131 protein-coding genes and 1 pseudogene (2 of these 132 cut by a window edge) are annotated in these 115,343 nt (G+C 34.9%); 33 read left to right on the top strand and 99 right to left on the bottom strand.

The window, feature by feature from the left end; all coding sequences use genetic code 11:
• On the bottom strand, positions 1–738 hold the 5' portion of the coding sequence (locus tag AC0L8O_RS00950; protein WP_473446228.1) for an AraC family transcriptional regulator. 147 nt of this gene lie to the left of the window's left edge; the window shows 738 of its 885 coding nt (coding positions 1–738); it begins with the start codon at positions 736–738; its stop codon lies beyond the left edge, outside the window.
• A gap of 267 nt (positions 739–1,005) precedes the next feature.
• On the opposite strand from AC0L8O_RS00950, the gene AC0L8O_RS00945 reads away from it, so the two are divergent.
• Together AC0L8O_RS00945 and AC0L8O_RS00940 are read left to right on the top strand one after the other, a co-directional pair.
• Positions 1,006–1,275: an Atu4866 domain-containing protein gene (locus tag AC0L8O_RS00945; RefSeq protein ID WP_026560888.1), complete on the top strand. Its 270-nt coding sequence runs from the start codon at positions 1,006–1,008 to the stop codon at positions 1,273–1,275.
• Entirely contained in the window at positions 1,275–2,006 is a 732-nt protein-coding gene (locus AC0L8O_RS00940) for an SDR family oxidoreductase (RefSeq protein ID WP_026560887.1), read from the top strand. The genes AC0L8O_RS00945 and AC0L8O_RS00940 overlap by 1 nt, the downstream gene beginning before the upstream one ends.
• Before the next feature lie 326 nt (positions 2,007–2,332).
• On the opposite strand, the gene AC0L8O_RS00935 is transcribed toward AC0L8O_RS00940, so the two are convergent.
• From AC0L8O_RS00935 to AC0L8O_RS00895, 9 genes are all read right to left on the bottom strand, one after another.
• Entirely contained in the window at positions 2,333–3,112 is a 780-nt protein-coding gene (locus AC0L8O_RS00935; protein WP_473446226.1) for an ABC transporter permease, read from the bottom strand.
• Entirely contained in the window at positions 3,109–4,014 is a 906-nt protein-coding gene (locus AC0L8O_RS00930) for an ABC transporter ATP-binding protein (protein ID WP_026560885.1), read from the bottom strand. Before AC0L8O_RS00930 ends, AC0L8O_RS00935 begins: the two co-directional genes overlap by 4 nt.
• Complete coding sequence (locus tag AC0L8O_RS00925; RefSeq protein ID WP_026560884.1) at positions 4,014–4,217, bottom strand: PLDc N-terminal domain-containing protein; 204 nt, start codon at positions 4,215–4,217, stop codon at positions 4,014–4,016. Before AC0L8O_RS00925 ends, AC0L8O_RS00930 begins: the two co-directional genes overlap by 1 nt.
• A gap of 303 nt (positions 4,218–4,520) precedes the next feature.
• Positions 4,521–4,664, bottom strand: coding sequence for a hypothetical protein (locus AC0L8O_RS00920; RefSeq protein ID WP_473446224.1), 144 nt, complete (start codon positions 4,662–4,664; stop codon positions 4,521–4,523).
• On the bottom strand, positions 4,631–4,864 hold the full coding sequence (locus tag AC0L8O_RS00915; RefSeq protein ID WP_473446223.1) for a hypothetical protein: 234 nt from the start codon (positions 4,862–4,864) through the stop codon (positions 4,631–4,633). The genes AC0L8O_RS00920 and AC0L8O_RS00915 overlap by 34 nt, the downstream gene beginning before the upstream one ends.
• Positions 4,851–5,381: an RNA polymerase sigma factor SigY gene (gene sigY / locus AC0L8O_RS00910; protein WP_473446222.1), complete on the bottom strand. Its 531-nt coding sequence runs from the start codon at positions 5,379–5,381 to the stop codon at positions 4,851–4,853. The genes AC0L8O_RS00915 and sigY overlap by 14 nt, the downstream gene beginning before the upstream one ends.
• A 623-nt stretch (positions 5,382–6,004) precedes the next feature.
• Positions 6,005–6,895 carry a DMT family transporter gene (locus AC0L8O_RS00905; protein WP_473448559.1) on the bottom strand — a complete coding sequence of 297 codons (891 nt, stop codon included), beginning with the start codon at positions 6,893–6,895 and terminating at the stop codon, positions 6,005–6,007.
• Between the two features lie 10 nt (positions 6,896–6,905).
• On the bottom strand, positions 6,906–7,304 hold the full coding sequence (locus tag AC0L8O_RS00900; protein WP_473446221.1) for a MerR family transcriptional regulator: 399 nt from the start codon (positions 7,302–7,304) through the stop codon (positions 6,906–6,908).
• A 398-nt stretch (positions 7,305–7,702) separates the two neighbouring features.
• Positions 7,703–8,164, bottom strand: a complete 462-nt coding sequence (locus AC0L8O_RS00895) for a VOC family protein (RefSeq protein WP_473446220.1) — start codon at positions 8,162–8,164, stop codon at positions 7,703–7,705.
• Between the two features lie 76 nt (positions 8,165–8,240).
• Between AC0L8O_RS00895 and AC0L8O_RS00890 the strand changes: the two genes are divergently transcribed.
• Both AC0L8O_RS00890 and AC0L8O_RS00885 read left to right on the top strand, forming a co-directional pair.
• Positions 8,241–9,149, top strand: a complete 909-nt coding sequence (locus AC0L8O_RS00890) for a helix-turn-helix transcriptional regulator (protein WP_473446219.1) — start codon at positions 8,241–8,243, stop codon at positions 9,147–9,149.
• A gap of 114 nt (positions 9,150–9,263) precedes the next feature.
• Positions 9,264–9,722 carry a GNAT family N-acetyltransferase gene (locus AC0L8O_RS00885; protein WP_473446217.1) on the top strand — a complete coding sequence of 153 codons (459 nt, stop codon included), beginning with the start codon at positions 9,264–9,266 and terminating at the stop codon, positions 9,720–9,722.
• 80 nt (positions 9,723–9,802) lie between these two features.
• Here AC0L8O_RS00885 and AC0L8O_RS00880 read toward each other — a convergent pair whose 3' ends face one another.
• The gene (locus AC0L8O_RS00880) at positions 9,803–9,961 is read right to left on the bottom strand and encodes a hypothetical protein (RefSeq protein WP_473446216.1); all 159 of its coding nucleotides are present in this window, start codon (positions 9,959–9,961) and stop codon (positions 9,803–9,805) included.
• A 218-nt stretch (positions 9,962–10,179) separates the two neighbouring features.
• On the opposite strand from AC0L8O_RS00880, the gene AC0L8O_RS00875 reads away from it, so the two are divergent.
• Complete coding sequence (locus AC0L8O_RS00875) at positions 10,180–10,737, top strand: YtxH domain-containing protein (protein ID WP_473446215.1); 558 nt, start codon at positions 10,180–10,182, stop codon at positions 10,735–10,737.
• 277 nt (positions 10,738–11,014) lie between these two features.
• Here the strand turns inward: AC0L8O_RS00875 and AC0L8O_RS00870 are convergent, their stop codons facing one another.
• The 9 genes from AC0L8O_RS00870 to AC0L8O_RS00830 all read right to left on the bottom strand — a co-directional run bounded on the left by AC0L8O_RS00870 (position 11,015) and on the right by AC0L8O_RS00830 (position 24,295).
• Positions 11,015–12,763, bottom strand: a complete 1,749-nt coding sequence (locus tag AC0L8O_RS00870; protein ID WP_473446214.1) for a methyl-accepting chemotaxis protein — start codon at positions 12,761–12,763, stop codon at positions 11,015–11,017.
• Between the two features lie 571 nt (positions 12,764–13,334).
• The gene (locus AC0L8O_RS00865; protein ID WP_473446213.1) at positions 13,335–14,180 is read right to left on the bottom strand and encodes a SpoIID/LytB domain-containing protein; all 846 of its coding nucleotides are present in this window, start codon (positions 14,178–14,180) and stop codon (positions 13,335–13,337) included.
• A gap of 158 nt (positions 14,181–14,338) precedes the next feature.
• Positions 14,339–14,539, bottom strand: a complete 201-nt coding sequence (locus AC0L8O_RS00860; protein ID WP_473446212.1) for a twin-arginine translocase TatA/TatE family subunit — start codon at positions 14,537–14,539, stop codon at positions 14,339–14,341.
• Positions 14,540–14,564: 25 nt separating this feature from the next.
• Positions 14,565–16,328, bottom strand: a complete 1,764-nt coding sequence (locus AC0L8O_RS00855) for an alkaline phosphatase D family protein (RefSeq protein WP_473446211.1) — start codon at positions 16,326–16,328, stop codon at positions 14,565–14,567.
• Positions 16,329–17,021: 693 nt separating this feature from the next.
• Positions 17,022–18,008, bottom strand: a complete 987-nt coding sequence (locus AC0L8O_RS00850) for an ABC transporter permease (RefSeq protein WP_473446210.1) — start codon at positions 18,006–18,008, stop codon at positions 17,022–17,024.
• Between the two features lie 4 nt (positions 18,009–18,012).
• Positions 18,013–19,563: a sugar ABC transporter ATP-binding protein gene (locus AC0L8O_RS00845; protein ID WP_473446209.1), complete on the bottom strand. Its 1,551-nt coding sequence runs from the start codon at positions 19,561–19,563 to the stop codon at positions 18,013–18,015.
• A 79-nt stretch (positions 19,564–19,642) separates the two neighbouring features.
• Complete coding sequence (locus AC0L8O_RS00840; protein ID WP_473446208.1) at positions 19,643–20,638, bottom strand: ABC transporter substrate-binding protein; 996 nt, start codon at positions 20,636–20,638, stop codon at positions 19,643–19,645.
• A 674-nt stretch (positions 20,639–21,312) separates the two neighbouring features.
• The gene (locus AC0L8O_RS00835; RefSeq protein WP_473446207.1) at positions 21,313–22,041 is read right to left on the bottom strand and encodes an alpha/beta fold hydrolase; all 729 of its coding nucleotides are present in this window, start codon (positions 22,039–22,041) and stop codon (positions 21,313–21,315) included.
• Positions 22,042–22,108: 67 nt separating this feature from the next.
• Entirely contained in the window at positions 22,109–24,295 is a 2,187-nt protein-coding gene (locus AC0L8O_RS00830) for an MMPL family transporter (RefSeq protein ID WP_473448556.1), read from the bottom strand.
• A gap of 183 nt (positions 24,296–24,478) precedes the next feature.
• Here AC0L8O_RS00830 and AC0L8O_RS00825 point away from each other — a divergent pair, with 183 nt between their 5' ends.
• Complete coding sequence (locus AC0L8O_RS00825) at positions 24,479–25,096, top strand: TetR/AcrR family transcriptional regulator (RefSeq protein ID WP_473446206.1); 618 nt, start codon at positions 24,479–24,481, stop codon at positions 25,094–25,096.
• Between the two features lie 104 nt (positions 25,097–25,200).
• Here AC0L8O_RS00825 and AC0L8O_RS00820 read toward each other — a convergent pair whose 3' ends face one another.
• The 3 genes from AC0L8O_RS00820 to pdxR form a co-directional block, all read right to left on the bottom strand.
• Positions 25,201–25,659, bottom strand: coding sequence for a YfmQ family protein (locus tag AC0L8O_RS00820; RefSeq protein ID WP_026561536.1), 459 nt, complete (start codon positions 25,657–25,659; stop codon positions 25,201–25,203).
• Positions 25,660–25,739: 80 nt separating this feature from the next.
• The gene (locus AC0L8O_RS00815) at positions 25,740–25,931 is read right to left on the bottom strand and encodes a hypothetical protein (protein WP_026561537.1); all 192 of its coding nucleotides are present in this window, start codon (positions 25,929–25,931) and stop codon (positions 25,740–25,742) included.
• 173 nt (positions 25,932–26,104) lie between these two features.
• On the bottom strand, positions 26,105–27,535 hold the full coding sequence (gene pdxR, locus AC0L8O_RS00810; RefSeq protein ID WP_026561538.1) for a MocR-like pyridoxine biosynthesis transcription factor PdxR: 1,431 nt from the start codon (positions 27,533–27,535) through the stop codon (positions 26,105–26,107).
• 152 nt (positions 27,536–27,687) lie between these two features.
• Here pdxR and AC0L8O_RS00805 point away from each other — a divergent pair, with 152 nt between their 5' ends.
• The 3 genes from AC0L8O_RS00805 (at position 27,688) to AC0L8O_RS00795 (ending at position 29,764) form a co-directional block, all read left to right on the top strand.
• Positions 27,688–28,554, top strand: coding sequence for a LysR family transcriptional regulator (locus AC0L8O_RS00805; protein WP_473446205.1), 867 nt, complete (start codon positions 27,688–27,690; stop codon positions 28,552–28,554).
• Positions 28,555–28,706: 152 nt separating this feature from the next.
• The gene (locus tag AC0L8O_RS00800) at positions 28,707–29,075 is read left to right on the top strand and encodes a CidA/LrgA family protein (protein ID WP_473446204.1); all 369 of its coding nucleotides are present in this window, start codon (positions 28,707–28,709) and stop codon (positions 29,073–29,075) included.
• Positions 29,072–29,764 carry an LrgB family protein gene (locus tag AC0L8O_RS00795; protein WP_473446203.1) on the top strand — a complete coding sequence of 231 codons (693 nt, stop codon included), beginning with the start codon at positions 29,072–29,074 and terminating at the stop codon, positions 29,762–29,764. Before AC0L8O_RS00800 ends, AC0L8O_RS00795 begins: the two co-directional genes overlap by 4 nt.
• Positions 29,765–29,879: 115 nt before the next feature.
• On the opposite strand, the gene AC0L8O_RS00790 is transcribed toward AC0L8O_RS00795, so the two are convergent.
• Positions 29,880–30,359 carry a GNAT family N-acetyltransferase gene (locus AC0L8O_RS00790; RefSeq protein WP_473446202.1) on the bottom strand — a complete coding sequence of 160 codons (480 nt, stop codon included), beginning with the start codon at positions 30,357–30,359 and terminating at the stop codon, positions 29,880–29,882.
• A gap of 184 nt (positions 30,360–30,543) precedes the next feature.
• Positions 30,544–32,610 (bottom strand): methyl-accepting chemotaxis protein, encoded by a 2,067-nt coding sequence (locus AC0L8O_RS00785; protein WP_473446201.1) that lies wholly within the window; start codon positions 32,608–32,610, stop codon positions 30,544–30,546.
• Positions 32,611–32,960: 350 nt separating this feature from the next.
• On the opposite strand from AC0L8O_RS00785, the gene AC0L8O_RS00780 reads away from it, so the two are divergent.
• The gene (locus AC0L8O_RS00780; protein ID WP_473446200.1) at positions 32,961–33,134 is read left to right on the top strand and encodes a hypothetical protein; all 174 of its coding nucleotides are present in this window, start codon (positions 32,961–32,963) and stop codon (positions 33,132–33,134) included.
• Between the two features lie 416 nt (positions 33,135–33,550).
• Positions 33,551–34,468 carry an HPr(Ser) kinase/phosphatase gene (gene hprK / locus AC0L8O_RS00775; protein ID WP_473446199.1) on the top strand — a complete coding sequence of 306 codons (918 nt, stop codon included), beginning with the start codon at positions 33,551–33,553 and terminating at the stop codon, positions 34,466–34,468.
• A 91-nt stretch (positions 34,469–34,559) separates the two neighbouring features.
• On the opposite strand, the gene AC0L8O_RS00770 is transcribed toward hprK, so the two are convergent.
• Positions 34,560–34,970 (bottom strand): Lrp/AsnC family transcriptional regulator, encoded by a 411-nt coding sequence (locus AC0L8O_RS00770; RefSeq protein ID WP_026561551.1) that lies wholly within the window; start codon positions 34,968–34,970, stop codon positions 34,560–34,562.
• 115 nt (positions 34,971–35,085) lie between these two features.
• Between AC0L8O_RS00770 and AC0L8O_RS00765 the strand changes: the two genes are divergently transcribed.
• Both AC0L8O_RS00765 and AC0L8O_RS00760 read left to right on the top strand, forming a co-directional pair.
• On the top strand, positions 35,086–35,847 hold the full coding sequence (locus AC0L8O_RS00765) for an MBL fold metallo-hydrolase (RefSeq protein WP_473446198.1): 762 nt from the start codon (positions 35,086–35,088) through the stop codon (positions 35,845–35,847).
• A gap of 146 nt (positions 35,848–35,993) precedes the next feature.
• Positions 35,994–37,301 (top strand): MFS transporter, encoded by a 1,308-nt coding sequence (locus AC0L8O_RS00760; protein ID WP_473446197.1) that lies wholly within the window; start codon positions 35,994–35,996, stop codon positions 37,299–37,301.
• A 52-nt stretch (positions 37,302–37,353) separates the two neighbouring features.
• On the opposite strand, the gene AC0L8O_RS00755 is transcribed toward AC0L8O_RS00760, so the two are convergent.
• On the bottom strand, positions 37,354–37,836 hold the full coding sequence (locus tag AC0L8O_RS00755) for a DUF2798 domain-containing protein (protein ID WP_473446196.1): 483 nt from the start codon (positions 37,834–37,836) through the stop codon (positions 37,354–37,356).
• A 288-nt stretch (positions 37,837–38,124) separates the two neighbouring features.
• Here AC0L8O_RS00755 and AC0L8O_RS00750 point away from each other — a divergent pair, with 288 nt between their 5' ends.
• Positions 38,125–38,880 (top strand): class I SAM-dependent methyltransferase, encoded by a 756-nt coding sequence (locus tag AC0L8O_RS00750; RefSeq protein WP_473446195.1) that lies wholly within the window; start codon positions 38,125–38,127, stop codon positions 38,878–38,880.
• A gap of 40 nt (positions 38,881–38,920) precedes the next feature.
• Here AC0L8O_RS00750 and AC0L8O_RS00745 read toward each other — a convergent pair whose 3' ends face one another.
• From AC0L8O_RS00745 to AC0L8O_RS00730, 4 genes are all read right to left on the bottom strand, one after another.
• Entirely contained in the window at positions 38,921–39,772 is an 852-nt protein-coding gene (locus AC0L8O_RS00745; protein ID WP_473446194.1) for a LysR family transcriptional regulator, read from the bottom strand.
• Between the two features lie 308 nt (positions 39,773–40,080).
• Positions 40,081–40,554, bottom strand: coding sequence for a hypothetical protein (locus tag AC0L8O_RS00740; RefSeq protein ID WP_473446193.1), 474 nt, complete (start codon positions 40,552–40,554; stop codon positions 40,081–40,083).
• The gene (locus AC0L8O_RS00735) at positions 40,551–40,766 is read right to left on the bottom strand and encodes a helix-turn-helix transcriptional regulator (RefSeq protein ID WP_264144203.1); all 216 of its coding nucleotides are present in this window, start codon (positions 40,764–40,766) and stop codon (positions 40,551–40,553) included. Before AC0L8O_RS00735 ends, AC0L8O_RS00740 begins: the two co-directional genes overlap by 4 nt.
• 342 nt (positions 40,767–41,108) lie before the next feature.
• On the bottom strand, positions 41,109–41,321 hold the full coding sequence (locus AC0L8O_RS00730) for a hypothetical protein (protein WP_473446191.1): 213 nt from the start codon (positions 41,319–41,321) through the stop codon (positions 41,109–41,111).
• A gap of 625 nt (positions 41,322–41,946) precedes the next feature.
• Here AC0L8O_RS00730 and AC0L8O_RS00725 point away from each other — a divergent pair.
• Both AC0L8O_RS00725 and AC0L8O_RS00720 read left to right on the top strand, forming a co-directional pair.
• Positions 41,947–42,522, top strand: a complete 576-nt coding sequence (locus tag AC0L8O_RS00725) for a TetR/AcrR family transcriptional regulator (RefSeq protein ID WP_473446190.1) — start codon at positions 41,947–41,949, stop codon at positions 42,520–42,522.
• 57 nt (positions 42,523–42,579) lie between these two features.
• Entirely contained in the window at positions 42,580–43,803 is a 1,224-nt protein-coding gene (locus AC0L8O_RS00720; protein WP_473446189.1) for an MFS transporter, read from the top strand.
• 333 nt (positions 43,804–44,136) lie between these two features.
• On the opposite strand, the gene AC0L8O_RS00715 is transcribed toward AC0L8O_RS00720, so the two are convergent.
• From AC0L8O_RS00715 to AC0L8O_RS00705, 3 genes are all read right to left on the bottom strand, one after another.
• Entirely contained in the window at positions 44,137–45,033 is an 897-nt protein-coding gene (locus AC0L8O_RS00715) for a vanadium-dependent haloperoxidase (RefSeq protein WP_473446188.1), read from the bottom strand.
• 159 nt (positions 45,034–45,192) lie between these two features.
• A complete protein-coding gene (locus tag AC0L8O_RS00710; RefSeq protein WP_473446187.1) occupies positions 45,193–45,663 on the bottom strand; it encodes a FixH family protein in 471 nt (156 codons plus the stop codon).
• A gap of 18 nt (positions 45,664–45,681) precedes the next feature.
• A complete protein-coding gene (locus AC0L8O_RS00705) occupies positions 45,682–47,028 on the bottom strand; it encodes a PepSY-associated TM helix domain-containing protein (protein WP_473448553.1) in 1,347 nt (448 codons plus the stop codon).
• A gap of 189 nt (positions 47,029–47,217) precedes the next feature.
• Between AC0L8O_RS00705 and AC0L8O_RS00700 the strand changes: the two genes are divergently transcribed.
• Genes AC0L8O_RS00700 through AC0L8O_RS00690 form a run of 3 tightly spaced genes read left to right on the top strand, consistent with a single transcriptional unit; the run spans position 47,218 to position 49,858 of the window.
• A complete protein-coding gene (locus AC0L8O_RS00700) occupies positions 47,218–47,889 on the top strand; it encodes a response regulator transcription factor (RefSeq protein ID WP_473446186.1) in 672 nt (223 codons plus the stop codon).
• 2 nt (positions 47,890–47,891) lie between these two features.
• The gene (locus tag AC0L8O_RS00695; protein ID WP_473446185.1) at positions 47,892–49,301 is read left to right on the top strand and encodes a sensor histidine kinase; all 1,410 of its coding nucleotides are present in this window, start codon (positions 47,892–47,894) and stop codon (positions 49,299–49,301) included.
• Entirely contained in the window at positions 49,298–49,858 is a 561-nt protein-coding gene (locus tag AC0L8O_RS00690) for an SCO family protein (RefSeq protein WP_473446184.1), read from the top strand. Before AC0L8O_RS00695 ends, AC0L8O_RS00690 begins: the two co-directional genes overlap by 4 nt.
• 319 nt (positions 49,859–50,177) lie before the next feature.
• Here AC0L8O_RS00690 and AC0L8O_RS00685 read toward each other — a convergent pair whose 3' ends face one another.
• Entirely contained in the window at positions 50,178–50,771 is a 594-nt protein-coding gene (locus tag AC0L8O_RS00685) for a dienelactone hydrolase family protein (protein WP_473446183.1), read from the bottom strand.
• A gap of 186 nt (positions 50,772–50,957) precedes the next feature.
• Between AC0L8O_RS00685 and AC0L8O_RS00680 the strand changes: the two genes are divergently transcribed.
• Positions 50,958–51,707 (top strand): hypothetical protein, encoded by a 750-nt coding sequence (locus tag AC0L8O_RS00680; protein WP_473446182.1) that lies wholly within the window; start codon positions 50,958–50,960, stop codon positions 51,705–51,707.
• A complete protein-coding gene (locus tag AC0L8O_RS00675) occupies positions 51,704–52,417 on the top strand; it encodes a hypothetical protein (RefSeq protein WP_473446181.1) in 714 nt (237 codons plus the stop codon). Before AC0L8O_RS00680 ends, AC0L8O_RS00675 begins: the two co-directional genes overlap by 4 nt.
• Positions 52,418–52,502: 85 nt before the next feature.
• Here AC0L8O_RS00675 and AC0L8O_RS00670 read toward each other — a convergent pair whose 3' ends face one another.
• The 8 genes from AC0L8O_RS00670 to modA form a co-directional block, all read right to left on the bottom strand.
• Entirely contained in the window at positions 52,503–52,928 is a 426-nt protein-coding gene (locus AC0L8O_RS00670; protein WP_473446180.1) for an N-acetyltransferase, read from the bottom strand.
• Between the two features lie 230 nt (positions 52,929–53,158).
• Positions 53,159–53,404 carry a hypothetical protein gene (locus AC0L8O_RS00665; RefSeq protein WP_473446179.1) on the bottom strand — a complete coding sequence of 82 codons (246 nt, stop codon included), beginning with the start codon at positions 53,402–53,404 and terminating at the stop codon, positions 53,159–53,161.
• 110 nt (positions 53,405–53,514) lie between these two features.
• Positions 53,515–53,967, bottom strand: a complete 453-nt coding sequence (locus AC0L8O_RS00660) for a VOC family protein (RefSeq protein ID WP_473446178.1) — start codon at positions 53,965–53,967, stop codon at positions 53,515–53,517.
• Positions 53,968–53,987: 20 nt separating this feature from the next.
• Positions 53,988–54,476, bottom strand: a complete 489-nt coding sequence (locus AC0L8O_RS00655) for a pentapeptide repeat-containing protein (protein WP_473446177.1) — start codon at positions 54,474–54,476, stop codon at positions 53,988–53,990.
• A 215-nt stretch (positions 54,477–54,691) separates the two neighbouring features.
• Positions 54,692–55,762: a DUF4179 domain-containing protein gene (locus AC0L8O_RS00650; RefSeq protein WP_473446176.1), complete on the bottom strand. Its 1,071-nt coding sequence runs from the start codon at positions 55,760–55,762 to the stop codon at positions 54,692–54,694.
• Complete coding sequence (locus tag AC0L8O_RS00645; RefSeq protein WP_473446175.1) at positions 55,746–56,288, bottom strand: sigma-70 family RNA polymerase sigma factor; 543 nt, start codon at positions 56,286–56,288, stop codon at positions 55,746–55,748. The genes AC0L8O_RS00650 and AC0L8O_RS00645 overlap by 17 nt, the downstream gene beginning before the upstream one ends.
• 187 nt (positions 56,289–56,475) lie before the next feature.
• Positions 56,476–57,144 carry a molybdate ABC transporter permease subunit gene (gene modB, locus AC0L8O_RS00640; RefSeq protein WP_473446173.1) on the bottom strand — a complete coding sequence of 223 codons (669 nt, stop codon included), beginning with the start codon at positions 57,142–57,144 and terminating at the stop codon, positions 56,476–56,478.
• Positions 57,141–57,926: a molybdate ABC transporter substrate-binding protein gene (gene modA / locus AC0L8O_RS00635; RefSeq protein ID WP_473446172.1), complete on the bottom strand. Its 786-nt coding sequence runs from the start codon at positions 57,924–57,926 to the stop codon at positions 57,141–57,143. Before modA ends, modB begins: the two co-directional genes overlap by 4 nt.
• A gap of 160 nt (positions 57,927–58,086) precedes the next feature.
• Here modA and AC0L8O_RS00630 point away from each other — a divergent pair, with 160 nt between their 5' ends.
• Complete coding sequence (locus tag AC0L8O_RS00630) at positions 58,087–59,025, top strand: substrate-binding domain-containing protein (protein ID WP_473446171.1); 939 nt, start codon at positions 58,087–58,089, stop codon at positions 59,023–59,025.
• A gap of 39 nt (positions 59,026–59,064) precedes the next feature.
• On the opposite strand, the gene AC0L8O_RS00625 is transcribed toward AC0L8O_RS00630, so the two are convergent.
• A complete protein-coding gene (locus AC0L8O_RS00625) occupies positions 59,065–59,673 on the bottom strand; it encodes a transglutaminase-like domain-containing protein (RefSeq protein ID WP_473446170.1) in 609 nt (202 codons plus the stop codon).
• Positions 59,674–59,823: 150 nt separating this feature from the next.
• The gene (locus AC0L8O_RS00620; RefSeq protein WP_473446169.1) at positions 59,824–60,582 is read right to left on the bottom strand and encodes a GNAT family N-acetyltransferase; all 759 of its coding nucleotides are present in this window, start codon (positions 60,580–60,582) and stop codon (positions 59,824–59,826) included.
• A 465-nt stretch (positions 60,583–61,047) separates the two neighbouring features.
• Here AC0L8O_RS00620 and AC0L8O_RS00615 point away from each other — a divergent pair, with 465 nt between their 5' ends.
• Positions 61,048–61,956, top strand: a complete 909-nt coding sequence (locus AC0L8O_RS00615) for an endonuclease/exonuclease/phosphatase family protein (RefSeq protein ID WP_473446168.1) — start codon at positions 61,048–61,050, stop codon at positions 61,954–61,956.
• 425 nt (positions 61,957–62,381) lie between these two features.
• Positions 62,382–62,870, top strand: coding sequence for a pyridoxamine 5'-phosphate oxidase family protein (locus tag AC0L8O_RS00610; RefSeq protein ID WP_473446167.1), 489 nt, complete (start codon positions 62,382–62,384; stop codon positions 62,868–62,870).
• Positions 62,871–63,125: 255 nt separating this feature from the next.
• Here AC0L8O_RS00610 and AC0L8O_RS00605 read toward each other — a convergent pair whose 3' ends face one another.
• From AC0L8O_RS00605 to AC0L8O_RS00580, 6 genes are read right to left on the bottom strand one after another with little or no spacing between them, the layout of a single operon-like run.
• The gene (locus tag AC0L8O_RS00605; RefSeq protein WP_473446166.1) at positions 63,126–63,386 is read right to left on the bottom strand and encodes a hypothetical protein; all 261 of its coding nucleotides are present in this window, start codon (positions 63,384–63,386) and stop codon (positions 63,126–63,128) included.
• Between the two features lie 42 nt (positions 63,387–63,428).
• Positions 63,429–64,628 (bottom strand): hypothetical protein, encoded by a 1,200-nt coding sequence (locus AC0L8O_RS00600; RefSeq protein WP_473446165.1) that lies wholly within the window; start codon positions 64,626–64,628, stop codon positions 63,429–63,431.
• A 13-nt stretch (positions 64,629–64,641) separates the two neighbouring features.
• Complete coding sequence (locus tag AC0L8O_RS00595; protein WP_473446164.1) at positions 64,642–65,115, bottom strand: hypothetical protein; 474 nt, start codon at positions 65,113–65,115, stop codon at positions 64,642–64,644.
• Between the two features lie 29 nt (positions 65,116–65,144).
• A complete protein-coding gene (locus AC0L8O_RS00590) occupies positions 65,145–65,477 on the bottom strand; it encodes a hypothetical protein (RefSeq protein ID WP_473446163.1) in 333 nt (110 codons plus the stop codon).
• Positions 65,474–66,163 (bottom strand): ABC transporter ATP-binding protein, encoded by a 690-nt coding sequence (locus AC0L8O_RS00585; RefSeq protein WP_473446162.1) that lies wholly within the window; start codon positions 66,161–66,163, stop codon positions 65,474–65,476. Before AC0L8O_RS00585 ends, AC0L8O_RS00590 begins: the two co-directional genes overlap by 4 nt.
• An 18-nt stretch (positions 66,164–66,181) precedes the next feature.
• Positions 66,182–66,544 (bottom strand): GntR family transcriptional regulator, encoded by a 363-nt coding sequence (locus AC0L8O_RS00580; RefSeq protein ID WP_473446161.1) that lies wholly within the window; start codon positions 66,542–66,544, stop codon positions 66,182–66,184.
• Positions 66,545–66,896: 352 nt separating this feature from the next.
• Here AC0L8O_RS00580 and AC0L8O_RS00575 point away from each other — a divergent pair, with 352 nt between their 5' ends.
• Positions 66,897–67,082, top strand: a complete 186-nt coding sequence (locus AC0L8O_RS00575) for a DUF4083 family protein (protein WP_473446160.1) — start codon at positions 66,897–66,899, stop codon at positions 67,080–67,082.
• Between the two features lie 247 nt (positions 67,083–67,329).
• Here AC0L8O_RS00575 and AC0L8O_RS00570 read toward each other — a convergent pair whose 3' ends face one another.
• The 5 genes from AC0L8O_RS00570 to AC0L8O_RS00550 all read right to left on the bottom strand — a co-directional run bounded on the left by AC0L8O_RS00570 (position 67,330) and on the right by AC0L8O_RS00550 (position 69,844).
• Positions 67,330–67,479, bottom strand: coding sequence for a hypothetical protein (locus tag AC0L8O_RS00570; protein WP_473446159.1), 150 nt, complete (start codon positions 67,477–67,479; stop codon positions 67,330–67,332).
• Between the two features lie 93 nt (positions 67,480–67,572).
• A complete protein-coding gene (locus tag AC0L8O_RS00565) occupies positions 67,573–67,791 on the bottom strand; it encodes a hypothetical protein (RefSeq protein WP_473446158.1) in 219 nt (72 codons plus the stop codon).
• A 364-nt stretch (positions 67,792–68,155) separates the two neighbouring features.
• Positions 68,156–68,440: a hypothetical protein gene (locus tag AC0L8O_RS00560; protein WP_473446157.1), complete on the bottom strand. Its 285-nt coding sequence runs from the start codon at positions 68,438–68,440 to the stop codon at positions 68,156–68,158.
• A 207-nt stretch (positions 68,441–68,647) separates the two neighbouring features.
• The gene (locus tag AC0L8O_RS00555) at positions 68,648–69,193 is read right to left on the bottom strand and encodes a hypothetical protein (RefSeq protein WP_473446156.1); all 546 of its coding nucleotides are present in this window, start codon (positions 69,191–69,193) and stop codon (positions 68,648–68,650) included.
• A 216-nt stretch (positions 69,194–69,409) separates the two neighbouring features.
• On the bottom strand, positions 69,410–69,844 hold the full coding sequence (locus AC0L8O_RS00550; protein WP_473446155.1) for a hypothetical protein: 435 nt from the start codon (positions 69,842–69,844) through the stop codon (positions 69,410–69,412).
• A 313-nt stretch (positions 69,845–70,157) separates the two neighbouring features.
• Between AC0L8O_RS00550 and AC0L8O_RS00545 the strand changes: the two genes are divergently transcribed.
• A complete protein-coding gene (locus AC0L8O_RS00545) occupies positions 70,158–71,393 on the top strand; it encodes an IS110 family RNA-guided transposase (protein WP_473446154.1) in 1,236 nt (411 codons plus the stop codon).
• 845 nt (positions 71,394–72,238) lie between these two features.
• Here the strand turns inward: AC0L8O_RS00545 and AC0L8O_RS00540 are convergent.
• From AC0L8O_RS00540 to AC0L8O_RS00525, 4 genes are all read right to left on the bottom strand, one after another.
• Positions 72,239–73,030 (bottom strand): phosphotransferase, encoded by a 792-nt coding sequence (locus AC0L8O_RS00540; protein ID WP_473446153.1) that lies wholly within the window; start codon positions 73,028–73,030, stop codon positions 72,239–72,241.
• An 87-nt stretch (positions 73,031–73,117) separates the two neighbouring features.
• Positions 73,118–73,825 (bottom strand): nucleotidyltransferase domain-containing protein, encoded by a 708-nt coding sequence (locus AC0L8O_RS00535; RefSeq protein WP_473446152.1) that lies wholly within the window; start codon positions 73,823–73,825, stop codon positions 73,118–73,120.
• Positions 73,826–74,144: 319 nt separating this feature from the next.
• Entirely contained in the window at positions 74,145–74,417 is a 273-nt protein-coding gene (locus tag AC0L8O_RS00530) for a TIGR04104 family putative zinc finger protein (protein ID WP_473448550.1), read from the bottom strand.
• 203 nt (positions 74,418–74,620) lie between these two features.
• Positions 74,621–75,211, bottom strand: coding sequence for a DedA family protein (locus AC0L8O_RS00525; protein ID WP_473446151.1), 591 nt, complete (start codon positions 75,209–75,211; stop codon positions 74,621–74,623).
• Between the two features lie 247 nt (positions 75,212–75,458).
• Between AC0L8O_RS00525 and AC0L8O_RS00520 the strand changes: the two genes are divergently transcribed.
• On the top strand, positions 75,459–76,046 hold the full coding sequence (locus AC0L8O_RS00520) for an ECF transporter S component (RefSeq protein WP_473446150.1): 588 nt from the start codon (positions 75,459–75,461) through the stop codon (positions 76,044–76,046).
• 838 nt (positions 76,047–76,884) lie between these two features.
• Here AC0L8O_RS00520 and AC0L8O_RS00515 read toward each other — a convergent pair.
• Together AC0L8O_RS00515 and AC0L8O_RS00510 are read right to left on the bottom strand one after the other, a co-directional pair.
• Positions 76,885–77,418 carry a hypothetical protein gene (locus tag AC0L8O_RS00515; RefSeq protein WP_473446149.1) on the bottom strand — a complete coding sequence of 178 codons (534 nt, stop codon included), beginning with the start codon at positions 77,416–77,418 and terminating at the stop codon, positions 76,885–76,887.
• A complete protein-coding gene (locus tag AC0L8O_RS00510; RefSeq protein ID WP_473448547.1) occupies positions 77,418–77,885 on the bottom strand; it encodes a hypothetical protein in 468 nt (155 codons plus the stop codon). Before AC0L8O_RS00510 ends, AC0L8O_RS00515 begins: the two co-directional genes overlap by 1 nt.
• Before the next feature lie 346 nt (positions 77,886–78,231).
• Between AC0L8O_RS00510 and AC0L8O_RS00505 the strand changes: the two genes are divergently transcribed.
• Together AC0L8O_RS00505 and AC0L8O_RS00500 are read left to right on the top strand one after the other, a co-directional pair.
• Positions 78,232–78,534 carry an ArsR/SmtB family transcription factor gene (locus AC0L8O_RS00505; protein ID WP_473446148.1) on the top strand — a complete coding sequence of 101 codons (303 nt, stop codon included), beginning with the start codon at positions 78,232–78,234 and terminating at the stop codon, positions 78,532–78,534.
• Positions 78,535–78,672: 138 nt separating this feature from the next.
• A complete protein-coding gene (locus AC0L8O_RS00500; protein ID WP_473446146.1) occupies positions 78,673–79,824 on the top strand; it encodes an MFS transporter in 1,152 nt (383 codons plus the stop codon).
• Between the two features lie 236 nt (positions 79,825–80,060).
• On the opposite strand, the gene AC0L8O_RS00495 is transcribed toward AC0L8O_RS00500, so the two are convergent.
• The 3 genes from AC0L8O_RS00495 to AC0L8O_RS00485 form a co-directional block, all read right to left on the bottom strand.
• Positions 80,061–81,023, bottom strand: a complete 963-nt coding sequence (locus AC0L8O_RS00495; RefSeq protein WP_473446145.1) for a proline dehydrogenase family protein — start codon at positions 81,021–81,023, stop codon at positions 80,061–80,063.
• Between the two features lie 142 nt (positions 81,024–81,165).
• The gene (locus tag AC0L8O_RS00490) at positions 81,166–81,990 is read right to left on the bottom strand and encodes an AraC family ligand binding domain-containing protein (RefSeq protein WP_473446144.1); all 825 of its coding nucleotides are present in this window, start codon (positions 81,988–81,990) and stop codon (positions 81,166–81,168) included.
• Positions 81,991–82,413: 423 nt separating this feature from the next.
• Complete coding sequence (locus tag AC0L8O_RS00485) at positions 82,414–83,274, bottom strand: HAD-IIB family hydrolase (RefSeq protein WP_473446143.1); 861 nt, start codon at positions 83,272–83,274, stop codon at positions 82,414–82,416.
• An 82-nt stretch (positions 83,275–83,356) separates the two neighbouring features.
• Between AC0L8O_RS00485 and AC0L8O_RS00480 the strand changes: the two genes are divergently transcribed.
• Positions 83,357–84,343, top strand: coding sequence for a LacI family DNA-binding transcriptional regulator (locus tag AC0L8O_RS00480; protein ID WP_473446142.1), 987 nt, complete (start codon positions 83,357–83,359; stop codon positions 84,341–84,343).
• A 582-nt stretch (positions 84,344–84,925) separates the two neighbouring features.
• Here the strand turns inward: AC0L8O_RS00480 and AC0L8O_RS00475 are convergent.
• From AC0L8O_RS00475 to AC0L8O_RS00455, 5 genes are all read right to left on the bottom strand, one after another.
• On the bottom strand, positions 84,926–85,783 hold the full coding sequence (locus AC0L8O_RS00475; protein ID WP_473446141.1) for a PhzF family phenazine biosynthesis protein: 858 nt from the start codon (positions 85,781–85,783) through the stop codon (positions 84,926–84,928).
• Positions 85,784–85,785: 2 nt separating this feature from the next.
• Positions 85,786–86,208 (bottom strand): hypothetical protein, encoded by a 423-nt coding sequence (locus AC0L8O_RS00470; RefSeq protein WP_473446140.1) that lies wholly within the window; start codon positions 86,206–86,208, stop codon positions 85,786–85,788.
• Positions 86,209–86,570: 362 nt separating this feature from the next.
• Positions 86,571–87,485, bottom strand: a complete 915-nt coding sequence (locus AC0L8O_RS00465) for a phosphotransferase (RefSeq protein WP_473446138.1) — start codon at positions 87,483–87,485, stop codon at positions 86,571–86,573.
• A 325-nt stretch (positions 87,486–87,810) separates the two neighbouring features.
• Complete coding sequence (locus tag AC0L8O_RS00460) at positions 87,811–88,773, bottom strand: serine hydrolase domain-containing protein (RefSeq protein WP_473446137.1); 963 nt, start codon at positions 88,771–88,773, stop codon at positions 87,811–87,813.
• Between the two features lie 440 nt (positions 88,774–89,213).
• Entirely contained in the window at positions 89,214–89,666 is a 453-nt protein-coding gene (locus AC0L8O_RS00455) for a hypothetical protein (protein WP_473446135.1), read from the bottom strand.
• A 315-nt stretch (positions 89,667–89,981) separates the two neighbouring features.
• On the opposite strand from AC0L8O_RS00455, the gene AC0L8O_RS00450 reads away from it, so the two are divergent.
• Positions 89,982–90,989, top strand: a complete 1,008-nt coding sequence (locus tag AC0L8O_RS00450) for a DUF3231 family protein (RefSeq protein WP_473446134.1) — start codon at positions 89,982–89,984, stop codon at positions 90,987–90,989.
• Between the two features lie 348 nt (positions 90,990–91,337).
• Here the strand turns inward: AC0L8O_RS00450 and AC0L8O_RS00445 are convergent, their stop codons facing one another.
• From AC0L8O_RS00445 to AC0L8O_RS00395, 11 genes and pseudogenes are all read right to left on the bottom strand, one after another.
• Positions 91,338–92,030: a diguanylate cyclase domain-containing protein gene (locus tag AC0L8O_RS00445; RefSeq protein WP_473446133.1), complete on the bottom strand. Its 693-nt coding sequence runs from the start codon at positions 92,028–92,030 to the stop codon at positions 91,338–91,340.
• On the bottom strand, positions 92,012–92,617 hold the full coding sequence (locus AC0L8O_RS00440) for a PAS domain S-box protein (RefSeq protein WP_473446132.1): 606 nt from the start codon (positions 92,615–92,617) through the stop codon (positions 92,012–92,014). Before AC0L8O_RS00440 ends, AC0L8O_RS00445 begins: the two co-directional genes overlap by 19 nt.
• A 96-nt stretch (positions 92,618–92,713) precedes the next feature.
• Positions 92,714–93,379 (bottom strand): NAD(P)H:quinone oxidoreductase, encoded by a 666-nt coding sequence (gene wrbA / locus AC0L8O_RS00435; RefSeq protein ID WP_473448545.1) that lies wholly within the window; start codon positions 93,377–93,379, stop codon positions 92,714–92,716.
• Positions 93,380–93,642: 263 nt separating this feature from the next.
• Positions 93,643–94,062, bottom strand: a complete 420-nt coding sequence (locus AC0L8O_RS00430; protein WP_473446131.1) for a DoxX family protein — start codon at positions 94,060–94,062, stop codon at positions 93,643–93,645.
• 40 nt (positions 94,063–94,102) lie between these two features.
• Positions 94,103–94,708, bottom strand: a complete 606-nt coding sequence (locus AC0L8O_RS00425; protein ID WP_473446130.1) for an alpha/beta hydrolase — start codon at positions 94,706–94,708, stop codon at positions 94,103–94,105.
• Positions 94,705–95,648: pseudogene (locus AC0L8O_RS00420) on the bottom strand (ring-cleaving dioxygenase). Before AC0L8O_RS00420 ends, AC0L8O_RS00425 begins: the two are co-directional and overlap by 4 nt.
• Before the next feature lie 28 nt (positions 95,649–95,676).
• Positions 95,677–96,285, bottom strand: coding sequence for a flavin reductase family protein (locus tag AC0L8O_RS00415; protein ID WP_473446129.1), 609 nt, complete (start codon positions 96,283–96,285; stop codon positions 95,677–95,679).
• Between the two features lie 23 nt (positions 96,286–96,308).
• Positions 96,309–97,247 carry a ring-cleaving dioxygenase gene (locus AC0L8O_RS00410; protein WP_473446128.1) on the bottom strand — a complete coding sequence of 313 codons (939 nt, stop codon included), beginning with the start codon at positions 97,245–97,247 and terminating at the stop codon, positions 96,309–96,311.
• Between the two features lie 52 nt (positions 97,248–97,299).
• On the bottom strand, positions 97,300–97,917 hold the full coding sequence (locus AC0L8O_RS00405; RefSeq protein WP_473446127.1) for a nitroreductase family protein: 618 nt from the start codon (positions 97,915–97,917) through the stop codon (positions 97,300–97,302).
• Between the two features lie 41 nt (positions 97,918–97,958).
• Positions 97,959–98,357, bottom strand: coding sequence for a DoxX family protein (locus AC0L8O_RS00400; RefSeq protein WP_473446126.1), 399 nt, complete (start codon positions 98,355–98,357; stop codon positions 97,959–97,961).
• Between the two features lie 38 nt (positions 98,358–98,395).
• Positions 98,396–98,824: a MarR family winged helix-turn-helix transcriptional regulator gene (locus AC0L8O_RS00395; protein WP_473446125.1), complete on the bottom strand. Its 429-nt coding sequence runs from the start codon at positions 98,822–98,824 to the stop codon at positions 98,396–98,398.
• Positions 98,825–99,298: 474 nt separating this feature from the next.
• On the opposite strand from AC0L8O_RS00395, the gene AC0L8O_RS00390 reads away from it, so the two are divergent.
• Positions 99,299–99,919: a hypothetical protein gene (locus tag AC0L8O_RS00390; protein ID WP_473446124.1), complete on the top strand. Its 621-nt coding sequence runs from the start codon at positions 99,299–99,301 to the stop codon at positions 99,917–99,919.
• A gap of 258 nt (positions 99,920–100,177) precedes the next feature.
• Here the strand turns inward: AC0L8O_RS00390 and AC0L8O_RS00385 are convergent, their stop codons facing one another.
• From AC0L8O_RS00385 to AC0L8O_RS00345, 9 genes are all read right to left on the bottom strand, one after another.
• Positions 100,178–100,699 (bottom strand): HAD family hydrolase, encoded by a 522-nt coding sequence (locus AC0L8O_RS00385; protein ID WP_473446123.1) that lies wholly within the window; start codon positions 100,697–100,699, stop codon positions 100,178–100,180.
• A gap of 241 nt (positions 100,700–100,940) precedes the next feature.
• Positions 100,941–101,594, bottom strand: a complete 654-nt coding sequence (locus AC0L8O_RS00380; protein ID WP_473446122.1) for a DUF2306 domain-containing protein — start codon at positions 101,592–101,594, stop codon at positions 100,941–100,943.
• Positions 101,591–102,019 (bottom strand): DUF3021 domain-containing protein, encoded by a 429-nt coding sequence (locus tag AC0L8O_RS00375; protein WP_473446121.1) that lies wholly within the window; start codon positions 102,017–102,019, stop codon positions 101,591–101,593. Before AC0L8O_RS00375 ends, AC0L8O_RS00380 begins: the two co-directional genes overlap by 4 nt.
• 3 nt (positions 102,020–102,022) lie before the next feature.
• Positions 102,023–102,472, bottom strand: coding sequence for a LytTR family DNA-binding domain-containing protein (locus AC0L8O_RS00370; protein ID WP_473446120.1), 450 nt, complete (start codon positions 102,470–102,472; stop codon positions 102,023–102,025).
• Between the two features lie 490 nt (positions 102,473–102,962).
• Positions 102,963–103,646, bottom strand: coding sequence for a DUF554 domain-containing protein (locus tag AC0L8O_RS00365; protein ID WP_175638444.1), 684 nt, complete (start codon positions 103,644–103,646; stop codon positions 102,963–102,965).
• 63 nt (positions 103,647–103,709) lie between these two features.
• A complete protein-coding gene (locus tag AC0L8O_RS00360) occupies positions 103,710–104,528 on the bottom strand; it encodes a MerR family transcriptional regulator (protein ID WP_035198865.1) in 819 nt (272 codons plus the stop codon).
• 482 nt (positions 104,529–105,010) lie between these two features.
• A complete protein-coding gene (locus AC0L8O_RS00355; RefSeq protein WP_473446119.1) occupies positions 105,011–105,376 on the bottom strand; it encodes an EamA family transporter in 366 nt (121 codons plus the stop codon).
• Between the two features lie 130 nt (positions 105,377–105,506).
• Complete coding sequence (locus AC0L8O_RS00350) at positions 105,507–105,893, bottom strand: DMT family transporter (protein ID WP_473446118.1); 387 nt, start codon at positions 105,891–105,893, stop codon at positions 105,507–105,509.
• 116 nt (positions 105,894–106,009) lie between these two features.
• Complete coding sequence (locus AC0L8O_RS00345) at positions 106,010–107,029, bottom strand: zinc-binding alcohol dehydrogenase family protein (protein ID WP_473446117.1); 1,020 nt, start codon at positions 107,027–107,029, stop codon at positions 106,010–106,012.
• Between the two features lie 375 nt (positions 107,030–107,404).
• On the opposite strand from AC0L8O_RS00345, the gene AC0L8O_RS00340 reads away from it, so the two are divergent.
• Complete coding sequence (locus AC0L8O_RS00340) at positions 107,405–107,767, top strand: winged helix-turn-helix transcriptional regulator (RefSeq protein ID WP_473446116.1); 363 nt, start codon at positions 107,405–107,407, stop codon at positions 107,765–107,767.
• A 334-nt stretch (positions 107,768–108,101) separates the two neighbouring features.
• Here the strand turns inward: AC0L8O_RS00340 and AC0L8O_RS00335 are convergent, their stop codons facing one another.
• The 9 genes from AC0L8O_RS00335 to AC0L8O_RS00295 form a co-directional block, all read right to left on the bottom strand.
• Positions 108,102–108,935 carry a sugar phosphate isomerase/epimerase family protein gene (locus tag AC0L8O_RS00335; RefSeq protein ID WP_473446115.1) on the bottom strand — a complete coding sequence of 278 codons (834 nt, stop codon included), beginning with the start codon at positions 108,933–108,935 and terminating at the stop codon, positions 108,102–108,104.
• On the bottom strand, positions 108,932–109,909 hold the full coding sequence (locus AC0L8O_RS00330) for a DUF6005 family protein (protein ID WP_473446114.1): 978 nt from the start codon (positions 109,907–109,909) through the stop codon (positions 108,932–108,934). Before AC0L8O_RS00330 ends, AC0L8O_RS00335 begins: the two co-directional genes overlap by 4 nt.
• A complete protein-coding gene (asbD, locus tag AC0L8O_RS00325) occupies positions 109,906–110,178 on the bottom strand; it encodes a petrobactin biosynthesis protein AsbD (protein ID WP_473446113.1) in 273 nt (90 codons plus the stop codon). Before asbD ends, AC0L8O_RS00330 begins: the two co-directional genes overlap by 4 nt.
• Positions 110,175–110,768 carry an AMP-binding enzyme gene (locus tag AC0L8O_RS00320; protein ID WP_473446112.1) on the bottom strand — a complete coding sequence of 198 codons (594 nt, stop codon included), beginning with the start codon at positions 110,766–110,768 and terminating at the stop codon, positions 110,175–110,177. Before AC0L8O_RS00320 ends, asbD begins: the two co-directional genes overlap by 4 nt.
• 4 nt (positions 110,769–110,772) lie before the next feature.
• Positions 110,773–111,405 (bottom strand): AMP-binding protein, encoded by a 633-nt coding sequence (locus tag AC0L8O_RS00315; protein ID WP_473446111.1) that lies wholly within the window; start codon positions 111,403–111,405, stop codon positions 110,773–110,775.
• Positions 111,406–111,420: 15 nt separating this feature from the next.
• On the bottom strand, positions 111,421–111,591 hold the full coding sequence (locus tag AC0L8O_RS00310) for a hypothetical protein (RefSeq protein WP_473446110.1): 171 nt from the start codon (positions 111,589–111,591) through the stop codon (positions 111,421–111,423).
• Between the two features lie 2 nt (positions 111,592–111,593).
• The gene (locus AC0L8O_RS00305) at positions 111,594–113,138 is read right to left on the bottom strand and encodes an IucA/IucC family protein (protein ID WP_473446109.1); all 1,545 of its coding nucleotides are present in this window, start codon (positions 113,136–113,138) and stop codon (positions 111,594–111,596) included.
• Positions 113,110–114,936, bottom strand: coding sequence for an IucA/IucC family protein (locus tag AC0L8O_RS00300; protein WP_473446107.1), 1,827 nt, complete (start codon positions 114,934–114,936; stop codon positions 113,110–113,112). Before AC0L8O_RS00300 ends, AC0L8O_RS00305 begins: the two co-directional genes overlap by 29 nt.
• A 134-nt stretch (positions 114,937–115,070) precedes the next feature.
• Positions 115,071–115,343, bottom strand: the end of a protein-coding gene (locus AC0L8O_RS00295; RefSeq protein WP_473446105.1) for an ABC transporter substrate-binding protein. The gene runs 693 nt beyond the window's last position; the window shows 273 of its 966 coding nt (coding positions 694–966); its start codon lies beyond the right edge, outside the window; its stop codon occupies positions 115,071–115,073.

The raw sequence follows: 115,343 nt of genomic DNA, 5'->3' as shown, positions 1-115,343 counted from the left end.
TCGGCGTGCTTCCTGCAACCGAAGCTGTTTCTGAAACTGGATTGGGCTCATACCCGTGACTTCCTTGAAATGATGGTAGAAGGATGAAGAGCTCATTCTGGCTTCTTTCGCCAATTCGTCTACCTTTAAGGGCTGCGCAAATTCTCGGTTTAACACCCCGATCACCTTTGCAATCCGTTGGGCCTGACTTCCTACAAGTGCAAAATGCTTCAGGGAATCATTCCGGTCATTCTGTAGAATCCGGTAAATGATTTCACGTTTGATACCATCGGCAAGGATTGGTATATCCTGTGGAGTCTCAAGTAGCCTAATAAGCCGTAATACCGCTTCAAGGAGCGAGTCATTTACTAGGCTGATTACCAGACCACGTCCCGGGGAGTCATTAGAAATTACTTGACTCGATGACTGAACGACTTCAAAAATCTGGTTCATATCAAGCTGCAAATTTACGCATAAATAAGGCTTATCGGGCGAAGCCTTTATGATCTGTCCCGTAATCGGCAAATGAACGGAAGCAGTCAGATAACTGGCAGAATCGTACTGATAGCTTTCTTCCCCAAGCATGACCAATTTTGATCCCTGGGCCACAACACATAGGGAAGGTTCATAAACAGAGTATACTGGTTCAGAAATCTGGGTGGTACGAACAAATCGCAATCCTGATATAGACGTGTCATACGTTCCATCCACCGCTACATTTCTCTCGATCAACTCCGCTAATTCCTTAATTTGCTCCATGAACCATCCCTCCACCTTTCCAGTTACATTTATGGATCTCTTGCTCACTATACTATAATTTATTGGAGTATTAGGCAACAATTGTATATTTTTCGACTACCCTCTCTTTGGCGCAAAAGTTCATAATGAGTTTATGGTCAGACACTTCAATTAGATGGTATGGATTTGATCAACTTTCTGTTACGTTCTTTGGATCACTTTATTTTCATTTCAATCCTGCCAAGATTTGAGTGCCATCCATCTTTTATTATGAGAGGAGATTATAAAATGAAAAAAGAACTTATAAAAAATCCACATCCCTATGTGGGGATGTGGGTGACCGCGGACGGCTATATTCGGCACGAGCTGCTTCCAAACGGTCGATACGATGAAGCCCGCGGCAACCGCGAAAGCGCATATCAAGGCAGCTATATCGTCAAAGACAATCATATCGAATATGTCGATGATACAGGCTTTACTGCCAATGGTGATTTTATCAACGGGGTTCTTTACCATGCAGGTATGGTGCTATATCTGGAAGAAGGGAGCAAGGAATAATGTCTGAACTTAACGGAAAAGTGGTTGTGATTACAGGGGCAAGCAGCGGAATTGGTGAAACAACTGCCCGACAGCTCGCAAGCCTGGGTGCTCATGTTGTGATCGGGGCAAGACGTGTGGAAAGACTAGAGTCATTGGCATCTGACATTCAAGGGGATGGCGGTTCTGTAGTCATTCAACAGCTCGACGTGACAGAGCTAGAACAGATGCAGGCAATTATAGGTGCAGCCCAAAGTCGTTTTGGAAGAGTTGACGCCATTATTAACAATGCAGGGGTGATGCCGCTCTCTTCGCTGGAAGCATTAAAAATTGAGGAATGGAATCGGATGATTGATGTCAACATACGCGGTGTCCTCCATGGCATTGCCGCAGGTCTTCCGGTCATGAAAAAACAAGGTTTTGGACATTTCATCAACATCGCATCCATCGGCGCCTACGAAGTGACTCCGACGGCAGCTGTCTACTGCGCGACCAAATATGCCGTACGTGCATTAACGGACGGATTGCGGCAAGAGACTGCAGGCCTAGGGATCCGTGTGACCCTTGTATCGCCAGGAGTAACGGAATCAGAACTAGCTGAGAGCATTACCGACAACCAGGCTAGAGAATTCATGAAGGAATACCGACATAACGCTCTGCCAGCTACGGCTATTGCCCGGGCGATCGTCTATGCACTTGAACAGCCTGTTCATATCGATGTAAGTGAATTGGTCATTAAACCTGCAATGTAAATGAAACAAAGAGAGATATCAGGAATGAAAATAGAAAAATATAGCTTTCTCTGTTTACGAATTTCTGACTCCATATCATTACAGAGAAGAATTGTATGTAGTAAAATACCCTCATATCCTCACACGATAGGGACTTGAGGGGATTCCTATCCTAAGATACTTCAGTTAAGCGGAAGCATTAGAAAAGAATTTTATAGAAAATATTTTTTAATAACGGAAAAAGCAGCGGATACTCCACTGCTTTTTTCACTATTGCCCCCTAAAGTTTAAGTGAAGTGTTTCATCAACTTTATAAAAATAAGAATACACACTGTAGGATACCTTTTTTATTCCAATAGCTCTTTTTGCTTAAAGATTTGGATGGATGAGATGAGAACGACGATGATAATAGCAATAGTTGTAATGAAAGCTGGCAAGAAGCTAGAATCTAGTTCTCCTGACAACAAGACCTTTCCCGTGTGCTCAGTCATTGTAGCCGGACTCCATTTCATATACTTTCCCAGAATGGATGTAACCGTCGAAATGGTAAAGACCACAAAAATTGTAACAAAAGCGATACTGCCATTTCCTTTCATTATTGTACTAAAAAAGAGCGTCAATGTAACAACAAAAACTAACCATATGCTGTAGATCACTACACTTTGAAAAATGCGTTCAAAAGCGACTGTTTCAATGAGTAAACTCGTATAATACCAAGAAGCAATATATCCGATAAATAATGAAATGAGTGTAATTGTAAGTAGCCCGGCCCATTTCGATAATATATACGAGGAATAAGGAACTGGTTTCATCATGACCATACCTGCTACTCCACTCTGTCTTTCTGCGGAAACAACACCCATTGCACTTAAAACAAGAATAAGTACACCAAGCATCCCATAATTAGATAGAACAGTCATTAATACTTCTGCCCCAGTTGGAGTAGGCATTTCAAGGATTGTACCTTCTGGAAGACTGCCAAAAGTGTCCAAAATTTCCGGCATATAATACGAACTAACCGGCTGCATGACACCTAGCAAAATAAAGACAATTGGAATCCATAATATTTTATAATTTCGCGCCATTTCCGTCATTTCTTTTCGATAAAGAACTATCCATTGTGTCATCCCTTCACCACCTTCATAAATAAATCTTCTAATGTTGTTTGAGAAATCTCGAACTTACGAATCGGAAGTTTTCTATCCACGATATCTTTTAATAATGTTTGCTTCCCAGTTACCATATCTTTTAATACGATAATGGTTTTATTACCTTGAATGTTTACTTCAGATACAAAGCTATAACTTGCTATGCTCTTTAGCCAATCGTCAGCCTGTGATTCGAATTCAATTTGTAAAATAGGTTGTCGATACTCTTCCATTACACTTCCAAGGCTACCTGAGATCGCTATTTCCCCGGCTTGCATGATAAGAATGTCGTCACTTATTTCTTCCGCATCGTGAAGCACATGAGTGGAGAAGAGAATTGTTGTTTCCTCTTTAATCTCTCTCATCATGTCCAACACTTCCCGCCTCCCAAGTGGGTCGAGTGCTGAAACAGGCTCATCTAAAATAAGTAATTTCGGACGATGAATTAATGCCTGTGCCAATCCAAGGCGCTGCTTCATTCCACCAGAATAACCCCCTATTTTTCTTTTTTTCGCATTCATTAGGCCCACTCGTTCAAGTAATTCTTCACTTCTTTTATCTGCTTCTTTACGATTCAGCTTTGCTAATTGTCCTGCGAAAACAAGAAACTCCTTTCCGCTCATCCAATTATAGAAAGCAGGATATTGAGGTAAATACCCTATAAACTGTCTTAAATCCTTTACTTTTTCCCCTTTAAAATCAATACTGCCTGATGTCGGTTCCAACAATCCGGATAGCATTTTTAATGTCGTTGTTTTTCCTGCTCCATTTGGACCAAGTAATGAAACGCACCTGCCTTCTTCAATGTGAAAATTGATTCCTTTAACAGCATTCGTATTTCCAAATATTTTTACTAAATTGCTTGCCTTTAATAACTCCATTAATCATTTCTCCTTCCAACAACGAAATAAAGCACTGGTCCTATTAAGTTGATAATGAGAATAATAAGGATCCATAACCATTTTGGTCCGTTCGTTTTTTCTTCTCTAATACAAGAAACTAATGCGGTAATCATAAGAATTAATTGTAAGACAAGAATTGGCGCAATCGCTCCCCATGGGATTACATTGAACAGTTCATTCATTTTTTTCTCCTCTAAATTGTTTATTTACCCTTAATACGATTACGTTCGTCTAATCGTTCACTCACGAAAAAATAAAAAAATCTCAGGAGTTTGATCCTGAGACCTTTCTTTTAAATATTTTTCTTGCAAAAATAAGATAGATAATAAGATACGTTGGAAATTGAATTAGACCTAAAAAGCCCCAAAGCCAAGCATTGTGTCCCCTCTTCCGTGCATCCCAAAACATCCATGAGCTCTGGCAAATCAGAATGACTGCAATCACAATCCATATCCAAAGCGGTGTACTACTTAGTTCGTTCGAGTTCATTCATTACTGACCTTCTTTCTAGTTTTCTTAAGAACTAAGGGCAATAAGATAATCCCCACAAGCTGAAAATAAAGAAATAGAATTGGCTGACGATAAACGGCAGCAATCACAACCGCAAGCACAAATACTGCAACAGACATAAACGTGAGAAGGTCTTTCCATTGTTTTTTGCGTATTCTTTTTTCTCTAATTCAACATTCTGTTGAAACCATTGTAAGTTTGGAGTGGAAACTGAATTCCATTGATCCAGTTTTTCTAAACCATCTATTACTTGCTTAACCGTTAATTCATCTTCATCATCCAACATAGAATGACTATTTTTAGAATCATACTCCTTCAAGTTTAGCCAACTCCTTTCGTACACGTTTTAGGCCATTTGAAACTCGAGATTTTACTGTTCCTTCCGCAATACCCATCATTTCCCCAATTTCTTCATATGAATATCCGTAATAATGCTTTAACACGATTGGCATACGTATTTCTTCATTAATTTGAGCAAGTACATCAAGTACATCCGTCCATTCTTCGTTCATATTTGCTGCATTCCATTTCATTTTTCGGATCGCTTGTTCCTGCTCTAGCCAGTTTTTCTCCCGCTTCTTTCTACGCTGTTGATCGATAAAAAGATTCGTTGCGATTGTGATGAGCCATGAGGAAAACTTGGATTCACCATTATACAGTTGGATTTTTTCAATACACTTCATCATCGTCTCTTGGGTTAAATCTTCTGCAATTTCTGGATGAAGGGTAACTTTCATTAAATACTTTACGAGGAACGAATAATTCTGTTGTAGCAATTTCGAAAGAGCCAATGTATCTCCTTTTTTCGCCTTTCGAATTAAATCCTTTTCATCCATGAGATCTACTCCATACAATAATGTTCTATATGTAATACGACTAACTGGGAAAAATCGTTCATTTTCAAAATAAAGAATTACAACAAAACGTTTAGCCACCTATTCGTATTGATTAAGTTTACTTGAAAGTTATCTATTTGACCAAAAACCCACGTATTGTTGCTCATTCAATGAGTTCAGAATACTCCTGATCTAATAAAAAACGCCTTAACCCGAGTACTATCAAAGAATCAGGCGTCTTAATAACTCATTTTCAGTTGTGTTAATAGATATTTTACACGATAGCGTTTAGTAGTCCTTCCTATTGTAAAAAATACACTTTGCCAATTAATCACTATTTCTAAGTGAATATTTCATACAATCATAGAAATAAAACAAGCCCTGAAATTCCCCATCATAAAGGAATCCCAGAGCTTAATATGTCTATTTTGTTTTAGTCCGGCTGTTCCGTTGGAACATCATCAGATGGCGCATTGGTTATATATACATTCATCGCACTCAAGCGTTTAATCCGTTCTTTCATGACAATGCCTTTCTTCTTCTTTAACTCATCTTGGTGAAAGACCAACATTGGCAGTAATAAAGACTATATATTTTCTATATTGTCTTTATTTAATTCGCTCTTATAATGAAGCTGAAACTTTTTGTTTTCTTTTCAAGCGTAAGAAGCCAGAAGCTGTTAGAACACCTGAAATAACTAAACATGTACCTACTACTTGAGGTTGTGAAATAGGAGAACCAGCTAGGATGGAAAGAATCATTGTTACTACTGGAACTAAATTGAAAAATAAAGACGTATTACTTGCACCAATAGTAGCCATTCCTTTATTCCACCAAAGGTAGCCTAATACACTCGTAAATAGAGCCATGAACAGAATAGCACCCCAAGCTGAGAATGTAACGTAAGATAAAGGCTGAGAGCTTGGTAAAAAGGTCGTTAGTATCATAAGGCAAAGAGAACCAATTACCATCGTATAAGTAGTTGTCTCCATTGAAGAACTACCATTTAAATATTTTCTTCCTAATACACCGTATAAAGCCCAACATATATTCCCTGCTAAGATAAGTAAATCACCTTTAGATATAGATAAAGTTCGAATAATTTCCAATGAACCTTGAGTAAGCACAAGTATAACGCCTACTAAGGCAAAAGCTATACCAAGCATTTGCTGTTTGGTAATTGGATTCTTTAAAATAAAATAGGCAAAAATTGCAGTTACTAAAGGGTTAGTTCCCATAATCAGTGCCCCATTTAAAGGAGAAGTATACTTCATCCCTAAAAAGAAAAAAGTATTGAACCCAAATATACCTATCATACCAAGTAAGATATACATTTTCCAATGAGTCTTAATGATTCTTAGCTTTATTTGTTTTTGAACTCCTAAGATAAGTACCATAACCAATGCAGCGATACCAAATCGCCATGCTGCAGCACTTGCAGCTGAGAAATAGTGAACAGAATACTTAGCCAAGTTGAAAGTAGCCCCTGTAAATACCGCAAAGCCTATTAACATAAGATATATTTTACTCTTCACCTGCTAAGCCTCCAATCATCGTTTCATATGTCTCTAATTTCTCCTTCGTCACCTTCATAACCGTTTCAATCTCTTGTTTTTGCTCTTCTAAAAGGAGTAAATGTTTCTTTAAAATATCTGCTCTGGTTTGAATCTTTTTGAGTTGAATGTCAGTAGAATCAACATTTTCTAGGAGACATCCATCCTTTAAAAATTCTTGAATATCTTCTAAAGACATCCCTGTTTGCTTTAACATTTTCATGAATTTAAGTAATCTAATTTCACCTTCTGTATACCTTCTTTTCCCACCCTTTCTTAATGGCGAAGACAATAGACCAATCTTTTCATAATAGCGCAAAGTATGAGCCGTGGACCCTGTTTTTATAGCTACTTCTGATATACTATACATTTCCATTTCCTCCTTTCTTTACATGCTACAACTTAGACTAAACTCTAAGTCAAGGATTAAATGACATCTATAAGAAGAAAGAACAAAAAAGACCCAAAACTTCTCCGAACCTTTTTGTCTAATTTACATATTATCGGAGGTTCATTTCACCTAAAAAGAAAGAAACGGCAAAGGTTTTCTCCCCTTGCCGCTTTTATTGCGTATGCACGTTTTAATACAACCCCGTCACAGCATTTGACAGAACTGACAGTTCCAGCAGCCTGCATAAAATTTTGTATATCCTCATTATATGTCATCAGCGTTTTTCCGTCGGGTCCCTAGTCCAACAATCTTTCGAAAGAATTTTGTTTTAGGGGTATTAGTTTTTCATTAGCTTGATGGGTATGTGGAGAGACCCCCTAATAAGAATCTACAAAACCATCTAGAAATTTACTTGCCTCACTATTAAACTTCCACATGATCCCGAATTTATCGACTAACATTCCAAAACTTGCTGACCATGGCGTAGAAGATAACGGCATGATCACAGTCCCACCTTCTGAGAGCCCTTCGAAAATTTGCTTATTCATTTCTGAATCAGCATCAATAATACTGATTAAGACAGTATTCCCTTTTTTGACTTCGCCTGTTGCAGCCTGCATAAAAGGGGGAACATCAGAGATCATTAAAATATTCCCTGAAAACTCAATACAAGATTCCATAATCATGTTTTGTTCTTCTTCCGATAATGGGGGATTTGGATTTTGTTCAAAGGCACCAAATCTCACCATTTTTACGCTAGTTGCCGGTAATGCCTTTTCATAAAAGGACAACGCTTCTTCTGCTCTTCCATCAAATTGTAAATAAGTGATTGCTTTCATATTTCATTCCTCCTTTTCTTATTTGAAGTATAATAGGACATAGGCGACATATGTATGTCGTATATTGGAGGGAAATATGAAAAAAATTGAGCGACTTATCTCGATAGTGATGATTTTGTTACAAAAAGAAGTTGTTTCTGCATCAGAATTTAGCCGACTTTTTCATGTAACGAAACGAACGATTCAACGTGATATGGAAACATTAAGTTATGCAAACATCCCTATCTATGCGAAGTATGGTGTTGAAGGGGGATATGCGCTAATGGAAGAGTATAAATTCGATAAACGATTACTGAATCACAAGGATATTGAAAATATTCTCGTAGCTTTAGATGGCTTTGAGGGACTGATTACCAATCAAGAGATTCAAACGACTATTCAAAAAATCAAAGGAATGACCAGTGCAGCTATTTCACCAACACTTGATTTAAGCTTTTATGATTGGCTGGGAAGAAGCCAAATCAACGAAGAACTACTATTTATCAAGCAAGCAATTGAGAACAATTGGTTATTAAAATTTGAATATGTGGATCAAAGAGGAAACAAAACGTACAGACTTGTAGAACCCTATAAGATGCATTTTAGGGAAATGCATTGGTACCTTTTTGGTTATAGTTTAGAACGGAAAGACTATCGAACATTTAAGGTGACGAGGATATTAAATATCCAAAAAGACGGTTTTTTTGTTCCAAGGACTGGTCACGATTTTAAACATGAAAAACAACACAATGAACAAAAAAAATTGGTTAATGTACAGCTATCGATAGATATTGCTGTAAGAGATCAATTTATCGAAAGATACGGAAAAAATGCCGTTAAAAAAGAAGCTGCAAGAAGTTACCTTGCAACAATTGAATTGCCCGAGAATCAATATGCCTATCAATTTATAGCAGGCTTTGGTAATAAAGTTAAGATTTTAGATCCAAAAGGTTTTATTGCAAAATATGTAAACTTTTTGGAGGGGGCAGTAGAACTTTACAAATAAATTGGTCCAAGTGAGTGAACATGATGAACGTTTTCATTTTCTATCGTCATATTTTCTCACATCATTATTGAAAATTAATAGGTTACTATTTATAGTCATATTGGAGGTTTTTTTATGGAGATTAAAAAAGATGATTTAACTGGAGTTAAAGTAGCCGAATTAATTAAGGAGCATCTTCATGGTATGACGTTGAATTCTCCACCTGAAAGCATCCATGCTTTAAACATAGAAAAGCTACGACAACCAAATATTACATTTTGGACCGCATGGGAAGGTACAGAATTAGCGGGAATGGGGGCTCTAAAAGAACTTGACAGCTCTCATGGTGAGATTAAATCAATGAGAACTTCATCCTCATATCTGAGAAAGGGAGTTGCCCGACGAATGCTCCAGCATATCCTTGACGAAGCCAAAAATCGAGGTTATACACAACTGAGTTTAGAGACAGGGTCAATGGCTGCATTTGAACCGGCAAGAAAACTATATTCAGATTTCGGCTTTGAATATTGTGAACCCTTTTCAGACTACAAGGAAGACCCGAATAGCGTTTACATGACAAAGAAACTTGGGTAGGTTCTGCTATGGAATTTACCCTTTTTTCACGCGAGCAACTACTAGATCTTCACCCTAATTTTTCAAGAGCATACAATTGGTCAATTCTTTTTAGAAAGGTCCTCTTTTATTTCATCTAACTTCTTTTCTATCATATTTAACCTATTTTTCGTATCATTAAAAAAGTGAGCAATTCTTGAGATCAAATAAACAACAAGAATGAAAAAGAAAATAGTTGAAATAGCTCCAACAGCTTCCATAGTTTCTCTCCTTTATTTTTCTAAATAACCATTCTCTCTTCAAGCACAATATCCTTCAGGAATTCTTTTTTATCAATCTATCTAGAAACGAAAAGCGTTATCTTTGTTAAAGGTGAACACACATCTTAATGGCACTAAACGTTTAAATAGAAAAAAAACGGGAAAGAAAAAACTAATACCATATATCAAATTCAAATTAGTATAGGGAGATGGTTTTTATGACACAAGCAGTTTCTTATTCGAATGTTACATCAAGTGAAGAAGAAAAGAACGGAAAGCTAGTAAAAGGAATGGTTTTGGGAGCAGTAATTGGCGGAGCACTAGCCATGCTTGACTCAAACACCAGGCAGAAAGTCGCTTCCAATACGAAGAGTATGAAAGACTCTACAATGGAAATGGTTGGACAAGTGAAAAATGATCCATCCGCCGTTAAAAACGACTTGCAAGATCGAATGAAATCAGCTGTATCTATTTTAAAGGAAGCCATCAACGATGCTCAAAACTTATATGAAAAGGTAAATGACGATATTGTCGACCAAGTCAACCAAGTCAAAGAGGGATCAACAGAAATTCTTTCTTCTGCCAAAGAAGCTACTTCCGATCTTAAAGACATCGGCGGAAAGGTAAAGGAAGCTGGTGAAGAAGTTATCGATGAAAACAATAACCAATCAAACGACAACATGAATAGCAGTTCTACTTCAAACAATAGTACTCGTTTTAACAGCTCTTCATCAGAAAATAAAACTAGCAAAATACCAGGTGAACTTGGTAGATAAAACCGGTCTTCACCGGTTTTTTTGCTTTCATATGGATAAAGCAGTGTGCGATTAGAAAGGAAACGGGCTTGTCTCCAATGGATTACCGCAAGAGAGTAACTATATCTACACTTTAAGCCCAATCCAATGAAAGCGTTTGGTGGTTTTTCTCATCATGACACTACTGTTCTTAGCATTTGATATAACATACATTTTGGGTGATCAGAAAAAGGCAAACTGTCATTCAGCTTGCCTTTCTTTATAAATTCCTTTTACGATTTTTACGTTTTCTATTACTTTATATTCGATATTTCCTTAACATGTCATCAAGTTCTTTATTCATTACATTTAATTGCTCAGCTGATTTTGCTACTTGTCCTATCGCATGGTTTTGTTCGTCAATTGAAGAACTAATTTCCTCAACAGATGCAGCAGTTTGTTCAGAAACACCCGATGAACTTTGAATTCCTTCTCCTATCAGCGAAGTCTGATTGGTGATATTCACAATTTCATCATTTAAGATACCTAGTGCTGAGACAGTTTCAATAATTGATTTTGATAGTTGTTCAAATTTATCTTGGGTTTCTAAAACATCATCATTTAATTTAGTTGATGTCATCATGGTTTGTTCTACAATTTCTACGGTATTTCTTGTTTTAGCAGCAATAGTTTCCACTACACCTCGAACTTGATATGTTGCTTGCTTAGACTGTTCAGCAAGCTTTCGTATTTCATTTGCGACAACAGAAAAGCCTTTTCCATGCTCCCCAGCTCGAGCTGCTTCAATGCTAGCATTTAATGCGAGTAAATTTGTTTCAGCCGCAATATTTTCAATTGTTTGCATAATATGGTGGATTTCCTGAGTCTTATCATATAGACTTTTTACGCCTGTATTTATTTTCTCTGACGCTTCTAAAGAAGCAGCATTCGATTGTCTCAATGATAAAACGATCATACTTCCCTCGTTCGATAATGTTTCAGATTTCCCTGTAACATCATTTATAATATCACTTTGTTGATTTATTGAATCAATGGATTGAGTCAATGTTTCTACACTATGATTAATGTTTTCCAGATCACTCGCTTGCTCTTGTGTTCCTAAAGAAATTTCCGAGATAGCTGTTCCAATTTCTTCACTGCTAGCTAAAGTTTGTTCAGATACGGCAGAAAGCTCTGTTGCTGAATCAAGCAGGTGCGAACTAGTACTTTTAACACTTTGTACTAATTCAAGAAGCTGATTCGACATTTTATTATAAGCACCTGCAAGTTGACCAATTTCATCTCTTGATTCTAAAAGATTTGTTGCCTGAATCTTTCCATCTGCAATATTTATCGATGAGAGTGCAACTTCTTTCAATAAAGATATTTTCTTCCTTATCGCCATGTAAAATACTGATATACTTATTATGATAATAACTAAAGTACCAAATAAAATGATATATTTTACAACTTCTAGCCCTTCATAAAATTCATCTTCATATACCGTTAGACCCACGTACCAATCCCATGGCTCGAAATGCTCCATATAAGATATTTTTTTCCTCATTTCACCGGTCTCATCGTTCAAATCATCAAAATATGCATACCGGTCTTCGATATTAGAAGCTAATGAACCTTTAACCATTTTTTCACGGTTTGTTGTGTCCTTAGGAATATCCCCTACTGGATTACTAGGGTGAACTTGTGAAGAAAAGTTGGCATCATAGCCGAGGATATAGCCTTCGCCTTTATATAAAAAATGAGATTTTTTATAATCATGTTCCCCATTCTTCAGTTTTGGTCCACTTAATAGCAACCTGGCTTCCTCTTTACCTTCTTCTATCGTTAAGTGACCACTTTCCACTTGGTGATTTATTGATTCTAGTGTAGCTAGAGAACTTTTCACAATGTGATAAAGCTCTTGCTTCCCAGCTTTAGTTAGTTGATTTTTCGCAATGTAATAACTAGTTAATCCAATCGTTGATACTGATAAAACAATGATAATAGTAAGTAATATCATCATCTTAATTGATATACTGTGCCAGTTGACCTTAAATTTCCTCTCCAAATTAAGTTCCCCCATAAGTTTTCTCATTATATATATCGTTCATTTTAAAGATAATTGAAATGTTTTCGGCTTTTTTTATAATGGAAAAATTTTCTCAATATAGGATAGAAAAAGCTAAACTTAGCTTTATATAAGCGTACAGGCTAACTTTCATTTATTTCTTATTTCTCTTGTATGTCAGCTATCTTTCTAATCGTAGTTCCCGGATAATAATAATGGATGATTTCTCTATATGTGTAACCTTTATCACCCATTATACTTGCTCCCCATTGACTCATTCCTACACCGTGACCAAAACCTCTCCCCTTTATGAGATAAAAATGATCGTGTTCTTCAAATGAATCAATGAGGTAGCTTCTAAAGGTGGATCCTCCTATTAGAGGTCTTATTTGATTTATTGCTATATCGTTGAGCTCGACCACTTCATATACTATTGTCCCTTCTATTAAACGTCTTAAAAATTCTATTTTAATAGAACCTTTTTTAGCACGATTTGATTTATAATGATCTGGAGCTATATCTAGATTCGAAATAGATAAGATTTTTATATCTCCATCAAACCCTTGTTTGTTTAGCCTTTTTTCATAGGTTCTGTTATTGAAGGGTCCTTTTCTTCTAGCTTGACCCAGCAGTTCATTCTGGTAGCATCTATCTCCTTTAATAACAGCTGCTCTTTGTGTAAACGGAGTGTCCATGGTTGAATAGGATCGAACTGGTCAACCTTTGTGGGAAAATAAGGTTTTGCTGTTTCTCCCCATACATTTTCATTGTTTTCAGTTACTCCACCATTACTAGCTGAATAATAAGCATTGATAGGCATATTTTTAAATGTAATAATTTCATCTTTTGTTTCTTCAACAGCTTTTGAAGCTTGTTCGTGCCATTCATACCCTCCATAGACTTGAAATTGAATAGTGTCATCCATTTCCATGTCCATATGTGTCAATGTGTAGGTCCTGGCAGCAAGTGCCTGAGCTTTTAACGTTTCCAGTTTCCAAGATGGATACACCTCAAACGGAACAACACCTTTTAAATAATCTTCCAGAGGGATTTGGTTAATCGGCCTAATGTATTGACCGTCTTCTATAGTAAATTCCATTGCCCCAAGATATTTTTTATCATTAACCGTTATCACATGTTCCTCATCATATTGATCTGGTATTAAGACAAAAGATTTTGTTAATGCCAGTTTTTCGTTTTGATTGGTTAATACAATGAAACCTTTTTTGATGAATAAAATATGGACAGCACCTTCTTTTATATCTTCAATTCCATCCATAAATGTATATCTACCTTTTACCTGTATAGTAAGCTTCTCTTTATCTCCTATGTAATTTTTTAACTTAACTTTAATCATTTCATTCGCATATACATATTGTTGACTTGCAAATACAGCAACAAATAGGAACAGTGCCATAATACGTTTCATAGTTTTAGTATTGTATATCTTTCCTAATCGTATTCTATGCTTATATTATTCCGAAATAGTGATAAAAAGCCTGCCCTTAACAATCTTGCCCAAAACTAAAAGGAAGATGTAAGCGCATTGCCTACATCTTCCTTTTATGTTAAACACTAAAGTGCTTTTTTCTTAGCCTGAACTGTCTCTTCTTTGCTTGGTTCCTCATCTGAAACCAAGTCCCTCGTGGATTTTTTAAATTCTTTTAATGTAGAACCAACAGCACGACCTAATTCCGGCAGTTTTGCGGGTCCGAAAATAATTAATGCTAATACAAGGACAAGGATTAACCCGGGAATGCCTATATTTGAAAGCATTTATACAACTCCTTTCATTTGAGAATTAATTAGTGACTTTTTGTCTATCAATTTGTTTCTTCTTTTGCTTCTGTTTTTCATGTGCACGGTTATGTGCACGGGTTCTGTCTTCTTCCACTTCATTTGTCTTTTGGACCCCTTCAGACACTAATGCAGAAGAAACCTTCTTAAGACCTGATTGATCATTATCATAAACAAATGAGGCTCTTGTAGATATGTCTGCTCCGGGATCGGTTACAAATGGAACAACACGGTAATCTGCTCTCCATTGCTCAGGTGTTACTGTACATCTCACATAGCCTCGGTAATCATTAAAAAATTTAATGTGAGGATTCTGAGCTAAGATTTTATCAGTATCAGCTCTCTTATCAGCGCCATTGCCTCCAGATGATATGGAAGTCCCGACAAATTCGACACCCACTGTTTTGGAATTAGGGTCTGAATAATCCTCTTTTAAGTTTGACGCCCAACTTGCATGAACATCTCCTGTCAGGACAACCAGGTTTGTTATGTCATTGGACTTTACGACTTCCATTAACCTTTCGCGCGCTGCCGGATATCCGTCCCACGAATCCATACTATAACGCGGTTCAGTTGGTGTCCCGTAGTTTCTTTCAGCGAAAAAGATCTGCTGCGGTAGAACATTCCATTTGGAATTTGAATGTGACAAACCATCAGCAAGCCACTTTTCCTGTTCTGCACCAAGAAGAGTCCTGCTTGGATCCAATGATTCCTCAGTCTGCGGAGAACTTGTATCTCCGTTTGCTTGGTCATCGCGATATTGGCGGGAATCTAAAACAAAGAAATTAGCAAGATTTCCATATGAGAAGCTTCGGTAAAGCCTCATATCTGCCCCTTCAGGAAGAGAAGATTTGCGAAGCGGCATATGTTCATAATAAGCTTGATAAGCTGCAGCTCTGCGTTTTACAAATGCTTCAACAGATTGTCCTTTTTCCGGGATCAAATTGGCATAGTTATTTTCTACCTCATGATCATCCCAGGTTACTACCCAAGGAAAAGCAGCATGTGCAGCCCTCAGATGGACATCGGAGCGGTATTGGGCATATCTGTTTCGATAGTCGTCAATAGTCATAATCTCTGGTCCACTGTGAACCCGGACATTGCCGGTCGCTGAAATATATTCATTTGGTCCGTACTCATATATGTAATCGCCCAGATGAAAGACAATATCAAGATCTTCCTTTGCCATATGCTTGTATGCCGTAAAATAACCATGTTCAAATTGCTGGCAGGATGCGAAAGCAAATGTGAGGTTCTTTACATTTGAACCCTCTGCCGGCAATGTTTTTGTTCTTCCAGTCTGGCTTACCTCTCCTCCGCAAATGAATCGATAGTAATAGACTTGATTTGGTTTCAAACCATCCACTTCTACATGAACACTATGCCCGAGTTCAGGAACTGCCGCCACTTTGCCTTTCTGGACCATTTTGCGGAAATTTTCATCCTTAGCCACTTCCCATTTCACTTTTACAGCTTCGTTTGGCATGCCGCCACCGTTCAGCGGATCTGGAGCAAGCCTTGTCCATAAAACGACACTGTCAGATAACGGATCACCCGAAGCTACTCCAAGAGAAAAAGGGTAATCATTGAATTTCGGAGCAGCATTAATAACCTCAAGACCTGTTACGGATTGGGTAAGAGCAAGGCCAAGTGATAAACCGGCAAGCTTGCTGGCACCCGAGATAAAATTCCTGCGGTCAATATTCTTCTCTAACGCTGTTTCACTCCACCTTTTTACTAACTCATCAAAATTTTCTTCATTTGTCATTGGTTTCCCTCCTCTAATTGAGTTACAGGGAAAGTATAAAAAAAGTATTTGAAGGTAGTGTTAAGATATGTAAAGACGTAAATTCCGCTTCAGGTAGATTTATTCGGACCTAATGTAATAGTTAAAAGCAAATTAAAAGAAACTTTATAAATATCAAGAAAAGATGATACAGTCAAACTATTTTAAATTCCTACATATTCCCCATAAAAAGTAACAGTAAAGTAAACAAAAGTTTACATTCAGTTTGTAGACAAAGTAAAATTTGCTAGCCTTTCAGACTGATTGCTAACGCTTGCGTATCAAAGCACGAAGCCTTGTGAGGAGCGGAGTTACCGGTGTTGGTAATGAGCACCGCAGCATGGTGAGTAACGAAGAAAGCGAGCGTTTGTCAACAGTCTGAACTAAACAAAAGTTTACATTTTCCATTTCACGGTTATTTTCACAACCATTGTTTTTCCTTTACCTTTGAACGGTGATCTTAAACAATCTGCCTTAAATAGAAAGAATCACACATCCTTGTTCTAGAAAGGCGCTTGGATTGAAGTTCAAAAAATAAGATTTACGATACATAAAAAGAATCCACTATAATAAAAAATGGATTCTTTTCCTTTTTGAACTGGCTATTATACTATCGCGCTTGAATAGCTTGATTTACAAGCTTCAATGAACTAGCAAATGGTTCCTGGATGCGTATTAAGCAGCACTATCTCCACGTAAGCGATCTAGTAATACAGCTGCAATAATTACTCCCCCTTTTACAACCAATTGCCAATAATAATTAACATCCATTAGTGTAAGTCCGTTACTAATCACCCCCATAATTAAAACCCCAATAATAGTTCCTTGAATTTTACCTCTTCCACCTACTAAACTTGTCCCTCCGAGAATAACAGCTGCAATTGCATCAAGCTCATACATTTGTCCAGCAGTTGGCTGACCAGAATATAATCTTCCAGCTAAAACAACCCCACCTAAGCCTGCTAACAATCCGCTAATTGAATAAACATTAATTAATGATTTTTCTACTTTTATACCTGTTAATCGAGCTGCCTCTTCATTGCCACCAATTGCATAAATATGACGACCAAACATTGTATACTTCAGTATAAAAAACATCACAATATAAACTAAAAGCATAATATAGATTGGAGTTGGGATACCTATAATGGAGCCTCCTCCAATAAACTTAAACGTCTCATTTTCCAAAACAATTGGGTATCCACCACTAATGACATAAGCTAGACCGCGTACATATGTGAAACTTCCAAGTGTTACAATGAAAGCTGGCAGTTTTGTCTTAGCTGTAAAAAATCCATTAATTAATCCTACTGCATAACCTACTGCTGCTCCCGATAACATGGCAATGTAAGAATTCACACCTGCAGAGGAAACCATAACTGAAATAACTCCAGATAAGGCCACTGTCGATCCTACCGATAAGTCAATACCGCCTGTTAAAATAACAATTGTCATCCCAGCAGCTAAAATTGCGATAATAGATACTTGTTTTAATACATTTAATAGATTTGCAGTATCTAAAAAGTTTGGAGCTGTGAAAGAAAGCACGATACATAATAGTAATAAAATCATAATCATTCCTAAACGATTCCACAGTCCATGTATAATATTCCCTATGTGTAGACCTTGAGATTGAGTAGCTGTTTGAACATTTACTTTCATTTTGTTACTCCCCTTTTGTAGCAAAGTACATGATTTTTTCTTGTGTAGCTTCTTCTCTTGATAGTTCACCAGTTAATCTTCCTTCACTCATTACAAGAACTCTGTCACTTATTCCCAGCACTTCTGGTAATTCTGAAGAAATCATTAACACTGCTAAGCCTTCATCAGCTAACTTAGAAATAATCTTATGAATCTCTGTCTTCGCACCAATATCAACTCCTCTAGTTGGTTCATCGAGTAGGAGTACTTTTGGTGAGATAGACAGCCACCGTGCAATGACTGCTTTTTGCTGATTTCCTCCACTCAGATTGGAAACAGGCTGATCAGGAGAAGCAATTTTAATACTTAATTCCTTGATATAACGATCTGCAGTAGCATTAACGTCTTTCCAACGAACTACTCCAGATTTTGAGTGCTTCTTAAGTTCGCCCATTAAGATATTCTCTTTTACAGACATAGATAAAAATAATCCTTGTTCTTTTCTACTTTCTGGTACATGTGCAATACCATTGGATATTGCATCAATTGGTGAGTTGATTTTTACTAATTTATCATCTACATAGATTTCTCCACTTGTTAGATTGGATGCACCGAATATGGCCCTTACTAATTCTGTTCTTCCTGCACCTACAAGTCCTGCAAGACCGACAATTTCACCTGGGTAAACCTTAAATGACACATTTTTAACTACCTTTTTATCAGATATATTTCTGAGTTCCAATACGGGTATATCCTTCTTTCGAGAAGGATTAAATGCCTTGGTACGATTAAATAAATCTTTAAGGTCACGTCCAACCATAAGTTTAACAAGATGATCTGGATCAGTCTCTTCTATAGGACCACTCGCGATCCATTCACCATCTCGTAATACTGTATATCGATTTGATATCTTAAAAATTTCTTCCATTCTGTGAGAAATATAGACAATGGCTACTCCTTGTTTTTTTAAATCATGAATAATGTCAAATAGTTTCATAATTTCTTTATCTGTTAATGAAGCGGTCGGTTCATCCATAATAAGAACCTCTGCCTTAAAGGATAGGGCACGGGCAATTTCCACCATCTGTTGCTGGGCAACACTAAGAGTTGATACTAATTGGCGTGGGTTAAGACTAGATCCCATTGAATCCAGAACCCTTTGAGCACGTTCATGAACTTCATCCCACTTTACCATTCCTAAACTATTTCTAGGAAACTTTGTACCCATTAAAATATTTTCACTGATCGTTAGGTTCGGAGAAAGATTTAATTCCTGATGAATAACACTTATTCCTTTATTTCTCGCATCGATAGGATCCTTCCACAAGACAGGTTGACCTTTATAAAAGATTTCCCCTCCATTTTGATCCGGTTGATGAATTCCTGCTAAAATCTTCATGAATGTAGATTTTCCGGCACCATTCTCTCCCATTAGTGCATGAACTTCTCCTGGATATAACTCAATTTTCACGTTCTTTAATACAGTGACTTTTGAGAAGGTTTTACTTATTCCCTGCATATTCAAAACAAGGTGTTTTAGGTTCGTTCTCTGCTTTACTTCTTCTTTGACAACCATAGCTTATATCATCCCTTCTATATTTGAAGAAGACTGATGAAGGAATAAAATCCTTATCAGCCTATATAAGTTTGGAGGTTTACCATCCTTTGTAAGAATCTAAAGTCTCTTGAGTTACTAGCTCAACTGGAACTTTAATTAACTCTTCTACTTCTTCTCCATTTTTCACTTTCATCCCAATTTCTGCTGCTTTTTTCACCATTTCACTAGGTGATTGTGCTGAAGTTGCATAAATAGAACTGTCTTCTTTTGCCATTGCTTCTGTTGCTTCAGGGGCTCCATCTACACCTACAATGAAGAATTCATCCTTGCGTCCTGCTTGTTCTTGAGCAATTTCCACCCCGATTGCTTCTGGATCATTAATAGCAAATACGGCGTTAATTGTTCCAGATGGATTAGCTTGTAAGATACCCTCCATAACCGTTAACGCTTTTTCACGACTTCCTTCACCATTTTGTTTTGCTACAACTTTAATATCAGATCCTTTGATTGCATCCTCAAATCCCTTAATACGGTCTGCTACAGCAGAAACAGGAGGTCCATCGATAATAGCAATATTGCCCTTTCCACCTAATTGTTCGATTACATACTCACCAGCTAGTTGACCTGCCTGATAGTTATCAGATGTAACTGTTGCATCCACTCCGCCTTCTGCATTTACATCAACTGCAATAACAGGAATTCCTGCTTCTTTTGCCTGCAGAACGGCTGCAGCAATACCTTTTGTATCAACGGCATTAAGTAAAATGACATCTACCTTTTGGGTAATAAAGTTTTCGATTTGTGATGTTTGCTTCGCCAAGTCATATTCTGCACTTTCAACAATCACTTCTGCTCCCAATTCTTTTCCTGCTTCTTCTGCACCTTTTCCCATCGCAACAAAGAAAGGATTTGCAAGTGTACCCACTGATAAAGCTATTGTTAGTTTTTCATCCTCTTTAGATTCACTACTATCATTAGAACCACTGTTTGAGCTACCTTCGCTTGTTGATTCACTCGCTCCACTGCATGCTGTCATCAAAGCTAGTACTAACATCAAAACAAACACCATGAACGTCTTTAAATTCCTTTTCATTATGATCCCCCTAAAACAATTTGTTTTTTTCGAGTACAAATTAACCACTTGTAAGATTCATTAACGATGAAAACGCTAACATTTTAATGTTTTATATCACCACCTTAAAGATAGATTTCTATTAAATGATCAGTCTCAAAAAATATTGGTAACGCTGTCATTTTAGATAAACAAAAATGCTGTTGAAAATCACTGATTATTGATGAAAGGTTTCGTGATCGAATATGAGTATTTACGATTACTTTTGATTGATTTAGATTATATTATGGTGGGTTTATTTTGTCAATTAACCTAAAATTTGTCATTTATTATTTTAATAATCTTAAAATTCACCTAATACCTTGGAAAAAATCCTAATTTATTTACATTAATAAGAATTGTTTTCTATAAACATGTTATATCAGCACACTAATCAAAAAAAATCACAAAATTTTTTTCAAAAAAATAGTTCACCGCATCTTTTAATGTAAGTTACGTTTTAATTTAGTATGATGCTAAAAAAAACCCCATTTTTTAATGGGGTTGCAGACTGTTGACAAACGCTCGCTTTCTTCGTTACTCACCTTGCTGCGGTGCTGTAACTCTGCTCCTCACAAGGCTTCGTGCTTTGATACGCTAGCGTTAGCAATCAGTCTGAAAGGCTAGCAAATTTTACTTTGTCTACAAACTTATTATTATTTAATTTCTTTTATCCATTCAGAAGTAACACTCACCATTTCATCTTGTTGTATCTTGATAGATATACCCGCCTCATTATCTCCTTTCTGTTTACCATACACACCAAATTGACCATGATTGCCACCTTTTATTTCATGCATTGTTGCATGACTAGACAAAAATTTCTTAGTTTCGTTAATTTTTTCTACTGTGGTTAAGCCGTCCATTTCTGCATAGATCGACAGCATTGGAGTTTTCGTTTTTGAGAAATCATTCCCTTCACTAGGATAGGAGCCTAATAGAAAAACTCCATCTACTTTTTTAGGATGTTCATAAGCAAATTTCGCTGCTGCAACTCCTCCTAATGAATGTCCACCAATTACCCATTTTTCAACTGATGGGTAGTTCTCTATTATCTTAGTAGCTTTGTTGGAATCAAACAGCGCAAAATTAAAATGAACTTTAGGTATCGCTACCAAATACCCTTTGTTTGCTAACTGTTTTCCATAGTAGCTATATGCTTCAGGCTCTACTTTTCCACCAGGATATAACACAATCCCTATTTTACTAGAGTGCTGATTAAAAATAATCCAATCTTCCTCATACCGAATTTCACTTTTATTTAAAAGTGTATCAAGCTCTGAAGAGGGTTTATAGGTTTGTTGTGACCATGTAAAAAAAACAAGAAATAACACAAGCAGTAATAACATAATGCCGAGTAGAATGTATTTCAATCTTCTTTTCATCTGTAGACTCTCTTCCTTTCTGAAATGATAAAGGATGTGCAAAAATTTGGGCACATCCTTTTTTTTATTAATTCTCTTTTTCTTGTACTCTTTTCAATTTACCTGGCCAAAAAGCAAATTTCCCTAACACGGTCGTAATGGCAGGTACAAGGAATGGGCGAACAATAAATGTATCTAAAAGAACACCTAACGCAGTGATAATTCCAAACTGCACTAGAACTTGAATTGGTAATGTTGCCAGAACTGTGAAGGTAGCAGCTAGAATGATACCAGCTGAAGTGATAACACCACTTGTTTCACTTACCCCTTCTTTAATCGCTTGTTTCAATGGCATGACCTTTCTTTTCTTCCAAATGCTTGAGATCATGAAGATATTATAATCTTCTCCAAGTGCTACCAGGAACACAAATGCATATAAAGGAATGGCTCCTTGTATTGCATCCACTCCCATTACATTATGGATAATAAACCATCCTAACCCTAAAGCTGCACTATAAGATAAAACAACTGTTCCAACTAAGTAGAGCATGGCTACAATGGAACGTAAATAAGCTAAGAGCAGAATGGATATAAAGACAATAATTAGTGGAACAATGAGATTAGTGTCTTCATTACTGGTGATCATGGTGTCATATTGTGTTGCCGTTTGACCACCGATCCATACTTTTGACTCCGCAGAAGATATATCTGATTGTGTTAATGCCAGTTCAGCCGCATCTCTTAACTCTGGAATAGCTTCCATCGCCTCTGCGCTATACGGATTCACATTAAACGTAACATCATATACCTTTAAATTTTCATGATCAACACCATTTTGCGGGGCTGATACTGTATCAACAAGATTATGATTCTGCAACTCTTTTTCTACGTCTACTTCTTTTCCTTCCGTATCAATAACGACTTGAACCGGCGCTAATTCTCCAGGGGAATAGGCATCAGAAATAACCTGAAAACCTTCCCGTGATGGCATATCTTCAGGGAAAGAGGATAATAAATCATAGGTATACTTAATTTGGCTGGAATACATGGAGAAAGCCCCAAAGAAAATGAGACAAGCAATAATAATTGTCCACGGTTTCGTTGTAACAATCGTTCCAACCCAATTTCCAAAACGGCTTTTATCTTTTCGTACACGTACCGGCTTACCTTTCTTTTTATCTATCTCTTCCTCCATTTCAGGAGTACGGGGAATGAACGGATAAAAAGAAGCTCTTCCCATAACAGATAATAAAGCCGGAATAAGCGTTAAACTTGCTATTCCCATAACAAAAATAGATAAGCTAAAAGGGATCGCAAAACGATGGTAAGCTCCATATTTCGCAACGATTAAAACAAGCAGAGCAATAACAACTGTTAACCCGCTCATCGCGATTGCACCTGAAGCTTCTTTAAATGCATGAATAAGTGCTTTTCTTTTATCTTTTACTTTTCGAAGTTCGTCACGGTACTGAGAAATTAAAAATAAGCAGTAGTCTGTTCCAGCTCCAAATAATAATACGGTCATAATGGCGATAGCTTGTGAGTCGACCGTAATCCACCCTTTATCTGCTAAAAGACCCAGAATTGGACTAAGGACCATATAGGCAAAACCTACACCAATTAAAGGAATGATCGCTAAAATTGGGGAACGATAAATGACAAGAAGAAGAACTAATACTAATAAAACTGTTGCAATTAGTAACGTAACATCTGCTCCTTCAAAAAGGCTTGTAGCATCCACTGAAATACCAACCGGCCCTGTTACACGGGTGCTTAGTTTATCTGGGTCATCAATATCTGTAGCAAAAGAATCGTATGAAACCTTTTCTTCTACTTGCTCTTTAATCTTATCTACATTTTTTTCCAGAATACCTGTCTCAATGTTTTCTTCAAAGAATATAGGTTGTACGAGTGTGGTGCCATCTTCAGAAATCATCTCTTGCAAGGCAGGTATTGGCATCTTATGCAAAGGAGGTGTAGATGATTGTCCTTCTAACGGTTTATCAGATAATTCCTCTGACATTTCTTGGACAGCCATTAAATTTTCTTCGTTTAAACCTCCTTCGTTATGCCATGTAAGTAACGCCGGCACTCCTGAAGAAGTAGGAAATTCTTCTTTAATTAGATTTTCTGCCTCTACAGAAGGTGAATCTTCACTTAAGTTCGGGGCATTATTAATCTCGGTTTCACTAACAGGCGGCCAGGCAATGGTTAATACCACAGTTACTATAATCCAGGCGGCAATGACAATCCAGCGACTTACCTTCCCTGTCATATACTGGCTGATTGTTGTTAAAGGCGATTTCTTCACATAAACTCCCTCATTTCAATGTTTGTTTGTTTTTAAAAATTACATTAAAATTAATATATAACTAAGGATAATTATATATACCGGAAGGTTAATTAATCAACTAGTTTAAATGTGCCAATTTCTTGAACTAGGAGGAGGAACGTATGCATGGACAATAAAAAACCTAAGAGAACACCTGGTAGACCCAGAGTCAAGGCTGAAATGAATATAACAAGGGAGCGAATTGCAAAAACAGCAGCACACCTATTTATGACATATGGATACGAAGTTGTTTCGATGCAACAAGTAGCTGAAGCAAGCAATGTAACAAAAGCCAGTGTCTATTACTATTTTAAAGATAAGGCAACACTATTCACTACCGCTGTATCAAGCATGTTTCAGCGTATTACAACACGTGTGGAGGAACTATTAAACAGTTCGAAAGGATTAGAAAGCAGATTATATGAAGTTACGTTAGAACATCTAAAGAGACCTCATGTCGATTTTGAAACATTATTACAAGAAGCGAGTTCTTCTCTTACAGAAGATCATATCCGTGAAATTCGTGATTCTGAGAAAAACATTCATGAAGTACTGGAAAATATATTTAAACAGGCAATGGAAAATGGTGAAATCGTTACATCCAGCCCATTGCTGCTAGCACATGCATTTTCAACCGTAACCATGATTAAAAACAAAACAGAATTAATAACTGAATTAGGAGGATATGAAAAAGCAGCTCAGTCTTTAGTGAATCTTTTTTGGACAGGTATAGCACCCAAATAAAGCAGTGAAGGCTCCACCCCTTTTCTATAAAAGGATTGGAGCCTTCAACTTTGATGTTCTGAGACGAATTTATCCTCTCGTCTTTTCAAGCGACAGATTCTTCATTATGAAAGTACTGCCTCATTCAAATAACGGATCTCAGGTGATAAGGTTTGTAGTCCGTCTGACCTTAAACTGTAAGAAACTACTTTACTTTTAAACTGTTTGACTACATCAATATGATCTTCATAACAGAAAACATATAATATAATCGTTTTTTTCCCTCTTATCATATTGACAACAATGGGAGATACATCTGTCTCTGGATTCAAGAATAAGTGTTCGTTTCCCGGGAATATATAATATTTTTTCAAAAATGTGGCTTCATTAAAGTAATCGGTAAATTTCATTTTCTCTTCAGATTCCAAATGTTTACCGTTATATGTCACTTTGACCTCTTTTGAATTTAACTTTGGATGTAGGGCAAATTTACTTAAAATCCAATCTACTAGATCAGAAGGCATACAAGTTAACACAATTTTAATTGCGGCTAGTATAAATGAAACGATAAAAGCTGATATCATCTACTTTTCAACTCCTTATTATAAAAACTTCCATTTGTTTCAATTTTTAGCATCCGTTCATTTTCCTATCAATGGAAATCTTATTTTATAAAAATATACGCGCCAATAACTAAGATAGAAAGTAAAATTACAACAGCATAAATAGCTGTTAATCTACCAATATTACTTTTTGTATTTTTACCATAACTAACCTCTGTATCTTTTGCTGCAAAGATGGTTCCAACTAATGCCAGTATGGCTAAAACAATAATTAGAATGACTGCAAATGCCATTTATATATCTCCTCTTAGAATAAATTAAGAAAATAGTGATCGATCTTTTTATATAGTAACTTATGTAGGTTATAAGTTAACCATCCAATTTGCAACTATTTAACCCATCCACTTCAAAAGGAAACGATTTTCCCAGGGGCATAAAGATCAGATACGAAGCGTTTAATAACCTACTAAATATTGTTAAACACTTCAGCAAACCGCGAAATTCCCTCTCGAATTGAGTGTTTGTCCTCTCGTCCAAACGTAAAGCGAACATAGCCTTTTTCCGTTCCAAAAATACTTCCCGGGATAAAGGCTACCCCCTTTTTCACTGATTCTTCGAGTAATTTATATTCATTAATAGAATCATTTAATTTGCACCACATATGGATTCCTCCCTTAGGGATAATAAACTCCATTTTGTTACCTAATAATGTCGTTAGACTATTTGTTAATTCATCTTTTTGAAGTCTTAACTCTTTTCGGAGCATCGAAATGTGGGAAGTGAAATCCGATGACCCTATAAACTCGTTGGCTACCCATTGCGGAAAAACACTATGACCAAAGTCAACCTGTTGTTTCGCATCAGCCAGACGTTGAATAACTTTTGAGGGGCCAATAATCCAGCCAATTCGTAAACCTGATGCAACAATTTTAGATAATGAACTTATATATAAAACATTTCCGTTAAAATCCATTGATTTCAAGGTAGCATTCACACTACCATCAAACGTCGTTAAACTGTAAGGATCATCTTCAATGATTGGAATACCAAATTCCGCGGACAGTTCTAACACACGCTTCCGACGTTCTAAAGAAAGTACCGTCCCTGTTGGATTGTGATGGTCAGGATTTAAAAAAACCATTCGGATTCTATGCTTTTTATGTAAAGATACAAGATCTTCGGGATTCATCCCATTCTCATCAACGGGTAACAAAAAGGTCCTCAGTCCGGCAGATTGAAAAATCGGGAGAGAGAAGCAATATGACGGATCCTCAATAGCAACAGCATCTCCCGGTTTGAGAAGACATTGAACAATCAGATGCAGAGCCTGCTGGGCACCTGAAGTAATGAGGATAGAAGAAGGACTAGTATCAATCTTTTTATACTCTCTTACATGTGTAGAAATCGTCTCCCTTAAATCAGCATTTCCTTGAGGATGATCATAACCAAGATAGCCTGTAAAGGTGCGGTCAGACAAAATCTTCTGAAATTGTTCAGTAGGAAATAACTGTGCCGTTAACTCACCGCTAGCCAAATTTATCAAATCATTCTTTTCTGTTTCCATCCGGATTCGTTGTACTAAGGGAAGATTCGGCACAAAGGAACCACCTTCTACATATCTGCCCCAATTCGGAATACGTTTGTGTGATAACCCCCAAATGTCTGTACTAACTCGGGTTCCGCTTCCTTTCTTTCTGCTCACAATTCCAAGTGACTGTAACTCTTCATAAGCAGCAACTACTGTGCTGCGATTCACTTGTAATTCCTTTGCAAGAGTCCGTTCCGAAGGCAACATAGAGTCTGGCAGAAAAATCCCTGCTGAAATCTCTTGTTCAATATAGCTGGCAATTTGTTTATAAATAGGCATTTTATCCGTCCGGTTCGGTTTCCATTCCATTTCATCAAAACCCTTTCCGTTGTCTACATTACCGATAATTATAGAGAATTTGATAATGACAGTAAAATTTTAAATAGTAATGTTTCAGCTTCAAGGTCAATTTTTCACAATCATGCCCGAAACATTTATACTATAGTTGGAGGTGTGATTGGTTGGAGTTAAAACAATTACTATATTTTTTGGAAGCTGCTAAACATAAAAATTTTACGAAGGCATCAGAGATCCTTCATATTTCACAACCGGCTTTAAGCAAAATGATTAAAAGTCTTGAAAATGAATTGGATATGACATTAATTGTTCGGTCTAATAAAACGAGCGAAATAACAGATGCCGGTTTTATCGTCATGCAATATGCTCAAAAGATTCTATCACAAATTGATGAAATGACGACGATTTTAAATGATTTAACAGAATTACAAAGAGGGACCATTCGGGTAGGAATTCCGCCGATTATTGGCAGCTTATATTTCCCGAGTGTCATGGCAGAGTTCCATAAACAGTATCCGAATATCTCCATTAATATTACTGAATATGGCGGTGCAAAGGTTGTGAAATCTGTGGAGGAAGGTGAAATTGAATTAGGAGTTGCTGTTTTACCTGTTGATGAAGATATGTTTAATATTTATCCGATTGTGGAAGACGAGATGAAATTATTACTACATCATCAGCATCCATTAGCAGATCGTGACCTTATTCACCTAAAGGAACTGAAGGATGAAGAGTTTATTTTTTACCACGAGGATTTTGCCCTTCATGATATAATGTGGAACAATTTTATTCAAGAAGGATTTCAGCCAAAAATATTATTTAAAAGCTCGCAATGGGATTTAATGTCTGAAATGGTTGGGGCCAACTTAGGCGTAACCATTTTGCCTGAATCGATTTGTAACCGTGTAGAAAACAAGCACGTGAATATCATTGATATTGAACCTTTTACACCATGGAACTTAGCTGTCATAACAAAAAAGGATAAGTATCTCTCATTTGCTGCGAAACGGTTAATTGAATTTTTCCTTTAACCCTATTATAACTTTCAGTTATCACTTTCATAGTTATTATGTATTTTACGAATGATAAAAAGCGTAGTACCATGTTCAAATAGACCAGAGTATGAACCGGTCTAAAGAGGGGCTTGGTTTGCTCCTTCCTATACAAGGGAGGGTTATCATAGATGAAACTACTTACAATTTTTATACAAATTTTATTTATCTCTTTATTCTTTTTTCTAGGTGCAGGGATAAAGGAAATCATCGCAATTCCTTTGCCTGCTTCAATGATTGGCTTAGCATGTTTATTACTTGCTTTATTTACAGGTGTCGTTAAGTTGAATTGGATTGAAAAAGGCGGCAATTGGCTATTGGCAGAACTATTGCTTTTCTTCATTCCCTCTGCAGTCGGAATTGTCAATTATAATGAAATCATGAGCTGGCAAGGGATTGAATTGGTGTTAATTATCGCTGTTAGTACATTTATTGTAATGGCAGCAACAGCTTTTACCGCTGACTTTATCCAGAAAAAACAAAGTAGTGCTGCCAAATGAAAATTATTCTATTGACAGTGTTAACGATCATCATTTATAAGCTAATAAAGCTAACGAATAAAAAGTGGACGTTAGCTTTTTTACATCCATTATTACTGTGTCCCATTGTTATCATTTTGTTGATTCAAGTGCTCGGTATTTCGGCTGATACGTATATGGATTCTGCAAAAGTGCTAACAGATTTATTAGGACCCGCAACAGTTGCATTTGCGATTCCGATATACAAGCATTTTCATTTAGTTAAAAAATATATGGGGACAATTATTGTCAGTATTACAATTGGAACATTAGTAGCGATATCGTCTACTTTTGTTTTATCACTTGTTTTACACTTAAACTCTACTTTTTTAATTAGTATTTTACCAAGATCCATTACCACTCCAATTGCCATTGAAGTGTCGAAGGAAATTGGCGGGACCCCTACTTTAACAACAATCTTTGTGATCATTACAGGAATAAGCGGAGGAATTATTGGTCCCTTTACACTGAAATGGCTGGCGATTAAATCACCGATTGCAAAAGGATTATCACTTGGTATGAGTGCACATGGTGTCGGTACTTCTAAAGCAATGGAATATGGTGAGCAAGAGGCTACTTTTTCCTCCCTGGCGATGATTTTCGCAGCGATTTTGACGATGGGATGGGGAAGCTTTCTCATTCCATTGTTAATGAATATGGCACATATTTAACCTAAAAAACTGCCAAACTTGTGCTGAAAATATAAGAATAGATCTAACAAAAAACCGCATGAATGACCCTTTCATGCGGTTTACATTTTCTCGCCTTTTCTACATAATGCCTCAATTATAGTAACTCTTTTATATACCAAGCATCACAGGCATTATGATCAGATCCATCCAGTGCTTTATCAAGCTGTTGGAAACCAAATTTGAGATAAAGATGATTTGCGGTTTGGAGCTTCTTCAATGTCTCTAAATAACAATACGTGTAGTGTTCCTTGGCGAAATCGAGTGCTACTTTCATCAACTTCTTCGATAGTCCAACACCTTGAGCTTCAGGTGATATATATAATTTTTGCAACTCACAAATCCCGTTCCTCTGTCCAAATGGTGCAATACCTACACCGCCTACTACTTCATCTTGATCATTCACAGCAACCCAATATTTCGCATTTGGTTGCTGCATGTAAAATTGTGCAAGAGTACTTAACTGGGGGTCAAAATAGGCTGTCCCTGGAATATTTAAGTGATATGATTCTAATGAGTTTTTAATAATTTGCTCTATTTTTTGATTGTCCTTTTCTTCCATTTCACGAATCCGCATTGTTCTTCCCCCTTATCTTTATTATGAATATATTCTACTATTATTCTCATCTTTTAAGGAACCTAGTTTAAGCCATATTGTCATATATCACTAGACAATTTAATAGGCAATGGTTAGTTATTTAACAAAAAGGCGGGAACTTTAGTGTCCGCGCCTATACGTATATTATTTAATATATATGATACTACTTCTCCAGCTTAAAGAAGTTCATTTTCCCTCTCATTTCATTAGTCATTTCACCTAAGCTTACAGCTGAAGCACTTACTTCTTCTATCGAAGCAGACATTTCTTCTGCTGATGCCGAAATTTCCTCCGCTGATGCAGCTACATCTTCTGCTATTGCTCCGGATTGATCCAATTCTTCAAGAATGATATCTTTTTCTTTCTGAATCTTAGTTGAGGTATTTTCCGTTTCCTTTATTTTAGGAGAAATACTCTCAACCGATTTAATGATTTCCTCAAATGAGGTAATTGTAGTATCTAACTGCTCTCTTTGTAATAGAAGTTCTTTATTAACATCTTCTGTTGATAAAACCATTTTACCAGTGTCTTGAGACACTCCTTTAATGATCATATTAATTTTTTCAGAAGACTCCCTGCTTTTTTCTGCTAAGTTTCTTATTTCATTCGCAACAACAGCAAAACCTTTTCCTGATTCACCAGCTCTTGCTGCCTCAATAGCCGCATTTAAAGCTAATAAGTTCGTTTGGTCTGAGATTGAATTAATGATCTCTGTCATCTCATTAACATTGCGAATATTGATTTCCACTGACTTCACTCGTTCTATCAATTCCATAAACGTTTTATTTAGTGTCTCAAAAGATTTAATCATCTTCGTCATTTCTTGGCTGCTCTCATTAGCCATCATTAAAATGGAGTTAGTTGAAGAATTAACTTCACTAATTGATTGATTCATAAAATCTAAGCTTGTTCCAAATTGATTAATTTTTGTGTTTACATTTTTTAACTTTTCATGTTGCTCTGCTGCCCCTTCCGCAACATTCGTTATAGCTGTTGCAACGTTTTCCGAAGTGGCATTCATTTGTTGAGAAAACGAAGAAAGATTTTGAGCATGGTCATCTATACTTAATGCATTAGCCTGAAAGTTTTTAATAACATCTGTTAAGTTATTTTGCATAGAATGGAGAGATCTTCCGATATCCCCGAGTTCATCTTTTCTTGCCAAGTCTTTCTCTTCAAATTTATTTACTAAACCACCATCAGCTACAACTTCTGCAATCCCACTATATTTCTTAGCTGTTTTCCCCATGCGATTTGCAAAAACAACAATAACTGCCGTGACAATTACAATTGAAACAAAACTTGATATAACAAAAATACTTAACAAGTCATTTAGGTTATTAAATAAATTGGTTTCACTAACACTTATACCGATCTTCCAATTTGTATTAGGAATAGTAGAGAAGTAGAAAAAGTACCTCTCATTGTCGATTGTATATTCTGTTTTTCCAACCTCATTCGCTAACATGTATTCAGAAGCTGTTACCAATGAAGAGTTATGATCGTCCAAGATGTTTTCCTTTGTTAAACGATTTTCATCTACACCACCGAGAAGAATCCCATCACTCTGTACCAATAAGGCTTTTCCATCGTAATCAATTTTAGTTTCGGTAATTAACTTTTGAATACTGCTAATATCAACATCAACTGTAACAACACCCATTTGGTCACCATTTTGTTTCTTAAAAGGATATGCCGTAGTTACCATTGATACATTAGTAGACGGGTCAGTATATGCTGCTGTCCATCCTCCGTCTGGTTTGGAACCAACTTTATACCACTCTGTTGTCCATATATCGAGATCTCCTGTAGTGTACGAGTTATCAAGAATTACCTTATTGCCATCCTTATAAGCAAATGGTGCATACTTTTCTTGTCCTTTATAGCCGGATGGTTCAAACCAAATTCCCATTCCAAATGTTTCATCGTACATGGGAATATAGTTTTGTAATAAATCATTGTACTTATTTTCCGTTAACAAATCTGAATTGACTTCAATCGTTTTGGCCATACTTCTTGCAATGCTATTTTCCCTTTCTAAAATCGTGTTAATTTCCTGAGCAGTTTCTCGAAGCTTCGTATTCATTGCATAATCTAATTGATTTGTAATGATTTGTTTTGAGAATGTATATCCAATTGACGATATAACTACTAAAGCAATGATAATGATAGGAACAATAAATGATATCAATGATGTTGTAATGCTCTTCTTTCGTTGCCTATTTTTCATATTCTCCCCCTACTTATAGTTATTTTTAGATTTATATATAACTATTATCGACAGGGGATAACATTAATGAAGCGATCCTTCATTAAAAACTACAATTTTCGACATTTTTTTCATTTGGTGAATTTTGAAGATATCCTTAAAAGAAATGATGAACGAAAAAGACTCTATCTTTAAAATTAGTGCACGATACTCTAAATTAAAAGACAAGTGCTTATGTGATGGCCCATTATCGTTACGGACTATAAATTGTTTTTGTGCTCGTCGATGATAATGTATTGTATAATAATAACAAATTTGGATTATTTTTAGCGAAAAAAAACAATATTTGTTATTTAAGGTGGTATCCCCTTATGATTACAGCTCTTAATCTAATTGGAAGTTTACTATTCGTAATCCTAGGATTTATTTCATATATACAATCTCTTAAAGTCTCCAATAAAGATTGGAGAGAATTAGCAATGATTTTTTCTTTGATTTTCATCGTTATTGGGTTATCTACTTATATCTATTTAATTATCTCTTAAATGAAAATCTATTTGTAATAGGAAATAACCAAAGAGATTAGACAGATCTGTTAAGGAAGAAGAATTGAAACATAGTAGAAAAAAGACGCTACAAGGATTAGTGTCTTTTCTCGTATTACTCTGCTACCAATTCTCCCTGAATTATATACACTTTTCATCTATCTCTAAAACAAACTACTTTGAGCCTATTTTTAGATTCCCTCTTAATAAGATTTTTTCCGCACTAACTCTCTCATAAGAAATATCCATTTATTTTTCGCTACAAGTAAAAAAACACGAATGAATCATTTCTGTGACATTCTTCCATAATGATAGATATCTACTCCTAAAATCATATATATTATATACAATATCATTGTTTTATTAGAGCACCTTATTTAAATAAATAGGCCTCTAGAAAGGAGAGCATCTACATATTGAAATTATTAACCGTTGAACATTTGGTTCAAAAATTTGCATTAAAGGTTCTTGCTGGTGAAGAACAACTACAAAAAGCTATAACACAACCTAGATGTCATCGTCCTGGTTTAGAGTTCGTTGGTCACTTTGATTTTTTCCCAACAGAACGAGTCCAAATACTAGGAAGCAAAGAGATTACTTATTTACATAAATTAAGCTTGGATGAGCGTCAATTTCGGATAGGGAATATTGTGAAGTATCACCCGCCTTGTTTCATTGTGACGGCTGGGGAAGAAGGACTAACCTACTTAACACAATATTGTCTTGAAGAGGGAATCCCTCTATTGTGTACGAATACACCACAGCCAACCTCTGAATTCATTACAAAACTTGATGCTTATATGGTTAAGGCATTAGCACCTGAGACAGCAATCCATGGAGTTTGTATTAATGTCTATGGAATGGGGATTCTAATTCGAGGAAAATCCGGAGTTGGGAAAAGTGAAACAGCACATACATTGATTGGGCGGGGACACCGACTTGTTGCAGATGATATTGTCGTGTTAAAAAAGCTTAGTCCGACCACCATTCTTGGCACACATGACGAGAAAACAAAGGAATTTCTTTCACTCCGAAGCATTGGACTTTTAAATGTTGTCCGACTATATGGAAGAAAAGCATTTCAAGATGAAACAAGAATTGCGCTAGATATTGAATTGACTAAATGGCAAAAAGATACCCTCAATAATGAATTGGAGCAGGAATCGAAATATACAGAATATATGGGGGTAAACATTCCTCATATTGAAATCCAATTGCAGCCTGGACGTGATGTTGCAGGGTTAATTGAAGCAGCCGCTAATAATTGGCTTTTGAAACAGCAGGGATATAGTGCAGCAGAAGAATTTATTAAGCGCCTGGAATCTGAGTTTTAATGTAATTTACATAATCGCATTTTTCTAAGAGTCGCTGTACTTTACCTAGAAAGTATAGCGACTCTTTTGGTGCAACCTCAAATAACACACATTACTTATTAATAATAATCGTTAATTTATAGTTTGCATGCTGATTCAAATCTTCTAAAAATTGATTTAATACTTCATTAGATGAAAATTTACACTCAAGCAGGTAACAACCATCTCCACTAATTTTATAATTGTTTAAAATAAATGACTTCTGAGTTTTAATAAATGAAAGATATGAATCATGATGAGGACTTTTTGTATAAATATTGATCATCGCATGAATCAGGCAGCCTAATTTTGCCTGGTTTATTTTAATTGTATACCCCTCTATAACTCCATTATCCTCTAACTTCGCTACTCTTGTTGCAGCAGCTTGACCAGTCAAGTGAACCTTCTCACCCAATTCCTTCATTGTGATCCGGCTGTTCTTGGATAGTTCATCAAGGATACGCATATCTGTTTGATCTAACATTTATTCAACTCCTTTCAATAATCAAGTTAAACCACCAAAAGACTTGATTTTATCTATGTAAATGATCGTTGGTCATAGTTTAAACTATACCTAATTCAAAGAAAAGGGGAAAAAAATGAAGATACAACAAATTCGCAACGCAACAATCGTTGTTCAATATGCAGGAAAAATATTTTTAGTTGATCCATTTTTAGCAGAGAAAGGGACTTATCCTCCTTTCCCAAATTCCATAAGACAAGATCAACAAAATCCATTAGTCAGTTTACCAGTTTCCATTGACGAACTTATGCATGAAGTCGATGCTGTTATTGTCACACATCTCCATTTAGATCATTACGATGATACAGCGAAAAAAGTCATACCGAAACACTTAAAAATGTTTGTGCAAAATGAAGAAGATGCTGCAGTTGTTAAAAGTGATGGCTTTCAACATGTTGAAGTTTTAACAGAAGATACGACTCTTGAGGGGATTCAAATAATCAAAACGAAAGGTGAGCATGGCAGAGGAGATATTTTAAAAATGGCTGGAGTCGTTTGTGGTGTTGTCTTTAAGCACCCTTCCGAAAAAACATTATATATTGCAGGTGATACGGTTTGGTATGAAGGAACACAAGAAGTGATCAATACTCATCATCCTGAAATTATAGTTGTAAACGGCGGAGATAACCAATTCCTAGAAGGCGGACCTTTAGTTATGGGGAAAGAAGATATCTTTGAAGTGTATAAAACTGCCCCTAACGCAACGATTGTTTCTGTCCATATGGAGGCCGTTAATCATTGGACGTTATCCAGAGAAGAATTAAAAAGCTTTGTTCAAGAAAAAGGAATCTCATCTCAGGTACTTGTTCCTGATGACGGTGAATCATATACATTTTAACAGCTCTTAAAACATATTTTCCAAAAATCTTTTTCATTTTCAATTTTGACCATTAACAGTAATATATTGGTAAGGGCTCATGAATGTATTGTTCATCTCATGAGCTCTTTCTAATGAGGATGAAGCATTTTGGGGAGGTGCAAAGGATGAAAAAAGAAACACAACAGCATCCAAGTTGGGTGCAGGAATACATTGATTCACCTGAGAAACAACAAATGCTGTACAAAAAAACATTAAAAATCGTGATCTTGTCACAAATTTTTGGTGGAGCAGGGCTTGCTGCAGGGATTACAGTTGGTGCCCTTCTAGCCCAGGATATGCTTGGTACAGAAAGTGCTGCTGGCCTTCCGGTTGCATTGCTCACATTAGGATCTGCAGGGGCTGCATTGCTAGTTGGCCGACTTTCGCAGCGTTTTGGACGAAGAATAGGACTTGCAGCAGGTTTTTTCGCTGGTGGTCTTGGAGCCATTGGGATTATCACGGCCTCTTTACTTAACAGTATTTTGCTATTATTCTTATCTCTTCTTATCTATGGAGCTGGTACCGCTACAAATCTATTAGCCAGATATGCAGGTACAGACTTAGCAACACCTAAACAAAGGGCCACTGCTGTGAGCATGGCAATGGTCTCAACTACTTTTGGAGCTGTAGCAGGTCCAAACCTTGTTGATGTAATGGGGAATTTTGCACAATCAATTGGTATTCCTCCATTAGCAGGTCCCTTTATCTTAGCTGCTGCTGCTTTTATTCTCGCCGGATCCGTTCTCTTCATTTTTCTTCGTCCGGATCCATTGATTGTATCGACAGCCGTAGCGAAGGCACAGGAAAAAACGAATCGAATACAGAAAAAGCAAGCTTTAGATAACCCGAGCAGAAATAATAGCGGCATCGTTGTTGGTGCAACCATTATGGTGTTAACTCAGCTCGTGATGGTGGCCATTATGACGATGACACCTATTCATATGGAACACTATGGTCACGGGCTCAGAGCAGTAGGGTTAGTCATCGGATTTCATATAGGCGCTATGTATCTACCTTCACTTTTTACCGGAGTGTTAGTAGATAAAGTGGGACGCACGGCTATGGCGATCGCTGCCGGTGCCACGCTATTATTCTCAGGCTTGGTGGCTGCTTTTGCACCTGGCGATTCAATGGGATTACTTATTTTTGCCCTCATTTTGCTTGGCGTTGGTTGGAACTTTGGCTTAATAAGTGGAACAGCCCTTATTGTTGATGCCACACATCCAACTACCCGTGCCAAAACACAAGGATCTGTTGATGTGTTGGTTGCATTATCAGGTGCCTCCGGCAGTGCGTTATCAGGATTGGTTGTCGCACATTCCAGTTATGCCGCGCTATCTCTTTCTGGAGCTGTACTCTCACTTTTACTAATACCTGTCGTTGTTTGGTCCCATACGACTCAAAGGAAAGAAAAGGTCAACTCGTTAAGCTAACGTAAAAAGACAGGATCTTTTTTAAAAGAAAGATCCTGTCTTTTTTCTACTTTTATACACTTACGATCTTAGTAGATTTAACATACTTAACAAATAAAAAGCGAACCAGCGGTCCCATAATAAGGATCTGTAAAGGCAGTGCCATCATAAAGTTCTTACCAAATACAGATAAATAATCAGGCAGAATGGTACTCGCTGTAAATCCATTGTGAATATACGTTGTAACAAGGCCATAAATAGACATAAAGAAAGCCATCCCTATCACCATACATATAGAAATTGATAGAATTGTATATACCTTATTATTTGTCTTAGCCGTTAATTTCAAAGCGAATTTTTTGGCATTAGGCCCAACGATAAACAAATCAAGTATGAATGCAATAACAAATCCAATAAGAAACTCAGAAATTCCCTCTATAAGAGTAAGTTCCCCAATCATTCCATTGAGATAAACATTATAGATCGTCATAAAGAATACCATTCCAAAACACATCATAAAACCAAATTGTATACTTTCCTTCTTTGTTGTTGGCATTTTTTGCTCCTCCTTCAGTTCATACCTCTGTATTATAGAGAGGATAAAAATCCTTCGTAAGTGAACATTTTGTGAACCTTGCTTTAAAGGATGGAGGAGCAACCAACTCTTAACCTCTAATGCGTAAAGTGACAATATCGTTGTTTAATTTTTGATATTAGATACTTCACTGTACTATAAAAGATGAGTTAATTCCTGATAGGAATCAATTATTATTAAATTAATTATTAGATTGAAATTCATCTGACATGATAATCTAAATGTATCAACTTTTGGGGGATGGTATAAATGACTGATTGGAATGCGACACTTTATGATAACAAGCACAAGTTTGTTTCAAATTTCGGTGAGGACCTTGTTTCCTTCTTAAATCCACAAAAGGGAGAACATGTTTTAGACGTTGGTTGTGGTACAGGAGATTTAGCTTATGATATTTCAAAAAAAGGTGCAACTGTTACTGGTATTGATGCTGCACTGTCTATGATTGAAGTTGCAAAAGAAAAGTACCCTGATATCCACTTTAACGTTCAAAATGGCGAGAATTTTTCTTTTGACCCTCAATTTCATGCAGTGTTCTCAAATGCTGCCATTCACTGGATGAAAAATCAGCAGAAGGTCATTCAAAATTGTTATGATGTTCTTCTTCCTGGTGGCCGTTTCGTCGCCGAATTAGGTGGAGCAAATAATATACAATCTATTGTGGATGCCATAAAGGAAGCATCGGAACGCTTATCAATTTTGTACGATGCCACTTTATTTCCATGGGTTTTTCCAACAAAAAAAGAAATGGCAGAGCATCTTATCAACGCTGGTTTTACTATAATAACAATCGAGCATTATGAACGACCAACACCTTTAGTTGGAGAAGATGGTATTCGAAACTGGCTTGAAATGTTCAGTAACAATATGTTCAAGAATCTTACAAATGAAGAAAAAGAAGCAATCCATAGCGAATCTGAATGTATTTTACGTCCTCAACTTTATAAAGAAAATGGTTGGGTTGCTGATTATTGGCGCATTCGTTTCATTGCACAAAAGCATTAATACAAAGCAGCTTAGATATTCCAAAGATCTAAGCTGCTTTTCACTTTTGATATACAGTGATACATGCTTTTATAAATCGATCAAATATAGGATGGGTGTATTTAGTATAAACGAATGTGGCAGAGAGAATGTCATCGTCTATTTCAGGAATTTGCGCAAAAAGTTCACTTTTTTCTATTTCTGTTTGGACAACGCTTTTGGGTAAGAACGCAATACCCATCCCCTGTTTAATAAAAGTTTTAATTACTTCTGTTTGGTTCAATCTTTCTATTCGGCAATCCCTAGGTAAATGACTTTCAATTTGCTCCCAATAAGGAGAAAAAGCATGTGTATATATCGGGAATTTTTTTATTAATAAGTGAAAATCCTTTGCAGCAAATGGTTGAGGACCTACAATCATAACAGGTTCATTTGCAATCATCGTTGTTAGTAGCTCTCTAGTGGAAGGAACTTTCGATAGCCCAATATCAATTTGTTGACGGAAAACAGCTTCACCTATCTCATTTGATGGTAAAATGTCAATTTGAACGATTATATCTGGTTGAAACTTTTTAAAATGCTGAATGATAAAAGGAAGCGTGGAATTCGCAATTTGTGGAGCTACCCCTAAAGAAATTTTTTGAGAATAGCCAGCTTGAAATGCTTTCATCTCCAGGACTATTTGTTCTTCAAACTCTACTAACTGAATTGCTCGTGGTAGAAAATAATGGCCATTTGCATTTAAATTCACCCGTTTGTGAACCCTATCAAACAATTGAATACTCAATACTTTTTCAAGTTTTTGAATTTGTTTTGTAACAGCTGATTGTGTCATCATTAATTCTTCTGCAACTTCTCGAAAGTTTTCTTTTTTCGCAGCAAGTATGAATGTTTTTAGTAATTCTATTTCCACATCTTTTTCCGCCTTTTTAAAATTCACAAACTAATCCAGATTAGATCGTATATATCTTAATTATTGAATAAGTTTATTCCAAGATCCGGCCTGGTACATAATTTTCTCTGTATATTCTAACATAAGTATCCAATTTACTTGTTGGATGGTATTCAAGATATTGTCCTAACACGTAAAGGAGCGCAATTCCTCTGGAATAGCGCTCTTTTCTGGAACAACTTTATTGACATTAAACATCTAATTCTTGATTTTTAGTTTTGTTTTCCATTGAGGCTCTTCATTTTCAAATCGCTCTCTTATCCCTTTTTCTATAGATTTTTATGAAGTGAATGAAAGTAACTAATCATTTGTACAACTGGCAATAACAACAGAATAATGATTGGATAGTATGGGATATTCTCTTGAATTAACGGATAAAAAAGCAGTAATCCCGCTGCAATCGGTGCTGTGTACCACATAGCAATATAAGAACTTCTACATGCCTTTGCTGTGATCATTTGTTCCCTCTCATCCGCTTCTTCAAGTTCTGGTGGAAGCATAAAAGCTTTCCACATGCTTTTATGCTTCTTCTTTCCTTTTGCGATAAAATAGATTGAAATTGGGATGCAAATCATAATAAATATTAATAACGGTAAAATATTTACAGAAATTTCCCATGGTGGTTCTGGATCCTTTATAATGTCTGCAAATTGCATTTGTGCCTCATAAAACATCACAAGCGCCCACCCAAATAAAATGATTGTCACAATATTTAATATTGCTGGTTGAAAAATTTTCTTCATTTTTCTCCACTCCTTCCTTTAAGCCAGAAAACATCTTCCATCTTTGATTTAAATACTTCACAAACCTTTAAGGCTAATAAAAGTGACGGTGTGTAATCCCCTTTTTCAATTGCAGCGATGGTTTGACGAGAGACCCCTACAAGTTCAGCTAACATTGCTTGCGTTAGATCAAATCTTGCTCGTAGCTCTTTCACACGATTTTGAAGTTCCATTTGGTCACCTTCCAATATTAACTATATTTATATTGTAAGTATATTTAACATAATGTAAAGTTTAATTAACATATCAACTGTAAAAAAACAGTACATTTTATGTAGAATTGTACGGTTCCATTAATTTAAACTCTCAAAATTTCACTAGGAGTTACTTCACTACCTGGCCCTTAACATAAAGAAAAAGCACAATTCTTTTACTGTAGTATTGCGCCTTATAGCAGAAGACTTAATTTTTAAGATAATCTTAAAGACTTTAATAAATGGTCTTCACTATTGCCCAGATTGTTGAATAAAAAAATCAATTAAACAAGGTAAAAAAGATAGTTAAAAGCTTTGAGGTCAATTTCTAGAAGTGCTAAGTGATAAATAGTCTGTCTGTGAAATAACATCTATTTCTTGGCCATCTTTTTCGTAAACGGTTAAACTACCTTCTTGCTCTTTTTTATTCCAACCCCATAGCCTAATGATTGCTCGGTACCTTAAAGGCAGACCATTTTCTTCTGAAGCTGCTCCCCAGTTATAAGCTTCTAGATTACTTTTATAAGTTGTCATTTCAGCAGTTTTGGGAACTGGAAACCCCTCAAATTCTTCTGATTCCTCATATGAAAAAAGAATTGGTAAGGGAATGACAATTAATAAAGCAATACATGCAATTAACCCACTTACTATCTTTTTATTAATCTTTGATCATCCTTCCACTTTGTTTTTATCGAATTCAAAAATCACACCAAAACCTTCTTAATTTTTTCCTCCGTTAAACTGTCATACTGTATATTACCAATTGTTTCAAAACAAGTGATCCATTTCAACAATTTTTAACAAGATAGGCGCCCTATTGCTGAAGATTAAATAAAGGAAAATATATCGTTAACTACTTTAAATATGATGTATTTTCACTTCATTCACCTTTTTATGATTATCTTTCCTCCAATAGTTTTTACTTCTCCATGCATATGATTTTAGCAGCAGAGACGTGGAAAGTTAACGTTATCCGCAAAAGTTGTCTCATCAATATTCCACTTTAATTGGATCTCTTCAAAAATACTATACAACACGATCTGAAAAGCCGTTGAAAAAGCAACAGTCATCATTGCCTTGACTTGATTAAGAATATGTTTTTCTGGACTCTTCGTTCCGAAACCTCTATACTAATTTATATGAATGGGGGTGTTGTAACTTGGGTAGAAGGATTAGTTTTAACAAAGAACATGCTTTGAATAAAGCTATGTATTTATTCTGGGAGAAAGGTTATGACGCTACATATATCTCAGATCTTATTGAAACGATGGGAATAAGTCGATCTACTCTCTACGATAGTTTTGGGGATAAGGATGAACTATTTAAACTGGTTTTAGAACATTATAAAAACTATGGCTATCGAAGAAGAAATTTACTTTTTAGTGGTATAAACACTAAAGCATCACTTAAATCCTTTTTTTATCAACAAATAGAAAAATGCTATTCAGATGACAATCCAAAAAGTTGTATTATCACTAATTCTTCACTGCTTATTGGACATATTGATCCTTCCATAGAAGAAATACTTATAAATGATTTTAATGAACTTGAAAAAGTATTTAAGCAAGTCATTGAAGAAGGAAAAGAGAAAGGGGAAATTTCACAAGAGGCTAATTCTGAATTAGTTGCATATTCTTTATTAAGTTTAAATCATAGCATTAATTTAATGTCCAGATACAAAAAAGAGAAAAACCTAGCCTATAACCTAGTGGATAAGACTATTGCAGACCTATAGTCTTTCTTTTTTAAATATTATGGAACGAACGTACCAAAATAAAAATAAACAAAAGGAATGATAAAATTGACTAAAAAAACAAATTTTCTAATTTTCATTTTGGCAATTAGTTGCGGTTCACTTGCTACTAATATTTATTATGCTCAACCAATTGTACAATTCATTGCAGAAGATCTAAACATCCCATCTGATTTATCTGGATTGCTCACTACTTTAACCCAAATTGGGTATGGATTGGGATTATTTTTTATCGTACCAATGGCTGACTTATTTAGAAGCAAGAAAATAATTGCTATTCTGATCGGGCTTTCTATTATTTCATTAATTGGCACTCTTATTTCGACAAATGGAATGGTTTTTTTACTATTAACAACCATAATTGGCATTGGGGCCTGTGCGGCTCAAATATTAGTTCCACTAACCATGAGGATTGTGCCTGTTGAAGAGACAGGTAAATATGTAGGGAAAGTGATGAGTGGTTTATTGATTGGAATTATGATTGCTCGCCCATTATCTCTCGGAATAACTGACTGGTTCGGCTGGAGAATGGTATTTCTATTTTCATTAATAACGCTAGTTGTCGTATTACTGTTAATTATAAAATTTTTGCCTAACTATGAAGTTGGATCAAATAGTAACATGTCATATTCAAATCTAATTGCTTCTATGGTGAAGCTACTAATAAATACTTCTCCTTTGCAACAAAGAGCTTTTTATCACGCATGTTTATTTGCAACATTTAGTCTTTATTGGACAGTACTCCCAATTTTACTAAGGTCTGAACCATTACATTTTTCAAATAATGAAATTGCATTAATTGGATTTGTTGCAATAGCTGGAGCTTTATTAACTCCTACTATTGGTAAAATAGCAGATAAAGGTTATATTTTTTCAATGACTAATATATCAATGGCGCTCGTACTATTATCTATTGTACTTTTATTTTTTGTTCAAGATCATTCACTATTGAGTGTAATGTTAGTCCTTATCTCCGGAATTAGCATCGATATAGGGGTATCAGGAAATTTATTATTAGGTCAAAAAGTTATCTTTGGTTTGAATCCCGAGGTAAGAAACAGACTTAATGGATTATATATGACTATTTTCTTTTTGGGAGGAGCCTTTGGTTCTTGGATCGGAAGTTACTCATACTATAAATTTAATAGTGAAGTAACATTACTCATTGGAACAGCTTTGCCGTTAATCGCCTTATTCGTTCATTTAATAAAAAATAAGACAAAAAATTTATCAAAAACCACTAAAAGTAACTACATGTTATAAATATTAATGTACCCCAAAGGTTAGAGAGAAAATCTAATTTTTCGGGTACATACATTCATATTATTATCTATATCAGGAGCAAAATCGCTTATCTTTATACGTTTTGGCCTATGCTAAAAATAAAATTATAACCAATACACCTCATACATCTCTCCAATGCCTTATTACAAGCGGAGTTATCGGAAATGAACAAGGGTAAATTTTTTATCTCGACCTTTTTAAGGAAAACTACAATAAAACAACCTCCCACTTACCCTTCGTTAAGGGGGAAGTAGGAGGTATGTTCCAAGTACTCGTTTAATCTACGACGTTCACATTCATTTCAACGCAATCCTATAAATATATTAATGGTTTGGGAACATGGATGTTTTTATCTTTAACTGTGCTCGTTTCTTTTTCATCCATTACAAGGGAAGTACAGGTATTTGAGAAGTCGAAGGGAATAAACTGATTGTAATCGTCAGGAAAAATATCTGCATTTAGGAAACGGTTAAATGGTTGATCAATGGGTTTCTGATCACTATCACGTTGTGTTTTTAGGTGATTCACAATAACTGTCCCAATATATCTTCCTAATTTTAGTCCTTCATCGTTATCTGATGGAAAATGAACTCCTGCATACAAACGACTAAGAGCATTGTCATTTGCTATTTCCCGAAGCTTTTTTGCTTCCTTTGGAAAGAAGTAGCTTAGCACGACTTGTGCACATCCTGACATAGTGGCATGACCGGATGGATAAGTTGGAAAACGAGGTGTGCATAATAATGTTCCCATTTCTTGGTCATATTGATTTGGCCTTGCTACATCCCATCGATATTTTAAATTCCACACTATGATCATTGTGTCATTAACAGCACCCTGTACAGCAGCTAATATCCTTGCTGCATCTGTTGGACCAACTCCATACGTATCAATTAAGCGATCGATTACTGGAGTCCACTGTTTGGTAGGGACCCCTGTTCCATAATATATCCCAATCTCTTTTTGATTAGGGGTAAGTTTTTTTAGCGTATTTTGAACGATAAGTAACTCTCTATTGAAGTCAATCAGGTTGGGATGTGTGATAGGAAGTTTCATTTTCCTTCCGTTAGGGGTAAGAAAGTTTCCGTTCCTATCTCTTTTTAAATAAATCAGAGGCCATGATCCTGCCAAAGGGGTAACCGGATTAGTAGGTTGTTTCGCTTCTCCCGCATATGGCACCTCAGACCATCGTAAATATTTTGTGTTCATAACTAAATTACCTCACATTCTTCATTTCTAAATACTTCATAGTATGAGAGAAATGAAGAAAAGTATAGGCAAATAGGAACTAGGCTTGTAACTTAATTATCGCTTCCTTATTCCATGTTTACCTTTATAATATTTTATAAGTCTTTAGTATCACTTCATTTAATGGTGACCTTCATGCCCACCACTCTGTGGTTTTGCATGACTATCTAAAAATTCCACATCATTCTCTGTTAACTTCCCAACGACAAATTGCTTTTGCGGCATGATGATGGACCCGCCGTTACTGGCATGAACTTGTACAAAATAAAGACCATCTTCATTAAAATCTTTCCTTATACTATATAACCCATTTTTCTCTTTCTTAGCTTGCTCCATTTCATAATGAACAGTACCTTCTTGATTCCAAATTTCAAAATGGACATAGTCCGCATCTACCACCGGCTCTCCTGCTTGCGTAAGCTTTACTTTTATCGTCTCTTGTTGATTGTCAGTAAATGTTTCCGGTATATAAATGTTCAGATTAATAGGTTTTTCTTGTTTATATAATGTCACGACATCCTGTTCATTTGAACATGCCGTTAAGATCATGACAAACAAAGCTGCGATTGAATAACTAAACCTTTTTCTCATTCGACCTCTCCCCTTTCCTTATGCATGAAAGAACTGTTTTAATCTTGGGATTCTTTGAATGAAAAGCCAATCAATAAGCCAAACAACAATGATTGATAACCCGACTAACGGGAAGATAATTCCTAATATGATTAATAGAAGTAAAAAGCCTTTTACTTTCCTTGCGCTAGGTGCTTTAGGTGCACTCAGATCATGTTTCTTTTTTCGAACCAGCCATAAATAATAGCCGCTACATGCCACAAAGATTATTCCCCAGCAAATGATGAGACTCATTAATTGATTGAACCAGCCAAACTGTGTCCCTTTATGAAGAGTAACTCCCAAAGCCACTACTTTACCAATGAGTCCATAGTTCTCGAACCGATAGTCCGTTAACACTGCACCCGTATATTGATCCACATGCATCGTTAACTCATCTTGTGCTTTTGGTGGATAAGCTGATAACGTATAAACTCCTGTCGGGTCACTTGGCATATAGATCGTATAGCTTGGATGAATTCCTTCACGTTCTGCTACTGTAACCACTTCATCAATCGGGATTGGGATAAATCCCCCTACTTCTGAAGAGGGGATTTCCAGGTTTTCTGCTGCCCATGGTACGTCTGCAATGTCCTTAGTTTGGATCGTTGAAGTTGGTGCACTTCCGAAATAAATGGAAGGCGGGTATCCTACACCTGTTTGTGTGGCGAAGTTTTGGAAATGACCTCCCCAGAATCCTGACCAAGGCAGGCCTGTCATGATTAAGAACAGCATACCAGCTGCGATCCAGAATCCTGGCACAGCATGCAAGTCCCTCACGAGGATCTTTTTGCCCTTTTTAAATCGGGGAAAAACGACGCCTGAAACGGTGAATTTTTTCTTAGGCATCCACAAATAAAAACCCGTAATAACAAGAATAACAGCCCAACATGCTACTAATTCAACGATTCGGTCACCAACTGTACCTGCCATTAATTCACCATGGAATTCTTCTATTTTATCCATGATTCGATCTTCGTTGTTCAATTCTCCGATAACGTTTCCTGTATAAGGATCACTAAAAACGGTAAGTGATTTATCATGATTCATAATGCCAACTTCACTCGAACGACTCTCTGACTCGCCAGGTCGAAATGTCGTTACAACCGCATCAGGATAGTGTTTTTTCACTTCTTCAATTTGAGCAGTTGGAGAAATTTTCTCATCCTGCGGAGTTACCTCATAAAGGTCTTTATAGAGAAAATTCTCAATCTCCGGTTTATATAAATAAATCGAACCCGTAACTGCTAGAATAATAAGAAACGGGGCAATAAGAAGCCCGGCATAAAAATGCCATCTCCACACTGTCTTATACAGAGAAGGCTGTGTTTGCTTTCCTGTTTTCATCACTACTGTAACTCCTCTTCCATGATTTTTTTCTTTAACTATCATAATAAAAGAAAAATGTGTGGGAATTGTGAAGAAAACTATATTCTGAACAGTTGACTCTTTTAAAACTCACAAAAACTTCACAACTTAAAAGTAAAATGATATGTATGATAGATAATCATAGTGTAAATAAGTGAGGGACTTCAGATGAGTGTAACCATAATGATTATTGAAGATGAAGACCAAATGAGACAACTGGTCAAAACCTTTCTATTAAAAGAAGGATACTCGGTATTAGAAGCCTCAAATGGAATTGATGCACTTTCCAAACTCAAACACAATATACCTGACCTTCTACTAGTCGATGTCATGATGCCCTATATGGACGGGTTCACATTTGCAAATGAAGTAAAAAAAATCCATGACATTCCACTAATCTTTTTAACCGCAAAAGGAGAAGAATGGGATAAAATCCATGGGCTAAAATTAGGCGGTGATGACTATATTGTGAAGCCGTTCCATCCCGGTGAATTATTAGCACGGATCGAATCGGTTTTAAGAAGGGCAAAAGTGGCCACTACACCTGTTTCCAGAAAAGCAATCGGCCCGCTTATATTTGATGTAGATTCCCACTCTGCCACGATAAATGGCCAATCCCTTTCTTTAACAATAAAGGAATATGAGCTATTGCTTCTACTTGCGACAAATAACGGAAAAGTATTTTCAAGAGAACAGCTATTACAATCCATTTGGGGTTATTCTTATACTGGCAGTGAACGAACAGTTGATACACATATTAAGACACTGCGTTTGAAACTAAAGCAATATGGGACTCTTATTCAAACCGTTTGGGGAAAAGGCTATAAATTAGAGGTGTAGAATTGAAACCATTATCTTTAAGTCAAAAAGTATTTTTACTAATTTTAACAAGTATTGCGAGTACCATTTTGTTTTCATTTTTCTTTCTGCATTTTTTATACAAAGATCTTTACCTGGACAGCATTCGTGAATCTGTTATTTTCCAAGGAGAAAACACTGCCTCCCATTATCATTATGGGTCCTTAAACGAAGAAATTATCGAAAAGATCCATTGGTTTAATATTGTATCAGAATATGAAGTCTTAGTTGTTGATACATTCGATGAGCTTCAAGAGTATTTTCCTTATCAAATTGGTAGTGAGTCGTTAATAAATTCTGAGGATAAAAAAACATTATCTCAAGGAAATTATATTTTAAAAGAAGGCTATGTAAAAGAATTTGACCGAAACATCGTTGGTGCTATGTTTCCTATTCAAAGTGAGACAGAGCTAATCGGAATCGTCTATATTTATTTCCCGTTAGCCGCGATGCAGGAAGTATTTGAAGAAAGTTTACCTATTCTCATTTTAGCTGGAACAATCTTTTTTATTCTATTGTTAATTATCGTCAATAGAATTAGGCATTCTCTCTTCAAGCCCTTAACAGATATGCAGATATTATCCAAAGAGGTTGCAAAAGGAAATTACTCTAGCAGGCTTCCATTAACAAGTTCCGATGAAGTTGGACAACTGGCCGATGCATTCAATCTTATGAGTTCATCACTGGAAGAGCAGGAAAAAAGAAAAAAGGAGTTTCTTTCAAATGTTGTCCATGAACTAAGGACACCTCTCACCTATATTGCCGGCTATACCCAAGCACTTAAGCAGCAGTTATATTCTTCTAAGGAAGAAGCAGACAGCTATTTAACAACGATCGAAAAAGAAACAGATCGACTGAACAAAATTGTTCACGACCTTATTGAACTCAGTCATTTAGAGGAAAATTTATATGTGTTAGAACAAGAACCTATTGCTATGGCACAATTGCTGTATGATACGGTTGACCTCTTTAAAATTCGCTTGGCCCAAAACGAGATCCAATACTCGGCAAAAGTTCAAGAAGATGTCATCATCATCGGCGATATTAAACGGATGGAACAGGTCTTGTATAACGTGATTGATAATGCGATCAAATACTCACCTTTACATAGCGAAGTATTGATTGATTTAGGGACAGATCATAACATGATGGTCCTTACTGTTACTAATAAGGGGCATGTGATTGACAAGGAGGATATTCAAAGAATCGGAGAGCGTTTTTTCCGCACGGATAAAGCAAGAAATCGTTCAACAGGTGGCACAGGCTTAGGTCTCTCAATCGTCAAGCAAATTGTCACCTTGCATAACGGCACCTTTTCGATCACAAGTGACAATCAAACCGGTACAGGTGTAACTGTCCGAATTCCATTATTATCTGAGGAGAACACATCATGAAAAAAGTTTCCCTTTTCGTCATCATATGTTGTATGTTTTTATCGGCATGCAGCGCGAAAGACGAGCCATCTTTTCAAATGAAATCTTTTACATATACAGATCAAAATGAACAACCCTTCGGATCCAAAAACCTAAAAGATAAGATTTGGATCGCAAACTTTATTTTTACAAATTGTGAAACAGTTTGTCCTCCAATCACAGCAAGCATGTCTGCCCTGCAAAAAGAACTAAAAAGTCAAAATCTTGACGTTCAACTTGTTTCCTTCAGTGTTGATCCAACGATTGATACTCCGAATGTATTAAAAACGTTTATGGAGAAATTCACAGGTGATTCATCAAACTGGCATATGCTGACAGGCTACAGTCAAAAGGAAATTGAGGAATTTGCAAGGGACGAATTTCAAACTCTTGTCCAAAAGCCGACATCATCTGACCAAGTGATTCATTCAACTAGCTTTTATTTAGTCGATAAAAATGGAGAAATTGTGAGCAATTTTGGGTTTCAGCAGAGTCATTTTGATGAGTTGATTGCGGAAGTAAAGAAACTGGAATCTTAGACCGATTTGAACTTCGATATCTGATTGAGAGCACTTCTTATAAACGAATCAATGTCAGAAGTTCATAATTAGTTCGTTCCATTGCGCTCCAGACACTCCATTCGCCAGGGAGGAATCTGAGCCTCGGCTTTCGCCTGAGGGGTTTCAGCCTTTCCGCTACTCCCGCAGGAGTCGAGTGTCTTCCTCTACATTCCACTATAGAGTTGGAATAATGGCCTTAAGCAACAATATTTGCGAATATAGCGGAAATAATATATCAAATTTAATATGCTTTATTCAGCCTCTGAATTCTAAATAGATTAATAGATATATAAGAGAATCAATGATTCATTAAAAAGTCTATCATCGTGTTATATGCAGTTTTTGAAGATTCACTATGATAGTTTGTAGAGTATGGATCACTAAATCCATGATAACCGTTAAATTTATGTGCAGGTATCTTCTTTTCTTTTAAGCTGCTTATCAATTTATCAACATCAAAAGATTGCTCTTCTTTAGGAAAATATAGGATGGTAGGACAAAGTGGGACTACATGTAAAAAGTCTCGAATTCGTGATCCATAATAACCTACAACACCGCTAACAAATTCTTTATCACTGCACAACCATGCAATAGTTGCCCCTACACTAAAACCAACAATGAAGACTTTTTCATAGTTGTCTTTTACCTCTACTAATAATTTAGTCATGATCTCTGAAGCTTTAGAAAATCCAATGTTGCTCATAAAATTTCTATAAGCTTCTTCCTCCTGTGAATAATCAAAAGCTTCCTCTTTTCCTAGCAAATTAGGACAAATAACATCGTGCCCTGCTTTATAAAGTGATTCACATACTCCCTCTATATGAAGATTAATCCCATATATCTCATGAACAACAATAATAACAGCCTCTGAATTTTGATGTTTTACTATCATGTTAAACCTCACATACTTTTTATTGATTATAACACTCCTTTTTATGAAATTCGGTCTCGATTGTTGGAAGTTTTTATTCTTATAAAATGAAATTTAAGTTAGATAATCTTAGCATATATAAATGAACGCCATGATAAAATAAATAGAATCATAGGAAAATTTCTTACAAATATTGAGGTGTAATGATTGGAGATTAACTGGGATTTTGAGTTGAATATCATTGAGGCAGTGTTCACAACGCTCTCCTGGATCGTCCTTGCCTTTTGGTTATGGCGTACATACAAGGCACAACATATCGAGGAACGGCCAGATCTTTGGAAATTAATACTCACTATGTTTACTGGGCTTTTTTCCTTTTCTATTAACCTTCCTTTATCCGATGAGGTTCTTACTTTAGCTATTCTTCCTCTTGGGGTTTGGATTTTATATGGAATACTAAAAAGAAATGAGCGCTGGCAAGCGTATCGAAAATATGCCTGGATAGGCTTTCTTGGGAACTATATCTTTTTCGGAGCTGCGATACTTTCAATCGGATTATCAGGATTGATTTATCCGAAAGATGAAATCCAGACGTATCTTGCTGATGTTTCCAAAGTTGAGTTGATATCTATACATCCGTCAGGAAAAGATGTTGACCTTAATATAACGAAACTGGAAGAATCTTTAGTTTCTTTTGAGCGTGAACATGCGAATGTTGTTCAGTGGTATGAAGAAATTAGAGAGCAAAAGTGGCCTACCGAGGAGAACAAAGAACCGGAGAAAGCCCAAGAAAAGTTTCCTTACCTGTTAACAGGTGTGAAAGCAAAAGCAGGGAAAAATATTCAGGTATATATAGAATTCGATGGAAAAGGGTTACTTGTTACAACGGAAGAACGTCAATACTATTTTCGTTCTAACACGGCCTCCTTCCTGATGGAAAGGGGAAGTGAAGAATGAGAAAAAAGATGCTAGCACTTCTTGTCATTATTGTTGGATTTGTTGCAGTAAGTACGTATATTATTTACAGATTGATCGTTCCTCAAGAGTTTTATACAAAAGAAGCGATTATAGAGAAAATTCCAATATCAACATCTAAAAAGGAGATTCAAGACATTGTCCAACTTGATGAGAAAACCTACTTTGTTCCTTTTTTATCCGAAGATGGTTCTTATGGTTCGAGTATTTGGGTATGGAGAATTGGAAAATGGGAATGTGTAGGGGCGGATTCTGCTTCTGGTCCTCAAATCGTAGCGACTAACGGAAACTCCTATGTTTATTGGAATGTCCATCCTCAAGATGATGTTCAGAAGTGGGATATCTATTTAACTTCTGAGAGAAATTATTCTGTCACCAATGGGAATGGTGTCAATCAATTGGAGGTTTACTTTCCGAAAATACAAGTGAAACACTCGATAGAAGTTGGGAAAGAGAGCTACGGATATGCTGAGCTGCCATCGCAGTGGAAGGAAATGATTGGCTCTGACCTTAACCCGGTAGAAACAGGGCTCTTGCCATCTAGCCATTCCTTTCTTTTTCAATGGCAGGCATATAACAGTAACCAAGAAGTGATAAACCTTGATCATACGTTTCGTAATGGTGGAGGCGGTACTTATACAGGAGATTATATTCAATACATGCAACAGTTGAATCCTGAAGAGTTAGAATAATAGATGGCTCACTTTAATTACACAGTAGTTTTTCTTGTGACCTGTTTATAAGATTAAGAGTTTCGCTCTTCATTTTGTAAACAGGCTATTTTTTCCATTCCATCAAATACTCCGGCATATCGGTCTGCTCATCTGTAAGTTCCTCTTTGATATAAAACCCATTATTTAGATAAAAACGCAGTGCAGATGAGTTATCCTTATATACTTTTAATTCGATCACTTCTCTTTGATCTTGTATAAAGTGCAACAAATCTTTTCCAATCCCATTTTTTTGAAAAGATACATCAACAAAAAGAGCTGCTAAATAGTTGTCCAGCATTGAAATAAAGCCTATAACCCTTGATTGGTGAATCTTCACATATGTCTCTGACATCGGAATATATGTTTCTTTCATCTCACTCATTTGAGATCTCCAGTAATTTGGTTCAATAAAACTGTGTGATTGTAATGAACCTTTGTACCAAATATCGACCAAAGTATCAATATCTGTTTGTTTATATTTTCTTATCATAATATTCCCCTCTTTGTTAACAATTGTCATCATCTATGTAAAAGCTTAAATATAAAACAGTAAGACTTAGAAAATAAGAAACATGCCAAAACGACAGAAAAAATTGCGCCTATTAAAAGGGAGCTCTACCTCTTTTTTATTTATAAGGAGTTTGCTTAAACTAAAAAAATCTATAATAGAGCGCAATTGTGTTGAAGATCATTATTGGATTACTGTTCCCTTTAGTAAACCTATATTTTATTGGTAGTAAATACTCTTTGAGACAATATATAAGCTAATGTTGCGGCAAATAATGATGACAAAAATGGTATTATTGAAATTTCTCCAAACACCACTTCTTGACTCACAATATTGTTCATTGAAGATAAATCAGGAGTATAAAAAGCTGTCTGGAGCAATCCTGTTAAAACTTCAAATACTATATACAACAGTACAAAACTTCCTATAAATACACTACTTTTTTTCAAAATTCCCACTCCCTTCTCCTTATTTACGGAACAATAAAGAATAAGGTTTCACTTACTTTCCTCAAAAAAGCTCTTTGATTGTTTAGAATCTTTTCTTATTCACTATTAGCCTTGTCTAATTAAGGCTGCCATATTTCCAACATATTTCCATCTGGATCATAAAATTTAAAATTAGATCCAAAAGGACTTTCCTGAATTTCTGTTAAGATATTTACTTCATATTCCTTGAAACGTTTATACATCTCATGGATATGAGGCGTAATGAAACACGCTATAGGATGTTGATTACTACCTTCATCTTTAAACAATAAGGTTTCAACTTCTCTCTTTTCCGTTACTAGGAAAATTGCTGGTACCATTTGCCTTAGACTCGGACTAGAAAAATCCCCTTTATTATCTGGAAATCTTAAGATTGATCTTTCCATTCCAGACTTAATAGGGTTATGGTTTGTAGGTTCACAGCCTAGATTTTTTTGGTACCATTTAATAGACTCGTATACATCTTTAACAGGGATGTAAATACAAGTTATACCTGTAATATCTTCTATTTTGTTATCATCACCTTTTTTCATTTACATCTTCACCCCTCCGATCATTTTTCAGTTAAACTTTCTTGTTTCTTCATTAAATCTTCAATTAAGATTCCATTAATTTTTAACCCTGTAATATCACAATCAGTCATTTCCATATTAGATAAGTTGCAGTTTTTTATTTGCGCTTTCGTAAGATCACATTGATGAAAGGTTACCGGTTTGTATTCTCCATCTTCCTGATAATTACTATCGCCTTCCTCTGGTAGAACAACGTGATGAAATTCAGTTCCAAATAAATGGACATGATTAATAACAGCATGACTAAAATTAGCATGAGTAATTCTCGCTTGAGCTAGATTCGCATTAGAGATTTCTACATGTTCCATATTGACATCATTAATAGCCATACTATTCATGTTAACATTCATTGCTTTTGTGTTTGCTAAACTCACATTATCTATCTCCAGCTCTTGAGCATTCACTTCATACCACTTCGATCCGGAAATATCAGCTTTTTGTAAATCCACTTTTTGAACATTTAACGACATTGGACAACAGCTCCTTTATTTGTATAAAAGTCTCAAACAATATCATATTTATTATTCTTTAATTAACAGAAATTTCCTTCTTATACAGACACTTTTATTTCTAAACTACATTCGCATGCATGATTGTGGCAGAAATTAATAGGACATTCTGTAGTTTAGGGAATATATAGATAAAAAGAGCTGGTACCAGCTCTTTTTATCTATGGATTTATTTTTTATGGAATTTTTATTTTAAAAGAGTCAAACTCAACCGGCTTTATAAGATTCCCTTTATATTCTAACTCTTTTTCCTTGCCATTTTCATCAATTTCCACTCCTCCTCCGCCTGACGGAATGACTAGATAAGGAGTAATTGTTAATTCAGTAACATTTGGATCGATAGGATCAAATTGCTTACTACTCTTGAATTCTATTTTATCCTTAACCAATTCTCCTGTAGCTCCACCCGATCGACCTGTAAGTTCATTTCCATTTTCATCAACTACCTTAAATTCTATATTACCTCCGCGACTTAAATCAAAATCTGTTTCTTTTTCTGAACTCTCATAGGTTATACTCGCACCTGTTTCACTAAAAGAAAATTCTGTTACAGTAAGAGTCAAACCATCGACTGTCTGTGAATGATTGAGAGGAATTTTTTGTATGCCGGTGATTTTTTCAATAGGAGTTGAGAAAAACCATTTTTCCCCATTCTCTCCACGAAGGATTAGTCCCAGTTCAAACTCTTCCGGCATTTCCTCACTCACATTTATTTCTTGAATGGCAGTCCGAGATGTTGCCGATAAAATATCTTCACCGTAACTACCAGTGGAACCAGCAGGATTTTTCCCATTAATCGTAAAATCCATTCCAGCACCAAAATAAAGTTCATCAAGTTCCTTATCAGATTCAATGAAAAGACCAATCGTAATATTATTCTGATCATATAAAATTTCATCAAGTGTAACGGAAATTCCATTGATCGTCTCTGTCTCCCCAATTTCACTTGTTAACCCATTTTTTTGAGCTTTTTGTAAACCAATTAGATCAGAGTTCCCAAATACAGAACCGATAATCGGTATTTGAGACAAACTGCTTGCCAAAGCTGGAGAATAGTATACGGAGCAAATGAAAATTCCCAAAACAGCTGCCACACTACACAAAGTAAATAGTGTTTTTCTTTTCTTTTTCTTCATTCGCGGAGAAAAGGTATCTACTTGCTCTTTAGCCTGAATAATTCCCGAACGAATGGCTGCTCGAACTTGATCTTGTGGAAACTCCTCTGAAGGATCATGTGACTTTTTCATTTAATTTATAACTCCTTTCTAACTCATGTTTCAATTTTTTTCTCGCTCTACGTAAGTTCGTTTTCACTGTACTTACAGGTTTTTCCATCACCACAGAAATATCCTTAATAGACAAATCATGATAGTAAAACAAGATAATGGATGTTTGATAGGACGAACTTAGTCTTGATAATGCTTCACTTAAATGAAAAGAATCTATCTCTACGTCCTGTGTGCGATCTAATCTCTCCAACAGCTCTCTCTCACCATAAGGGATCATAAGGTCTCGTTCCTTTAACAGCCTGTAACATTCGCGTATTAAAATTCTAAACAACCAAGTTGAAAAGTACTCCGGATTTCGTAATTGCCCGATACCTAGGAATGCATTGTACGTCGTTTCTTGAATTGCATCCAAAGCATCTTCTTTTTTGCCAACGTAAGAAAGTGCCTTGTAATATAGCATTTTTTCTTCTTTAAAAAGCAATTCTTCAAAAGCACTTGCATCCCCATTAATTGCCCTTTTCACAGTTTGTAGATCATGTTTCATTACGTCATTTCCCTCCTCTCATTAATTAGAGAAATATAGACCTGCAAAAAGATTCACTTTTTTATTTTTTTATAAAATATGGTAGATTTAGAATGACATAAGGGTAAATAAACTAAAAAAGTATTAACAAGAGCGTTAATACTTTTTTAGTTCACTTATTATTAAATTTTACTACTAAATGAAAGTTTCAATATCGTCTTTTTATCACATTCATCAAAATCAACATACTAAACGAAATGATTAAAATGACAAAAACCCATGACCATGCTAACTTCATATTTCCCGAATCCATCGCAACATAGATCGCAGTTGGAATGGTTTGTGTTTTACCAGGGATATTTCCGGCAAACATAAGTGTCGCCCCGAATTCACCAAGTGCTCGTGCGAAGCTTAAAATGGCTCCGGTAATAATAGCATTTGAAGCCAACGGTAGGGTGATTAATGTGAAAACCCTAAATTCATTAGCTCCATCTACTCGTGAAGCATCTTCAATATCTCGGTCAATTGTTTCAAATCCTGTTTTAGCTGATTGATACATAAGGGGAAAAGCAACAACTACCGCAGATATAACAGCTGCCCACCAGGAGAAAATGATGGATTGAGAAAACAGTTGTTCAATTGCCTGCCCTAAAAATGATCTGGTACCAAATATGACGATCAATAAAAACCCAACAACAGAAGGAGGTAAAACTAAAGGTAATAGCAAGATTGTTTCAATAACTGATTTCCCTTTAAATGTGTTATTAGCCATGAATTTGGCGGCTACTATACCAACAATGAGTACGATGAAAAGTGAAAAAGAAGCAACTTCTAATGAAAGTTTAACAGGTGACCAAAACGTATCATTTCCGATCATTTTACTAAATTTAAAAATCCATATTCTTCCAGAATGGCCAACGCTTTTTCAGATTTCATATAGTCATAAAATACTTTCGCTTCTTTTTGATGGTCACTCTCATTCAGGATGCCTAATGGATAAACAATTGGCGTGTGTGTCCCTTCTTCTCCTGTTGCGATCACATTTACTTTAGAGGAAATGAAAGCATCTGTATGATACACAATGCCTGCATCCACATTCCCTGTTTCTACATATGTTAATACTTGTCTTACGTCTTTTGCAGGAACCATTTTATCCTTAACCACATCCCACTTATCTATATTTTCCAACATCTCTTGAGCATACTTTCCGGCAGGAACTGTCTCAGGGGTACCGATCGAAATCTTTTGGACCTTATCTAGATCTTGAAATGATTGAATATCATTTTCTCCTTGTTTGGGAGTTATTAATACAAGTTGATTTCCGACTAAATCGATTCCATTCTTCTCATCAATCAAGCCTTCACTTATCAGCTCATCAAACTTATCCTCTGCTGCTGAGAAAAAAAGATCAGCCGGTGCTCCCTGCAGAATTTGCTGTTGCAATGTACCGGAGCTTCCGAAGTTATATGTAACCTTAATGTTAGGATATTCTTTTTCAAATGATGTTGTAATGTCATGTAAAGCATTCGTTAAACTAACTGCTGCTGACACGGTTATGTCTACACTCTCAGGTTCTTCTGTATTCTGTCCTGTAGATGTGCATCCTGCCGCATATAACATGGTGATCGATACAAGTATTAAAAGAGAGAACTTTTTCATAAAATCTGATCCCTTTCTATATTAATTAGAATTAGTTATAACTAAATATATCTAATTATAACGAATACTCATTTTTATTGTTAGATTTATTTCCATTCTTTTTTATACTTGTTTTCTAATGAGCAATTTATCGTTACAATAGCTTTGAGGTGGTTAACAAATGACAAGTGAAATTTCCTATACTGTTGAAGAAGTAGCAAACCTATTAAAAGTTTCAAAACTTACTGTTTATGATCTGTTAAAAAAAGGGGAAATCCCTTCATTCAAGGTTGGAAGACAAATGAGAATCAATTCGAAGGATTTGGATTCCTTTATTAATGGAAAAAAGACAGAATCGCCTGCTTCAACACTACCTCCTTCTCCTTCAAGAAAAAATCAAGTAAACGGTACAGGTACACGTAATCTTTTAATTAGTGGTCAAGATATGGTGTTGGACATCCTTGGAAAACATTTAGAAAGTAAAGGGAATTACAAAGCCTTAAGATCGTATGAGGGAAGTTTAAACAGCCTCCTGGCGATGTATAAAGGGGAATGTGATATTGTCAGTTTACATATGTTCGATGGTGATACAAACGAATACAATGTACCCTATGTTAGAAAAATTTTAATCGGTTATCAGTATACCATTATGAATTTAATCTCTCGGAAAGCAGGGTTTATGGTACAAAAGGGAAATCCTCTTTCTATCTCGAATTGGCCTGATTTAAAAAAGAAAAATATACGTTTAATCAACCGTGAAATAGGGTCAGGAGCAAGAATACTTCTAGAAGAACAATTAAGAATTCACCACCTATCAAGTTCAGATATTGAAGGATATGATCGTATAGAAACGAGCCATTTGAGTATCGCATCATCTATTTCATCAGGTGAAGCAGATGTAGGGGTAGGCACGGAAAAAGCCGCCAAAATTGTTGGCCTGGATTTTATCCCTTTAATTACTGAAAGATACGACCTTGTCATGATAAATAATAAAGAAAATAATGAAATACTTAACATCTTAACAGACATTTTAAATTCCGCATCATTCAAAAAGGAAATTCAAGCTTTAGGTGATTATGATATCTCACAAACTGGACAAATCATCTATAAGACAAGCTAGGGCGCTGTGTTATTTTTGAGTACCCTAGCTTATTTGGCTCTACAAATCTTCAGGTAAATGTTGTGTATATAGCTCATATGCATCATGATTTTCTTTTAATACAGCTACTGTTTTTTCGTTCGGATTTAGATAAATCATTGGATAGTCCCTCTCATCAACTTCTTCATTTACCAGAAACGCTAATTTTTCTTGATCGGTTGAAAATTGAGCATCAACACCCGGTTTATTTCCTCGAGCATCTATCCGTATCCATTTTCCCAAAGAATGAAGATAAACAGCATTCAATGCATGAAGTGAATATCCTTTTTCAGGTGTATCAAACAACATTAACCGCTGATAACAAAAACCTGTTGGAATTCCTTGGGAGCGCAATAATGCCGCTAATAGATTGGACTTTGCATAACAAATTCCTTCACCATATGTTAATACGTCTGATGCTTTACATGTAACGCGTGTGCCTTGAATATCCCAGGAATGTGGAATTTCATCGCGAACAAATTCAAAAGCAGTTCTTGCTTTTTCTACATCTGATTGTGTTGGGCTAAAAAGTTCCTCTGCTTTTTCTTTAATCATTTGATGAGAAAAATTGACATCCTCTAATTCTAGTAAATAGTCTTCCAGATTGTCAGATTCACAAACTAAGTTCATTATAATTACCCTCCTGATCTTGTAAAGTTAAGATTATAAATATGTATATTTATACCACTTAATGTTTTTTTATTCAACATTCGAATAATTATATTAGGCTCCAAATATGGTTCTTTTTCTAGAACCGTGCTCTTTTGCTTGCATTGAAAACTAATCTTCATATACTTTTTGAGTTTCATATCTAAATCCATGGTACTGATAGTTTTGTTTTTTGTACATTTCCCTAGGGGTATCTTCTCCGTCGGCTACTAATATGACAGTTTTCTCAGGAAATGATTCCATTACATATTTTTGTAATCTGCTCCCTATTCCTTTGTTTTGATAACGCTCATCGACAGTTAGATTATCAATTTCTGCTGTTTCATTAGAAATAATGACATCTACATAGCCTGCTGGAGTTTCCTTATAAAAGGCTAAAAGCTGCTGAATGTTTTGATCTTCAAATTGACGTTTAATAAGTTCCGCTTTCTGACCAGCAAATTCACTTCCATAGTTTACGTCATGCTTGTATTGTAGAGTCAGAAGCGCTTCTAAACTTTTATCCGTCACTACTTGAATGTCGATGTTCGGGTTGTCTATCACTTCAGGAAAGTGTTTCGGCTGAATTGCATATAGTTCTAGAAAACCTACTTCATACCCCATATCAGTCAGGTAAGCAACTAGTTCTCCAGTTGGCTTTATATTAGCAGGAAAATAAAACTTCACATGTTTTTGGCCCTTCTTCAGATGATATTCCCTCAAATAAGCTTCGGCATCTTGAAATTCAGTTAAGGATGGTAACGTTTTAAATTCAATGAAATTACTATCATACCTACTTAACATCTTAGGGTAATGAAAGTGTCTAAATAGATCATTTTCAGCGACTATTATTCCTAGTTTATAAATGTGTTCAAATGTAATTTGCTTCATTATGATTCTCCTCTTATTCTTAGTTATTGAAGCTCCATTGACGATGTACTAGTTCCAAATATGGATTGATAAATATTTCTCTACTTCTTCCTCACTATTTCTTGCTGCTTATTAAACTCTAACCGCCCTTATGCGAAAATTTATTATTAGCAATAGAATAGGTAATTTAACAATATCGTAATTGATTTTAAAAGGTGTTAAAAGTAATGATATAACATTAGTATAATCGTAATATTGTTAAAGATTATTACTAAGGTAAATTCAAATAGGTCATACCTCACTGAAATATTTACAATTCTCTAACATTACCCGGACCGATTTTCTTATTTTTTCCGATTCATCCATTGATTTCACAATATTCTTCCCTTATAAAAAGCCTTCATGAATACTAAATCTGTCATTAATAAAGTGTTTACATAGTAGAGTTATACTTTTTATGTAATACATATTAAGGAGGAGATTGAGTTGAAAAAAGGATTAAATCCAGTTTTTTTATTGGCCATTGTAACAATGTTGGTTGCCAGTGTCTTTTCAGCTACATCAAGTGTGCTAGCTTCTGAAAAGGCAGGACAAGTCAATGAGGTAGATTTAAAGGTGATGACTTATAATTTAAGGTATTTAAATAACAATGATCCCTCACCTCATACCTGGGCAGAAAGAGTTCCGGCTATCAAAAAACTGATTCGCAAGGAACGACCTGATATTTTTGGTACTCAGGAAGTTTTATATCAACAACTTAAAGATCTTGAAACAAATCTAAAAAATTATGCCTGGATTGGCTTAGGTCGAGAGGGAGGAAGTAAAGGCGAATATTCAGCTATTTTTTATAATGAAAAGCAATTTACTCCTCTAGAGTACGATCACTTCTGGCTATCTGATACACCAGATGTGGTTGGATCCAAGTCCTGGGGTAACAACATCCCTCGAATGGTAACATGGGCAAAATTCCTTGATCATAAGAGTAATGAAAGCTTTTATGTTGTGAATACTCATTTCGATCATCAATCTGCAAATGCTAGAGAAAAGGGTGCAGAATTAATTATTGAAAAAATAAATGAATTTGATCCAGAACTCCCAATTATTTTAACAGGAGATTTTAATACAAGCCCTGATAGTGTTCCACATCAAACACTAACAAGGGAAGAAGCATTCGTTGATTTGTGGAATACCGCCGAGGTTAGAATCAATGAAAACCTCGGAACCTTTAACGGATTCAATGATCCAACTGGTGGCGGGCCCGAAAAACGAATTGATTGGGTTCTTGCGAAAGGAAATGTATTTACACATAAAATTGAGATTTTAAATGATTATAAAAATGGACAATTCCCTAGTGACCATTACCCAGTCAGTGCGGATGTAACTTTGTCATACTAATACCACAGAAAGAGTCTCAATCCACTTTTCAAAAAGGGTTGAGACTCTTTTCTTTTGGCTATTTTCGTATACTTTGTTGTTTTTAATGCAGGGAAAGGTAAACATTAGTTCGTTCCATTGTGCTTCATTCCACTATAGATTTATAATAACATTCAAAAGAACCAATCCTTACGAAAACAACATTTTTTAACGACTAACACATAATTTTATCTCTCTTTTTTTGGCAATATATAATTAACAATATCATTATAGTTCCTTAATTGTCCCTAGTTTTAAGTATACTCGCCATTTAAAAGTTCACCACTTCTTTTCGTTCCAGTTGTTTGGTTTCATTTTGTTAGAGTAAGTTTTGTAATTCGTCACAACTGATTAAAAATTGGTGTAAAGGGTAGTATACCTCTATAAACATGAATGAGGTGATGGAAATGTCTAACATGATGAATCAAGAAGAAATGGAAACATTAAGAGAGTTAATCAAAGACGTAGACACGGCCATGCTGACTACGGTAACTGAAGAAGGGCTTATTTCTCGCCCTATGAAAACACAAGAAGTAGAGTTTGATGGTGATTTATGGTTTTTCACTAAAAAAGAGACTAATAAATACGAAGAAATTTTACATGATCATGATGTAAATGTCGCTTATGCAGGTAAATCCTATGTTTCCGTCCGAGGAAGAGCGGAAATCGTTGAGGATTTAAACAAGAAAAAAGAATTGTGGAGCAAAACATATGAGAAAATTATGCAAACGTCTTATGATGATCCTAACGTTGTCTTGATAAAGGTTAAAGCGGAAGCAGCCGAATATTGGGAAACCGGTAATTTCACGAAGAAAATTGCCTTTTTCTATAAACGCATGACAGGGCAAAGTTCTAGATCGACTGATGTGAATGAAACGATTGAATTGAATAAATAGCCGCGAAAATGGATTGTCTGGTTAGTGGACAATCTATTTTCTATGTCAAAGCATGTCTTTTTTTGATAGCAAACTCCCCCTTTAAAACGTTCTTCCACAATTGTAGTGCAGTATATTAGTTTCAATTAAATATATATTTCACCGTAAAAATAAAGAACAGTACTTTGATCTTAAAGTATTGTTCTTATATGTATAATTACTGTATTTGAATGAACTTACTTCAAATAATAATAAGTAATAAACCAAGAAGTAATCTTATATTTTATTAATTATCCTTCCGTTTACTGTACCTGTTACCTCGCACTTAACAGCTCCTTCATTATATAGATTTCCACAAATTTGCCCTCTAATGGATGCTTTAGAATATTTCATTAATCTAACATCTCCTTTCACTGGGGCAAATAAGTCTAATTTAGCTCCTGACAAGACAATAACATTGCCATCAATTTCCCCAAAAACCTTCGTATCTGCTTCTATAATTACCTCACCTTTTTGAATTTCAAAAGAGAAGTTCAATGTTAATCCCCCCTTAAGTAATTGAGAGAAGTAAATTTGGAGTCAATCAATATATAGACTATTTAAATGTAAAGTGTAATCTTCTTGATATTCAGACAAATTCGCATTTTTAATAGCACCTTCATACAATGGTTTCCATGTTTTTAAGTCGGTAACGACAATGGATGCTTCTGTTTCTCTATCTTTTTTTGTGTTTATAACATATAATTTATTGTTCTCTATTTTTATAATTGGATTGCTACCTTCTTCAAGTCCATTCATCTTGAACGTTTTTGTTGATAAAAGTTTCCCTTCATCTATTGAATATACTAATGTTTCAAGACTATCCTTAGCAATTTTGAACATATAAACTTTTGAGCCATCTATAATAATGGTATTGTATTTTAATTGTTCCTTACTAATGGGTAATTCAATTAACTTACTTGATTCAAAGTTATAGGCAATTAACTCACTATTCGATTCTTTTGTAGATTCACTACTATCTGTTCCTTCTTCATTAGATTTCTGGATCAATAGATATTCTTGATAATCAATATCATCGAAATCTGATAGTATATCTTGTCCATTGGTTTCAGAAACAAGTGTTTCATCATTAATTAACATTTGACTATCAGTATCAAAAGTGTAGACATGGATTTCTTCACTATATTGATCACCGTCAACAACTCTTTTACTTTGGCGAACAACAACCTTCAAATCGCCATTGATCATTTGAACATCTTCAACAAAAGCATAATCATAAACATTTTGGTTTGGCATAGATTCATTTATATCAACAACAGTATTTGTTTGTTTGTCTAAGACTTCACCTCTAAATGTAGTTTTGCTTGGACCAAAATTCTCTCCACTAAAAACCATATCAGTAGTCATATAGGCTATGTAAGTTTCATCTTCAAAGAATTGAACAGGTCTCAAATCTTTTCCACGCATAAAGTTTAGATAGTCATTTTGTAGTCGTTTTAATTCTGGTGTAAAGAACATTCCATTTAAATCTTCAAGATAAGAAATTTCTTTTTGATAAACAGTCTCCTCTTCATCTATATACAAATTTTCATGGTATCCTTCTGTAGTGGAAATCTCTCCGAAAACTTTTATATTGTTTCCTTCATCACTACTTCCACTTATTTTATTTATGAAAAACTGTGGATTGTTACTCGCTGCAGTAGCAGATTGATAATAATGAATACCAATACCTAAAAATATAACAAGAACAACTGAAATCAACTTCCAATATCTTTTCATTTTCATCCTCCTCTTAAACTGTAATTTTATTTTTTAGTAAGTAGAGGCTTACCATAATAGAAGCTGTAGTAACTATTAAACCCGTAATTACTATAAGCCCTAACAGCTCAATTGGATAAAAGAAATTATCTAAAAATGTGCTTTGAACTATTAGCGGTGAAGTGAAAACGAGCGCTGACAGTATGCAATAGATAATTCCAATGGCAATGCCTTTCCAACGAAAACATCTTTCAAATAAAATTACGGTGAATAAAACTAACACACCCATTAAACCCACACTATAATAAACTGAAAATTGCATAAATGTTTTCGGAAAAAGTTTAACCAAGAATTCATACCTATAAGTAAACGTTTCATAGACTGGTAAATCCATTGTGTATTCAGAAGGAACTATTATCCCTAAAATCATATTTTCAATAGGTAGTAATAATAGTTGTAAACCAACTAATCCAAAGACCAAAAGCATTATTGTTGTGACCTTAGCCATATAAAGATTTACACGTGAAGTTGGCAACATTAACAGGCGGTAAATGAATGAGTTTTTCCAAACCAATCGCGGTACCAAATAAAAAACAAATAGATTAATAACGTCACAATGCATAAGGCAATCGGCCCAACAAACCAAACACTATCAGTAAGCTGATGAAGAGACATATAATCATATTGTTCAATAAATTGTTCTTTTGTCATGCCTTCTCTATAAACCATTTGGTTGACATTACGTAGATAATTATTTGCTGAAGTAAAAACACTTATAATTTGAGAGACAATTGTTATCCCAATCAAGATAAAGAAAATGTTTGAAAAACGATTAAATTCAAAGTGAACTAACTTAATATACTTGCTCATTTTTGATACACCTCCCGCATAACGTCTACAACAGATTTGCCTTCTTTTTCACGAGTTTCTTCAGTACAAAATTCCTTTAACACAGTTCCGTCGTATAATAGAATTGCTTTATCGATTAAATGCTCTATTTCATTAATTTCATGAGTTGTAATAATTACTCCTCGATCTTCAATAAGATTACTAGTAAATACTTCTGCAATTTGTTCACGGCTAAACAAGTCTATCCCTGAAAATGGTTCATCCATGATAATGAATTCTACATCAAGGGATAACCCTAGAAGGATATTCAATTTCGCAATATTCCCTTTAGATAGTCTAGAGATTCGTTCATTTTCACTTAATGAAAAAAAATCTAGAAGTTCACTTGCTCTTTTGTGATTCCATGAAGAATAAAAATCATCCATAAACTGCAAACCTTGTGAAATTTTCATTTGTGGAGACATGCTTATCGTATCAGGTATATAACTAATTTTTTCATAACTTGCTTTATGTAACACTTCTCCGTTTATGAGAATTTGTCCACTTTGTATAGGTGTAAGACCCATGATGGCATTTAAAATAGTGGTTTTACCAGCACCGTTTAATCCAATTAGGCATGTTATATCTCCCTTTTCAGCAGTAAAAGATATGTCCTCTAATACAGTTTTTCCACCATATTTTTTTCTAATATTTTTTACCTCGATCATTTCTATACCCCCAATTATTCATTTTCCATTCTGATACTTTTGTTTGATCAATTCTAATACATCATCTAATGGGACTTGAATAGAGCGCACCGAGGTTATAAAAGAATCTACAGCTTGTAATATAAGTTCTTCTCTTACTTCTTGTAAGATTTGTTTGTCCTTTGTAATGCGACTTGGGGAATTTCGTTCCGTATAAATCAAACCTTGATCCTCCATTTCTTTATAAGCTCTTTGAACAGTATTTGGATTAATTTTCAACTTGCTTGCCAATTCTCTTCTTGATTGGATTTCTTGCCCTGGTTCAAGATTCCCAGATGCCATTTGCTCTTTAAAATGGCGAATAACTTGAATGTACACAGGCTCCCTATTATTAAAATTCATGACCCCAACTCCTAAATTTCTTTATCAGGTGTATTAATGTATTATGCTATTAATACACTATAGACAAAAAAATATGTAGTTAATGTATTAGAACAATGTAACACTTGGTGTATTATTGCCTTAATACGCTAATATATGTATATTCTAATGTTTGAATTAGTTCATTGTCAACCAGTTTTTGTAAATGTGTTAAATAGGTATATACATAGATATAAAGAAGAAAAAAATAAAATGACGCCCTTTTCAAGATAATCACTCAATTATTGAAGATCACTCCTTCACTATTTATGCAAACTACGCAGTAAAAAATCATGTTATAATACACCTAAAAATTGTAAAGGTAAGAATTAATTTGAACTTGAATGCCGGTGATGTAATATTTCAACTGATAATGTTTCTTTTTATTTTTGGTATGTTTTTTGTTGTCTTTTTTGTTGTTCGTTCACTAATCACAAAGCAACAGCAACCGAATAAATCTGACGACATCGAGCAAAAGCTTGATAGAATAATTGAAATACTTGAACAGGATAAGAAATAGTGAATTTTTTATCCTTAAAAACTTTTTATTTTGCTTCGCAAATTCCATTAATTCTATATTTTTCAAATCAGAAAAAGGCACTTTTTCATTGTTCAAGAAAAGCGCTTATATTGTTGAATATCAATATTTTCTTGTAAAACTAGCGCTACCCGTTAATTTAATTACAACTATTATTTCCCTCAATCTCTTAGCATTTCCTCATCAATTGATTCTACTATTTCCTCTGTGCCATCTTTTCTTACAAACTTTACTTCAACTTCTTCAGAAGGACTGATAGCATACCAAAACCTTTTTTTCCTTCTACATTAATAATATTTGCTTTTTCTCCACCAGCATAAATTTCATTAATATCATTGTCACAAATTCCTCCTGAGTAGATATATGGTATCTCGTGCATTGCAAACCATTTGTGAGCTGTATCCCATTCTGTTCCTCTTGTATGTTTCCATTCCCATAGGTTATCTTTCTTTTGAAAGTAAGCTATGAATATTTATTCTCCGCGTTCATTAAGTTCCTTAAACACTGCGATAGCATCAGCTTCGTGAACTACATTTAACTCTGTATGAACCAGAGTATACGAATAATTTTCTTCTCCTACGTGCATTTCCTCCATTTTTTGATGAAAAAATTCTTCAAATGTTTGCTCTTTTACACACTCAGTTATAAATATTATGGAAAATATAAATCCAATGGCTATTATTCTTTTCATTTTCTTCCCCCTATATATACTTGTTACATAATCTTGCTCCTTAGAACAATAAAAAAAGGAGTTGCTGCCGCAACCACTTGTTAAAATCTTGCCCCCGTTAGCCATCCATGCAGTAATAAAATCGTCGTTGCACCACAGAGAATGAAAATAATACTCTGAACTGTCCATACTGGTTCTTAATCCAGTCAATCCATAGATGAATGAATTGTGGCTCTATCCATTTTTTTTAACGAATGAGATGAGTCTTCTTTGGTATTGTCTTCTTTCGGAGTTATTTTACCATATGACCTATGTCATTAATTATGAAAAAGAGCACTTATCCTTGTACATGGATAAGTGCTTCGGCTGTTTAATAGACGAAGCTTTAACCTTTTTTCTCAAATACTTTTATTGCTCTAACAAGCCAATACAAAACTACCCAAGGCAAAACAAATTTAGTAGCCCATTCTATTAAACTAAAAATAATATAAAACTCATAACCGATATAATGAAGTACAGTAAGAAAAACAGATACTATGGCAGCGATATTAAGGTAATATTTTATTTTTGAATTTATAGATGTTTTTTTGATATAAGCAATTAACGTTACTATTAGCCAGATGATTATAAAATGAACTAAAACATGCGTCCAATCAATTTTATATAACAATTAGTCACCCCCAATAATTTTCCATTTACTTAATGGTATCATTATCGAACTACTTTATGGAATATTTTTCAACTTTTGTTAAATAGAAAAGAGACATTATCCTTGTTCATGGATAGCGCCCTTATGCTGAAGACTCGAATCCAAAATAACTTGGAATATGATCTTCGATTTACCCCCTTATATGGAATAAGCAGTAAAAAATTTGAGTTATTCAATTGAGTTGCCGTTCTCATCGTAGTAATTATAAGTAAAACTCATATCCTTTTCCTTTGGTAACTCAATCCATGTTGCCGCGTTCTTATTAATATCAAATTCTTCTACAAAAACACGTTCATTAATTCCTAATTCCATTTTAGCTATTTCATTTTCTTTCGTTGTGACTATCAGGAATAACAAACTAAAAAGGTCACCATCTATATTCCTATTATGAATTAAGAAATTAGAAAGAGAACCTTCCATTCTTTCAGTACCCTCCCACTTATAATTTCCGTATTTATTTTTTACAAAGTGAATATAAGCAGGTCTACCATTATCTAAAAAGGGAACTATCCTTTGATCCCCTATATCTTTGATCTCTATTATTTCAATAGAAGAATTCTCATGCATTTCTAAGGAATGTAAGGTTTTTATTATAGATTCTTTATCATTACCATTAAGATAGAATGAACTATTCAAATAATTAAAAAGTAATAAAACCCCTAATAAAAGTCCAGTAACGATAATGGCAACGAACTTTTTATTCTTTATAAACATACAACCCTCCAGGAAACTTTGTAAAATATATGCTAAATCAGTTTAACTGCCATCTTCTTAATACCAATTATTTCAAAACCTCTCAGCTTTTATAATCATTTATTGAGACAAAGATGTTGGGTAATCGCGCTTAGTTTGTTGAAGATGGATATTGAATTAAGCACCCGTTGAAGTACAATTTCACAATTTGTCTCGAATTTCTCATAATATGAAGATTTATTTTTTATTTTCAAGCTTTTCAATCCAAACATAATAATCATTTTCAGGAATATCAACAATAATTCTGTCATTTTTTTTATCTTCAGGTTTATTACTTAATCCCGCAGTGAAAGTATCTGTTCCTGAAGAGTATGTTTCATTTTCATTATTCGGTGTACCGATATTAACGAAATCTTTTACATACCAACTTAGGTCATTAGTTACAACATTCGCTACAAACCACTCAATTCTATTGTCTACTTCACCTTCAAAAACGTAATAACCTTGTTTTTGATTATCGTTTGTTGAATTTAATATTTTATTAATCTTAAAATCATCTTCTTTTGAGTCTAGTTTTTGCAATGCTTCTTCTGGTGTTTCAGCAATAATGATTCCACTGCTATTACAAGCAATCAGAAATAAACAAAATAACATTATTATAGATTTTTTCAAACAATCCCCCACCTGTATTTATGTTTACATTTTATCTTTTAAAGCTAAACTGCCCGTTCGTATTATAAGGTTAATCAGAATGCTAAATATTTCTGGTTGACCATTTTTTATTTGGTTTTATTATATCAGTAGCCAGGGTAGAACGTAACTGCCCGTGGGGCTTTGATCCCGTCAAGTAAACCGTTCGCCCCCTACTTGTAGAAACATGATTGAGGCTGGTTGGGACGTAGATCTCGTATAACAAGCGAAGCTGTGACACTACATGGAGGATTAGGGGTTACTGGCAAATTACTAGATTAGGAGGAGATTAAGAATGAATCCAGTCGTTGGTCTGGATATTTCAAAAGGAGAAAGTCAAGTTCAAGCATTTTTAGATAAAGGCAAACCTTATCGTAAGAGTTTTAAAGTTTCACACACTGTTGAGGGTCTTAGTTCACTTGTGTTGTTTCTTGAGGATGTGAAAAAAGAGTCTGGCAAGAAGCCTTCAATAATTTTAGAAGCTACGGGGCATTATCAAACACCAGTCGTTCATTACTTGGAAGAACGAGGTTATTTATTGATTATCATCAATCCATTGATTTCCTATAAGGCTAGAGGATCAAGTTTAAGAAAAGTAAAGACAGATGCCATTGATGCTTATCTTCTCTGTGAGTTGTTTTATAAGGAGGAATTAGAGCCTTATAAAAAGCGTGGAGTTCAGTTATTAAACCTTCGCAACCTTACTAGGCAACATGAAAATATAACTGGAGTGATGGTTCAAACAAAGCTTCAATTTCAGGCAGTGCTTGAACAAGTGTTTCCTGAATATAAAGGGGTTTTTGGAGATTTATATTCGATGGTGTCACTTTTAACTCTTTCAGAGTTCCCCTCTTCTGAAGATATTTTAAGTGCAAGCGAAGAAATAATTACAGACAAGATAAATGGTCTTTGTAAGAGTCGTTCAAGCATGTGGGCAAAGGAAAAAGCGATTCAACTTAAAGCTGCGGCTACACGTAATCCTTTTGAAAAGACAGTCTATCAGAGTCATATTTTAAGCCTTGGTATGTATATTAAGATGATTCTTCAATACAAAGAGCATCTAGCAAAGTTAGAATCAGAGATAGATGCCCTGGCTAAAGATATTGAAGAATACAATATCATCAAATCTATCCCTGGTATTGGAGAAAAGATCGCTGCAACGATTATTTCTGAAATTGGGGAGATAGATCGATTTAATGACCCTAAAAAGCTTGTAGCATTCGCTGGAGTTGATCCTAGTGTCTTTGAATCTGGCAAGTTTTCTGCCACCAAAAACCGAATTACTAAAAGAGGATCTAGTAGATTAAGACACGCCTTGTATATGGCTGTTCGTTGTGCCATTCGAGATTGTCGTAAGAAGAAAACGACGGATGAAATCATACCCCGCAATAAAAGAATGCGAGAATTTTACGATAAGAAACGTGATGAAGGAAAGCCTTTTAAAGTAGCTGTTATTGCCTGTGTAAATAAACTCTTACATTGGATATTTGCACTTTTAAAAAACAGAACTACTTTCCAAGATATAGCTTAGAACCTAAATCTAACTAAATAACACAAAACCTTCCAATTCTAAACAAACGGAAGGTTATTTGGCATGCTTATTTTTAGTATAGCATGATGTATTTTAAGTTTTTAATGAAAAATATTGACAAACTATTAGCTGGTTTACTTCTTTAATTACATATTTTCATAAACTCACTTACATTTTAACATTTATATCCAATTAAACAGACAGGTATTGTTCGTCAATCTGGCCTGATTGCTGAAAATCAATAGTAGAGGATATTACCAATAATAAAATGTGAGTAGATGCTACTTTTGCACAAAGGAACCTATTCTTTTCCGAATCTTCAACATAGCGATATTGCCTATAATCATTCCATACATACTGATACTAATAGGAATAATAAGTATCATACTTATTACGAAACTAATTGCTAAACCCTCTACGCCATTTAGTGATAACACAATAAAGTATAATAATATTGCTAGGGAAATTAAGATAGATAATAACGCGATAACGTTTAAAAATGCCTTCATTAATAACTCCTCAAAAATTTTATATGATAAAATCATCTTAGGCTATTCTTTCAAATAAATGGTATAAATATTAAATGGAAGGTGATTATATTATGTCGATGTGGAATCCTGTAGGAATACTAATGTTTTCATTAATTATAGTAGCAATAATAGGTATTATGCTTCTTGTGATCAAGCAGCTTAAAAAATATAAACACTAATTGTTATTCGAGTAACTCTGTTTAACATGTAATGGTTTAATATTCATGAATTGCTTGATCTCTGTCTGAAAAACTTGTCATTTTCATAAGATAAGCGACTATCTATTCTCCACATAAGCGCTCGCTTATTGAATAATCATGTCCACTCTGATCCAAATTTCCGGATAAATGCAATATCCTTTTCATAATGTTCAAGATGTCCTTCATCTATCATCTTTTGGAAAGCAAGGTCACCTTCACTAGCTTTTCTATTAATTGTTTTACATAACCCTTCTACTCTTCTTATGACCATTTCTAAATAATCTTCTTCTCGTTCCACCCCATAAGCTTCAAAGAACAATCTGATTCTTTGTTTTATTCGATTAGCATGCAGTTGTGTTTGATAATGAATGTCCTCACCTGTTTCAGAAAGGTAGAATCTACTTAAAGGTACACATGTATAGAGTGTATAGGCTATATCCCAAACTCTTGGACCAGGTGCAGCAACATCGAAGTCAATGATTCCCACTGGTTTTTCGTTGTTAAAAATAATGTTATATCTGGCAAAATCATTGTGACATAATACTTCCACTTTATTTGGTGTATTGTCTAACGGTTTCCATTCTTCAGCCAATGGGAAATCAATTACAGCCTCATGATAGGAACGGAGCATTTTGGCTATATCTATTAAGGCATCATCAGACCACATATACTCTTTTAATGGGTCGTTTCCAGCTTCTCCTTCAATAAAGGACAATATTTCTCTTCCTTTTTCATCAATACCTAAAAATCTGGGCGCATAATGAAATCTCTTTTTCTCCAAGTGCTTTAACAGTTTGTGGACTCTAGAGCTCTCAGGCTTTAAGTCCCGTCGAACAGTATCTCCGGAACGATAAATGCTGGAGACATTGCCTCCTTTTAGCTTTTCTTCACTTTCCTGATCGTTCATTTTCCATCACCCCTTCTCGATAACTAACTTACCAATACTATCTATTTATTGTTCTTCCTTTATCCACACCTTATATGGAATGGCTTATCATTTGCCTAGTGAAAACCCCTCAAACAAACGTCCACCATACGGCTCTAATACCTTATCAACTAATCGAACAACTTTCTCTTTCTCACCTGTAAGATAAAAGGCATTAAAGGCGTCTACAAACTCTTCTGTAAATGTCTCATCATATTGATTCAGAGCGCGAATAATCCATTTCGAAGAACCAATCCACTGACGATTTGTTCTTAAAACAAATTCGTGAACTAGATCAGCTATCGTATTAGCTATAAATATTGATTCAGCTCGGTTCATACTTCCTAAAAAATCAACAAGAGCATCCGTTAAAAAATATCGCTTTGTCCTTATCACGTCTTCAGACCATATTTCTGGGCCCTTCTCTAAAATATCTTTAGCTTCCTTTTTTATCGATTGTAAGATTCCTTCATCTTTTATAATAATCCCTTCAGAAATCATTCTTGGCATAGAAGGCCTCGCTGCTTTGCAGTCCATTTCAATAAAGTATTTATAAGAAGATAAATTATGGACAAAAATCTCTATTGCCCAACCAAAATCAATCATTGACTCCCTATATGATGAAGGAAGTCTTTTATCAAAAATAACGATATCTAGATCAGATGTTTCTGTTGCCTCTCCCCTAACTACACTTCCTGCTAATAAAGCCCCTTGGCAATTTGAAAAATACTTATCAATAAATTGATTCGCTGCTTTTATTGGATCTAATTTTCCCATAAGATTCACCTCTAACACTCTTTATTTCTACTACTAATCCGTAAATGCCTATTTGTTTTTCTTCTTTCTATTGGCAATAAAAATTGCTCCTATATAACATCCAAACCCTATTACGTGCAAAATGGTATTGCCAGTCTTACCGAAATCATCAACTGTAAGTGCCATTAAGATCGCCCCAACTATCATAAGGAAAACACAAAAAAATATTTTCAAATTTGACTAAATCCCCCAAGCTCACCATAAGATCAGTTCGAGCTCTTATTAAATGAACGATAAAAAGAGAAAAATTTTTAGATTCTATATATTTGTAGACTAATGATCATTTTGGTTGAGTCCATTTAACCTTAAACCTTACTAAGAACGGAGTGAGCAGTGAACCAATTAATGCTATGAATATACCAAAAACTAACATTAATAATGCATTATCAAAGGGCGATAAAAAATGTATAAAGATTATCATTGGTAATACAATAAGAAAAGGAACTACTAAACGTCCGGAAGCAGTAATCTTATGCTTGGTACCACATTTTTCACATACAATTGTTTTGTACACCCATAACGACCAATAAATATTATTCCAGCTAAAAGGCATAGAGCAAATATGACATTGCTGCACAGAAAACACAACCTTACTCATCATCTTTTCCTAATTTTAACATATTCTTCTTGCTAGTTATTCAATATATTGGCCGTAGCGGAGAAAGTGAGAAGGTTTTTACTATTAAAATTGTAGGAAAAGAAAAGAGACTAACTCAAGGTGCCATATAACCTTGAGTTAGTCTCTTTTTAAAATCGTTACTGTGTGCTTAGTTTTCTTCTTTTTACAATCATCCATATAATGAGTAAAACGATTGGAATTAACAAATAATTAGCATATTCACTAAATATTTCACCAGCATTTTCCCACTGAGGTCCAAGACGATAACCTAAATAGACATATATTGCAGTTATTGGAAGCATAGCCAAATATGTATAAAGAATAAATGTCCACACATTCATATTAGACATTCCACATGGAATCGAAATAGCCGTCCGAACAACTGGAATAAATCTACCTAAAAATGCGACACTTCCGCCGTATTTTTCAAAAAATTGGTCTGATTTATTAATATGCTCTTCCTTTATGAAAAAGTACTTCCCGAACTTTATGATCGCTACTCTACCACCATACCGACCTAATGCATATAAAGTAAGTGGCCCAAGTACACCACCAATAGATCCGGCAAAAATGGCCCCAAATAAATTCATATCTCCTTCATAAACCCAGTAACCAGCCAATGGGAGTACAAGTTCTGCAGGAACAAATTCAAAGGTTAAAGCAAGCATAATGCCAATATATGATAACTCTTTAAAAGCCTCCAACATTTGCAAGATTAGAACATCCATTGAGGAACCTCCTTTACACTTTTTATATGATCAAAGTACCTTGAATCAGCAAAAACTCATTTTTAAAATGCGTAAAAAAAATTATATCACATACATAATAAAGACGGAGCATTTTGTCATATAAAAAATAACACTTGCAGTTGCTTTTTATTGATTATAAATTTGTAATGACTTATAAAGTTGTTAAGCAATTATATTTGTAAAATGATCATGAAGAATACATTATTTAGCTAAAAGGAGTTTATACATGAACAAAAATAATAAGACATTCCGAATGGTCCTATTAGGGATGCTTTCTGCCATCATCATTATTCAAACGACAATCCCGTTTTTAGGATATATCCCGATCGGGCCGCTTAGCTTGACGATTATTCAGGTAACCGTCATTATCGCAGCTATCGTCCTCGGAACGAAGGAAGGAGCCATTGTAGGCGGCATATGGGGAATCATCACGTTCATCAGGGCATTTATCGCTCCGACAAGCGTAATAGCACCAATTGTTTTCACGAATCCGCTTGTGTCCGTTTTGCCTCGTATTTTAATTGGTGTGGTTGCGGCATATGTGTTCCACAAAATACTCAGCGGGAAGCTCAATGAAACAGTGAGAATGAGTGTTGCCGGTGTGCTGGGATCTTTAACAAATACTGTGTTAGTGCTTGGATTCATTTATTTATTTTATCGGGAGCCATATGCAAACTTTTTGGAGTTGGACATGGAGCAGCTCCTGCCTGCACTGATGACCATTGTCGCCACTAATGGAATTACTGAGGCAATTCTTTCAGGAGTATTGGCGCCGATTATTTCAAAACCGTTATTAAAATCGATAAAAAAATAGCGCCATTGCTGCTTAAGGCTGCCGAAAAACTTATATGATTTAAGACTTTTAGGCAGTCTTTTATTTAGGTTAGGTTGGTGTCAGGAAAGGAAACCACCTCAAATAACAATGGGAATATGATGAATATCTCGCCAACTTTATTTAGTCAAAAAAAGCTTATTTACTTCTCTTTTTAAACTTCAAATTTCCTTTCCGCGGTTACTAAACAACCTGGCCTTAATTACATAATGAAGAACTCTCAGAAGCCAGTAAAAAAGCCAATCCAAAATATACCAAGGGATTGGCTTTTATTCGTTTTTTATCATTTATACAACTTTTTAACGCAAGTCAATTATTTATCTCGTCCACTATCCTATCAATTAATAAGGGCTTGATTTATTCTTCTGCTACTGTAGCATCATTATTAAATTTGGTTCGAACAGATGGAACAAGCAACGATACATTTTAACAATAGTAGTATCCACCAGCAATCGACGGAGAATCAGTGATAACATCCTCTGTTTTTTATAAATTTAAGCTATTGAGACAAGTCACTCTAACGCATCATTATGTCACTATTTCCTTGAAGAGCGACGTAGATAGTTGTTGTTTTCAAGTATGCCCTATACTGTTTTGGGGGAATGATACAACTGGTACTCAACCTCCAGTGGTTTTAGAAGCTACTGGACATTACCACGCACCAATTGTTCTATTATTAAATCAACATCACTATTTATAAATTATTGTTGAGTACTTACATTAGAAAAAAATTAATAAACATTATGTATCTTTGCTAAATTGACTGCCGTATTGGGTGTAATTTTACAGATAATAATAATGTTACATGGTCTTAGAAAAATCATTGTTTGTTATAAACTTGTCCTTTGCTATTAATCTGCCTTCTATCTTGTGCAAACGCCAAACGATACAATAAAATATGAATACTCATCAAGAACAAGTAAATGGGAAAGGAAAAAATTAATTTATAACCGTGTTTGTAATGGTATACTCCTATCTGTACACCTAGCCATTCTAACCCGACAGCTACTGCAGCCCAAAATAGGATATAAAAAATAATCTTTATTTTGAACATTCGCATCTGTTCATACAAATAAATAAACCAATATCCAAACGGCGCATACATCATATAAGAGAGTATATCCATCAATTGATATTTTGATTGATCTCCCAAATCGTAAAGTTCTAGTGGAGGTACCTTTAACGTATGATCAAAAACGAGTCCAAATGCAACACCTATAAGTATGTTAAAAGTTGTTTGTAAAGGAGAATATCGCTGTGGAAATAACCAAATCGATGCAAAACCAATGACACCTATCCCAATAACGAACCACTCATTCCCATTGAATTGATTATCATAAATGATGTTTTTCATCAGCGAACCCATCCTTCCTTAGAAGCCATACGTTGAAAAAGTCTTCCTAAAAGAATTGTATAAGTCATTACAATCAAGATCATTATTGACTCCATAAAGAAATTCCAATCCTTATCAGTAAGTACGTGATTCCATCGAAGCATCGATCCAATGAACATTTGGAACAAAAACGTATAGATTGATATTCCCCAGCGGATGCTGGATTTAGAGGTCGTTAGAAACACATTAGCAAAGGTAAGAAGAACAAAAGTAACAGTGAAATCGTTGTGTAGGATCATAGACAAGAAGTGAGGGATGCTATTTGTGTTCATTTTGAATAGATTAAAATTGAACGCGGAAATCGTCAGTTTGTTTGTTAAGATAGCATCAATGGCCATAAACAAAAGGAGGTTAACAGACAATGGCAGCTTCTTTGAGAGACTAACTTGAACCATAATACAGAACCATGCGAAAAAGAGAAATGTCACGACTACCAATTTAAAATGTCCTTTCCAACATATATTTTTGTGTATTCTTATCATGCACCTTTTACTTCAGCGTAATGCATAAACTCGTGACGTTTCAAGGATTAGCATATTAATAATGTGATCTAAACATCACATTAATTAATAAATTTGCTCACACCCTCTAGCTCGAATTTCTTCGTTGTTTTTAGCCCAGTCAGGTAAAAGGCTAATCAATTCTCACTTTATCACCTCTTTTCACCTGTGCATTTCAATATAAGTCCAATTAATCCTCAACCGTAATTTTCAAATATTAATTAATCACGAAACACAAATTGACATATCGTATTTTTTAGATATAATAAAAGACATGAAACCTATTGAAATCTTTAAAGCCTTATCAAATGAATCAAGGTTGCAAATTTTACACTGGCTAAAAGAACCTGAACGTCATTTTGTACCCCATGAAGGGATTGATATGAGAATAACAGGGGTATGCGTTAGTCAAATAACAGAGCAATTAAAAATGACGCAATCAACTGCTTCTCAATACCTAAATATACTTTTGCGAGCTGGGTTGATTAAGACAGAGCGTATTGGAAAGTATACGTATTACAAAAGAGATGAGGAAGCCATAAAAAATATTGCTGCTATTCTTGAGCAAGAGATCTAAAGTAAATGTAACTGAATCCTCTCTAAGGATTCAGCTTTATTTAAACCAAACATATCGAAATATTCCGATATGTTTATATTTTTCGCTAACATATCGTCTTTTCTAGATATGTAGATATAATACGAAGGAGAGATTATTTTGTCTAACACATTTAAAATTTATATTTTAGCACTTATTAGTTTTTTAGTCGGAACATCGGAGTATATTATCTCTGGTGTATTGGATAACATTGCAGATTCACTAGGAATCACTTTAGCGGCTGCAGGACAATTAATAACCATATTCTCGCTTGTCTATGCAATCTTTACACCCATTCTTATGGCACTAACATCAGGCATGGATAGACGCAAGCTTATAATCGTATCTCTAGGCTTGTTTGTGATAGGAAACATACTTGCATTCGTATTGCCAGGTTACCCCTTATTTATTTTATCAAGAATCGTAATGGCACTAGGGGCTGGAATGGTCGTCGTTACAGCCCTGACTATCGCGGCAAAAATAGCACCTGAAGGTAAACAAGGTAGTGCAATTGCTACTGTAATCATGGGCTTTACAGCATCTTTAATCATTGGTGTTCCTCTAGGGCGAATCGTCACAGATGCATTCGACTGGAAAGCAGTATTTGGCGGAATTGCTTTACTTGGATTTTTAGCGATGATCATCATCTCATTAGTAATCCCACCAACTAAAGGAGATAAACCGGTTCCATTAATGCAACAACTTGCCCTTCTAAAGGATAGAAAAGTAGCGATTGGTTTATCAATCACCTTCTTCTGGCTTGGCGGGTATTCAGTCGCTTACACCTACTTATCTCCTTACCTTTTAAACATTTCGGGTATCAATGAAAAATTATTAAGTGGAGTTCTGCTTATATTCGGTGTCGCTAGTTTATTCGGCTCAAAATTCGGTGGTTTTAGTACAGACAAATGGGGTGTGTCACGCACACTAATAGGTTCGATGCTTCTACACATTGTCATGCTTATTCTTTTATCATTAATTACTCACACTTATGTTGGTGTTGTAATCATACTAATATTGTGGTCTTTTGCAGCGTGGACATCAGCTCCAGCACAACAGTTCAACTTAGCAACCATAAAACCAGAATCATCAGGTGTACTTCTAGGACTAAACCAGTCAATGATGCAATTATCGATGGCTGCAGGGGCAGGAATTGGTGGGATTTTTGTAGAAAAGATATCGCTAGGTTCCATCACTTGGGTAGGAGTACTCGGATTAGCTATAGCCATTTTTATGGTATTAAAATCATCCCGTGGCAACTTAACTAAATAGTTCATAACAATGTAATAAGAACAAAAGATTTCAAGTTTAAAAGGTTACCCTTGGACTGTAACGGGGTCTCTTTTGGAGTACAAAAAGTTAAAAACAATGAAAAATTGTATACTAATTAGCAGCTAAAATAACAATCCAATTAGATATGTAATTAACATTAAAAACGACCAGATTTCTGTCTGGTCGTTTTTTCATATCCTTATTCCCTAAAGTGCCCAATAATTGAATAAGAAATGCTAGTAGGTATGTATTTTTTCTCTATCGGTATTTTGTTCAATCATATCTGAAATAAAAGTATAAATATTCGGAGGATATTCAGCAATACGGTGAACTAAATATAAATACCATTCACTACCATATGTTACATAAACTTTAGCTTGAATATTATCCTCCATTAAAGATTTTAATAGATCAGGTCGAACCCCATCTAACATTTCTACTTCAACATTCGGACTATAAAGAAATCCTTTTGCTTTTAAGTCCATCACTATATTTTCATCATGTGTAGCAACAGACAGTGGATGATTACTATTTATACACATAGATACAAAATCTATATACCGTTTATTTAACTCTTCGGATCTTGGAATATAAATACCTTCAGACTCTTGATAAGCCCCCTTTACTAAACGTATTCTACCCGAGGTTTTTAATAGGTCCTTTAGGTCAATAGATGAACGCTTCAAATGAACTTGTAATGTTATCCCAACATTTGAGAATGAATTTGAAATTCTTCTATATAGTGATAAAATTTTATCTGTTTTTTGTGATTCTTCCATACTTATCATTAGTTGAATATTATATTTTTGTGCTTCTTCTGCTAATTCTTCTAAATTAGTAAATGCTACTGAATCAGATATCATCATTCCAATATGGGAAAGATCAAAGGATACGGTTGCCTTCATGTGATTTTTACCGAGATCTTTTATTAAGTCTTTGAATTCATTTTTGGCAAGCATACATTCTGCTTCGGATGTTGTATTTTCACCAATAAATTCTAATGAAACCTGATACCCTTTGCTATATAGATTTATAACACGTTCTATCCCTTCCGTACGTGTTTCTCCAGCCACAAATCGGTTAGCACCCTTCATAAAAATCGGAAAAAGTTCTTTTGAGTTTTGAACATAGGATTTTAGTTCTTGATTTCTAGCAATCGATTTGAGAGCTTTGGAAAAGCGACTTTCTTCATTAAACATAAAATAATCACATCCCTATTTTTATCATATTGGGGATTACATTTTTCCGACGATGACTTTTTACGCACGAAAATCAAACTCCTACATTTGAGTTGAATCCAAAATGAAAAAGGTAATGAATGTGGGAAATGATTAAGGCAGATCATTTATCATTCTTAATAAAAATATCCCTGTATTGTCCGGGTGTTAATCCAATAAATTCCACAAAGAAATGACTAAAATGACTTTGATCTACAAAACCTGTCTCTATTGCTGCATCAAGGGGTTTTACACCCTGTTCCAATCGTTTCTTTGCTTCATTAATGCGTACCGTTTGTAAGTAACGATACGGGGTAATCCCCCGAATTCGGGTAAATGAGCGTAACAAAGAATATTTGTTCATATTAGCTATCTTTGCTAAATCATCTAAAACAATATGTTCTGCATAATGTACCTCTATGTAATGACAGACATTTTCAATTTCTTGTTTAGTAACTCTCGGTTCTGTATCTTCGATGGATTCAGTATATTCTTCAATAAGCTGTTGAATAAGAAAATAAAAAGTTTCTTCTTTCTCAAAACCTGATATTTCATCCATAACCATCTGGTGAAGCTTATTCAACAAGTGAGCTTTTTCACTACGATAGGCAACCGGCGAGGCAAAGGAAGGCAGATAATCTTCTCCTGTAATCTCTTTTGTTACTTTTCGCATGATTTCAGGCTTGATATTCAAGCAGCGATAGTCTAATGTTTCATTGTCAATTGATTCACAGGCATGGTTGTCCAAAGGGTTGAAAAATATCATATCACCAGTTCCTATTACATATTCTTTGTTCTTACAAGATAATTGTCTTTGTCCACTCTCTATAAACCCAATCACATAATATTCATGGAAGTGGTTCGGAAATTTTTGCATGATACCTTCAAAACGATAAGCTTCTATTTGTAAATCATAATCATAACGCACTGTTCTTTCTTCTTGTCCCAACAAACAACCTCCTTTTGCTTTAATTTCTGATAGTTAGTGTAACACATATGATTAAGGCTCTCTTGTAAGATATTGACTAATAAAAAGTGTCATAGCAGATTGCATAATTGCCACACCATTCGCTTTTTAATATTAAAACTAAAACTATTATTTTGGTCTCACCCGTACATTTAATATCTTTTAAGTGAAGTTGTTAAATGTGTATAATTTAGCAATACAGGCATTTAAAATACTAATTACAGAATCTTGTCGATTATTTAAAGATAAACTATATTATTTTATCGAAACAATCGGCAAATTGTTCTTCTGACATTACTTGCAAACCGTTCCTTTTTGATAAAGCAGTTGTAACTTCATTCCCAGCAATTCATGGATAATCGTAAAGTAGCTGTTTATACTTCTTTTGTTTTCACAATTTTTTACTCACCTTCGACGAAAACTAACGATCAGAAAAGGTTTTTTTAGAACTTCTAGTATCCCGCTAGAATAATGAGATACTGTTACTTTATCATGTAAACCCTTAGCTTCTTCGGTGGCGTTCCCTAATAAATAGCCATGTTTTACTGTTTTTAACATCTCTACATCATTACCACTATCTCCAAAAGCAATCGTGTTAGCTAAAGGAACTTGATAATATTCACACATAAACTTTACTATTTCTTTTTTTCCTGTATTAAGAGGAATAAAATCAACATCAAACGCACCTTCAGGGTCTCCAGCTTTTGGATTGCATCGATTTATATTTATTCCTATACCGTATCTTTTAGCTAAATGTCTAATTATCTTTATATCATATTGGCTTTGCGTCATTGACTTTTCAAAATAATAGTAGTTAAACTTATAACGATTTTGTCCAAACTGAGTTTGCTCTACAAGTTTTATGTCATATACATTGTACAATTCATTAATAAGTTCTATTACTTTGACGTTTGAGAAATCCGCTTTCGTTAATCTCTTTTCCCATTCCTTATTCATTATCAATTCACCGTTTTCTCTTACATCATATACTTCAGTACCTAAGTTACTTGCTATAAAATGGGGACTATAAGTAATATTCGCCAGCACCATTTTATGAACAATTTGATTTAGATCGCTTCCGGTTACCCATCCGATTTTGACGAATCGTTTATGAACTAAATTATTAAGGTACTCTTCCAATTCGTATAAATTATTCAACAATTCATCTGTACAATCATGAGGAAAGTAAGTTTCATCAAAATCAAAAAAAATTAGATAGTTTACCTCTTGAGAAGTTGAAAAAGATTGATTAATCTTATAATTCATTATTAACACCCCATTGCTTTTACTTTTTTTATAGTATAATTTCTGGGATTGGTCCCATGTCAATAATTTTTAGAGGTGAAAAATGGTAACAATTTATGATATTGCTCGACTAAGTGGTGTTTCTAAATCAACAGTTTCACGGGTAGTTTCTAATCATCCATATGTATCAACTGAAACAAAAAACAAAGTAATAAAAGTTATGCAAGAGCATAATTATGTTCCAAATTCTCTTGCGAAACAATTTCGTCAAAAGCAAACAAAGTGTATAGCTATTCTCGTCCCTGATCTAAATCAACCCTATTTTAGTGAATTGGTTAGATACATATCTGCTAATTGTTATAAAAGTGGATATAAAACTGTCGTGCATCAAACTTTTTTAGACAAAAATAGTGAGAGAGAGGTATACACTCAACTTCAAAGAAATGAATTTGATGCCCTTATTTTAACTTCTTCTACATTATTAGAGGAAGAAATAGCGAAATTTGCAGGGAGTCATATAATTGTTGCTTGTAATGAAGATTATAGTGGAGACTATTTTGACGTTTTTTGTTTAAATGAGGAAGAGGTAACAATGGAAGCAACATCCTATCTCCTAAGTAAAGGGGTTACAAAATTAGGTTTCTGTTCGGACAATATTTCTTCCCCTTTGCAACAAGCAAGATTAAAGGGTTTTATTTTAGCTCACAATAAAAAGGGGTTAAATTACAACAAAGACTTTCTTTTTAATGAAATATCAAATATAGAAGATGGAATCCTATTAGGTGAAAGACTTTTTAAAGATCATTTAGAAATAGAAGGCATTATCGCTGGAAGTGATTTCGTTGCAGCCGGATTAATAAGATCTGCTGTTAGAAATAACATTCAAATACCTAAACATTTTTCAATAGTTGGTTTTGATAATCATCCAATATCATTAGTTACGAATCCGCAAATTTCCTCCATTTGTAATCGTATTCAGGATATGTCTAATGACTTAGTAAATCACATAATAAATAAGATTAATGGGGTAAAACAAACTCCTATCAAAAAGGTATATAGTGGGGAATTTATTAAAAGAAATTCTAGTTAGTATGTAATACTATACACTCAGGAGATCAACTTATACCGCTATTATTAGTAACGAATTCGGTTTTAGAGGGAGATACAATGGATTCTCAAACTCAATGAACAGCTTAATTAAAAGCGTGATGGAGCTAACCATTACGCTTTTTACAATCCGAACCATTCTATAGTTGAAAACGAACTGTTAATTAAAATCAAACACCTAAAACTATAAAAGTACATCAATAATACCTAACTTGATTGCCATAATGGTAGGAGGTTGAGCTTTAATTACTCCTATTACAATTGTAAGCCTTTCACACCCAAGGATGGGCTTTTATCATTTATTTTTGTTGGGATACGTCCGTGATAAGCCCAAAAACAGCTATAAGTTAGGTAAAAATAAACTTGTTTACTTTTGACGGCGTGAAGCCGCATTCTGCGTTGAAAAATTGCGTAGTTGTTTCTAACATGTTCTTTACTTTTCAAACTTACCAAAGGTTTTACACTTAGGCTCTGTGGTGAAAAAATCTATTACCGTTATTCCACAAAAGCGCCCGATCGATTGTGGAATAGCGGATTCTTTTAGCAGGAATATGAATGGTGACGCTTAGCACAGCTTACCTTTTGTTACTATAATTGCTTTTCCGCCTACCATAACTCTTGGATTATTTTTATTAATTAATTTTGTAATGATCGTAGAAGGTCTGCCCATACTATGCCCTTGAAGGAAAGAGTATTCTTGATTAAATTTGTCTAATATATGGTTATTAAAAAGATAATATGTTAAGGCCCCATTCGAAGTACCTGTTGCGGCTTCCTCATTAATACCATAGAGTGGGCAAAAGTTTCTACTCTCTGCTACCCCTTCTTTTGTATCAAGTGTAAATGCGTGGACTCCTCCCACTAAATTGATCTTTGTATATTCAGCAAGTGCTTTAAAATCAGGATTGAGAGCATACAAAGCATCCTTTGTTTTTATTGGAAGTATTATATCCCAAAGACCAGTACTTACAGCTTGAGGTACTAAATTGAAATTTATATTTCCTATTTGGCTTTTATCAATTTTAAAAAGGGCAGATAAATAATCATAATCATCAAATACTTTTCCTAGCCGAGGTTCAGCTTGCTCCATCATTATAAATGATTGATTCACCTCAACTGAAAGTGTGCCCGCAATTGTTTTTATAAAATATGTATTGTGATCTTCAATCATATGGCTGTCCAATAGGGCTTTGAAGGATGCAATGGTAGCATGTCCACAAAGTTCAACCTGTGAAGTCGGTGTGAAAAACTTTATCTCAAAATTTTTATTGTCTATTTTTTTGATAAATGCTGTTTCTGAAAAGCGAACTTCTGTAGCAAATTTCTGCATAAACTCTTCGTCTAAATTGTCATAGATTACTACGCCTGCTGGATTCCCGCCAAATTTTGTTTCTGTAAAAGCATCAATTACATAATATAACAATCTTAAATCTCCCCTACTAAGTAATTTTCAAAAAAATGTCCCTTTTGCTTAACTAGATAAAGAATACTTTCTTTCCAATCCAACTGTGCTTGTTCTGCTGAAGGTGTTTCAAAGCGAATCACTTCTCTCTTTGAACTCCTTCGTTTCTCACTCTGAAATTCCACTTTATTTAATATGTACTTTCTAAAATTGGATTGACTACAGTTTAATCCATGATTATCTTTCAGGTATTGCCATAAAACTCGCTTGTCATAATATGTTTGCTTGGACTCTTCTGAAAGCAACAAGGCAATAATTTCATAACAGTCATCTATCTTTGATGTTCGTTTACGAATACTTTTCGGCTCATATCCATTAAGGTATTTATCAATCGTCCTCCGATCAACCTCCATCTCACGAGCCAATTTACTCATATTAACTTTCATTTTCTAGCTCTCCAATAATATGTTTAATTTCGTTAAGTCTGAATGACTTTTAACTTCGATATCTGTAGTTATATTTATGGGCATATGCATAATATTCACCCCAGATTATTATGCAGTTTAGTGATCCAAACTGTACATATTTAAACGATCACTTTTGTACATTTTTAATTTAGCATTTGTAAATGGTAAAAAGTAATAAAAAATAAGGAGTGAAACATATTTGTTATGTATAATATGTTTCACTCCTTTTACTTATTGTTCCACAATCGCGCCCGATTGCTGAATAGCCACCGATCCTTGATTGTTAGCAACCTTCCTATGATGTATTGAGCTCTCGTTCTGTGTTAGCGTAATGACATCTCTTAATCAGCGAGAGCACGTTTTATGTTCGCTTTTGCTTCATCTACTAACCTCTCATCATTATCATCAATTGCCTGCATCATTATTAAAATTGGGATATATATAGCCATTAATCGAGCTAGTATCTTCGTTTCTTCATCAACATCCCCATATTCTTTGAAAAAATCTGAACGTGCATCCGGAGGTAAAAAGCTATACACAACATTCAAGTCACAAGCAGGATGTCCTATATTGATATCTCCCCAGTCGATAATCCCTGAAACTCCTCCATTCTCATCTACCAGCATATTTTTAAAATGAAGGTCACCATGGAGGAATACATGCTTTTGCTTCACTTTTTCAGTTCTGAGCTGTTCCAAATAATTCGATAATGCATAATATTCTTCTTCACTTAAATAATGGGAAATGTCGGAAATGAATTTATGCATCTTTTCCTTACGCATCGCAATATCAGTCAGATTTCTATGGTCATGTTGAACTCCATTTTCTTGGGCAATTTTCACAGGGAATGCATGTAAGTTTTTTAAAAATTGCGCGAGAGTAGTTGCTGATCGCGCACGTTGCTTGTCAGTTAATCCGATTGGAAACTCTCCGGATAAATAGGGGTAGCCTAGGAAGGGTGCCGGATAACCATAATCCCCTTCCCCAAAAAATAAAGGTATCGAGTATGCGATGGAAAAATAATTTTTAAGCTTAGGCAGTATCTTTCCTTCCATCCTTAAAGAATTGATTGCAATTTCTCTTCTCGGAAAGCGAAACACATATTCCGTCCCGACAAGAAAAACAGTGTTATCCCAGCCATGTCCTAGTTTTTGTACACTTTTTGAAGCTAACTGCAGAAACTGACTGCTTATTAATTTATGAGCTAATTCTTCAGATACTTCCCATTCTGCAACCCATTGATTCGAACTTCCCATATCCCTTTATCGACTCCCTTGCAAAAGTGAGGCTACGATCAATCTCGCGGCAGTCACATTGAGCTCTTGTTCCTCCGTCATTACTCACTTAACTTATTCAACTCCTGCCCTTTTTCTGGCATAACTTACAAATTCAAGATGAACCATTTATTTTCCTTTCTTACTCCAGAATATGGCCCTTTAAATGAAAAAGAGCGGCATCCTTATTCAAGAATAGCGCTCTCTATTGTTGAAGAATATAATTTCTATTAGTTGGTTTTGCTGAAGAATCATTATTCGACTAAGCACCCAATAATTTAAGTGAAAAACTTCACAATCTCTGACTCTATTTGACCAATGGCATAATATGCTTTCTAATCAATTCAATTCTATCCTTGGCACGTGGCATAAAGCGAGAAGCTATAGTAACTACCATTTCCTTTTTAGGGTTTACGTAAATTACATTTCCTCCATCACCCAAAGCTGCATAGCCATCATCAACAATCCACCACAAGTAACCGTATGACAACTCTCCCCATCGACTTTTTTCCCTTGTGCTGTCCTTTACCCAATTGGAAAATAGAATTTTATTACCATTCCATACGCCATCATTTAAATATAACTGCCCTATCTTTATCATATCCCTTGGTGTTAAAGTAAGCCCCCAACCAGCGGTATTTACACCTTTGGGATCTGCTATCCAACCAGTTACATATTTATCCTTGAGAAAAGCTAAATAATCCTCTTTATTTTTTATAAATGTATTATTAGGGGCTTTGATTCCAAGTGGTTTAAGTAAGTTTTCTTTAGCAAAATCAATAACTGATTGACCCGTTGCATTTGTGAGAATACCTGATAATATATTTATGCCAACGGTTGAATATTTAAACTCTCCAATATCGTTTTTTCCTCCTAGCAAATCTAATGCAGCTTTTACCCAATCATCACTTGAATAGACCTTTGTATAAGGTTCCGACTTGTATTTAAATGGTGCAGTCATTGTTAACAAATTTTTTATGGTGACATTTTGTATTGTTTTTTCGCCACGCTTAATCGTATAATCCGAAAAAAAATCTAATACTTTCTGTTCTATACTTTTTACATATCCTTTATCTACTGCAATACCCATAAGAACTGATATTATACTTTTGGTTACAGATGCAACATGTAATACATCATCCTTGGTATAACCATTAAAGTATTTTTCATAAACCAAACTTTCATTTTTTGTAATAGCAATGCCCGCTATATTGGAATATTCATTATTTATTAAATCTTCAAAATTAGAAATAGGATTATTATTCATCATTACCTTTTCGTATCGACACATTGACGTCAAATATATCAATACATCCCTTTCGTTAAAATGATTGAACAATATTGATTTAATAAAGAATAATTTATTATAAAATTATTTTCAATGTATTTTTACAAAAAATAACAATACGAATAGGATGATTGAATCATTTTACAATCGAAAATATTGATACCTTTAGGTGATGACGCTAAACCTTTAATAAATAGCGTTTAAAATAGTCCATAAAAAACATATATTTAAAAACATTTTTTCTAATTTTGTATATTTCTTAGAGAGCTATCCTGACGAGAGTTCAAGTACACTTCTTCACAATTTGCAACCTATTTGAACTTTTAAGTTTAAACAATCTGGCCTAAAATGAAAAAGAGCGACATCCTTATTCAAGAATGGCGCTTTTATTGTTGAAGACCGCACTTGAACTAAAGCTCCCGCTATTTGAACAAGGATTTTATCTCATTATGAAGATTTACTAACTCATTATCTTCCCACCCCTTTAACTTTGCATATCCAATAACCGACTTAGATACCTTTACTACATTCATTTTTAAATCATCAAATTGAGTTTGTGCTTCAAATAGCATTTCATCGTTAATTAAATTTCTCTTTATACATATTAAATTAACTTCGTGCTCATTTACTTTTTTTAATCTCAACAAAAAAGGACCATCCATAAAGTCAAATTCTGTTTTTTCACCAACTTTAGCATACTCAAAATAACGAAGTTTTTTCGTCCACAAAGATAGGATAACAACAACAAAATCAGTCCACTTTTCTTCTGGGAAGAAGTTGTGTCCGTTCTTTTCGATGTAGATTTCTCCTACTATATTGTTACTATCATTTATAAATAATGTCGTTCTATTAACTCTAATTTTTATCTGGTCCATGTTCATCACCTTCATATATTTAAACTACCTCATTATAGAAACAGGGTAGTGTCTAACCCGAATCCTAGTTGCGCATACACGCTTTAATTACTGAAGATGGTTATTGTATTAACGCACCCGATAGTTTAAGTACAATATTTCACAAACTTTTTTAAAGTCCCCCCATTACTGAATATTTTAAAAGACCTCTTAGTAATGATTTTTCCCCTGTCAAACCAAAAAATTATTAAATTTCCATGCTATATACATAAATGATAAAAAAATACCAATACTTGTTATAGAATATAAAATTAATCTTAAAAAGGAATTGATTACATGGATAATACAAAGGCTGCAAAGTTAACTGCTGGTGAGTTAGCACACTGTTGGGAACAGTTAATGAATAATAGTATGTCAAATGTTGTTTTGGAGTATCTTACCTTAACATCAGAACTAGAAGAAGTTAAATCTCTTTGTAGTGAAGCGGGTTCTATTTCTAAATCTGCTGTACAATTTTTTGAATCTGTTCTACGAAGTGAAAACTATCCAATCCCTAAAGGTTTTAACATTAAAGATGATTTAAACCCAAATGCCCCTAAGATGTATACGGATATTTTTATACTATTTTATTTAAATAATATGTCTAAAATTGGAATGTCATTAACAAGTATGGCACTATCCGATTCAGTAAGGGAGGATATCCGCAATTTTTTCCACGAACAATTAAAAAAAGTTTCAAGTTTATTTGAACGTACCACAACTATTCTATTGGAAAAGGGAGTATTTGTAAGACCTCCTTCAATTACCTCCACTCATGAAACTAACCCAATTGCAGATAAAGGATTTTTGGGTAACTTCTTTAATGATAATAGAGAATTAACGGCAAGAGAAGCAAATGAGCTACACAAAAATGTTTTTATGAATTATATTGGTAAAAACTTATTAATTGGATTTATACAATCTACATCTAATCAGCAATTGATGAGTTTATTGCAACATGGAAAAGAATTATCTTTAAATATTATTGACAAATTAGGTGATATTTTAGTTCAAAATGATTTGCCTATTTCAATGACTTGGGATACAAATGTTTTGGATGGTAAAACATCTCCTTTTTCAGATAAATTAATATCTTATCTATTAGACCAACTAAATCGTGATGGAATCGCCAGTTATGGATATAGTGCAGCAGTAAGTATCCGAAAAGATTTAAAAACGACATATGCAAAGATAATTGCAGATGTGTATCAATATGAAGAAAATATAAAAACCTTTATGATAAAAAATGAGTGGATGGAGAAACCTCCTGTTGCACTAAATAGGGATAAGCTTGCTCAAGACTAAAGAAAAATAAAGCTACCAAAGTAGGGTAGCTTTTTTGTTTTCAAAGGAGTATTCCAAATCTCCTTTAAGAAATAGTGAGTGTACCAGATATATGAAAGCCATTATTCCACTAACCTGCTCCGTTAGTTTAAAATGTAACTCTTCACTCTGGCCTTTTACATAAAAAAGACACGAATGTTATTTATTACACATTCGCGCTTTTATTGCGGAAGATCGTTACTAAATAATTTTTTTTGCAAATTGATTAAATCTAAATACTTTTATAACTATTTTAATAATAATAATGAACTTCCCTCAATTTTGACAAATTACTGATGAACAAGATTCTCCTAAGAAGTATATAAAGTGCTAATTATAAAATTTATACTCGTTTCTATTTAATTTTGCAAAATACAATGCCTTGTCTGCATTTATAATTAATGTTTTGCTATCATTTCCATCGTTTGGAAATATGGAGATTCCTATACTAGAAGTTACTAAAATCTCGTTTTCAGCAATCTTATATGACTTCCGAAGAGCTTTGGTAAGCCTTTCTACATCGCTAATTACACTTTGTATATTTTTTATATCTTTTAGTAAAACAAGGAATTCATCTCCACCTACACGACATTGTACAGTATTATTATTTACATGAAAATTCTCAACTATCCTTTTTGAGTACTGCTTTAAAAGTTCATCTCCTACTTCATGTCCAAGAGAATCATTTATATCTTTAAATTTATCCAAATCCATATAAAGCAAGGCAAGTTTATTTCCTTCAATTCTAGCTCTTTTAATATCTCGTTCTAATAAATCCATAAAACTTCTTCTATTTCTTAATCCAGTTAATGGATCATGATAAGCAAAGTACTCTAGTTTCATTTCATGTGCCTTTTGAGTAGATATGTCACGAAATAGCACTTGTATTACTTTCTCACCTTCATAAACGACTGGTATTGCTTTTATTTCTAAGTAAAGGACTTTATTATCATTTCGAATAAACTTGCCTTCAAAAGCTGTTGTTTTATTAAAATCCGTTATTTTCATAGCTTTTGCAAACATTTCTTCAACTTTCTCTTTATTTTCAGCAGAATAAATGTGTTGCCATAAAGAACTTCCGATAATACTTGTTGATGATCTTTTCCGAAAAGTTTAATACCTGCAGGATTTATAAATACAATTCGATCGTTATTTTGAACAATTATTGCATCTGGTAAAAAATCAACAAGTTTCCTATAACAATCCTCACTTGCCTCAAGTTTTCTCTGTATCTTTAACTGTTCTGAAAAATCTTTATACATAACGACAGCTAATGCTTGCCCACGATTCACAGACCTATACGTAGCAAGAATATCAAGAGTTTCTCCCTTTTTACTTATCCTCTTGGTTACATGATACTGTATATTTTCTCCTCTTCTTAATATATCCAAATGTTGTTCATGTTGTTGCCTTGATAAATTAAAAATAAATGGTGGATAGGGTGCCCCTCTTAAATCATCCATGGTCCAACCCAATAAATCTGTAAACGTGGGATTAGCGCTCAAAACTGCTCCGTCTTGTCCTATAATAAAAATAGCATCGTTTGTGTTATTCCATATGAGATCAAAGGCTTCTTCTTTACTGTTTATTAATTCATCTATGTTTATCATAACCAACCTCTCTTACAAAAAGGTTTAAATTGTCTGTAATCATACTTAATCATTCAAAAAGGGCTAATCAACATTACTTGATTAGCCCTTTTTTAGTTATTGATTTCCTTTTTTCACCCATTCAGCTACTGTAACAGTACGCTTTGCTTGATGTTTAACTGCAGCTTGAACGTTCTCAATCATTTTACCATCTTGACCAACTGTTACACTAGTTCCGTACGGGTTACCACCAGCACCAAATGTAACTGGATCAGTGTATCCAGGAGAAGCAACAAGTGCACCCCAATGATGCATTGTTGTATATAGTGATAAGAGCGTTGCTTCTTGACCACCGTGTGGATTTTGTGCTGAGGTCATTGCACTAACGACTTTATTAACAAGTTTTCCATTAAACCAAAGGCCACCAGTTGAATCTAAGAATTGCTTCAATTGTGATGGCATATTTCCAAATCGAGTAGGTATGCTGAAAATAATGGCATCTGCCCATTCTAGATCTTCTAGTTTTACTTCTGGTACATCTTTTGTTGCTTCTACGTGTGCTTTCCATGCTGGATTAGAATCAATTGCTGCCTGTGGAGCTGTTTCAGGGACTTTTAATACTTTTACTTCAGCACCATTTTCTTTTGCACCTTGTTCTGCCCATTGAGCTAACTCGTAATTTGTACCTGTTGAACTGTAATAAATAACTGCTAATTTTACATTTGACATATTTTCCGACTCCTTTACCGTAGAATTTCCAAATAATTTACTTAAAATACCCATTTTCAAAACACCACCTAATTCATATTTTTCTTTAATCCTAAGTCTATAAAACCACCCCTTCCAAAATCCCATCTATCTTTCCCTTAAAAGGGATGGAAGATAAGTAAAGATTCAAATGGATTTAAGTTTATAGAGTTAATTATTTCATTATTACTGAGATTACCTTAAATTCATAAATCTTGATTTAATATATTATTAATTCAAGATAAATAATATAACAATCTTTTATTATACTCAACCAATTCGTTAAAATAATTAAAATTTTAAATAGATTTTGAGATAGAATTGTCTTTATTGAAAATTAATTGATTAATTGAAAACATTTTGCTTCCATTGATAACAAGATAAGCTGCGATAGCCAAAAATGCTAAATCTAATTCATATCCTGCCATTTGTCCATTACCTAATAATCCAACTGAGAGTTTGACTTTTAAAGTTGCACCAATCATTAATAAACCGAATAGGGCAGATATTAGTTTTGTTGCCAAACCAATGATTAAAGCAACACCACCAACCATCTCAAGCAATGCAACCCCATATGCCAGGAAACCCGGTAAACCTATGCTATCAAACCATCCTACAATATTTTCAATTCCTCCTTGGAATTTATCTAGCCCATGGATAAAGAATAATGCTCCTAATGTTACTCGTAAAATAAGTGCCCCTAATTCATGTTTAAACATACTTAATATAACCTCCAAAATATTTTTTTAAATTAATTGTTTATAAATCACGATACCACTGTGCCGCAGCATCAACTTCTTCTCTTGTTAATTGATGACCTCTATTTTCCCAATGAATTTCTACATTTGCATTCGCATTTTTTAATAAAGACTGTAGTTCAGTAGATTCCATCGGAGAGCAGATTGGATCATTTGTCCCAGCCGCAATAAAAACAGATTTTCCAGATAAATCAGGAAGTTCAATTCCCTTTCTTGGAACCATTGGGTGATGAAGAATGGCACCTTTTAAGGCATGTTGATAGTGAAATATTAAACTTGCAGCAATATTAGCCCCATTTGAGTATCCAATGGCAAATAAATTATCCCGGTCGAAATCGTACTTTTCTGCTGCTTCGTCAAGAAACTCATTTAATTCCTTTGTACGAAAAATAAGATCTTCTTCATCGAACACACCTTCAGCTAATCTGCGAAAGAAACGTGGCATTCCATTTTCTAATACATTACCTCGAACGCTTAGAACAGATGCTTCATCATCAATAATTCCAGCAAGAGGTAACAAGTCTAATTCATTTCCACCAGTACCATGAAGCACTAGTAATGTAGGCTTAGTTAGATCTTTCCCCTTATTAAATATATGTTTCATCATTTATCCCCCTTTAGAATACGTACTTCTACACTAGGCAAGATTTCTTCTAATTCTTGTCGTTTTGACTCTAGCCATGAAGGTAACACAAGTTTAGTTCCAAGTTCATCAATAGGTTCATCAACTGAAAATCCTGGTGGGTCAGTCGCTATCTCGAAGAGTATCCCACCTTGTTCATGAAAATACACAGCTTTAAAATAGTTTCGGTCACGGATTTCTGTCGGATAATACTCCTTTTCTTTAAGGAGAGATTCCCATCTATAAAGATCTTCTTCATCCTTTGATCGCCATGCAATATGATGTACGGTTCCAGCTCCCATTAACCCACGAACAGAAGGAGTTAACTTGATGTCAATGATATTACCTACATTCGCATCAGCTCTAAAGCGAAGAAACCCATCTTGATCGCCAATACATTCAAGTCCTAAAATATTTTCTAAAACTTCTGCTGTTTTATTAGGTTGGGTCGAAAATAATATCGCTCCAGCAAACCCTTTAATCGCGTTATCTGCCTGAATTCCCCCAAAGGACCAACTGTTTATATGCCCCTCTTGTCGTTCTATAAGCTCAAGCTGAAGCCCATCAGGGTCATTAAAGATGATATTTATCTCACCAAACCGTTTAGAAGTCTGGAATTCAACACCAAATTGCTGTAAACGATGTTTCCAAAACGGTAGGGATCCAATTGGTATCACAAAACTTATAACTCCAACTTGACCAGTTCCAATGCGCCCTTTTAACTGTTTAGCCCATGGAAAAAAGTAATGACAGTTCCAGGTTCTCCATTTTCGTTACCAAAATAGAGGTGATATACTTCTGGGCGATCAAAATTTATTGTCTTTTTTACAAGTCTTAATCCAAGGACACCCGCGTAAAAATCGATATTCCTTTGAGCATCATTCACCATTGCTGTAATATGATGGATACCAGTTGTTTTTTGCATTCTCAATCCCTCCTTTCTTACATTTGTTTTAATTTGGTCGTTCTATGGAAAATATCTCACCTATTTTTGCGTAATTTACACCTGCTAATCGACTAACAGCCCCTAAGCCCTTTGGATCAATTCTTCCTTTTTCATAAATACTATCTTCAATATGAAACTGAACAACTTTTCCTATTATAAAATCACATCCTGGTGTAACCACACCGCCAAGTTCTAAAGAATGTTCTAGCACACATTCCATTCGAATTTTAGATTCTTTCACTCCAGGAACTGAAACTCTCTCACTTTCAATTGGAGTTAATTTAGCTACCATTACTTCACTTTGATTTGATGGAAGATTAGCAGCTGTTTCATTCACCTTTTCAACATTGTCCTCATCAACGATATGAACAACAAATTCTTTTGATTCAATGATGTTTCTCGCTGTATCCTTTTGTCTCTCCTTTGATCGTTGAATGGATAATGAAATCATTGGCGGATTTGAAGATACGATATTAAAGTAACTAAATGGAGCCCCGTTTAGAACGCCCTCCTTTGTTCTTGTCGTGACAAAGGCAATAGGTCTAGGTATAATGCTACCTATTAAAAATTTGTAATTCTCTCTTTCGCTATTGTTTGTAGGGTCAATTGATAGCAAAGAAATCATTCCTTTTCAAAAAATTAGTCTAGCTCTCTTACTTTAATCGGAATTAAGCCCTCTTCGATTTGTTCTCTAAATTGTTCATACTGATGAGGTAACATCAGTTTTTCTCCCATTGTCTCCAATGATTCATCATGCGCAAATCCTGGAGGATCTGTTGCAATTTCAAAAAGAATCTCTCCATGTTCTCTAAAGTAAATAGCATGAAAGTAGTTCCTGTCTTGTACAGGTGTAACTTGATAGCCATACTCTGTAACATATTTTTGCCAATCTAATTGATCTTGGTCATCAATTGCTCGCCATGCGATGTGATGTACTGTTCCAACGCCCATTTGTCCTCGCCAAATAGGCGTTTGTTTTAAATCAATGATATTTCCAATCTCTGCTTTAGAACGGAAACGACTAAAATCGCCTTCTTGTGCAACAAGTTCAAGTCCCATACCCTTTTCTAATAATTCCGCCGTTTTATCTGGCTGGGTTGATAATAAGGTCGCTCCGCCAAACCCTTTAATCGCAACTTCAGGCTTTAATCCTCCAAAGTTCCATGTATTAGCCTCACCATCTTCTCTCTCAACTATTTCCAAGTGAAGCCCATGTGGATCATCAAATTCCATATACTTCTCACCAAATCTATCCATTTCAGTAAATGATATTTTGAATGATTCTAATCTTGTTTTCCAAAAACCAAAGGAACCTTTTGGAACAACAAAAGATGTAACCCCTACTTGACCGTCTCCTATCACACCTTGGCGTGCTCCTGCCCATGGAAAGAATGTCATAATTGTGCCTGGTTTACCACCTTCATCACCAAAATAAAGATGGTAAGTCCCTGGATCATCGAAATTGACCGTTTGTTTTACTAGACGCAGACCTAACACACCTGCATAAAAATCAACATTCTCTTGAGGGTGACCTACAATTGCCGTTATATGGTGTATCCCCATTGTTTTTCTACTCATTTTATTCACACTCCCATTTAGAAAGGATTCACCTAAGTTTCTATCTCATGTGTTATAGATAGGTAACAAATTCACTTAGTGGTTTACGATAACCTCGTGCTCTTCTACTCTCTACTTTCTCTTTCCCTATTGTCAACATTAAAACCACTTCATGATGATCATCAATATTTAAGATATTCTTGACTGCTTCAGAGTCAAAGCCAATCATAGGACAGGTATCCCATCCTTTTTCCTTTGCGGCCATCATAAATAGCATCGATGATAAGGAAGCATTTCTAATGGCTTCATCTCTCTGAAAATCTTGCCCTCTGGATTCATAAAATGTAACTGTATCATGAACCATTTGGTCATATTCTTGTTTATTTATCACTCCTAGCATTTTTAACCCAGCATAAATTTCCGATGCTTGTTGAAATGCTTTTTTATCACCGAGTACGATAATAACCGCAGAAGAACTTGATACTTTATATTGTCCATTAGCAGCCGCCTTTAATTTCTCTTTCACAACTGGATCTATGACAGTTACATATTTTGTATGTTGTAGATTAAAAGCTGATGGAGCAAGTTTGACTAATTCAAATATTTCATTTAGTTCTTCTTTTTTTATCGAATGATCAGGAAGAAAGTTATTTGCTGATCGTCTCTCTTTTACTAATTGTATAAAATCCATACCAAATCCCCTTAATTGAAGTATCTCTACTTCGAGATATTTTAGAATAAAAAATAATCAAGACTATAACGGCCAGCACCGATTAAAGCTATACCGATAGCTATAACAAGTAAGGTTAGATTATATTCATATCCATTTGATGTTGACCATAAACCATTTTGACCATGTACTTTTACTATAGCCATTAACATAGTTCCTGCAATGATAATCCCTGCTAGTGGTGTTAAAAGTCCTAATGCAAATAAAATTCCTCCGATTAGTTCTGCTAACCCTGCAAAAAGTGCCATTGTTACCCCTGGCTTCATTCCGATAGATTCAAACCAACCACCAGTACCTTTTAATCCATAACCACCAAACCATCCAAACAGTTTCTGCGCACCATGACCTATAAATAAGAAACCTATAACTACCCTAATAATTAACAAACCTATATCTATCAATGTACTTCCTCCAATTATTATTTAATTTTGATATGAAACTATTTTTCTAACCTTTGTCTTACTTTCCTCAAAAGAAAGGACAAATCCTCGACCTCGTTAGGTTTTAGAGACTCAAATACCAGATCAATGAATTCTTCATGTTCTGGCATAACAAAACCCATTAGTTCAAGCCCTTTTTCAGTTAATGTAACGTGTATAACTCTCCGATCTTCAGGACAGGCATTCCTTTTGATCAAATCCTTTTGTTCTAATTTATCTATAACATATGTCATCGAACTACTAGCTATTAGAATACTTTTGGCAATTTGCTGTATCGTTTGTTTACCTTTGTGAAAAAGAACTTCTAAAACTGAAAATTCAGTAATACTCAAGTTTTTTTGAGTCATGTCATCCCTTATTCGTTCTTGAAATACTCTTGCTGTTTGCATTAGCAATAAAAACGGATGATTCGAACATTTTCTTTCCATGTGACACCTCCTATTAAAGGTAAGATAACTTACAACACAATTTATCTCGAATATCATTATCTCGAATTAAATTATCTTGAATATGAGATAATTTTATTTAATTTATTTCTTTTTGTCAACATATATATTCAATTTAATATTTTTCTTTGAAAATGAGCTTATTGAATATCTACCTTGTACAACAATCTGGCCAGATTGCAGAAGATTAAACCTTCCTATTTTTCGGATTTATTTTATCTCTATAATAAATTCTTATCGAATAATTTCTCGTACGGCTTAATTATTTAATAGAAACATCAATAGTTGTTAATATCACTCTAGATTTAATATAGGAACACGTTAACCTAGACCATTAGAACCATTTGTTCCTTTGTTTGAAACGAAACCCACTAAATGATCGTATAGAATAATAGATAATGCCAGATAAAACACACTATCTCTCAAGAAACGGATGTAGTTAGAGGAGTGATTAAATTGAGAGAAGGAAGAAAACCAATATTACATACAAACATACTAAACGTTACTTTTGTTTGTCTTTTTCTTGCACCACTCATGAGTGCTTTAACAGAAAATATGAAGATTTTTATTGGAAGTATATTGACCGTTCCAATCGTTTTCCTAGTTTTAGTTCTCCTTTGGCTAAAGTTTGGATACAGCGGTGTTTATTTTAACAGCATTAATGTATTTATCATGTTAATAATGATCTCGGTCTATTCATCCATCCCTCTATTCAGTATCATCTGGGGTCACTGGGTTGCCTGGCTCACAATCTTTATCCATATCGTTACGTTTGTGGTCGGATATATTAAACGAGAAAAACTCATCCTTATATTGAATGGTCAAAATACAGACGGAAAAAAGGACCCCAATCCATTTTTTTTGTTTTACTTTTTAGGAATTATGGTGGTAGGAGTTGCTGGTATCATCATCATGAGGGTTTCAATAGCGACAAATGCAAGTGGTCTTTCCTTTTTTGGAGTCTTACACCTCCTATTCTACTGGTTATTTGCAATTAGTCCAACTTTTCTTATCCATCCAAAACGTGCACTAGAGCTGGGAGTAATTTCGAAGAGACATTATGATAAATATAATTAGTGTCTTGGAGAATCTATCAGGGCATAGGTTCTCTTTTTATGTTTTACTTGAATGAATCATAATTATATAAAAATTTTAATTAACTTTAAAGAGTGTTATTGACCGATAACGTAGTAGCTTCAAAACATCCCTTTACTCCACATATGGATACACCCCCTATCCTTTTGATACACTCTTACTTGAGATCAATGCAACTTAATGAACTCTATAACCCTTGTATATATTGTTTCTCAATCAAATGTTTCTTCACAGAATAAGTTAACCAGTATGTATTTTATTATTTTCAAGATCCATAATTATTTCATATAGGTTAGTCATAGAGTTAATAGTGTAATCAGCATCATTAAAGACTACACCATTACTTTCTTCTGTAAAAAATATAGTATGTATTCCAACAGCTTTTGCTGGAACGATATCCTTTTTGTAATCGTTACCTATCATAATACATTCTTCAGATTTAAGATTTAAATTTTGAAGTATTTTATTAAAAAATTCAGGGTTTGGTTTTGTTACACCTAATTCATAAGAAGTAAATAGGTAATGGAAGTATTTTCGTATATCTACTCTATTTAAAGCCTCTCCCATTAATCCTGTAGTTGAATCGCCAGCGTTAGAAGCCACACAACATATATAATCTGTGTATGCCATCTCTAATGCTTTATTTATACCAGGAACTGCTTCTACTTTCTCCCAATATGCCATAGGACCTTCTAATTCAGGAAAATCCCTCATAAGAGTGTCTCCCCAGTCGAATATTAACGCTTTAATTTCTCTTTTCATTGTCTTTTCCCCTTTTCTATACAAATTACTTAAAACTCTCTATACCAATGAAAATTAATAAAAAGGTGGAAATACCTTTTTTCATTAATCTGCCCCCCATAGTTTTTGTACGTAAACTTCACCATTACTTCCTAATTCTAACTTAAATCTTCATATTCGTTATGCTACAATCTGGCCCTAACATGAAAAAGCACTTACCTTATTTAAGATAAGCGCTCGTTTACGTAAGATTGAAGTCATTTTAAGTATGGCTAGTAGTATTTAATAACATTTTTCTACTCATTTTAGTTTTCCTTTGTATAATCATTTGTGCGACAATTAAATTTGGCACCCAACATAACCATGCAATAATAGCATAACTGAAATTAAAGTTCTCAAAACCAAATACTAAGGTGAACAATAGTAACCAAATTCTTAAAGTAACTGCTGCAAAAGTTAAAGAATAATTTCTAATCATCCACCTTTGATGTTCCTGAATATTTTTGTTTTTTACTTTAACGAGTGCTTGAAATGCTGTTATTAACCAAAAAACAGATAAAAAACTAAAACCTAATTGTGATATCACTCCTCCTGTTGCATACATAGCTAAAAAAAGTCCTGATACACCTGCAAAGAAAACTCCTATAATATAAATCCTACCGAATATTTTATGACGATTGATATTTTTTTCCCTAAACTTTGCAAATAGTGTGAAAGGGCCTATTACTAACGCTGCTATTCCGAAAATGATATGTATAAAAAGCATGATATACCAAAGAGAATTCAATGTGGAAGTAAACAATAGTTTCAATTGAACAAATCCCGCTTGACATGCATCCATAATAAAATACTGAACAACGGAATAACCAGATATAAAAATAGCTGAAATAATAAATAGAAGCTTAATTTTATTCATCCCCTACCATCCTTCAATTTCTTCCTCTCTTGAATGGCTTGATTCATTTCTTTTATATCCTTTTTGATTAACACTAAACTAAATATCCAGCTAATCACATAAATTATAATCATCCAAACTAATAAGCTTAACATTGAGTTTATATTCGTAATTTCATACCATTCCCCAAAATAACCAGCAGCTAGCACACAAATTGTTACGAGAACAAAATGAATGATAAGTTGTATTGTAAAACTGAATCGTTCTGTTTTAAAAATTAATGAAATCCAACCAATGACTATGCCTAATATCCCAGCGATAAGATATTCTTTGCTAAGCTCATTCCCTGTCATTACAGCTTTTGGGTTAAATAATGCTTGAAAAGTATAAGATGAACTTAACCCAATCAGTAGACCAATCATGGAAAAACGTAAAATTTCATACATCCATTAATCCCTCCCAATGCCTAGACGATTTTTTAATTCTTTTAAATATTTGCGACTCACACGTACTGATGATTCATCATCTAAAATGATTTCTGTGGAGCCAATACGTCCCATTTGAATAGAAGTTATTTTGTCAATATTGACCAGTATAGATTTACTCACTCGGACAAAATCATGTGATAACATCATTTCTAATTCGTAAAGCTTTCGTTTGGATTCAAATTCATGATCAACCGTCTGTAAGAAAACCTTTGCTTCTTCTGCATAAATATAATAAATATCTTTAATTTTGAGCATATGAATTTCCTGATGTAAGTAACCATCTATCGCAGTTGTTGTCTTTATATCTTGTAGTTGTTTCATGAGTCGTTCAATCTGCTCATTATACTGTTTTGCATGAATTTGTATTTCGGTTTCTTGAATCTTTTCATCAATTATTAGTTGAATTTTCATACATACCTCCACTCCTAGTTCATACTGTAACATATTATCTTCTGTGGTTTTCCATTTCTCTGTTAAGTGGTAAGAAAGTAGTCATAAGAGGTTAAATATTACAAATAAGAATCAATGTATAGCAGCCACAGAAACTCATATTTTTTTGAATATTAATTTATATTTTCTAGTATAATGATGTTTTTATCATATGTATTAGTGCCAAAATTAAAAAAGCACTTAACCTTGTCATCGTTAAATGCTCAGATTGTAAATTTCAACATAATTACTGATATGCTTGACTCAAAGTACCATTTACCTTTTTCTGAAAAATTACTTAGTCAGGTCTCTAAATTATTCTAAAGACTAAAATTTTTTTAAAAGATATTGTTCAACAATCTGGCCTTTTAAATAAAAAACAAGCGCCATCCTTATTCAAGAATGGCGCTTAGATTGCTGAAGATTGTTATTGAATTAACGTTTCCCCTTAAGTGCAATATATAGGCAGATATTATAAATTGAATAAATGCATAACAAAAAAAACAAGTGGAGGAATTATTATTGATGGTAGAAGATTTAAGGTATTACATTTCTTAATCCCCAAAATACTTAAACCTGATGCTATGATTAATATACCTCCTACAATGGTCACTTCGTTTAGAAGATCATTATTTATGGAGTTCTCCATTAAAATAGCAATTAAATAAATCGAACCCTGCCAAATAAATAAAACAATTCCTGAAACAGCAATACCAATGCCAAATGTGGATGCTAAAACAATAGAAGTAATTCCATCCAGTATCCCATTTGCAAGAAGATACGTATAATCTCCCTTTAACGCTGCCTCAACAGGACCAATAATCGATAGTGTTCCGATACAAAATAATAAGATAGCAGTCGCTAACCCTTCAGCTAAATTACCCTTGGAATACTTATTAACTAAAGCATTAAATTTTGATTCCAAATCCATCCTTTGACCAAGCAATCCCCCTGCTGCTAAACTTATTATAAAAAGTACAGGATATTTACTAGAAGGTAAATGTTCTACTAACGCATTAATTCCTAACCCCAATGCAACTAACCCCATAGCCTGCATTAGAATGTTATGATATTCATCTTTTATTCCCTTTTTAAAGATGCTACCGACAATGCTACCTATTAGTATCATCATTGTATTAAAGATTGTTCCAAACATAATTATTTCTCCTTTTAACTATTTTCCTATTCTAAAAATATAGACCCTCCCGTTAGGTGAGGGTCAATACTTTATTGGTATTTGTATTTCTGTCAAATAGTCTTCTTTACTACCGGAGATATAATGGTCTATTATTGTTCTTTCAATGGAGTCCCCGATAATTTCGAAACCATTATCATTAATAAAATTCAGTAAGGCTCGATAATGTTCAGGGGAAGCGCTATGATTACCGTTATAATAAATACAAACATACATTCCTTCTGGAATGGTGGCCACTAAAGGACTCTGAATATCATCTTCTTCAATTAAAATAAATATTGAGTTATATTCATTGAATTTGTTGTTTACTATATTATTAATACTTAAGGTAAGACCCACTCCCCCAATGAATATAGAAGAACTCCTATTGGACTGACTCTCTAATTGCCGCAGGGAAACTTCCAGCTCTGGTTCTGAACTGATTCTTTCCATTAACCTTACTATCCTTCTTTCTTCCATCCTTTTTATGAATGGAACATCCAATTCCTTTATTGCTCGTGCCCGTTTAATGTCCTTTATTCTATTTTGAAACCTGCTATTAATTTGCTCTAGTTTTTTAATTTTTTCTTCTGTTAATCGTTTCTGCTCCTCTAATAGAATTAAAAAACCTTCGATATTCCTGTGATCCAGATGTCCTTTAATTTCCTTTAATGAAAAGCCTAATTCCTTTAAATAGTGAATGGTATTCAACTGTTCAAATTGTTCTGTTGAATAATATCTATAGCCATTGTTTTCATCTGTATATATAGGTTTCAATAAATCAATTTCATCATAATATCGAAGAGTTTTTAACGTCATATTATGAAGTTTAGCCATTTCTCCAATTGTAAATCTATTCTTCAATTTAATCTTCCTTTGAAAGCCGTCATCTTAACACTATAATACATGATCATTTGGTGTTAAATAAACCTGCACAATTATTTTAACTACATTCCTTCATAGTTTTAGCTTATTATTCACACACGTTATTCAACAATCTGGCCAGATTGCTTAATAAACCACCGTGTTAATGAAACCACCTAAATGTACTAAGAATACATACAAAAAGACAACCCAAGCTGTCATCGGATTGCCCTATCATTATTTACCTTTATTTAATGCAGTAAATATTCTACAATATGCATTTTTAATAATCTTATCTTTTTTCATGGTATCTATTTTCCAATAAGTTATTTTTTCACCTTTATATAACTCTGGTAGCATACTAAAATAGGATGTTGATAAATGAAGTCCTTTAATTACCTATGCTTTTTTCACAACTATAGGCCCATTCATATTAGTCTTATTATCTTGTAACATTTTCCTTTGATATAAGTTATTCATGATTATGAACTAATTATAATTAGTGTTCCGACAATCTCTATAGAAGATATTTGGTACCCTTGTATAACCGAAATAGTAATAGTAGTTATCGGTACAAGATTAATAAAAAGGATACCATTTATTGGTGTAAGAGCTTTATTACCAGCATTCCAACAAAACACTGCTAAAACACCTGCAAAAAGGATCATATAACCTAATTCAAGCCCTACATTTTTAACAAGTGTAAGTGTTGGCAATTCTATTATTCCAACTAAACTAAAGGCAAGCACAATAAGACTAATAGAGATTGCACCAAGAACACAACTCCAAGTTGTATACCTTAACGGTGACCAACCACTAAACTTATTAGCCCCCAACGTGTAAAACACTCAACAAATCACACCAATTAACATCCCTAGCATGGGTACGACATTATTCCCTGCAGAAAGAAAAGCTTCTGGATCTCCTTTTGTAACAACCAGTAAAGTTCCAATGAGTGAGAAAAAATTGAAAGCAAAACTATTGCGTTTGGCCTTTTTTCTTAGCGATCGATATGATGATTAAACTAACCAACGGCATTAAACCCAGCACAATAGACGCTAATAAGGCACCTGTATCTCCCGCCATTTTTTGACCTGAAAACATTAAAAAATTTAAACCCACAAACCCTATCGTACCGTAGAACCATAAAAGAAGAAGATTCCCTTCAACCTTTAGACTTTTCTTACCCTCAAATAATAGGAGAAGTAATAAAAATATAAGAGTAGCAGCCGTATAACGTATAGCTGTAAATGAAAATGGATCTATTTGTTTTAATGCACTCCGCATAATAGGAAACTGTCCTCCCCATGATAGAACAGTTAGTAAACATAAGATTGTACCTTTAATTAATTGGTTCTTGTTCAACTTCTTCTTCTCTCCATTCCAGAATAATCCTTAAAAGCCACTTCTATGTTAGAGATGATAGAAGTGGCTTTTATTAATGAAATAATAGATATCTTTATACTGACGTCTTTAAAAGATTAAAAACTCTCTAAAACAACTTTACCTATCATTTGACCAGTTTCCACCATTTCATGGGCTTTACGAAGGTTATCGGCATTAATTGGAGAAATTGTTTCTTTTAATGTAGTACGGAACTTACCTTCTTCAATTAACTGGCTTAATGAGGTTAATAATTCATGCTGTTTAACCATATCAGCAGTTTGATACATTGCTCTTGTAAACATGAACTCCCAAATAAATGTAGCACTTTTACTTTTTAAAACGTTTAAATCTAGTGGTTTACTGTTTTCAACAATTGAACAAATTTTACCTTGAGGAATAATGACGTCACCCATACTTTCCCAGTGATGATCTGTATTATTTAAGCAGAAGATATAGTCAACTTCACTATAACCAAACTTTTCTAATTGGGGTCGGAAAGATTGATGATGATTAATCACTAAATCTGATCCAAGTTCTTTAACCCATTTTGTGCTTTCTTCTCTAGAAGCTGTTGAGATAACTGTTAGTCCAGCCAATTTAGCCAACTGAATAGCAGCAGACCCAACTCCACCAGCTCCACCAATAATTAAAATAGTCTTGTTCGTATTCTCTTGTTTGTTATGCAACTCAATACCTAATCGATCAAATAAACCTTCCCATGCGGTAATGGCAGTTAAAGGTAAAGCAGCTGCTTCTGCATCACTTAATGTTTCTGGTTTTTTCCCAACAATTCTTTCGTCTACTAACTGATATTCACTATAACTTCCTGGTCTAGTGATACTACCTGCATAATAAACCTTATCTCCCGGTTTAAAGATTGAGCAATCCGGACCCACCTCTTCAACTACACCACAAGCATCCCAACCAAGAATTTTTAGAGCTTCTTCCTCCTTTTCTTTAGGTGAACGAACCTTTACATCAACTGGGTTAATGGAAATTGCGTTGATTTTTACAAGTAAGTCTCGCTGAGTAGGTACTGGTCTATCAATGTTTTCCTCAATAAGACTCTCCTTATGTTCAATCGGTAAGTATTTGTATAAACCTATAGCTTTCATTGTAATTGCCTCCTATAAAAGTAATTTCAGCTACAATTATAGTAATTCAGGTGGTGAAACGTAAGTAGGCACAATTATGTGAGATAGTTACATTAATGTTAGTTATGGAGTAAACCTTTGTAGGTAGTTGTGTAATCGAACAATTAACGTTTAGTGAGACTCTAACACTGTTCATAAAGCTCATGAAGAAGATTAATCTCTTATTTTTCCGCTGGATTTAGATTTAATCATTTACCACAAGTAATTTATACAGGGGTTGATGGCATTGGTTTAGGAGTTTTTTTCTAAAATATGGTAAGATTAGTATGTTTCAAAACAGTATTATTTATCTAATAGTTATAGAGAAAAAACCATTGTTGTAGGAGTGACAGAGAGATGAGAAATAGAAAAAGTGGATACGGCTGTCCTGAAGGATGTCCAGTAGAAGCAACTCTGGATGTTATTGGGGGAAAGTGGAAAGGTGTTATCTTATTCCACCTTATTGATGAAAAGAAACGTTTTAATAAACTTAGATCATTAATGCCAGGTATTACTCAAAGAATGTTATCATTACAGTTAAGGGAATTGGAAAATGATGGGGTTATCCATAGAGAAGTGTACCCAGAAATTCCCCCTAAAGTCGAATATTCTTTAACAGAATTTGGGAGAACATTAGAACCAATTATTCTCTTAATGAAAGACTGGGGAGAAAATTATAAAAAACTTATGGTAGAGGATAAACTGAAGAATACTAATTAGAGTGTAAAAATCATATATCGTTCTTTAAGTAAGCCTTCTTTGAGGGGTAGTTTACAATTCAACCCAAATACTCATAACCTTTGTGGAATTTTTACTACACAGGTATTTTTTATATTTTTTTGAGCCTAAAAATTATGAAGGATACATAGCATAGAACTAAGTTTTTCTTCACTTCAAAAACGTGTTAATAACTCGTTTCCTTCTTTAAAGATAAAATAAGAAAAAACGTCTCATTCCAGTATTAACAAGGAATTTAGACGTTTCTATCACTCTGGCAATGGTGCCATTTACGATTTTATTAGTACCTAAACAAATGGTATGTTATAGTTTATACTCATATCTGCTTCACCAGTAACTGCTGAAGTAATTCTCGCACCTCACTCGCATCCTTCTTTAACACATCCTTCACATTCCGTCCAAACCATTCTAAAGAAGCGTTGATGTCCATTGTTTCAATAGCTTCGCTTAAAAACTCTTGGTAATCTACTTTCCCATGAAATAGCGGCACCATTCCTTCTCTTGTTCCTGCAGCAGCGTAGACATTGTCAGGCGCAAATACTGATAGCTTTTCACGTGACGAGATGTTTTTTAGATGAAAATGAGAGATATATGGAAGAAGCTCTTTCATTGCTTTAATTGGATGTATTCCTGACTCCCACACGTGCAGGACATCAAAGTTAATCCGAAGTGCCGGATGATGAACCTCTTGTAATAGATTTAATGTAGAATCAAGTTGATCTGCCAGTGTGTTTGGATGAGTTTCTACCAGAAGATATTGTCCTTTTGCGTGTAATTCTTCACAAATAAGACGAACCTTTTGTACAAGCTCTTTTCGCTCCTGACGGCTTGTTTGTCCACTTCCCTTTCGTCCGACAAATGTACGAATTTTGTTTGTACCCCAATGTTTCGCGATGTTTGACAGATCGTTTGTCTCTTTGATCATTGTGTCAATATCGGCATCTAAAGGAAGGTAATCACTTATCATACTTGTTTCTAACCCATAGGCGTTGAGCCATTCTTCTCCATAATGGGTATCGTCCCGCAAATTTTTGGCATGTACTCCCCAAAGCTCGATTCCGTCAAACTGATGTGACTTCGCCCAATGAGCAATCTGATCAATTGAATACAGATGGTGTCGAAAAGAGATGGTACAAATTGAAAGCTTCATCGTACTGGTTCACCTTCTTTTTGAGAAAGGCATTGCATTTGTAACCATTTGTTGAAACAAATCTGCAAACCTTTCTTTATTTTAAATTCCAGTTCATTTTGGTCTTGCAGTTTTTCAAAAATCAAATCAAGAATAAGAGGATCTTTCGTTACTTCATACTTCATTGCGCGGTATTGAATCGTGGTAAAGCCTTTAACAAGATGTTCGATTTCCGTACACCACTGTTCAAATCCTTCTTCCTCCAGATCGAGGGCTTCCCAAAAATAGGCAAAAGCATGTTCATAGGCATATTTTCGAATCGCTAAAACAGGCAGCTGTTTTAAGGCTTGCGAAAGCTTGATTTGGTGAGGATTTCCTTCCGCTACATTATGGATGATCTCACCAATTGTCTCTGTTATCGGATTGAGATCATGTTTAATGCATGTATGAAAGTAGGCTTGGATTGTTTCTTTCGTTGGCGGTTGGATATCCGACGCGTGAAAATAATAACCACCTTCAACACTCGGTTCATTAATAGCTTGAAGAATTCTTTCTTTTGGAAGGATGCCTTCCCATCGAAAGTCAGGGTCATACATGAACCACTCATCTTCTCTCTCTGTCTTTTCAAGCATGACATAATGAGGAAACGGTCTTTGATGAAATTTATTTTCCCGTTCCGGCAGCATCGATAAGTCAAGCATCACCATAACAGATGTGTGGTTGTTTTTTTGTTCGATCAATCTTTGGAGTTCTTCAATATTCTCAGATTTAGACTTCTTTTCGTCATACCATTTAAACAACTTCACTCCATAAAGCAGTTCATACCATGTCTGAAAGAACTCATGGTCAATTTGATCGGAATGATAGGTTAACTTTCCGTTTACCACATCAAAATCAGCATCCCACACACCAAAATAATAGGGTCTATGATCGACACCTTTCGTTTTCTTGATCACTTCACAAACACAGCTAACAAAGCAATGAACCTTTATCATTTTATTCCTCCATGTGCTTCACATTGTTGACGTTTAATAAACTCAATGACTGTATGAACGGTTTGAAAATCCTTTGGAACAAGCATTTCATCTGGAACTTTAATTCCAAAATCCAATTCGATATACAAAATGAGCTCAAGTATCATAACCGAATCCATGTATAGATCTTCATTTAAACGTGCTTCCTCATGAAATGCCGCCATTGTAGGAAGCTCCAGTTTATCTTTTAACATGTGATAAATCATCTCAATCATTTTTTCTCTCTTCATATATGTAACTCCGCTAATTGGTTTCTGCTAATCTTTCCGTTTTGCAGCTTCCCAATCTCCTCTACTTGTTTAAATTCCAATGGTATTTGATGTGGAGCAAGAAATCGGCTGCACCAATCTCTCAGTTCAGATTCTTCAATTCTTTCATTTGAAACATATTGTGCACATACCCGCTCACCTGAGAGTTTGTTTTTCATTTTATAAACAACAGCCTCGTTGATTCTCGGTTCCTCAAGTAGGATATTTTCAACTTCATGTGGATACACATTTAAGCCAGCGACATTGATGGTGTCATCAATTCTGGATAGAAAAACGAGAATTCCTTCTTTTAGATAGCCCAAATCGCGTGTATAAATCGACTTATCATAGGAATGAATGACAACTTCTCCAGGGTTGTCCTCTTCACCAGCCTCTATTTTCACATGTGGCAGCGGGGTCCCCATTTCAGCAGGATGTTTTAGTTCAGAATGAATAGCAACACATCCCGCTTCCGAACACCCATACTGCTGAAAAACCTTCTGTGATACAGCTTTTATGGAATTCAGCCAATTGGACGGCATAACTGTACCGGAAGTCATCACACAATCCATTTGTTCACCATTCTTCATTAAACGACTTAATGTATGAAGCAAAGGGGGCAGCATAAAGGATATGTTTTTTATGTTGCTGCAGTTTTTTGATCACATATTTTGGATTCAAATTTGTGATCACGATAGGCTCTACCCCTCTTTTTAAACAAGCCAATACACCGCTAATTAGTCCATATGAATGGGTAATCGGACATGCTACAACCGAAGATGTTCCTTGTTCAACAGGCAATGAGGCAACATAGCTATTTAACTCTTCCTCAATTGAACGCCACGTACGTTCGATTATTTTCGGAGATCCTGTTGTTCCTGAGCTCATTTGAATAAGTCCCCCAGCTGCTTCATACCTAACACTTGATAAATTAATAACCGAATCAAGAGTCTGGAAGAATAATAGATCTCTACCCGCTTTCTCTGCTAGACGAATGGCCCCGTCCTTTGGGGTGGATGGATGAATCGGAAACACAGATGCCCCTTTTTCCCGAATATACAAGAGAAGAGACAGCCATTGAAAAGCATCCGACAGACAAACCGCTAAACGGTGGTTCTTACACTCTCTTATATATGGTATTTGATCAAATAAACGAAACTGCTCTTGTACATCTTTTATCGTGTAATGTTGGTCATTCACATAGAACATGAATTATTCCTCCTGCTAATCAATTTGACTAAACACATTTTTTACTAAATGGCGATATTCTTTTTGTTCGTTTTGAAGCTTTTTTGTTACTAGAGATTCAACATAAATATCTGGTTTTTCGTAGTGGATTTTTTGATGACGTTGTTGTAAATCAGGATGTTTCTTCAAATGGTTTGAGATCGCCATTTTTATTTTCTTCCAAAATAGTTCTTCAATAAGAACCCTTTTTCTTCAAGAAGATAGGCCAGTTCACTTAAATGAAAAACAAACAGTGTGTCCATCACTAATTCTCTCAATGCTTCTACAGATGACATCCAATAATAGTGGTCTGCAGGGGCATTTCGGTATTCTTTATGGATCTTTTCAAAATCTGGAACAAGTTGAGAAATCGAAACAAATTCCTTCTTATATTCAATACTTTCATGAAAATCACGTAACACAATTCGCGTTGGCCACCCGTTTCTATGAAGCAAAATCATATTCTGAGCATGTGCTTCAATGGCAATTCCATGTGCGACTAACAAATGCCATACTGGAACTACACTTACTTCCACAAATCGCTCTACCCAGTTTTCGACTCCATATTGAGCAAGCCAATGATCAATAAATAATTGTCCATCCTGTTCAATCATCATAAGGGCTGTAAATGGGACAGCCTCTTCGTCTTCCTTCATATAGGTTCTAATACTTTCCCGCCAAATTACACCAAGCTGACCATGTAACTTAAGACTCTCCTCACATTCAACACTAATTCCGGCATATTCCTTTAACATCACCAAAGCAGCATCACGAGCTAAATAAGGATCAGATTGTAGAATCTTTTCCAGCCATTCTGAAATAAAAGGTGCCGCACAAATAGAAGGTGATGATATCGTTCTTAACGATGAAGTGTTGACCATATTCATCGGCAGTTTGAGATACGCCTTGTTCGGATTGGATTGATTCCATAGTGTGCGTACAGATTGCGTTGCTCTGTATTGATCACCTTTATCAGACAATGAAATCAGCTCACCTGTTGCTAGTAAATGTGATAATTGCGGATATAGAGATTGCCATTGCCATGGATGAATGGGTAGAAATGTGTACTCTTCAAATGTTGCGCCTGATCGTTTCAGTTGCACATTCAACTCTTGCCACATGTCTTCACCGAGCTCTCTCTTCCAAAACTTCTGTTCATCCTCCAATATAGTGACATGTACACTGTTTCTTTTCGCAGCTGTCCACTTAAGCGTAAACGCCTGTTTTGCCTCCGGTCCATAAGCTTTATGATCATCTAATGTGAAACCTGTTCGGGATTTAAAACAAGGATGATAAGGATGTCCTTCAACAACCTCAGACTCCAGTTCCTCATAACTTGAATGTCTCCTAGATGAAGGTGACGTTAGGTGTTTTTCATTCCATTCACATAGTTTGATTGTTTGAGAGAGTTCATGAAAAACACGCTTATAAATGCTTTCGTCATTGATGCATTCTCTTAGCAGCTCATCCATTGTTACTTCTTTTACCTGATCGTCAGGTAATAGCTGAAAGATGCTTGCTTCGTTTAGGCGAATCCGATCAAATGCACTCCTTCTACCATTGCCACAATATGTCTGCTTCTTACCATAGAGGTGAAAAACTCCATTGCTTACCTCCTCATAAACGATTAACCCTTCATACATCATCGCTTCAACCAACTGCTTCTTCACTCGATTAGATATCTTGTTAGAAGGTATATGATAGGATTTTTGCATCTTTTTCCTCCTTGTGATGAACAAAAAGGGGATTGGCGATTTGGGTGTAAATGGCTTGCTCTAGCTCAGCTGTTAATTCGTCTACATTATGGAATCTCGTTAATAAATTTGCTTTATGTGACAACTTTTCTTCATAAAGTAATTTGTGAACAAACCTTTTTCCTTGCCCTGTTAGATCTTTTTTTAGGGCATGTAATTTTTGGACTGTCATGTTTATCAGGGCTGTTTCGGTTAAGAGTTGATCTGCTCCAAAGCGATACATCACAGAAAAGAGCTGATTAACCACTAAGTAATAAGTAAACCTTTCTTGAATCAAGTTATCGTCATAAAATAACTCTGATGTTTCAAAAAGACCTGGTTCCATGAAAAGAAGTTCCTTTTGACGTGATGATGAGAGATAGTAGCCTTGATTATCACGATAATAGTAATGTTCCGGATAACCTGTTGATACATCGAGTACACTATTTTGCTGGTGTGCTTCCAACGCAATTCCATGTTCATCGTAAAGGCGGATCAATGGTTCAATTGAACAAGACCAATATTTATCAAACCAGTCGAAACTCACCTCTTCCACTGACCTGCCTTCTCTATGTGCATTCCTCGTAACCATGTTACTAAGGAGTGATTTTTGATTAGGAAAAGGATCTTGCACAATGGAGGCAATTGAACTGATTCCTTTGGTTTTTCCTTCCTTGAAAGAGTTCGATCTCATAATCACCTCAAATCCTGATTCTCTTTTATGTGGAAAGTCTACTGTAATATAGGCAGGATCTTCGATAATTGAGAAGGATCGATACTTGGCCAAGAATGGGAGCTTTTTAAGAAGTCGTGACATAACAACTCCTGCTTTAAGCTCGTGCTTTTGATTGACTCTTAACGAATTTGTTACCTTTACAGGAATCGAGAATTTAAACATCCAGTCTTCTTTCTCACAGTAAACCGTTCTTATTGAAGATGTTGCGGTAAAGTGAGGTCCCAACATGCCAAGATCTTTGATCGTTCCTAACTCCATTGCCTTTTTCACTTCATCCTGCTGCAGCAGCCATTGAGCTTGAAGTGGATGCATGGGTATCAAACAAGTCCCCTCTACTATTGTGAAAGATGGCAGATCCTTCACTACGGATTGAAGGATGATGTTACTCGCATGTTCTGATATGCTTGTTGATTCTGAGATGAGATCCTGATCGACTTGAAAGTAATGCAGCTGGAACTTGCCTTTTAATTCAGGTGCAAAGCTTTGTTGCTGCCAGTTTGACATTCCTTGCCTGCTTTTAGGAGTAGGGTGAAGCCAATGTCCAAATAAAAGCGACTGTTCATTTTCAATAAATGTTGAATCTCCTTCAGATAATAGAGGCAGATCATCTTTTCTTCCTTCAATATAGTGAGTCATCGTTTGATAGCTTTCTATGACCCGAAGAATGAGTTCATCATAATGGGATGCAAGTTCATAGCAACCATTCGTCCTTGCCATTAGGTGAAGTTCTTGAATAAGGCTCATCATGATGTTTAATCTATCTTCTGTTTGCCAGATGTTTTTCTTTGGACAATATTTAAGTGTTCTGCCAATTTGGTGTTTTCCAACTTGAGATTGATAAAGTACCTCAAATGCATATTTAGCACCTTGCATGTGTAAATGCAGTTCAACTATCTCGCGACCATTAAACATACAGGAGGAACGATTTTCTTTCTTCCATTTCTCTGCTTCTATCCAGAATCCACTATCAACTTCACGCAAATAACAATTAAGAAATGCTTGTAATGTTGCTTCTACTGCAATCTGTTTGGCGGTTAAATCCATTATTACACCTCTTTTTAGATCTTTAGTCCTAATAATTGATAATCATTCTCAATAACGAGGAGGAAAATAGTCTTCCTTTACAGAAGACTATTTGACTACTAACGGTTACGTATTTATCTTTTACATGGTAGTCATTATTCACCTAATAATAATGTCTCCATTTCCTTCAACCCTTTTTGGCGTTCAATCGGATCCCAGAAACCCCATGTAGTTGTAAGGGTATGTACATTTTTGTTTTTCACAGCCTCCAGGTTATTCCATACTTCGCCTTCTGTAACGGAATCATAATAGTCACCACTATTAAAATACGTTACATCTAAAATATGATCAGGGTTGTATTTAACTAATCCCTCAATTGATATATTCTCACCGAAATCTTCTGGAAGATTTTCTGCAGGAGTTAGTTT

The sequence above is a fragment of the Metabacillus sp. KJ11-3 genome, assembly GCF_055808295.1.
This window is presented reverse-complemented; position numbering and strand designations above follow the sequence as displayed.

Excerpts from the sequence above, each read along its gene's own strand:
- AC0L8O_RS00945 (WP_026560888.1), top strand. The coding sequence starts at position 1,006 with ATGAAAAAAGAACTTATAAAAAATCCACATCCCTATGTGGGGATGTGG.
- AC0L8O_RS00940 (WP_026560887.1), top strand. The coding sequence starts at position 1,275 with ATGTCTGAACTTAACGGAAAAGTGGTTGTGATTACAGGGGCAAGCAGC.
- AC0L8O_RS00935 (WP_473446226.1), bottom strand. The coding sequence starts at position 3,112 with ATGACACAATGGATAGTTCTTTATCGAAAAGAAATGACGGAAATGGCG.
- AC0L8O_RS00930 (WP_026560885.1), bottom strand. The coding sequence starts at position 4,014 with ATGGAGTTATTAAAGGCAAGCAATTTAGTAAAAATATTTGGAAATACG.
- AC0L8O_RS00925 (WP_026560884.1), bottom strand. The coding sequence starts at position 4,217 with ATGAATGAACTGTTCAATGTAATCCCATGGGGAGCGATTGCGCCAATT.
- AC0L8O_RS00920 (WP_473446224.1), bottom strand. The coding sequence starts at position 4,664 with ATGTCTGTTGCAGTATTTGTGCTTGCGGTTGTGATTGCTGCCGTTTAT.
- sigY (WP_473446222.1), bottom strand. The coding sequence starts at position 5,381 with ATGGATGAAAAGGATTTAATTCGAAAGGCGAAAAAAGGAGATACATTG.
- AC0L8O_RS00905 (WP_473448559.1), bottom strand. The coding sequence starts at position 6,895 with ATGTTAATAGGCTTTGCGGTATTTACAGGGGCTACTTTCAACTTGGCT.
- AC0L8O_RS00900 (WP_473446221.1), bottom strand. The coding sequence starts at position 7,304 with ATGTATAGTATATCAGAAGTAGCTATAAAAACAGGGTCCACGGCTCAT.
- AC0L8O_RS00895 (WP_473446220.1), bottom strand. The coding sequence starts at position 8,164 with ATGAAAGCAATCACTTATTTACAATTTGATGGAAGAGCAGAAGAAGCG.
- AC0L8O_RS00890 (WP_473446219.1), top strand. The coding sequence starts at position 8,241 with ATGAAAAAAATTGAGCGACTTATCTCGATAGTGATGATTTTGTTACAA.
- AC0L8O_RS00885 (WP_473446217.1), top strand. The coding sequence starts at position 9,264 with ATGGAGATTAAAAAAGATGATTTAACTGGAGTTAAAGTAGCCGAATTA.
- AC0L8O_RS00880 (WP_473446216.1), bottom strand. The coding sequence starts at position 9,961 with ATGGAAGCTGTTGGAGCTATTTCAACTATTTTCTTTTTCATTCTTGTT.
- AC0L8O_RS00875 (WP_473446215.1), top strand. The coding sequence starts at position 10,180 with ATGACACAAGCAGTTTCTTATTCGAATGTTACATCAAGTGAAGAAGAA.
- AC0L8O_RS00865 (WP_473446213.1), bottom strand. The coding sequence starts at position 14,180 with ATGGCACTGTTCCTATTTGTTGCTGTATTTGCAAGTCAACAATATGTA.
- AC0L8O_RS00860 (WP_473446212.1), bottom strand. The coding sequence starts at position 14,539 with ATGCTTTCAAATATAGGCATTCCCGGGTTAATCCTTGTCCTTGTATTA.
- AC0L8O_RS00855 (WP_473446211.1), bottom strand. The coding sequence starts at position 16,328 with ATGACAAATGAAGAAAATTTTGATGAGTTAGTAAAAAGGTGGAGTGAA.
- AC0L8O_RS00850 (WP_473446210.1), bottom strand. The coding sequence starts at position 18,008 with ATGAAAGTAAATGTTCAAACAGCTACTCAATCTCAAGGTCTACACATA.
- AC0L8O_RS00845 (WP_473446209.1), bottom strand. The coding sequence starts at position 19,563 with ATGGTTGTCAAAGAAGAAGTAAAGCAGAGAACGAACCTAAAACACCTT.
- AC0L8O_RS00840 (WP_473446208.1), bottom strand. The coding sequence starts at position 20,638 with ATGAAAAGGAATTTAAAGACGTTCATGGTGTTTGTTTTGATGTTAGTA.
- AC0L8O_RS00835 (WP_473446207.1), bottom strand. The coding sequence starts at position 22,041 with ATGAAAAGAAGATTGAAATACATTCTACTCGGCATTATGTTATTACTG.
- AC0L8O_RS00830 (WP_473448556.1), bottom strand. The coding sequence starts at position 24,295 with ATGACAGGGAAGGTAAGTCGCTGGATTGTCATTGCCGCCTGGATTATA.
- AC0L8O_RS00825 (WP_473446206.1), top strand. The coding sequence starts at position 24,479 with ATGGACAATAAAAAACCTAAGAGAACACCTGGTAGACCCAGAGTCAAG.
- AC0L8O_RS00820 (WP_026561536.1), bottom strand. The coding sequence starts at position 25,659 with ATGATATCAGCTTTTATCGTTTCATTTATACTAGCCGCAATTAAAATT.
- AC0L8O_RS00815 (WP_026561537.1), bottom strand. The coding sequence starts at position 25,931 with ATGGCATTTGCAGTCATTCTAATTATTGTTTTAGCCATACTGGCATTA.
- pdxR (WP_026561538.1), bottom strand. The coding sequence starts at position 27,535 with ATGGAATGGAAACCGAACCGGACGGATAAAATGCCTATTTATAAACAA.
- AC0L8O_RS00800 (WP_473446204.1), top strand. The coding sequence starts at position 28,707 with ATGAAACTACTTACAATTTTTATACAAATTTTATTTATCTCTTTATTC.
- AC0L8O_RS00795 (WP_473446203.1), top strand. The coding sequence starts at position 29,072 with ATGAAAATTATTCTATTGACAGTGTTAACGATCATCATTTATAAGCTA.
- AC0L8O_RS00790 (WP_473446202.1), bottom strand. The coding sequence starts at position 30,359 with ATGCGGATTCGTGAAATGGAAGAAAAGGACAATCAAAAAATAGAGCAA.
- AC0L8O_RS00785 (WP_473446201.1), bottom strand. The coding sequence starts at position 32,610 with ATGAAAAATAGGCAACGAAAGAAGAGCATTACAACATCATTGATATCA.
- AC0L8O_RS00780 (WP_473446200.1), top strand. The coding sequence starts at position 32,961 with ATGATTACAGCTCTTAATCTAATTGGAAGTTTACTATTCGTAATCCTA.
- AC0L8O_RS00770 (WP_026561551.1), bottom strand. The coding sequence starts at position 34,970 with ATGTTAGATCAAACAGATATGCGTATCCTTGATGAACTATCCAAGAAC.
- AC0L8O_RS00765 (WP_473446198.1), top strand. The coding sequence starts at position 35,086 with ATGAAGATACAACAAATTCGCAACGCAACAATCGTTGTTCAATATGCA.
- AC0L8O_RS00760 (WP_473446197.1), top strand. The coding sequence starts at position 35,994 with ATGAAAAAAGAAACACAACAGCATCCAAGTTGGGTGCAGGAATACATT.
- AC0L8O_RS00755 (WP_473446196.1), bottom strand. The coding sequence starts at position 37,836 with ATGCCAACAACAAAGAAGGAAAGTATACAATTTGGTTTTATGATGTGT.
- AC0L8O_RS00750 (WP_473446195.1), top strand. The coding sequence starts at position 38,125 with ATGACTGATTGGAATGCGACACTTTATGATAACAAGCACAAGTTTGTT.
- AC0L8O_RS00740 (WP_473446193.1), bottom strand. The coding sequence starts at position 40,554 with ATGAAGAAAATTTTTCAACCAGCAATATTAAATATTGTGACAATCATT.
- AC0L8O_RS00735 (WP_264144203.1), bottom strand. The coding sequence starts at position 40,766 with ATGGAACTTCAAAATCGTGTGAAAGAGCTACGAGCAAGATTTGATCTA.
- AC0L8O_RS00730 (WP_473446191.1), bottom strand. The coding sequence starts at position 41,321 with ATGACAACTTATAAAAGTAATCTAGAAGCTTATAACTGGGGAGCAGCT.
- AC0L8O_RS00720 (WP_473446189.1), top strand. The coding sequence starts at position 42,580 with ATGATAAAATTGACTAAAAAAACAAATTTTCTAATTTTCATTTTGGCA.
- AC0L8O_RS00715 (WP_473446188.1), bottom strand. The coding sequence starts at position 45,033 with ATGAACACAAAATATTTACGATGGTCTGAGGTGCCATATGCGGGAGAA.
- AC0L8O_RS00710 (WP_473446187.1), bottom strand. The coding sequence starts at position 45,663 with ATGAGAAAAAGGTTTAGTTATTCAATCGCAGCTTTGTTTGTCATGATC.
- AC0L8O_RS00705 (WP_473448553.1), bottom strand. The coding sequence starts at position 47,028 with ATGAAAACAGGAAAGCAAACACAGCCTTCTCTGTATAAGACAGTGTGG.
- AC0L8O_RS00700 (WP_473446186.1), top strand. The coding sequence starts at position 47,218 with ATGAGTGTAACCATAATGATTATTGAAGATGAAGACCAAATGAGACAA.
- AC0L8O_RS00690 (WP_473446184.1), top strand. The coding sequence starts at position 49,298 with ATGAAAAAAGTTTCCCTTTTCGTCATCATATGTTGTATGTTTTTATCG.
- AC0L8O_RS00685 (WP_473446183.1), bottom strand. The coding sequence starts at position 50,771 with ATGATAGTAAAACATCAAAATTCAGAGGCTGTTATTATTGTTGTTCAT.
- AC0L8O_RS00675 (WP_473446181.1), top strand. The coding sequence starts at position 51,704 with ATGAGAAAAAAGATGCTAGCACTTCTTGTCATTATTGTTGGATTTGTT.
- AC0L8O_RS00670 (WP_473446180.1), bottom strand. The coding sequence starts at position 52,928 with ATGATAAGAAAATATAAACAAACAGATATTGATACTTTGGTCGATATT.
- AC0L8O_RS00660 (WP_473446178.1), bottom strand. The coding sequence starts at position 53,967 with ATGAAAAAAGGTGATGATAACAAAATAGAAGATATTACAGGTATAACT.
- AC0L8O_RS00655 (WP_473446177.1), bottom strand. The coding sequence starts at position 54,476 with ATGTCGTTAAATGTTCAAAAAGTGGATTTACAAAAAGCTGATATTTCC.
- AC0L8O_RS00650 (WP_473446176.1), bottom strand. The coding sequence starts at position 55,762 with ATGAAAAAGTCACATGATCCTTCAGAGGAGTTTCCACAAGATCAAGTT.
- AC0L8O_RS00645 (WP_473446175.1), bottom strand. The coding sequence starts at position 56,288 with ATGAAACATGATCTACAAACTGTGAAAAGGGCAATTAATGGGGATGCA.
- modB (WP_473446173.1), bottom strand. The coding sequence starts at position 57,144 with ATGATCGGAAATGATACGTTTTGGTCACCTGTTAAACTTTCATTAGAA.
- modA (WP_473446172.1), bottom strand. The coding sequence starts at position 57,926 with ATGAAAAAGTTCTCTCTTTTAATACTTGTATCGATCACCATGTTATAT.
- AC0L8O_RS00630 (WP_473446171.1), top strand. The coding sequence starts at position 58,087 with ATGACAAGTGAAATTTCCTATACTGTTGAAGAAGTAGCAAACCTATTA.
- AC0L8O_RS00625 (WP_473446170.1), bottom strand. The coding sequence starts at position 59,673 with ATGAACTTAGTTTGTGAATCTGACAATCTGGAAGACTATTTACTAGAA.
- AC0L8O_RS00620 (WP_473446169.1), bottom strand. The coding sequence starts at position 60,582 with ATGAAGCAAATTACATTTGAACACATTTATAAACTAGGAATAATAGTC.
- AC0L8O_RS00610 (WP_473446167.1), top strand. The coding sequence starts at position 62,382 with ATGTCTAACATGATGAATCAAGAAGAAATGGAAACATTAAGAGAGTTA.
- AC0L8O_RS00600 (WP_473446165.1), bottom strand. The coding sequence starts at position 64,628 with ATGAAAAGATATTGGAAGTTGATTTCAGTTGTTCTTGTTATATTTTTA.
- AC0L8O_RS00595 (WP_473446164.1), bottom strand. The coding sequence starts at position 65,115 with ATGGCTAAGGTCACAACAATAATGCTTTTGGTCTTTGGATTAGTTGGT.
- AC0L8O_RS00590 (WP_473446163.1), bottom strand. The coding sequence starts at position 65,477 with ATGAGCAAGTATATTAAGTTAGTTCACTTTGAATTTAATCGTTTTTCA.
- AC0L8O_RS00585 (WP_473446162.1), bottom strand. The coding sequence starts at position 66,163 with ATGATCGAGGTAAAAAATATTAGAAAAAAATATGGTGGAAAAACTGTA.
- AC0L8O_RS00580 (WP_473446161.1), bottom strand. The coding sequence starts at position 66,544 with ATGAATTTTAATAATAGGGAGCCTGTGTACATTCAAGTTATTCGCCAT.
- AC0L8O_RS00570 (WP_473446159.1), bottom strand. The coding sequence starts at position 67,479 with ATGCACGAGATACCATATATCTACTCAGGAGGAATTTGTGACAATGAT.
- AC0L8O_RS00565 (WP_473446158.1), bottom strand. The coding sequence starts at position 67,791 with ATGAAAAGAATAATAGCCATTGGATTTATATTTTCCATAATATTTATA.
- AC0L8O_RS00555 (WP_473446156.1), bottom strand. The coding sequence starts at position 69,193 with ATGTTTATAAAGAATAAAAAGTTCGTTGCCATTATCGTTACTGGACTT.
- AC0L8O_RS00545 (WP_473446154.1), top strand. The coding sequence starts at position 70,158 with ATGAATCCAGTCGTTGGTCTGGATATTTCAAAAGGAGAAAGTCAAGTT.
- AC0L8O_RS00540 (WP_473446153.1), bottom strand. The coding sequence starts at position 73,030 with ATGAACGATCAGGAAAGTGAAGAAAAGCTAAAAGGAGGCAATGTCTCC.
- AC0L8O_RS00535 (WP_473446152.1), bottom strand. The coding sequence starts at position 73,825 with ATGGGAAAATTAGATCCAATAAAAGCAGCGAATCAATTTATTGATAAG.
- AC0L8O_RS00530 (WP_473448550.1), bottom strand. The coding sequence starts at position 74,417 with ATGCCTTTTAGCTGGAATAATATTTATTGGTCGTTATGGGTGTACAAA.
- AC0L8O_RS00525 (WP_473446151.1), bottom strand. The coding sequence starts at position 75,211 with ATGGATGTTCTAATCTTGCAAATGTTGGAGGCTTTTAAAGAGTTATCA.
- AC0L8O_RS00520 (WP_473446150.1), top strand. The coding sequence starts at position 75,459 with ATGAACAAAAATAATAAGACATTCCGAATGGTCCTATTAGGGATGCTT.
- AC0L8O_RS00515 (WP_473446149.1), bottom strand. The coding sequence starts at position 77,418 with ATGAAAAACATCATTTATGATAATCAATTCAATGGGAATGAGTGGTTC.
- AC0L8O_RS00505 (WP_473446148.1), top strand. The coding sequence starts at position 78,232 with ATGAAACCTATTGAAATCTTTAAAGCCTTATCAAATGAATCAAGGTTG.
- AC0L8O_RS00495 (WP_473446145.1), bottom strand. The coding sequence starts at position 81,023 with ATGTTTAATGAAGAAAGTCGCTTTTCCAAAGCTCTCAAATCGATTGCT.
- AC0L8O_RS00485 (WP_473446143.1), bottom strand. The coding sequence starts at position 83,274 with ATGAATTATAAGATTAATCAATCTTTTTCAACTTCTCAAGAGGTAAAC.
- AC0L8O_RS00480 (WP_473446142.1), top strand. The coding sequence starts at position 83,357 with ATGGTAACAATTTATGATATTGCTCGACTAAGTGGTGTTTCTAAATCA.
- AC0L8O_RS00470 (WP_473446140.1), bottom strand. The coding sequence starts at position 86,208 with ATGAAAGTTAATATGAGTAAATTGGCTCGTGAGATGGAGGTTGATCGG.
- AC0L8O_RS00465 (WP_473446138.1), bottom strand. The coding sequence starts at position 87,485 with ATGGGAAGTTCGAATCAATGGGTTGCAGAATGGGAAGTATCTGAAGAA.
- AC0L8O_RS00460 (WP_473446137.1), bottom strand. The coding sequence starts at position 88,773 with ATGATGAATAATAATCCTATTTCTAATTTTGAAGATTTAATAAATAAT.
- AC0L8O_RS00455 (WP_473446135.1), bottom strand. The coding sequence starts at position 89,666 with ATGGACCAGATAAAAATTAGAGTTAATAGAACGACATTATTTATAAAT.
- AC0L8O_RS00450 (WP_473446134.1), top strand. The coding sequence starts at position 89,982 with ATGGATAATACAAAGGCTGCAAAGTTAACTGCTGGTGAGTTAGCACAC.
- AC0L8O_RS00445 (WP_473446133.1), bottom strand. The coding sequence starts at position 92,030 with ATGTTTGCAAAAGCTATGAAAATAACGGATTTTAATAAAACAACAGCT.
- AC0L8O_RS00440 (WP_473446132.1), bottom strand. The coding sequence starts at position 92,617 with ATGATAAACATAGATGAATTAATAAACAGTAAAGAAGAAGCCTTTGAT.
- wrbA (WP_473448545.1), bottom strand. The coding sequence starts at position 93,379 with ATGGGTATTTTAAGTAAATTATTTGGAAATTCTACGGTAAAGGAGTCG.
- AC0L8O_RS00430 (WP_473446131.1), bottom strand. The coding sequence starts at position 94,062 with ATGTTTAAACATGAATTAGGGGCACTTATTTTACGAGTAACATTAGGA.
- AC0L8O_RS00425 (WP_473446130.1), bottom strand. The coding sequence starts at position 94,708 with ATGATGAAACATATATTTAATAAGGGGAAAGATCTAACTAAGCCTACA.
- AC0L8O_RS00410 (WP_473446128.1), bottom strand. The coding sequence starts at position 97,247 with ATGAGTAGAAAAACAATGGGGATACACCATATAACGGCAATTGTAGGT.
- AC0L8O_RS00405 (WP_473446127.1), bottom strand. The coding sequence starts at position 97,917 with ATGGATTTTATACAATTAGTAAAAGAGAGACGATCAGCAAATAACTTT.
- AC0L8O_RS00395 (WP_473446125.1), bottom strand. The coding sequence starts at position 98,824 with ATGGAAAGAAAATGTTCGAATCATCCGTTTTTATTGCTAATGCAAACA.
- AC0L8O_RS00385 (WP_473446123.1), bottom strand. The coding sequence starts at position 100,699 with ATGAAAAGAGAAATTAAAGCGTTAATATTCGACTGGGGAGACACTCTT.
- AC0L8O_RS00380 (WP_473446122.1), bottom strand. The coding sequence starts at position 101,594 with ATGAATAAAATTAAGCTTCTATTTATTATTTCAGCTATTTTTATATCT.
- AC0L8O_RS00375 (WP_473446121.1), bottom strand. The coding sequence starts at position 102,019 with ATGTATGAAATTTTACGTTTTTCCATGATTGGTCTACTGATTGGGTTA.
- AC0L8O_RS00370 (WP_473446120.1), bottom strand. The coding sequence starts at position 102,472 with ATGAAAATTCAACTAATAATTGATGAAAAGATTCAAGAAACCGAAATA.
- AC0L8O_RS00365 (WP_175638444.1), bottom strand. The coding sequence starts at position 103,646 with ATGTTTGGAACAATCTTTAATACAATGATGATACTAATAGGTAGCATT.
- AC0L8O_RS00345 (WP_473446117.1), bottom strand. The coding sequence starts at position 107,029 with ATGAAAGCTATAGGTTTATACAAATACTTACCGATTGAACATAAGGAG.
- AC0L8O_RS00340 (WP_473446116.1), top strand. The coding sequence starts at position 107,405 with ATGAGAAATAGAAAAAGTGGATACGGCTGTCCTGAAGGATGTCCAGTA.
- AC0L8O_RS00335 (WP_473446115.1), bottom strand. The coding sequence starts at position 108,935 with ATGAAGCTTTCAATTTGTACCATCTCTTTTCGACACCATCTGTATTCA.
- AC0L8O_RS00330 (WP_473446114.1), bottom strand. The coding sequence starts at position 109,909 with ATGATAAAGGTTCATTGCTTTGTTAGCTGTGTTTGTGAAGTGATCAAG.
- asbD (WP_473446113.1), bottom strand. The coding sequence starts at position 110,178 with ATGAAGAGAGAAAAAATGATTGAGATGATTTATCACATGTTAAAAGAT.
- AC0L8O_RS00320 (WP_473446112.1), bottom strand. The coding sequence starts at position 110,768 with ATGGATTGTGTGATGACTTCCGGTACAGTTATGCCGTCCAATTGGCTG.
- AC0L8O_RS00315 (WP_473446111.1), bottom strand. The coding sequence starts at position 111,405 with ATGTTCTATGTGAATGACCAACATTACACGATAAAAGATGTACAAGAG.
- AC0L8O_RS00310 (WP_473446110.1), bottom strand. The coding sequence starts at position 111,591 with ATGGCGATCTCAAACCATTTGAAGAAACATCCTGATTTACAACAACGT.
- AC0L8O_RS00305 (WP_473446109.1), bottom strand. The coding sequence starts at position 113,138 with ATGCAAAAATCCTATCATATACCTTCTAACAAGATATCTAATCGAGTG.
- AC0L8O_RS00300 (WP_473446107.1), bottom strand. The coding sequence starts at position 114,936 with ATGGATTTAACCGCCAAACAGATTGCAGTAGAAGCAACATTACAAGCA.